Raw genomic sequence first — 111,445 nt, forward strand, 5'->3', positions numbered from 1 at the left:
GTCGGAATCGCTCAATGAACAGGAAAGCAAGTCTCTTCTATATGAAATGATCATTCAAGAGCTGCGCGATGAGTGGACGCATCCGCGCGTACGGCAGACACCCGAAGTGAAGTTTTACTATGCCATGAAGCGAGTGTCCTCCGCTGACTTGCCGAATGACATGAAAATCGCACTTATTCAAGCATATTTGACGGCAATGGAACAATTGCAAGCGAATCATACATAAATCAGGAGAATCCGACTCACACTACTGAACGGAAAAACATTTCATGTCAAGGAGGAAAGCAGCTATGGCGTTAATTCCGTATGATCCGTTCCGCCATTTAGAATCGATCCGTCGCGATATGAACCGCTTTTTTACAAGTGATTTTCCGTCGCTGTTTGCCCATACGGACGAACATCACTGGATGCCGCGCATGGACATGCATGAAACAGCCAACGAGTACGTCGTTTCATGCGATTTGCCAGGGCTTGAGCGAAAAGAAGATGTGCATATTGATGTAAACAACAATATGTTGACGATCAGCGGCACCATTCAGCGCCATCATGATGTCAAAGAAGAACAAATGCACCGGCGCGAACGCTTTTTCGGCCGCTTCCAACGCTCGATCACGCTGCCAGCTGATGCGGCGACGGAAAACATTCGCGCGACATACAAAAACGGTGTGCTCGATATTCACATCCCAAAAACAGCGGCAGGAACGAAAAAGCGCGTCGACATCGAATTTCATTAATGAAAAGGGAGCGGCTTATTGACCGCTCCCCTTTTTATCGATCTCGCTGCTAGCACGGACGACGAGTTCGGTCGGCACGATGACTTTCTTGCAAATCGTCCGTTTTGTCGTCAACCGTTCGATGAGTAGCTCAACAGCTGTTTCCCCCATAAACTCAGTATACACTTTCACTGTCGAAAGCGGGGGATGGAGAAATGCCGCAGTCGGAAGATCATTGAACCCGACGATGGCTACGTCCTGAGGAACAGCAATCCCCGCCTCATGCAACGCGCGTAAAGCGCCGATTGCCATCGAATCGCTGGCGATAAAAAACGCCGTCGGCAAATCACCTTTGGCAATCGCTTCTTTCATCAGCCGATAGCCATCTTCAGCAGTAAAGGCGCCAATCCATACATCACGCGAGTCGTACATCTCTTTGACGTATAAGTATTCGTAAAAGGCTGTTTCGCGCTCATCGCGGATCGGCGTCTCCCCATCGACATATTCGCGGCCGCCGATATACCCGATTTTCGTGTGCCCAAGCTGAAGCAAGTAATCCAACACCGTGATCGTCGCTTGGCGCAAGTCGATGACGACCGAGTCAAACTGACGTTCATCAGGTGAACAGTCGACGAACACGATTTGCTTCGCTCCTCGAGCAAAGTCGCTCACTTCTTTCGGTCCGAATTTCCCGACAGCGATGATACCATCAAGTTCCTTCATCCGTTCAATCGGATAAGCGCCGTTCTGTTTGAACAATTTGACAAGTTGGATGCCACGTTCAAAACATTCTTTTTCCACTCCAAGACGGATCGCCATATAATACGGGTCATCGATTTCCTGACGTTCGGAATACCAATGAATCAGCCCGAGGCGAAACGATTCGCGCGCCTGCTGGCTTCGTTCCCTTAGTGTTTTGTAGTTCAGCTCTTGAGCAACTTCAAAAATGCGCTTTCTCGTCTCATCCGAGACGGATAGTGTTGTATCATAATTGAGCACGCGCGACACTGTCGCGACTGAGACACCGACTTTTTCAGCAATTTCTTTTAGCGTAGCCATAGTCTGTTCGCGATCCCTTCCTTATGTTTCATATGAAACGAGTTTTTTCGCCGCATTTATACAAAGGACGACATGTTTGCAATTGCATAGCTGAGAAAGCGTCGGAACGCATCCTTCCCTCGCTTGTCCCGTTTAAACACCCCAGCATGCTCTAACACGGTGACAAACCGCTGCCCAACTTCATTGCGCAACAACTCGTAAACGTTGTCTTTCGTAGTATACGGATTAGCTGAGAGAATGGATTCATACCAGTCCCAATGTTTAAGCATGGTTTCATCCCAGTCTTCTTTTTTCGTCCGGTGCACAAGATAATCAGCCAACGTCTCGAGCTCCAAGGCAAGTCGACCCGGCAACACCGCCAATCCCATGACTTCAATCAAGCCGATATTTTCTTTTTTGATATGATGTAGTTCTTCATGCGGATGAAAAATGCCGTACGGATGTTCCGTGGACGTCCGATTGTTGCGCAACACGATGTCAAGTTCAAACAAATGACCACGACGCCGGGCGATCGGGGTGATCGTGTTGTGCGGAACATCACCACTGTAGGAGATGATGTCAACATCAGGATCGCTGTACGCCCGCCACGTGTCATACAGGCGTACCGCTGCTTCCAACACTTCCTCTTTCGCTCCTGTTAAGCGGATAACTGACATCGGCCAACGGACAATACCTGCCGTCAATGACGGAAACGAAGGAATGGAAATGTATTCCTCGATCTCCGCATTTTCCATCGCAAACGTATAGCGTCCGCCTTGAAAATGGTCATGTGTTAAAATCGAACCGCCGACAATTGGCAAGTCAGCATTCGAGCCGATAAAATAATGTGGAAACTGTTCTACGAAATCAAGCAACCGTTCAAGCGTTTTCCGATCCATTTTCATCGGCACATGCTCGGCATGAAAGACGATACAATGTTCATTGTAATACACGTAAGGGGAATATTGAAAATACCACTGCTCGCCTAATAAAGTGATAGGGATGACGCGATGGTTGGAGCGGGCAGGATGGCCCCACGTTCCTTCATACCCTTCATTTTCTTTGCACAACACACATTTCGGATACGACGATGATGGCATCTCTTTTCGTTTGGCGATTTCTTTCGGGTCTTTTTCCGGTTTCGCCAAGTTAATGGTGATATCCAATTCTCCATAGATGGTTGACACTTTCCAGTGCTGATTGTTGGCGATGCGCGCCGTTTGAATGTAATTGGACGCTTGGCTCAACGAATAAAACCAGTCCGTCGCCTCCTGCGGGTCGCGGCGGTATCGCTCGTAAAAGGCGCGGATCACTTCCGACGGCCGCGGCATGACGCAGTCCATCAGTTTCGCATCCCATATATCACGCTCGGTCATCGTATTCGTTTCCAACAATCCTTGTTCATACGCCCAATCGATGATGGCGTTCAACACCCGATCGGGAGAGGCCAAAGGAATGTCTTTGGCCTCGGCGGGCTGCCATTCCGTGAGCTTCAGTGTCGCAAGCAGGCGGTTGCGCGCGTACACCACATCTTCCGGCGCTAACAGACCACGATGTTGAGCATAATGAATCAGTTGTTCAATCGCCGCAAAGATCGTTTCCATTGTCATACACCCCGATAACCGTTTGGCCGTGCTTGATGCCATTCCCATGCCGAAGCGACGATATCTGTAATGAACGGGTAGTTTGGCTCCCAGCCGAGTTCGCGCTTCGCTTTGTCGGACGAGGCGACGAGTTTCGCCGGGTCGCCTGGCCGCCGTGCCATGACACGAGCCGGAATCGGATGCCCGGTCACTTGCCGCGCCGCTTCAATCACTTCTTTAACGCTAAACCCGTTGCCGTTGCCTAAATTGTATACATCACTATCCGCCCCGTTTCGCAGTTTGTTAAGCGCCAAAACGTGGGCATCAACAAGATCGAGCACATGAATGTAATCACGAATGCACGTACCGTCCGGCGTATCATAGTCATCGCCGAAAATGAAAATTTCCTCGCGCTGGCCGAGCGGCACTTTTAAAATCAACGGAATCAGATGCGTCTCCGGATTGTGATCTTCGCCGATCGTCGTGCCATACGCCCCAGCGACATTGAAATAGCGGAGCGAAATCGAGCGGATACCGTAGGCGCGATCTGCCCATTTCATCATTTTTTCCATCGCCAGCTTCGTTTCTCCATATGCGTTCGTTGGCTCTGTCGGATCAGTTTCGACGATCGGGATTTGTTTCGGTTCCCCATACACCGCTGCGGTTGAAGAAAAAACAATTTGTCTAACATCAAATTCCTTCATCACTTCAAGCAACACTTGTGTGCCGTACACATTGTTGTCGTAATATTTCAGCGGCTCTTCCATGCTTTCACCAACCAATGAGTTGGCCGCAAAATGGATCACCGCCTCAATATCATACTGCTGAAACACCGTGCGCAAAAAGTCGCGGTCGCGAATATCCCCTTGGCAAAACCGCGCATCCGGATGCACCGCTTCTCTGTGCCCGGTCTGCAAGTTATCAACAACAATGACCTCTTCCCCTTTTTCGAGCAGACGGTACACCGCATGACTGCCGATATACCCTGCCCCGCCACAAATCAAAATCATCGGCACATCTCCTCCATTTCTATCAGTTCACGCGCCCCATTGCCAACGTCAACGACATAAAAGCTCGCTTCATAGCCGATTTTTTCGGCATATGTCCTTCCAACTTGTTTAACGAAATCTTGAATAGATGCTTTTTTCACCACGTTCACCGTGCAGCCACCAAACCCGGCGCCGGTCATGCGCGCCCCAATCGTTCCTTCGTGCGCCCACGCCGCTTCAACGAGCGTATCGAGCTCAATGCCCGTCACTTCATAGTCGTCACGCAGTGACATATGCGACTGCTTCATCAGCTCGCCAAAACGAACGAGATCTCCTTGCTCAAGCGCTGTGGCCGCCTCGAGCGTACGCTCGTTTTCCGTCACCGCATGGCGGGCCCGCTTTTGCTCAAGCGGGGAAAGAAGATGAGCATATTGAGTCAGCTCTGCGCTCGTCAGTTCACCAAGCGAGGCGATGTTCCGCACCGTTTGCAGTTTCGCGAGTGCCGTTTCGCACGTCGTCCGCCGCTCATTGTACGCTGAATCCGCCAAGCCCCGTTTTTTGTTCGTGTTCGCAATAACAATGAAATAGTCGTCGAGCGCAAGCGGCAAATAGCGATACTCAAGCGTTTGGCAGTTCAATAAGATCGCCGAGTTTTGTTTCCCCATGCCGACGGCAAACTGGTCCATAATGCCACAATTGACGCCAACGTATTTGTTTTCTACGTTCTGGCTCATTTTCACAAGCTCCAACTGATCGAGCTGCCGCTCAAACAAGTTGTTTAAGGCGACGGCCGTCACAAGCTCAATCGACGCCGATGACGACAATCCCGCGCCGTTTGGAATCGTGCCGTAATACAAAATGTCTAATCCGGTCCCTAGCGGGCCGAGCGCTTGAAAGGCAGCGATGATCCCTTTCGGGTAGTTCGCCCAGCTATGCTCTCTCCGATATGACAAATCATCATACGGCACAGTAATGACGCCAGTTTCTGGGAAGTTTTTTGAATACAGCCGCACGAGCGGCACTTTCGTTTGTCGCACAAGCGCATATGTGCCAATCGTAAGCGCACACGGCAACACGTGCCCGCCGTTATAATCAGTATGCTCGCCAATCAAATTGACGCGGCCAGGGGCGAAAAACATGCGGATGTCTTCTTCTAGCCCGCCGAAAAGCTTGGTAAATTGCTGTTTTAACGTGGAGATCATGGAAGGGCCTCCTTAAAAATCAAATTGAGTTATTCTCTTTTTTGTAAATATTTTAGTAAATATTTTATTTAAAATCAATTGTGAAACACGATCTTTTTTTATACGTATAAACATTCGAGTATTGATTCACCTTATTTATTAAAGGAGGCGGAACGGAATGGAAGCTCGACAAACGCTGAAACAAGAACTTGACGCCATCACTGCTTGGGAACGTTCCCAAAAAGACCTTTGGTTTTGGGAAAAGCTCGGCCGCTTGCCGTTTCAAGTGCTCGACAAGCTGACGCCAAAAATTGTTCATCGAAAGCTCGGGCAATTGCTCGACGAATTAGGAAGCTATATTCAAAACGGCGGGAAATACTTAGTGAAGAAAGAGAACATATTGGAACGTCTTGGTGTCACGTCGCTCGAGGAAGTGCCGTATTTGCCGCTTGAGACCATGGATCGCGTGTGCGATGAGTTGATCGCGGCGCGCGTGACGTTCGCACAGCTGCAAGGAGCAGCGACTGGGGTTGGCGGGGCGTTGACGCTGGCGGTAGACATCCCTTCTTTGCTTGGGCTCGCGTTGAAAACACTGCAAGAGATCGCCATCGTATACGGATACGACCCAAACGAAAAACAAGAGCGCGTGTTTGTTGTCAAATGCTTGCAGTTTGCCGCGGCGGACATCGTCGGAAAAAAAGCGATTTTAGACGAAATTTCTTCATTTTCCAGTCAGCGTGAGCATGTCTTTTCCGAGCTGCAAGGCTGGCGGGAAGTGATGATGACGTTCCGCGACCAATACGGATGGAAAAAGCTGTTCCAAGCTGTGCCAATCATCGGCGTCATCTTCGGTTCGCTGTTTAACAAATCGTTTATGGAAGACATCGCTGAAACTGGGAAGATGCTTTATCGAAAGCGCCGCATCATCGAGAAGCTCAAACAATTTGAACCCGATGTCTAAACGACAACGGGTTCGATTCGTTTAGGTTGGTGCATAGGCTCCAGCGAGAACATCTCTTCATCGTTGAACAGCTTTCAATCGCCACATCATGTTAATGAAATCACCCAAACGGTACGGCAAGGCTACTCCGGCATACATCAGCTCGTCGCCCCCGTAAACACCCAGCCCCTCAACTTCATAGTCTTGATTCGGGTCAAGCCCCTTAAGGCGCAAGTATGACAGCGGGGCGTTCGCTTCGGCCAAAACACGGAAGTAGGCGACAAGCGCCTCCGAGCGGTCGGCAGAGACGAACATCCATGCGGCTTCGTTGCCCGCAAACGGGCTTAACAGCCGATAAAACGTGCCGAACTGGACAAGATGACGCACGTCTTTGTAAAATGCCACCTGTTCTTTAATGGTTTCCTTTTCTTTTTCCGTCAACTTCGTAATATCAAGCTCATAGCCGAAGTTGCCCGACATCGCGACATGGCCGCGCGTCTTGAGCGGCGTCATCCGCTTGACCTGGTGGTTCGGTACAGCCGAGACGTGCGCCCCCATGGCACTGATCGGGTAAACGAGGCTCGTGCCGTATTGAATTTTCAGACGTGAGATGGCATCCGTATTGTCGCTCGTCCACGTTTGTGGCATATAGTAAAGAATCCCCGGGTCAAACCGTCCTCCCCCTCCCGAACAGCTTTCAAACAAAATGTACGGAAAGCGCGAAGTAATCTCGTCCATAACGCGATATAGCCCCAGTATATAGCGATGCGCCGTTTCGCGTTGGCGCTCAGGCGGCAAGGCAGCCGAGCCGATTTCCGTCATATGCCGATTCATGTCCCACTTTACGTACGCAATCGGAGCGCTCGCAAGCACATTCGAGATGGTTTCAATGATATAATCACATACGTCTTGGCGGGAGTAATCGAGCACAAGTTGATTCCGCCCTTCAGAGCGCGGACGGTTCGGCACATGGAGGACCCAGTCCGGATGTTTGCGGTACAGCTCACTGTTGGGTGACACCATTTCCGGCTCAATCCATAAGCCGAACTGCAGCCCAAGCTCGTTGACTTGTTTCGCTAGTCCGTCTAAACCGTGCGGGAGTTTGCGCCGATTGACCACCCAATCACCGAGGGAACGACGGTCATCATCGCGCTCACCGAACCAACCATCATCGAGCACAAACAGCTCGATGCCCAGTTCCGCGGCCGTTTTCGCAATGTTGACAAGTTTCTCTTCGTTAAAATGAAAGTACGTCGCTTCCCAATTGTTGATTAAAATCGGGCGGACGCGGTCGCGGAACGTGCCGCGAGCTAGGCGGGTGCGATATAGTTCATGGTACGTCTGCGACATCCCATTTAACCCTTGATCAGAGTAGACCATAACGACTTCCGGTGTTTGGAACGATTCGCCCGGTTCCAATAGCCACGTAAAATCAAACGGGTTGATCCCCATAGAGACGCGGGCCGTTTGAAACTGATCGACTTCGATTTGAGCAAGGAAATGACCGCTGTACACAAGGCTAAACCCGTACACCTCACCTTGGTGCTCATCAGTGTTTTTTCGCACGAGGGCAATGAACGGGTTTTGCTGGTGGCTGCTCGCACCGCGGCGGCTTTCAGCCGCTTGCACCCCGGTGAGAAGCGGACACCGCTCCACCCAACGCTCGCGCGCCCATGCCCCCGGAAGATGAATCCAGTCGTAATCGGCATCCGGAAAATCAATGCTCATGCTCAACGCCCGCAACAGTTTTAATCGCTCATTGCCGTTGTTTTCAAAACGGACCGCCCGCGTGATGACATTCCACTTTTCGTAAACGGTATACTGCAACGTCACTCGGAGGCCAATGAGTCCATCTTCAAGGACAATTTCCAATGTTTCTGCCTCGTGTTCGTGTTCAACATATGTCGCCGGCAGTCCGTTAAGTCTAGGCTTCCCCTTGTAAATATGATGCGTCTTATAGCGCAAATCGGTCACCGTCGAACCATTCTCAAGCTGTACTTGATACGCCGGAGCGCGAAAATCGCTGTTACCGTAGGCCGGGTACTCTTGCGGCAGCGTATCGAGCGAAAACGTGCGATCGGATGGGACGGGGTTGGCGGAAAAGGCACGGTTTAGCCGTGGAAATCCCCGCGCAGCCTGGCAATCCCGCACCGCTTTCCCCCAATACACGTGCGCCAAATAGCCGGAGTGGAAAAGGCGCATGATATAGCTTGTTTTGTCCGCTCGCAAATGAAACTGCTTCGTTTGCGGATTGTAGGTAATCGCCATCCTCTTCCCCCGCTTTCATCTTTTCTTTATTTTACGTAAACTTTACGTGAAAATCTAGCAAAAAAGTACCCGTATTCGAGCCTGATAGGTGCTATGGATCCTCTTTATCGAGCATCTGTCCCCACTAAAATTCTTCTATTTGTTTACGATCCTCCGGTCATCCCCCCACTGCTAACACCGCTTGGCAGAGAGCTTGCTCCAGCTCCTTCGTATACACTGCTGTCTGCTCCTCTGTCCAATGTAAATAGCTGGCCATAAACGCAATGACTGCTTCTTTTTCCCGGCGGACAGAATCAATGTCAAACAACAGCGAACCGGTGCGGCGGATGAAATAGTCGACGGGTTTGACAGCCATTTCTTCTTCAATCGCGTAAACGAGGCGGACGAACGTTTCTCGCGTTAAGCCAGATGAGCGATCGTATTGCCTGCTTAAAGCAAACAACCGATCAACGTTCGTACCGTATTGTTTTGCCAGTCGTGCCCCTTCTTCTTTCGTCCATCCATAACGTACCGCCTCTTCCGCTTTTTTGGCGATGAATGCCGGCAACTCGCGTGAGCCGCCGACATCGCCGCCGGAGATCGGCAACTGTTTCGTTTGACATGGCCGGAACGTTTTTTGTTCCTTTTTCTCAAGCTGCTTGGCGACAAGATCGACGACCGTTTCCGCCATTTTTCGGTAGCCAGTCAGCTTGCCGCCCGCGATCGTAATGAGCCCCGACGGCGATGTCCAAATTTCATCTTTGCGGGAAATTTCCGACGGATCTTTCCCTTCTTCATAAATGAGCGGGCGGACGCCGGCCCAACTTGATTCGACATCATCAGCCGTGATGCCAACCGATGGGAACATATACCGGATTGCTTTCAATAAGTAATCGCGGTCTTCTTCCGTCATCGTCGGATGGGCAGGGTCGCTGTCATAAAACGTATCAGTCGTGCCGACATACGTTTTTCCATCACGAGGAATGGCAAATACCATGCGGCCGTCCGGCGTATCAAAATAAATTGCCTGTTTGAGCGGAAACCGCTTTTGATCAATGACAAGATGGACACCTTTTGTTAACTGGAGCCGCTTATTCGTTTTCGAGCCGTCTTTGTCACGCAATGTATCGACCCATGGCCCGGCGGCATTGACGACTGTTTTCGCACGGATGTCATACGTCTGCCCGCTTAGCATGTCACGGCAGCGGGCGCCGATGATGCGACCACGGTCGTCATATAAAAACTGTTCTGCTTTCGTATAGTTGACGGCGTCGGCGCCAAGCTCGACCGCCTTTTTGATCACTTCGATCGTCAAACGAGCGTCGTCAGTCCGGTATTCGACATAGTAACCACCGCCGAGGAGCCCGTCGCTCTTTAACAGCGGTTCTTTTTCTAACGTCTGCTTAGCATTAAGCATCGTCCGCCGCTCGCTCTTCTTCACGCCGGCTAGCCGGTCATACAGCCATAAGCCGACAGAGGTGCTCCACTTGCCAAACGTCCCATCGCGATAAATCGGCAGCAACATCCACTCCGGTGTCGTGACGTGCGGGCCGTTTTCGTAAACGACTGCTCGTTCACGCCCAACTTCAGCGACCATTTTCACTTCGAACTGTTTTAAATAGCGCAAACCTCCGTGAACGAGCTTCGTCGAGCGGCTCGACGTCCCAGCCGCAAAATCTTGCATTTCAACAAGCGCCGTTTGCATGCCGCGTGAAACCGCATCAAGGGCGATACCGCCACCAGTGATCCCCCCGCCGATGACAAGCACATCATACGTTTTTTCACTCATAGCTTTAAACAACTCACTCCGCTGTCTGCTTGAAAAAGCCATCGATTAGTCCCTCCTGTGCAAAAAAGACAAAAAGAGACCATGACAAACACGATAAGCGTTCTGCCTACCATGTATGCATGGTCTCTCCATGTCTCCTGACTGATGATTAACTTGTTGATTTTATTATAGCAGATTGCCGCCCGTTTGGCTAGCTCGATGCTTCAACGATCTCCGCCTACTCATCGCCATCCCGATCGTAGTGGCGCCATAGCGCTTCGTTTGACGTCGTCACCGCCGTTGCGCCAGCTTCTAGCGCCCGCTTGACATCGTCTGGAGTGCGGATGAGTCCGCCGGCGTAAATCGGTTTCCCGGTTCGCTCCTTTACCTCGCGGATAATGTGCGGCATCGCGCCCGGGATGACTTCAATATAGTCGGGATTGGTTTTCGCGATCAGCTGGTAGCTTTTCTCCAAAGCGTGCGAATCAAGTAAAAAGATGCGTTGCACGGCTAGGACGCGTTTTTGCCGCGCCTTCATAATGACGCTCGCCTTCGTCGAAATGAGGCCATGCGGGCGAAACTCTTGGCAAAGGTATTCCGCCGCATGTTCATCATGGCTCAGCCCTTGCACTAAATCGGCGTGAATGATAAGCCGCTTGCCATGCCGACGCGCATAATCGAAGATGCTTTTTAGTTGGGCAATATGTACTTCGAGCAGCACCCCGATTTCATAGCCGCTCGCCAAAAAGGCATCAAACTGCTTCATCGTTTTCATAGCCGGAACAATTTGTTGTTTCTTCCCCATTGCCCTCTCCCTAGTCTATCCTCTCATTTTATCGACCTCGTCTAAGCACGACAGTGACATCATTGTTCGCGGTTTGCATGTCGCGATTTTCACTCCGCGCTTGCGGAACTTCTCCACGACATGATGAATCGCTTTTTTGCCCACCGCCTCTTCTTCATGAAAATGCCCCATTGTCTCAACTCCTCTCCTATTCTGCTTTCGGAATGGCGAGCTCAACCGTTGTTCCTTGACCGGCTTCGCTTTCCATCGTAATTTGCCCGCCGTATTTATCGATCATTTCCTTGGCGATCGAAAGACCGAGCCCGGCGCCGCCTTGTTCGCGGCTGCGCGCCTTATCGACGCGATAAAAACGTAAAAAGACGTTTTCCAGCTCTTCGCGTGGAATGCCGATACCATAGTCGCGGATGGCCACCGTAACAAACGATCCTTCCTCGCGCAACGAAAGAGCGATTTTTTTGACCTGTTGAGAATATTTTACCGCATTGTCAAGCAAAATGAACAGCAATTGTTCAAAATGATGTTTTGCGATCGCTACGCGCGCCAACGGTTTTTCCGGTTGATCAACAATGAATTGAAAATCCGGGTGCAAAATACGGAAATTTTTCACAATTTGCCCGATGGCTGCGGCAGCATCAATAGGCGTGAGCTCTTTTGGCACTTCCATCTCCTCGGTACGCGATAGATCAAGCAGCTCAAGAACAAGGCGCTTCAGCCGTTCTGCCTCTTTCACCGCCGCCTCAAGCGATTCTTCCAAAATCTCTGGATTGTGCTTGCCCCACCGCTGCAACAAGGAAAGATGGCCTTGCAAAATGGCTAGCGGTGTCCGCAATTCATGGGACGCATCCTCGACGAACTGCTTCTGCAGGGCAAATGAACGTTCAATTTCGTCCATCATGCTGTTGAACATCATCATGAGCTCGGTGACCTCGTCACGCGCCGAAGGCACATCGATGCGCTGCTTTAACCCGTTGTTTTTAATGTCGGCCATCGTTTTTGCCAACGTTTTCAACGGCCGGATAAAGCTTTGTGCCACAAGCCGTCCGGCGAGCGCGCTCGCTGCCATGGCCGCAAAACCAAGCACTGTCATAATGACAAATAGCGTGTTCGTCACTTGTTCGAATTTCGTCAATCGGCGGGCGACTTCAATCGTCCCAGACAAGTCCCCGATATGAAGCGGTTGGCGAAGCAACAAAAACCGCTCATTGTTGATGAAGTGTTCATCCATTTTCAGCTTGTCAGGCACGCCGCCTGTTGACAGCGATACTGTCGCACCGTTGGAAACAGAGACGATAACGTTTCCGTCACGGTCGGTGACACGAATGAGCTGATAGCGCTCATTCAGTTTTTCGAGAAACGAACGGCTGCGGCGAATATCTTCCCATGATACATTACGTTTTTCAGCGTAATAAGTTTCAATTTCTATCACAGTTTGTTCCATCGTTTTTTCTTCTTCGTTGAGCAGCCATTGCCTCACAATATGGTATTGCAAAAATGTGAAAATAAAATACGTAATAAAAATCGCGCCGGCGGATAAAACGGTCAGCTTCCCTTTCAACGACAGACGGTGGAGGCGAAGTCGTTTCATGGCCGCATCACATATCCCGCGCCGCGCACCGTTTGGATGTACCGCTCTTTATTGTGTTCGTCAAGCTTTTGCCGTAAATAGCGGACATAGACGTCCACAACATTCGTCTCCACCTCAGTGTCAAATCCCCATACTTTCTCAAGTAGCAAATCACGCGTCAACACAACATTGATATTTTGCATAAAGGCGACGAGCAAATCATACTCACGTTTCGTCAATTCGATAAACGCATTCCCTTTTTTGACCGTACGCGCCTGCATATCGACGACTAAGTCTTTAAACGTCAACACTTGTCCGCCCGATTCAGGATGAACGCGGCGAAACAAAGCGCGGATGCGGGCGAGAAGTTCTTCAATCGCAAACGGCTTGACAATATAGTCATCTGCTCCGTTATCCAACCCCATGACGCGATCAAATACGCTGTCGCGCGCCGTGATCATGATGATTGGCGTCGATTTCGCCGCCCGAATGCGCCGGCAGACTTCCATGCCGTTTAAGCTTGGCAGCATAACATCAAGTAAAATGAGATCCCACGGTTCAGAGAGAGCGAGCTCAAGCCCTTCGCGCCCATCTCCGCATACATGCACATCGAATCCTTCATGCATCAAGTCAAGTTCCAAAAAGCGAGCCAACCCTGCTTCATCTTCGACCAATAAAATCCGTCCATTCATCGGCCATTCCTCATCTCCTGCGTCTATTTTCTTTTCCCGCTCCGGACTTAATTCAATTTTACTACAAAAGCGAACCGGCGGCGGCGACCGGCCTTCGAAATGAAACAGGCGGCTGTTTTGGCCGCCCCGCTTCGGGTGGATTCTAAAACAGCCGCCCGTCTTCACGTACCTTTCGCTGAGCTGGGCCGTGTACACGCTCTAACCGCTGCCTGCATGGATATTCCCGCTACGAGTGGCGGTCAACAAACCAATCGACAATAGCTTGAACGATTTCAAACGCTTGATAAGAAAGAAGCGATACGGCAGTTCCAGAGAAAAACAACGTTACAAGCCAATGAATCCAATGCATGGCACTGCCTCCTCCCTTATCGACAGTGATGCCATTATATCCGGTGTAAATGAAATCTACATGAAAAATCGCTAAAAAACACAGAGTGACTTTTTCGTTTTTCATACATACATTGAAAGTGAATCGCATTGCTGATCAATGGTTGACAACGGTTAGGGGAATATGGTCGAGCAGAGACATCCAAGCACGCTGGATCCGCTACTTCAAAAAACGAAAGAGAGGGGAGCGCGATGAATGAACCGTTTCAGCCGCCAGCCGGCAGGGGAGGAGATCACCCATTCCACCATTTACGGAAAATGGTAAATCAATGGTTTGATGAACGGCCGCTGCAAAAATTATTTGAAACACTTGACGACTACTTCGCGCAAACATTTGCTGAAGCATATATCCCGATCGAAGTGAAAGAAACGAAACACGATTACCAACTCATCGTCCGGCTGCCCGACATCAAACGGGAGCAAATCAGCCTACAATGGCACGAAGACGGGCTGCAGCTTATCATCGATCATCAGGAAATGATCGAATCAGCCGACGCCAACGGTCATGTATACGAGCGACAGCAAGCGCGGCGGCGCGTGACGAGGGTGATCCCGTTTCCGTATCCGGTTGCCGAACATGAAGTGAAAGCGTCGTTCCAAAACGGCACGCTCATCATCCGACTGCCGCAAAAGCGGAAATACATTGACATTGAGTGAATGAACATCGTTGAGACAACGCGTTTGGCTGAGAAAATAAGTGAGAGAACGGTCAAAAAACATCGTACAAACGGCCTTGCTGTCAAAATTCAAAAACGCGCCCTTTGTCGGCCCAGGCGCGCCGTAAAAAAGCCGTTCCCGATATCGGGAGCGGCTTTTTTGCATTCGTCTTCTATTGTTTATGCGACGGGCTTCCGTATCGGTTGTTGTTTTCCGGTGTCGGATCTTTTTGGATGTCCCATTCTTTCCCGATTTCTTCGCGATTGTTTGGGTATTTGTTTTTCCGTTTTCGATTGTCGTTCCGGTTCGTCACTGTCTGCTCACCCCCTTGCTGTTTGCCATTAGCTTGCGCGTTTTTCCACCGCATAAACGAGACATACATACTTTCGCTGTTGGTAAGCTACGCTACTTGGTAGGAGGTGCAAAACGAATGACGAAACTGCCTGACTTTAAACAGCTGAACGACCGGCTGATCAATGAGCCGTCTGATGAGCCGATGTTGGTGATTAAAACGAACCTCGATCCGGAGCGCATCACAGATGAAAATCCATATGCAAAAGGCAAAACGAACGTCAGCCGGACGTTTGCTTCTTTTTTTGAAGGGGGCAAACCGTAATGGAACAAACGCTCGCCTATTTGCGGGAAATTTTGTCTAACTACTTGGATGGTCACGATGATACGCCAAAGCGCATCTACAAAAAGCTAATCAGCAAACCGTATCAGGGGGAAGGAGAGTTTGTCCGTGACTTGACGCAAGAAGAGAGCGCCTTTTTGGACCGCATTTTGCCTCATGAGATCCGCTATGCGATGGATGAGCGCGATTATGAGCGCGTCTATCAGCTGAATGAAGTATACGAGCTGCTGATTTAACGGTGCGAAAGCCGCTTCCCCTACCGAACGGGGGAGCGGCTTTCTCATTTTTTAAACGTGCTGAGCAGCCCTTTTAACAAGCCGTTCACTTGATTGACTGTATTGATCATCTGCCCCATCGTATTCATCATTTTGTTAATATCGTACGTCCCGTCGTTGTTTTTAAACTGGGCGAGAAAAGACGGGCGCGGTGGCGGCAGCAACGGCTCCGGCTTCGGATATGGCATCGGGTACGAAGGCATCGCAGCATGGAATGGTGCAGCGTGAGGCCAATGGGCAGGCGGTGATGAAATGTGTGAAGACCAATGGTTGAGATAAGGCCCATGACCATTTAGACTATATGGCCCATGAATGGGTGGCGGCGGAACCGGGCGCGGATAACGGTACATGTTCGTTCTCCCCCATTTTTTGATCGTCGATTTTTCCTTCAGGCTGCCACTAGTATATGTGCCAATACTGAGCGGCGTGCGCGCGGACATGTCATCTCTTGTCGGAAGTTTTAATTTTCGGAAATCAATTTTTTCCCCTACTTTCATGGTACGATGTAAAAAAGGGGAAGGGGGAAAAGCATCAATGGGTATTGCTGAATTGAAACATAAGTTCATGGTGGTCAAACATTGCGAACCAGCTGAGGCGAACGAACTGCTCGATTTTGCCCGCCGCCTTTATTTGCGCGGGGAGATTTCGCTCGCCGAGTATCGCGACTTAGTGCGTGATTTAGAAAAAGCTGGAGCCTATCAACCGAATGAAACAGGAGAATTCGCAGGACTTTAGACCTTAGGGGAGCTTTTCCCTTCTTTTTTTTTTGCATATTTCTCACTCAAACGCCCCATCGTAATATAAAGGGGGTGTTGTGCAATGGGACGAGGCGTGCATTTCAATCATAAACGAAAAGGCCATGATCACGAAAAACCGAAACATGGTGAACCAGCACCGCCAAAGCATACCGAACGGGTCGAATATGAGATCAACACCGTCGCTACCGCAGAGAGCGGCCCTGTTTCGATCACAACAGGAAAAGACACATAAGAAAAAAGCTGTCTCCCTCGGCAAAGGGGGCAGCTTTTCCATTTCGAGATGAAAACATCGCTCTTTTTCAGCCTAGCTTGTTTCGCCAAGCCGATCCTTGACAAGGTCGAGCGTATAGGCAACCGCCTGGCTGTATTGCTTGATGCGGCGGTTGGGAACGGATGGATAAAATGCCTCAACGCTCAGTTTTGTCATATGATCAACCGTTGCTTCAATTTGTCGCTCGTGAACATATTTCGGCTGCGTCTGGCGAATCCAACGGGAAGCGGCCTCTTTCCATCGTTCGGCGGCTGCCTGCACTTCCTCCGCAAATGGTTTAACTTCGGCAAAAAAATCTGGCTCTTGATTCCGTTCGCGAGCACGCCGGGCAATCGCCAACAGCTGTTCATTGTACTCGTGAAGCTGTTCCGTCAGCGCTTTCAGCTCTTCCCCCATGGCGGCCCTCCTTGCGTATATTGATGAACTCAGTTTGAAGAATGTCCAGTGCAAATGCCGATCCGGAACGTCTGCGAACTGTTGGTATATGTTTCATCATATCATATCAACCAGCTACACCAAATACAATTTTGATGAAAGCCGCAGCTCGGTTCCCCCTTTTCCCCCGTCAAGCCGCCGTTCTACACCGGCGATTCTCCCTTCGAGATGCCCGAGCTGCTCCTTATTTTGCGCATACTGTTCTTCAATGACATCAGCAATGACTTGTTCCATTTTGGCATCCACCTGCTCAATGAGCGCGACAATTTCCTGGAGCTGTTTTTCAATTTCTTCTTTTTTGACGAGCCGTTTTTCCATTCCTTCTCCCCCATTTCTGGCATGATGATATTCCATTCGCGACGGGAAGAACAACTCCCTGCTACGGCGACAAAAGTAGAACGTATTCGGCAAAGAAAGTGAGAAGCGGCCGCCATTCGACAACAAGAGCAGGCGCAGCCGTGGGGAAGAAAAAAAGGCGCATCTTTTCCGAGCGTATGGTATAATAAAAACCATTCAAAGGAGATGAACGCGATGGCACTCAAATATCCAGGAGGAAAAGAATACCGCGGAAACGGACCGAGCGCGGTGCGACCGCCGGCGGCAGCCGGCTATGCCAACCGCGGCATGACGCTCGAAGACGACTTAAACGCGACGAATGAATATTATCGGGAGCACGGCATCGCCGTCATCCATAAAAAGCCGACTCCGGTGCAAATCGTCCGCGTCGATTATCCGAAACGGAGCGCCGCCGTCATCAAAGAGGCCTATTTCCGGCAGGCGTCGACGACCGACTACAACGGCGTCTACCGCGGCAAATACATCGACTTTGAAGCGAAGGAAACGAAAAACAAAACGGCGTTTCCGCTAAAAAATTTCCATGCCCACCAAATCCGCCATATGGAGCAAGTGATGGCCCATGGCGGCATTTGCTTTGCCATTTTGCGCTTTTCTGTGCTGAATGAAACGTACTTGCTTGATGCCTCCCATTTAATTGCCCGTTGGAATGAACAAGAAGCCGGCGGGCGAAAGTCGATTCCGAAGCGGGAGATCGAGCAATATGGGCATTATATCCCACTTGGCTATCAGCCGAGAATTGATTATATTAGTGTAGTAGAAAAAGTGTACTTCACCGTATGAGGTGAAAACTTGTAAGAAAGGCAGGATTTGCTTATGTCTGGTGAATATCGTTCTCGTGTGGAACGAAAGCAGGCAGAGAAACAGGCGAAACAAGCGAAACAAAAGAAGGCGAAAAAGAAAAAAGGACTATCGTGGTTGAAGACGATCGCCATTGCCATATTGCTTGTGATTTTCATCGGAGCGGCCAGCGGCGTGGCGGCGTTCGCCTATTTCGTCAAGGACGCTCCCCCGCTTGATGAGACGAAAATCAAAGACCCGCTCTCTTCAACCGTATACGATATGAACGGAAAAAAATTCGCCGAACTTGGCGGCCACAAACGAACGTACATTTCGTATAAAGACGTGCCGAAAGTGCTTGAAAATGCCGTGTTGGCAACCGAAGATGCTCGCTTTTATGACCATCACGGCATCGATGTTGTCCGCTTAGTCGGCGCCGTCGTCGCCAATTTTCAAGAAGGATTCGGGGCAGAAGGCGGCAGTACAATCACCCAACAAGTAGTGAAATTGTCGTTCCTGTCGCCGAAAAAAACGTTGGAGCGAAAGGCGCAAGAGGCGTGGCTCGCTCTGCAGCTTGAGCAAAAATATTCAAAGCAAGAAATTTTAGAAATGTACTTGAACAAAATTTATTATTCAGACGGCATTTACGGCGTTGCCCGGGCGGCAGAATATTACTTTGGCAAGACAAACTTAAAAGAGTTGACGCTTGTGGAAGCGGCGCTCTTAGCCGGTATGCCGCAAAGCCCGAACCGGTACAATCCATATGACCATCCGGAGGCGGCGAAAAAACGGCGCGATACTGTTTTGTCGCTCATGGCGAAACACGGCTTCATCAGCCAAGAAGAGGCGGAAAAGGCGAAACAAGTGCCGATCCAATCGATGCTTACCGAACGGAAAAAACCGCAAAGCTCCGTGCCGTATGATGCCTTCATTGACGAAGTGATCAAAGAAGTGACTGACAAAGCGAACGTTAACGTCTTTGAAGACGGACTGAAAATTTACACCACGCTTGATCAAGAAGCGCAGTCGCATGTCGAAAAACTATTAAACTCAGAGCAGTACTTCACCAATAAAAAAGACTTACAATCGGCTATCGCCCTCGTCGATACGAAAACAGGCGCCATTCGCGCTTTAGGCGGCGGGCGAAACCGCGATCATGTCCAGTTCGGCTTTAACTACGCCATTCAGCCGGTCGGCCAGCCCGGTTCGGCGATTAAACCGATTTTAGACTACGGACCGGCCATTGAATATTTAAAATGGTCAACTGCACACATTATCGTTGATGAACCGTACACGTATTCAGACGGCACACCGATCCGCAACGCCGATCGGACATACAAAGGACCGGTGACGATGCGCTATGCGCTTACTTGGTCGCGTAACATCCCGGCGTTAAAAGCGTTCCAAGCGGTCGGCAAAGAGCGGGCGCAAGAATTTGCCAATCGGCTTGGCATGGGCTTTGATAAGGTAGAGGAAGCGTACTCGATCGGCGGTGTCGCACGCTATGTGTCGCCGCTGCAAATGGCCGGTGCCTACAGTGCCTTCGGCAACAACGGTTTGTATACCAAACCGTACGCGGTGACAAAAATCGTCTTCCCGGACGGCACGGAAATGGATTTAAAACCGAAGCCGAAACGGGTTATGCAGGACTACACCGCTTACATGATCACAGATATGCTCAAATCGGTCGTCCGTTCTGGTACAGGGCAAAGCGCCAACGTTCCGGGGGTTGAGGTGGCCGGCAAAACGGGGACGACAAACTATGGCCCGTCCGGCGCCAAGTTTAATTTACCGGAGAGCGCTGTGCCGGACAGTTGGTTTGTCGGCTATACACCAAACTATACCGCCGCTGTTTGGACCGGTTTCAGCAAACGAAGCAGCACCGCAAATCTCAGCAAGGCGGAACAAAGAATTTCGCGTTCGCTCTTTAAAGCGCTCATCTCTCACATCGACGACGGCAGTGGGAAATTCGAACAGCCGGACAGCGTGGTGAAAGTGCCGATTAAAAAAGGCACGAATCCACCGAAACTAGCAAGTAAACATACGCCGGCAAGCGAGATTACGTATGAACTGTTCGTGCGAGGCTCCCAACCGACAGAAGTAGCGAAAGACGAACCAAAAGAACTGCCATCGGTGAAAGGCTTAACCGCTTCGTATGACCAAGCTACCAATGCGATTTCTGTCACTTGGTCGTACGATAAACAAACCGACAATACGCTCTTTGAAGTGCGCATCAAAGACGACCAAGGCCATACGGAAACTGTGACAACGAAAGACCTGAAGATGACGATCGCGAACCCAACGCCAGGCGCTTCGTATACGATTGCCGTCTATGCGAAAGATGGCGAGCGGATGAGCAAACCAGCCATCACGAACGTCCGCATCCCTGGCGGTGAGCAAGGTGAAGGCCCGACAACGCCGGATGATGAGGAAAATGGTGATGATGGCCGGAATGATGGACATAACGGGCAAGATGGCAACAGCGGAAATAACAACAATGGAAACAACGGCCAAGGGCAACAGCCTGGGCAACAACCTGGACAACAACCTGGACAACAACCTGGACAACAACCTGGACAACAACCTGGACAACAACCTGGACAACAACCTGGACAACAACCTGGACAACAACCTGGACAACAGCCTGGGCAACAACCTGGACAACAGCCTGGGCAACAACCTGGACAACGGCAAGGACAACAGCAAGGGCAGCAGCAAGGACAACAACTAGGGCAATAGCCAGGACAATAGTAGTGCCTCTGCACTGACGACACCAACAACGCTGCCGAATACGAACGTCTCTGGCGCGAACGGTGAAAACCGTCAATAACTCAACTAAGTTGCCAAATAAAAAACGGATGACCCATTTATGGGGTCATCCGTTTTTTCATGGCGATTTGTTTGCCAGCGAGCTTCTCTGTCTCAACAAACAGCTCGTGAAGCTGAACAAACGCTGGGTATAAATCCGGACGGTCGAAAATAAACTGCAGCCGCTCAACGGCGTTGGCAGGTTTATACGGCAGTGCCGCCACCATCTCCTCCCAACGGACTACATTGGTTGCTGGCTGGCCATTCAGCCAGCAGAGCGCCGACAGCAAATACGACAATCCACGCACGATCGGGCTGCGGGCGGCGCGTCGGTCGCGGCGGGCGAAACAGAGTTCGAGTTCCTCTTTTTCTTCTCGCCAAAGGGCAACGAGCGCCGGCAGTGAACGTTCGATTTCCTCCCACGGCAGTGGAGGAATGTGGACGATATCGTAATAAAACGGCACGTGTTTAAGCAGGCGCGGAAACGGTTCATTAGGAAGCGTATCACGCATTTGGCCGTCCGGGAAAAAGAGCGGATGGGCGAACTTAGTCGGCACGCGCACGTTCATTCTCCTTCTTTCGCATCCGTTTTTTTCCTTCACGGCATAAGTGCAGAAGCGGGCATACCGGGCATTGCGGCGCTTGTGCCTTGCAATGGTAACGGCCAAAAAAAATCATCCGATGGTGAGTGATCGACCATTCCTCTTTCGGAATTTTTCTCATCAACGTTTGTTCGACTTCGAGAACTGAGTCATTCCAGCGGCAAAAACCGAGCCGTTTGCTGACGCGCTCGACGTGCGTATCAACGGCAATGGCCGGTACGCCAAACGCGACGGATGCGACAACGTTCGCTGTCTTCCGCCCGACGCCGGGCAGTTTCATCAATTCGTCGCGGTCGCGCGGCACTTCACCGTTGTACTCCTCAATTAACATCGCGCACAGTTTTTGAATGTTTTTCGCTTTGTTCCGGTATAAGCCAATTGAACGGATGTCTTGTTCCAACTCTTCAAGCGGCACCGCAATGTAGTCATGCGGTGTCTTGTATTTTTCAAATAGCCGCTTCGTCACTTTATTGACGAGGGCATCGGTGCATTGCGCCGATAAGACGACCGCGATCAACAGTTCAAACGGATTGCGGTGCACAAGCTCGCAATGCGCATCAGGAAACATGTTGGCCATCTCATCCAAACAGTAGCGAATTTGCTGCTTTGTCAACACCGGTTTCCTTCTCCTTTCGCCATCTTCGGTCCATCTGTCCATGTTGGCCAAACAAAAACGAGAGACAATGCCTCTCGTTTATGAGTCAAGCCAGTTAAAAAACGGAATCGTCTGCTTAAATTCCCCTGTCGCTTGTTTCACCGGGCGGGCGGACGATTTCGGCTTGCGGAATTTTTTGCCGTAATCGTGCGCCTGTTCGATCGTCCGGATTCCATTCTTTTTCCACTCGAACAAAATGCGGTCAATGTAGCGGAAATTCAATTTCCCTGATAGCACCGCCTCGCGCAGTGCTGCCTTAATGATGGCCGGCTCATGACCGTCCTGGTCGATCCACATCGAGAGTGTTTCGCACTCAAATGGGGAAAGCGGGCGGCCAAACTCCTGCTCAAATATCGTATACAAGCTTTCTTCTTCTTTTTGCTGACCGATTTGCCCGTCTTTGACGGTCTGTGCGTACAAATGATGTACCAACTGTTCCCAGAGCGGTTCCAATGTATATTTTTCGCCGCGAACGCCACGTTCGTCCGTATGCTCCTCAATGCCGACCATTCCTTTTTGCAAAAGCCGACGCACCATCTCCATACATTCTGCCGCCGAAACAGTCATTTTTTCAGCCAGCTCAGCCGGTGTCGGGAAGACGATGCCTTCTTCCAAAAACGATTGCATATGCAAAAGCAAAACGAGCTCCCCTTCGCTCAAGCCAAGCTGCTTATAATGGTCCAGCAACAGTTTCGGAACGACGACGCTTCCTTGCGCCAGCCATTCGGCCACCTTTTTCTTTTCCATGCCGATGCACCTCAACTATAGTATAACATGACACTAGCGAAAAAACCCCCTTTTTGCAGGGGGTTTTTTTACGGGTATAGACGGTTGAGCAACCGCGGAAACGGGATCGTCTCGCGTACATGCTCAACGCCGCAAATCCAAGCAACCGTTCGCTCGAGGCCGAGCCCGAATCCGGAGTGCGGCACGGAACCGTATTTGCGCAAATCTAAATACCATTCATATGCTTCAAGCGGCAAATGATGCTCCTCGAGACGCTGCTTGAGCAGCTCATAATCATGAATGCGCTCGGAACCGCCGATAATCTCCCCGTATCCCTCCGGCGCGATTAAATCAGCACATAGCACGACGTCCGGACGGTTCGGATCTGGCTGCATATAAAACGGCTTTAACGACGTCGGGTAGTGAGTGATAAACACCGGCTTGTCGAAGCTTTCAGCGATGGCTGTCTCATGCGGCGCACCGAAGTCATCGCCCCATTCGATATCGGTAAACCCTTTGTCATGCAGCAGCTTGATCGCTTCGTCATACGTTAGACGCGGAAACGGCGGCTTGACAAGCTCAAGCTTGGTGACGTCGCGTCCAAGGCGCCCGAGCTCAAGTTGGCAACGGCTAAGCACCGACTGTACGAGATAAGAGACATACTCTTCTTGCAGCCGCAAATTGTCTTCAAATTCGTAAAACGCCATTTCAGGCTCGATCATCCAAAATTCGATCAAATGGCGGCGCGTTTTCGACTTTTCGGCACGGAATGTCGGACCGAACGAAAACACTTTACCGAGCGCCATGGCTGCTGCTTCCATATATAGCTGGCCGCTTTGCGATAAATAGGCATCCTCGTCAAAATACTTCGTATGGAACAGCTCGGTCGTTCCTTCCGGTGCGCTGCCAGTCAAAATCGGCGCATCGACTTTGACGAAGCCGCGTTCGTTAAAAAACTCATACGTCGCACGGATCAATTCGTTGCGGATTTTCATGATCGCATGTTGGCGCCGCGAACGAAGCCAAAGGTGACGATGATCCATTAAAAACTCGACACCGTGTTCTTTTGGCGTAATCGGATAATCGACCGCTTCATTGATGACCTGTATGTTCGTCACCGAAAGCTCATAACCGAACGGTGAACGCTCGTCGACGCGCACCGTGCCGGTCACATAGAGCGACGTTTCTTGCGTCAGCGTTTTCGCACGTTGAAATACCTCTTCTGAGACGTTCGCTTTTTCAACTACACCTTGAATAAAGCCAGTCCCATCACGCAGCTGTAAAAAGGCGATTTTTCCGCTCGAGCGCTTGTTCGCCAACCAAGCGCCGATCGTGACTTCTTGACCTACATATTGGTTCACTTCAGCAATCGTCGTTTTCACGTACACATTCCCTCCAATAATCGACACGTCCATCTCATTCGCTATTATATCGTTCTGGCGAAACGACGGCAACGGCCAAGGAAACCTTTCGCCTCTGGCCGGCTCGGCACAACCGTAGAAAACAGTGCGGGGCAACCGCTAAAAAATCATGCATCCGGCTGATTTTCGCGAAATCACCGCCGCTGCAGCGGGCGCGGAAAAAGCGGCTTTGCTTTGGGCAAAGCCGCCGCTTGTTAAGCGCGCGCTTCCATAAACCGGTGGATGCGTTCCACGGCGGTTTCCAGTGCATCGAGCGATGTCGCGTATGACAAGCGAACGTTATCCGGCGCTCCAAACCCAGAGCCGGGCACAAGCGCGACTTTCGCTTCCTCCAACAAGGCAGCGACGAACTCGTCGACCGTGCGGCAGCCGGCCATTGCAGCCGCTTCGCGGGCGTTCGGGAACAAATAAAACGCCCCTTGTGGCTTAACGCACGTGAATCCTGGAATTTGCACGAGCTTGTCGTAAATGATATTGAGCCGTTGTTCAAACGCTTGGCGCATTTGTTCGACCGGCTCCTGCGGCCCGCTGTAAGCAGCGATGGCCGCGTATTGGGCGATTGACGTCGGGTTGGACGTGCTGTGGCTCGCCAAATCTGTCATTGCCTTAATAATATCTTTCGGCCCCGCCGCATAACCAATGCGCCAGCCCGTCATCGAATGCGACTTTGACACGCCGTTAATGATGACTGTCTGCGCCTTCAGCTCCGGCGACAACTCAGCGATGGACACATGCTTCGCCCCGCCGTAAGTCAATTTTTCATAAATTTCATCTGACACGATCAATACACCATGCGCTAGGCACACCTCACCAAGCGCCTTCAACTCTTCGGCTGTATAAATCATGCCAGTCGGGTTGCTCGGCGAGTTGATGATAACCGCTTTCGTCCGCGGCGTGATTGCCTGTTTCAGCTGCTCCGGCGTAATTTTAAAATGATTTTGTTCAAGCCCTTCGACGTAAACCGGAACACCGCCCGCCAGTTTCACTTGTTCCGGATAGCTCACCCAGTATGGCGTCGGAATGATCACTTCGTCGCCTTCATCGAGCAATACTTGGAACAGCGTGTAAAGGGCGTGCTTCGCTCCGACGCATACAATCACTTCAGCCGGCTCATAATCCAAGCCTTGGTCGCGGGCGAATTTTTTTATAATTTCCTCCTTTAACGCCGGCAAACCGCCCGATGGTGTATATTTCGTATGTCCTTCGTTCATTGCCTTGATGGCGGCATCAAGAATGTGCTGTGGCGTGTTGAAATCCGGTTCGCCAGCTCCGAGACCAATCACGTCATGCCCGGCCGCTTTTAGTTCTTTTGCTTTCGCCGTAATGGCCAAAGTCGCCGATGGCGTCAGCGACGCCACCCGTTTTGCCAATTTCATCGTTTCTTCCCCCTCATATGCTCAACGTTGAAAACTGTACCTCTTTAAGAATGAACCATCGGCAAAATGGAGGTAATAAAACGAATACCTTCCTTCTGCATCGATATATGTCAACTCCCAAAGAGGTACGCCCTTTTCCATGCCAAGCGTCACGTCAATCACGCGTTGCGGATGTCGGTCGCGTTGTAAAATGGCGCGTGCTTCCGCTTCGCTAATGCCGCTATTTGCTTTCTTGACGACGATATCCCCCTTTTTTTCCGGCACCCAAACAACGACGTCTGTCTCCTCTTGTTTCGTCCGGCCGATGAATACGGTGCATGCTTCATCGCCATAATATGTATAGACTTTCTTCACGTCGACAAGCCCAACCGCTTCCTTCGCCCGCGCAAACGCTTTTTCCACCATTGACCGTTTTGGCACCATCGCCTCACCGTAAATCGACCATGCCTGCCAAATGAGGATACCCAAAAAAATTAGAGCAAGCCATCCCCACTTTTTCATGGCGATCACGTCCGATAAATCGTAAAGACCGCTTGGCGTTTATCGTTTTCATCCAAAGCAAGCCCAAACATCAAATTGTCGCGCTTCAGCGTCCGATTCAAGCAGTCAACAATTTTGTACAAATCATCGGAATGCTGGATTTTGACGGTGGCGAGCACTTCAATTTTGCTTTCCATTTTCGTTGTTTCCTCCTGTACGGCGCAAATTTTGTTACTTATACACGCCGGCGGCTCCGGCAACAATACAAATACAGTAAGGTTATGATCACAGTTGCGCTTCTTCACGCCTCTGCGGCCGAGCCGGCGAAGGTAAACGGCGAGGCTGCAAGCTGCCATCGCAGTTGTGCTTCTTCCCTATTATAGCAGGTTTGCCTGACCATTTCATAACAAATTTGCCCGCCTACACCTCCAACGCAAATTTGCTTCTTTTCTCCCCCCGCTGTACGCGGGGTATTTTTTTGCCAGCTGCCATCTTTAATCTTTAGATTGCACCGTTTCATTTCTCTTTATGAACGTCTTGTACAGCCGTCCCTCTCCCTGAAAACGAACCGACTGTTCATCCCGCTTGTCTCATGAAAGCCATGCATCCGCTTTGTCAAGCAGCTCGGAAAGCGTTCCATCATATACCGACAGCGGCGGCAGAGAAGCGAGAAAATCAGCGCCGTATGAAGCGGTGGTCAGCCGACGATCGAGAACAAACACGGCGCCTTTGTCCTGCTCGGTGCGGATGAGGCGGCCGAATCCTTGCTTAAAGCGGAGCACCGCCTCGGGAAGCGACAACTCGTAAAACGGATCACCGCCGGCGGCGCGAATCTGTTCACTTTTTGCCTCCATCACCGGATCATCCGGAGGCGCAAATGGCAATCGGGCGATAATGAGTGCATCGAGTGCCGAACCCGGTAAATCAATCCCTTCCCAAAAGCCACTCGTCCCAAACAGCACGGCATGATCAAATTGCAAAAATGTTCGCAAGAGCTTGGCCGGGCTGCCACTTTGCATTCCTTGAGCAATCAAAACGAACGGCTCGTCCGCTTCTTCCGTTTTCAGCGCTTCAGCCGTCATTTTCAACAGCTCATACGACGGAAACAACACAAGCACCCGCCGGCCAACGTGCCGGGCGATCGAGAGCACGGCCGCTGCTGCCGCTTCGGCGTATGTCTCAAGCGGCACGGCAGAAACAAGCGGCATATCCGTTGGCACAAAGAGCGCGACCTGCTCCTTATAGCGAAATGGCGCCGGAAACGAGTGACAGATCGGATAAAAATCATCCAAGCCAAGACGCGTCGTCATATAAGAGAATCGACCGCGGACGGCAAGTGTGGCTGACGTCAAAATCACGCTCCGTTTTTTCATAAACAACTGATCGGCAAAAAAGTCAGCAAGATCGACGGGTTGCGAATAAAGCCGGACAGCGTTTGCCGCCCCTTTTTCATCGGCTTCAATCCAGCGGACCGTTCCTGGCTCCGCTTCGGTCAGCAGCCGAACGAGGGCGTTCATTTGCTGATTTAGCGCCGCAAGGTCGGCGGCCAGCGAGGCCGGCAGTGTGATAGCGTCAGTCATAGCAACAGGTAAGATTGGCTTTGCCTCTGCAAGCAGCGCCGCCGTCAAATCACGCAAACGCCAACATAGCTCAACAGCCGCCTGCCACGTGCGCCCATGCTCGTCCGCCGGTGAAAAACGGCAGCGGCAACGCCCCGCCCGCGCCGGCTTTCTCTCTAACGCATAACGGCGCAGCAAGCGGAACAGCTCGTCCCCTTCAAATTGCAGCCCTTCAAGATGCCGTTGGCAACGAGCAAGGACGGCTTTCACTTCGCCTTGCTCTGCTTCCAGCCATTTCGTGAGCGTTTGCGCCATTTTGGCAGTTAACAAGCGAAATGACACATAGTCGATCCGCTCGCCAAAATAACGAGCAGCGATATCCTCAAGCCGATGCGCCTCATCGATGATGAGATGGCGAAACGGCGGCAAAAGCGGCGTAGAGGCAGTCAAGTCATGAAGCAAAAACGCATGATTGGTAATGACAATATCAGCCTGTTCGGCACGTCGTTTCGCCTGAGTGAAAAAATAATGCCGTCCGCCGTCCTCCTCTTCTCCGATGGCAAGCGCGGACAACAAGAGACGAGCGCCGGATGATACGTTCAATTCATCTAAATCACCGCTATCTGTCTCAAGCAGCCAGACCAGCATCTGACATTTCAAGAGCGCCGCATCGTATGTATCGCACGGCTCAGGCAAAAACGAAGCAAATTTGTCAAGGGAAAGGTAGTTTTGCTTCCCTTTCAAGACGGCGACGCGAAGCGGGGGCGGCACGACTTGCCGCAGCACCGACAAATCGCGGCGGATGAGCTGCTCTTGCAGTTGGAGCGTATGTGTGCTGATGACAACCCGTTCTTGTCGCTCGCAAGCAAAAAAGGCAGCCGGGATGAAATAAGCAAGCGATTTGCCAAGCCCTGTTCCCGCCTCAATAAGCGCATGCTGAGATGTAGACAGCGCCTCATAAACGAGTTGCATCATTTCCCACTGCCCTTCACGCCGCTTGTAGCCAGGAAGCGGAAGGGACGGCGCTTGTTCATAAAAGGCTGCAAATGAGACCGAAGCGAGGCGCTTCTCATCATCGCCTGATTCCGGCTTTGACGCCGGCTTTTTCAGCGCAATGCCGCGGTAAAGGGCGATGGTATTGTCCATCGGCGCTTCTTTCTGTTTTTCAGTGATGACAAGATCAAGAAGTGAGTAAATATCGCTTTTCAAATGGTGGGCAAGACGCCGCAACTGTTCGAGTGTCACAAGCGGCAGACGGCCAAGCCGCTCAAGCAAGGCGATGAACAGCTTCGCAGTCACTTCCGCATCGCTGTCCGCTTGATGCGGACGATCATGGCGGAGGCCGAGCTGTTTGGCCAAGTCACCAAGCTTATAACTTTCCGCTGTCGGCAGTACGATGCGAGCAAGCTCGACCGTATCGATCGTCGGACCGGTAAACGGCGGCCACCCGGCTCGTTCGAGTTCGGCTTGCAAAAACGGCAAATCAAAATCGACATTATGAGCAACAAAGTACGCGCCTTCCATCATAGCTGTAATCTCGTCCGCCTTGTCAGCAAACAGCGGCGCTCCCTCAACTGTCTGTTCGTCAATGTTCGTCAGCTGTTGAATGAACAACGGGATGGGTTGTTCCGGGTTAAAAAAGCTGGCAAACCGCTTGACGATCGAGCCGTCCTCAACGACCGCCATGCCGAGCTGGATGATTCGATCGCCTTTTTTCGGTACGTTTCCCGTTGTTTCTAAGTCAATAATAACAAAGCGCATTGCCATCAATGATCACCTCAAAACGAAAAGGGGCGGAAAGCCCCTTTTTTGCCCCATTATAAAATCGTATGTGCCGGCTCTTCAGCAATGAGCTGTGCGATGCGGTTGTTTTCGTCCATAATGGCAACTTTCGGCCGATGCATAGCGATTTTTTCTTCAGGAACGAGCGCATACGAAATGACGATGATGATATCCCCTTTTTGCACAAGGCGGGCGGCCGCACCGTTTAGGCAAAAGACGCCGCTGCCGCGCTCTCCGGGGATGATGTACGTTTCAAAGCGGGCCCCGTTATTATTGTTCACTATCTGCACTTTTTCATTAGCCACCATGCCAACCGCATCTAAAATATCTTCGTCGATTGTAATGCTGCCTACATAATCCAAGTTTGCTTCCGTTACACGGGCACGATGAATTTTGGCGTTCATGAGTGTACGAAACATGGGCGATCCCCCCTAATCCTCTTGTCTATGCGCCTTAGGCAGCTCAAGAATGATATTGTCGATCAAGCGGGCGCTCGCAAACCGAACGGCAACCGCGACGAGCACCGTTCCGTGAAGCGTTTCAAGCGGCGCCAAATCCGGATACGAACACACTTCGACATAATCAATTTCAGCGTGCGTATGTGCTTCAATATGCTCTTTCACAAGACGACGAATGGCATCAGCGCTCCGCTCTCCGCCATCGACGGCTGCCGCTGCCGCGCGCAGCGCCTGATAGAGCGCCGGCGCCTCCTCTCGTTCTTGCGGCGATAAATAGACGTTGCGCGAGCTTTTCGCCAGCCCGTCGGCCTCGCGAACCGTCGGTACCGGCACGAGCTCAATCGGGAAATTGAAATCGCGAATCAAGCCGTCGACAACAGCTACCTGCTGGGCATCTTTCAGACCGAAATAAGCGCGGTCAGGCATGACGATATGAAACAGCTTAGTAAGCACCGTTGCCACGCCGTCAAAATGGCCGGGGCGCGACCGTCCACAGAGCACATCCGTGCGTGCTTTCACGACGACTTGCACCGTGAGCGGCCCCGGATACATCTCGCCTGCCTCCGGATGAAACAGCACGTCAACTCCGTGCTGTTCGGCGATATGCCGATCGCGCTCAAAATCGCGCGGATAGCGGGCAAAATCTTCGTTCGGCCCAAATTGAAGCGGATTGACAAAAACGCTTAAGACGACAATGTCATTTTCCTGACGCGCCCGATCGATGAGGGCGGCATGTCCTTCATGCAAATAACCCATTGTCGGGACGAACCCGATCGTTTTTCCTTCGCGGTGGTATTGACGCATCAGCGCCTGCATTTCACTAATCCGATCAACGATGATCATGATTGTTTTCCTCCGTATAAGGCCACCCATTCTTCTTCCTTCATCGTAAACGTGTGCGCCGGCTCCGGAAACTGGCGCAGTTTGACATCAGCGATATAGTTGGCCAGTGCCTCGACGATCGTCTCTTGAATGGCAGCGTATTGTTTGACAAACTTCGGCACGCGGTTGACACCGTAGCCAAGCAAGTCATGGTAAACCAGTACCTGGCCGTCGACTTCCGCCCCGGCACCGATGCCGATGACAGGAATGGTAAGCTCTCGGGCTACAGCCGCCCCAAGCTGCTTCGGTACACACTCTAAGACGAGCGCGATCGCTCCTGCTTGTTCGCACTGTTTCGCATCATTGAGCAGCTTTTTTGCGCTTTCCGCATCTTTGCCTTGCACTTTATAGCCGCCAAGGACGCCGACAGATTGCGGCGTTAGCCCGAGATGGGCGACGACCGGCACGCCCGCTTTCGTCAGTGCGGCGATCGTCTCAACGACTTCATCCGCCCCTTCGACTTTGACAGCGTTCGCCCCCGACTGTTGCATGATGCGCCGGGCGTTTTGCAACGCCTCTTCCTTGGAGGCGTGGTACGACATAAACGGCATGTCCGTGACGATAAACGTGTTCGGCGCACCACGGCGGACCGCCTTCGTATGGTGGATCATGTCATCGACCGTCACCGGGATCGTCGAGTCGTAACCGAGCACGACCATGCCGAGCGAATCGCCGACTAAAATCATATCCACCCCGGCCTGTTCAGCAAGCTTCGCCGATGGAAAGTCGTAGGCGGTCACCATCACGATCGGCTCGTCCGCCTGCTTCATGCGGAAAAAATCGGCTTTCGTCTTCACCTTTGTTCCCTCCTCTTTGATTGCAGAGGAGATGACGCGACCGAAACAAAACGTCCTTCTTTCCCGCCTTGAGAAAGAAGGACGCCATAAACCACCGTCGGTTTCGTTCACCCCTCTGTCCCAGTCCTTCTGCAAGGATCAAGGCAGATTATCTTTATTCATTCATTTTGCCGGCGCGGTGCAGTTCTTTTCGACAAAGATACTGCCCTTTTCCTCGCCTTGTATTTTAACAAAATTGTCACAATTTTTCCAGTGGAAATTTACAGTTGAATATCGGCCGAATGAATATAATGAAGTTGGTTTTGTTCATCCTCGAGGATCAGCAGACCGTCATCGGTAATGCCGCGCGCGATGCCGCGTATCACCTTGCCCAATGTCCTTGCTGTCACCGGCTTGCCAATCGAAACCGCGTATCCTTCCCAAAGAAGCTTAATTGGACGGAAGCCATGCTCCAAATATTGCTTATATAACCGCTCAAGCTGAAGTAAAATTTCTTGGATGAGCGGCGCGCGCTTTATGCGCTCCCCTTTTTCGATGGCAAGCGATGTGGCGATGTCGCAGATATCCTCGGGAAATTGCGCACTCGTCTGGTTCACGTTAATGCCGATGCCGATGATGACCGAACGGACGCGGTCAGGGTCGGCCTGCAGCTCGGTTAAAATGCCGACACATTTTTTACCGTGAAGCAAAATATCGTTTGGCCATTTAATGTCCGGGACAAGCCCGGTTACTTCTTGAATCGCTTGACTGACCGCCACGGCAACAAGCAACGTCAACTGCGGCGCCTGCTGCGGGGGAATGGGCGGCCGCAAAATAAGGCTCATCCAAATACCGGTTCCTTGTGGGGAAAACCATTTCCGGTCTAAACGCCCGCGCCCGGCTTTCTGCTCCTCGGCGATGACAAGCGTCCCTTCCGGCGCTCCCTCATATGCCAGCTTCGCCGCGATACGCTGCGTCGAATCGACTTCCTCAAAAAAATGGATCTGATGGCCAAGCGTTTCGGTTTTCAATCCGAGTTGGATTTCGTTTGCCGTCACCTTATCCGGCGTGCTCACGATTCGGTAGCCGAGGCGGCGCACCGCTTCGAGTTCAAACCCTTCTTTGCGCAGCTCCTCGATATGTTTCCATACGGCCGCCCGCGAACAACCGAGCTGCTCACTGATCTTTTGTCCGGACAGAAATTCACCGTTTGCCTCGGCAAATAGTTCTAACAGTTTTTTTCTTGTGTCCGACTGCGCTCCATGAGCCATGCGTAAATCCGCTCCTTCTCGTTTTCAACTTCACCGTTGACGACCGCCCGCCATATGGCATCCAGCGTCTCTTTCACCCACGGACCGGCTGGTTTCCCGATCCAATCAATGACCACTTTGCCGTTAACCGCCAGCTCACCTTTCGTTTTGATCGGCAAGGCGGCAAAGCGGCGACGCAGCTCGTCATGTTGCGGTTCGTACGGCTTTCCGGTCAAAGCAGCGCGGACCACCTCAACCGAAAGTGCCCGCTTGAGGCCGGCCAAAAACAGCTGCTCATTCGTCCACGCGGCCGGTTCAGGGACAGCAGCGAGCGTCGCCAAAATGGCGCCAGCTTCATCGATCACTTTATTCGGTAGCTTCCATGCGCGCAAAAACGGACGGCTCTCCTTGACGCCAAGGGCGTGGCACAAAAGCGCCCACCGCTCCTCGCGCGCCGCGAGCCAAGGCCAGCGGTACGCGGCCGCTCGTCGCAGCCACTCGCCTTTTTCAGCCAACCCCGGCAAATAGGTGGATAGCCCTGTTTCGGCCAAAAGCGGCAACGCTTCGGCAGCAAACGGGCCGGCGAGCAGCTTTTCCATCTCCATCGTCATCCGCTCAACCGAAATATGGGCGAGAAGCGGTGCGTTGGCGATGATCGCCTTCTTCGTGTCGATAGCGAGTGAAAATCCAAGTTGACTGACAAAGCGGACGGCCCGCATCATGCGGAGCGCATCTTCACGAAACCGCGCGTCCGCTTCTCCGACAGTGCGAATAAGCCGCTTTTCGATCGCCTCTTGTCCCCCGAACGGGTCAATGATTGTCCCGTGCTCGTCCATGGCGATGGCATTCATCGTAAAATCGCGCCGTTTTAAGTCTTCCTCAAGAGAACGAACGAACGTCACCGACTCAGGACGGCGGTGGTCTTCATAGTCGCCGTCGGTGCGGAACGTCGTTACTTCGTAGGCCGTTCCTTCGTGCACGACGACGACTGTACCGTGTTTCGAGCCGACATCAATCGTTTTTGGGAAAATCGCCATCACTTCGTCCGGCAAGGCGCTCGTCGCAATATCGACATCGCCGATCGGACGCCCAAGCAACAGATCGCGCACCGCGCCGCCGACAAAATATGCCTCATAGCCATGCCGATTTAGCTGTCGGATGATACCAAGCGCCTGTTGGAATGGCGGTTTCATCCTCTCACCTTCCTTGCTGCCAGTGAAGCATACAGCTGCTCATACTGCCCGACGATATCGGACGAACGGAACTTTTGCTCGACCGTTCGCACCGCCTCTTTTGCCATTTCGCTATGCAAACGGCGGTCGGTTAGCAGTGCGAGCGCTTTTTGAGCCGCTTCTTCGACATCGCCGAGCGCACATAAAAAGCCGCTTTTTCCATCTTCAATCACTTCCGGAATGCCACCAATCGCCGTGCCAATGCACGGGATGCCACACGCCATCGCCTCTAGTAAAACGAGCCCGAAACTTTCTTTTTCCGACAAGAGCATCATCACATCACTGATCGAATACAGCTCTTCCAGTTTGTCCTGTTTCCCTAAAAATCGGACGTCGTCGTTGAGCCCGAGTTCTTTGACGAGACGGCAGACGACAGTCATTTCCGGGCCGTCGCCGACAAGCAAGAGCTTGGCCGGCACATGCTGACGCACGATGGCAAACGCGCGCACCACATCAGGCACGCGCTTTACTTTCCGGAAATTAGAAACGTGAATGATGACGTTCTCCGTTTCACCGATGCCGTACTCCTGTCGCAAATGGCTCGCTTCCCGACGGTGGTAGACGCGTTCGTCAACAAAATTGTAAACTGTATGGATCTCTTTTCGCACATCAAGCAGTTCGTACGTCTGCTGAACAAGGGCGCTAGACACCGCTGTGACGATGTCCGACTGCTCGATGCCGAACTTGATCATATCGGAAAGCGACGGGTCGTAGCCTAACACGGTGATATCGGTGCCGTGCAACGTTGTGACGATCGGCAGTTCGCCAACCATTTGCCGCGCCAGTACGGCGCAGACTGCGTGTGGAACGGCGTAATGGGCATGAAGCACATCGAGCTGTTCCCGCTTCGCTACCTCAGCGATTTTGCTCGCTAGCGCCAAGTCATACGGCGGATATTGAAAAACAGAATATTGGTTGACGCTCACCTCATGGTAGTAAATGTTTCCGTATACTTTGTTCAGCCGAAACGGCATGCTTGACGAAATAAAATGAATTTCATGTCCTCTTTCGGCAAGCAGTTTGCCGAGCTCAGTGGCAACGACCCCTGAGCCTCCGACCGTCGGATAACAGACAATTCCTATTTTCAGCTTCATCGCACTCCCTCAAATAAGTCGAAAAGATGAATAGGTGTTTTTGCCAAAAAGCCTTCGGCATACTCCGCACCGATTTGCTGGCCGAACCAGCGCTCGCGGCTTTCGATCATCTCAATGTAGTTGTTTGTCAGCGGGGTGTCAACCGAACCAGGTCGTTTTTCAAACTGGCTTTCATAGGCGCGCAGGCTCGCCAGCTTGTCCTGAGCTGTTTCGCTAATATCGACAAGGAAATGCGGACGGCAAAAGGCATTAATCATATAATAATACACCGAGCGGACGCGGTGCGCATCGCCAAGCTCGCCGTCTCCATATCGGCGGATGCCGGCGGAAAAGACCGCCTCCTCGACAAGGCGGGCGCATTGCCCGTGATCTGGATGGCGGTCTTCCCAATACGGGGCGAATACAAGCCGCGGCCGATAGCGGCGAACGACCGCAACAATACGGCGAATCGCCTCTTCTTCGACATAAAGACCGCGGTCAGGCAGCTCGAGATTCAACCGTTCCGATACACCGAGCCTGTGGGCCGCTTCAGCCGCTTCTTTCTGCCGTTCGTCAACGGTTCCGTTGGACGACAGCTCTGCCTTTGTTAAATCACAAATGACAGCGCGGTATCCGCGCCGCACATATTTGGCGATCGTCCCGCCCATGCCGATTTCGACATCATCCGGATGGGCGCCAAACGCTAACAAATCACATGTTTCCACCATCGCTGTCACCTTTCTGTTTCCTTTTCCTCCCCGCTTTTCGCCCGGCCGTGGACGATGTTGCGCCATGCCAAATCACCGCGCTCCAATCCTCGAATGAGCAGCTCCGCCGTCCCAATGTTCGTTGCTAACGGCACAGCATAGACGTCGCAAAGGCGCATCAATGCGCTAATGTCCGGTTCGTGCGGCTGGGCGGTAAGCGGGTCGCGGAAAAAAATAACGAGGTCCATCTCATTGCGGGCGATCATCGCTCCGATCTCCTGATCGCCCCCGTACGGCCCGGACTGAAAGCGATGGACGGCGAGTCCGGTCGCTTCCTGAATGCGCAAGCCGGTTGTGCCCGTGGCGTACAGTTCATGGTTTGCCAGCACAGGCGCGTAGGCGGTCGCAAACGCCACCATCTCCGCCTTTTTTTCGTCATGGGCAATTAACGCGATTTTCATCTTGTTCTCTCCCCCGTTTGCGCTGTTTGCGCTATTCCAAAATATGTTCAAGCCCGTAGACGAGCGTATGTAAATGCATAACCGTTTCCACCGCTAGTTTCACTCCAGACATGAATGAGCGGCGGTCGAGTGAATCATGGCGGATTGTCAGCGTCTGTCCCTCGCCGCCGAAAATGACTTCCTGATGGGCGACAAACCCTGGCAGGCGAACGCTATGAATCGGAATGCCGTCGTATGCAGCCCCACGTGCGCCGGCAAGCGTTTCTTTTTCATCCGGATGGCCTTGTTTTTTCGACGGACGCACTTCAGCGATAAGCTGTGCGGTTTTCAGGGCCGTCCCGGATGGCGCGTCAAGCTTTTGGTCATGATGTAGTTCGATAATTTCTACATCAGTGAAATATTTTGCCGCCATGCGGGCAAACTTCATCATCAGCACCGCGCCGACAGCAAAGTTCGGGGCAATGATCGCACCGATTTCGTTCGTCTCAGCGAGCTCCGTCAGCCGCTCGATATCTTCCGGCGTGAACCCGGTCGTGCCGATGACTGGACGGACGCCGTAGCGCAGCGCCAGTTCAGCATGTCGTTTTCCGACCTCGGGCGTCGTTAAATCGATGAGCACATCCGGTTTCACCTCGGTAAAGCAGCGGGCAGCATCAGTATAAATCGGAGCGTCGATGCCGGCAAACCCATCGATGTCGGCCAAATTTTGCCCGTCATAGCGGCGGTCAATGACCGCAGCCAATTCAAAATGGTCTGTTCTTTGCACAAGTGCCACCGCTTCACGGCCCATGCGGCCGCGTGGCCCGGCAATGACGATGCGAATCGTCATTGAGATTCCTCCTTTCGCGTCCAACGGTCACGGTCGCGGATCCGGAACTTGTCCATCACCCGGTCGTGCGCCTCCTGCAAATCAATGTTGAGCGAATTGGCAAAACAGATGAGTACAAACAACAAATCGCCCAGCTCTTCTTCCACTGTTTTTTCTTTTTCCGTTACCTTTTTCGGCTTTTCCCCATAATAATGGTTCACTTCACGCGCCAGTTCGCCGAGCTCTTCGGTCAGCCGCGCGAGCATGGCGAGCGGGCTGAAATAGCCTTCTTTAAACTGCCCGATATATTCATCCACTTCGCGTTGCATCTGTTTCATCGTTTTCTCCTGCATGACCATCACCTCGTCTGTTTCCATGTTAGCGAAAAGCGGCGCATTTGACAAATGTTTTCGCCAGTCGCCAATTTCCCCCTGCTTTCGACCATCGTTGCCTGCGCAGGCAAGTTCCTCTATAATTAAGGACGCCGACTATTTTTGTGGACGGAGGGACGATATGATTTTCGGCTTAAAAATGAAAAACAGTTTATTTATTTTGCTTGGCGCTGCTATTTTTGCCTTCGGCCTCGTCCATTTCAACATGCAAAACAATTTGGCGGAAGGCGGTTTTACCGGCATTACGCTTCTTCTTTATTTTTTGTTTGGGCTTGATCCGGCCATCACCAACTTGGCGCTCAACATCCCGCTCTTTTTTATCGGTTGGAAGCTGCTTGGTCGTCAAATGTTTCTTTATACCGTGCTCGGCACCGTCGCCGTTTCAATGTTTTTATCCATTTTTCAACGCTACATGATTCATATGCCGCTTCAGCATGATATGACGCTCGCGGCGTTGTTTGCCGGCGTTTTCATCGGCGTTGGCCTCGGCATCATCTTCCGCTACGGCGGCACAACCGGGGGTGTCGACATTATCGCCCGCCTCGTCTATAAATATAAAGGCATCAGCATGGGCAAAACGATGTTTGCCTTTGATGCCGCCGTCATTACACTGTCGCTTCTTTACCTTTCGTACCGCGAGGCGATGTATACGTTAGTCGCCGTCTTTCTCGCCGCCCGAGTCATTGATTTTATGCAAGAAGGCGGCTATGCGGCGAAAGGGGCGACGATCATCTCAGAAAAAAGTGAGGAAATCGCCAACCGGATTTTGACGGAAATGGAACGCGGCGTCACCGTGTTAAAAGGACGAGGTTCGTATACGAAACGCGACCGTGACGTCTTATATTGCGTCGTCGCTAAAAACGAGCTGCCACGCTTAAAAAACGTCATTATGTCCGTTGACCCGCACGCCTTTGTTGCCGTCACCGATGTGCACGATGTGCTTGGTGAAGGATTTACGCTTGATGAACAAAAACGACCGCTTGAACAATAATAACCGGAACGGCGCTCGCGAGAGCGGCATATGCTGAATTCGCTAGATGCCATCCCATTCAAACATAAAAAGGAGGGGGAACCCTCCCCCTCCGAAAGCGAGGCGGCGCCTATTCTTCCGGCTGTCGCGCCCGCTTTTCCTCTTTTTCCCCTTTGTATTTCCGCCAGCCGACGTATGTCAGCGTCAACACAATCACTCCGCCAGTCGAAATCATCACCCAAATGAGTGATGGATCAGCTTCATCTTTTTTCACCCCGTCAAATAGCGCTTCGACATCGCGGCGTGCAGCGGCGAGCTGCTCTCGTTGCTCGTTTTTGGCAAGCTGCCAAAATGAGGCGGGTTGCAGTGCTTCCAGATTGCCGTCAACCTTTTTGGCCGCTTTTGGCGGTACATCAATTTTCACACTCGGCTCAATTAATGTATAGCGATCAATAAATTGGCGAAAGGCAGCGTCATATGCCTCTCTCTCCCCACGTTCCGCCGCCTTTTCCATCGCAGCGAACGCCTCCATGACAGCCGGCTTCATCTCTGACCAAAGTGGCTGATGCGTCGATTGGACGGCATCAACTACGAGACGGAACTGCGTAAGAGCAGCGATTTTGTCTTCCGCTGGAATCGATGCTGTCATGGCCTTTACCGCGTGTTCGTGCGTCACAGTCACCGCCCTCAGCTCGTCAGCCGATTTTAACCGTTCTCTCGCTCCAAGAGCGAAAAACCGTTCAGAAAAATAAAGGAGCACTTCTTTGGCTTCAGCAAAACGCTCATTTTTCGCCAATTGCAGCGCCTCGTCGGAAATGTCGTCAAGCTGTTTCCAACTTTCCATTGATTCGGCCGCGCCAACGAGCGCTGGCCATAAAAAGGCGATCGATAACAACATGGCCAGCCCGATTCGTTTCATCCTCGTCCCTCCCTCATTCACTACTACAATGTATGAAGGAGTGGACAAGAGTAGACCAAGCAACTGCGATCAAGCGATAGGGCAAATTTTCCTCCCTTGTTACTCCTATTCCACTGCTATGCGGGAGGAAGCGAGAACGACTGTCGCCGTGTGCGGATGCCAAGCCAATACGCCACGGCAATGGAGGCAATGCTGAGCCAAAACGTAAAATAACCGATTTGATCAGCATAATGATCCAACATATGATAACGTGGCATCATGCCAAATACGTAGTCGATGACATCGTTATGCAGCGTCCAAACCGCTGCCAAAGCAAGATGAACCGGACGAAATCGGTAAAGCGGAGCGTACAGCATGCCTTCGACCGCCATGGCCCCATGGGAAACGATGAGCATCCATCCTGCCCAGTCAAGCGTTCCGGTGACGCGCCAAACGAGCACGTTCATGACGACCGCCCAAATCCCGTATTTGACAAGTGTCACAAGGGCAAGGGCTTCAAACAGCGGTGTCTGCCGACCGAGCAGCCAGGCGCCGAGAACGATGAGAAAAAAAAGACTCGCCGTCGGACTGTCGGGCACAAATGGCAAAAACAAGGGCGGTGTTTCCGCCAACTGATAACGATACCAATAATAGCCGTAAACGGTGCCGGCAGCATTCACAAGCAAAAGTAGCGAAACAACCGGCCGGGAAGCGAATATCGCATAAAGCCATGCCATCGTTTGCACCTCATCTCAATTCAATGTAGGTACGAAAAAAGCTGACTAACGCGAGTCAGCTTTTTCGTGTGAAACGATTATTCAGCTTTTAAGCCGGCGATGAATTCCGCCATTTTTTGCAACTCTTCATCCGTGCCTTTAAAAATGCCACCCGGCATGCTTCCTTGCCCTTCTTTAGCGATCTTCGCAATCTCTTCTGCTGTCAAGCCGGTGCCAACAAGCGACGGACCGGCACCACCGGACAAGTTTTCCCCGTGGCATGACGTACACGTATTGGCTTGAGCGATTTTATAGCCTTCAGCGTTCGTATCAATTTCCACTTCCGCACGAATTTTCCCTTGTTCAGCCGCTTTTTCCCAGTCGTGCGTGACGACCGATTCCCATGTCAAATAAACGATCGCAGCAAGAGTAAGAAGCATCATGCCTGTCGCCACCGGGCGCTTCCACGGACGGCGCTCCGGACCGCGATCCAAAAACGGAGCCAGCAACAAAGCGCCAAACGCCAACCCCGGCATGACGATCGCGCCGATGACTGTATACGGACCGGACGCATACGAATATTTGAGCAATTGGTATAAGAATAAGAAATACCAGTCAGGCAGCGGGATATACGTCGTGTCCGTCGGGTCGGCAATCCGCTCGAGCGGCGACGGGTGGGCGACGGTCAAACATAAAAAGCCAACGAGAAAGACCGAACCGACAAGCCATTCCTTTAACAGGAAGTTCGGCCAAAACACTTCCGTTTTCCCGGGATACTCTGAATAGTCCTTTGGAATATTCGGTTTTCGTACCGCGGGAATACGGGAATCGCCGACAAATTTCATTCCTTTTCCGCGATGCATTGCGTGATTCCCTCCTTTTTTCTATCGCCTCAAAACGTCCAACCGACCGATCATAGCGGACCGGAAATGCCTTGTCTGCGAATCATTAAAAAGTGCGCTGCCATTAAGCCAAGCAAAGCCGCCGGCAAGAAGAACACATGAATCGCAAAGAAGCGCGCCAACGTCTGGGCACCGACAATTTCCGGATCCCCGGCCAACAACGTTTTGATCGCCGGACCGATGAGCGGCACTGCTTCAGCGATTTGCAGACCAACTTTCGTCGCAAACAGCGCTTTCATATCCCAAGGTAACAAATAACCGGTAAAACCAAGCCCCATCATGACCATGAAGATCAGCACGCCGACGATCCAGTTCATTTCGCGCGGCTTTTTATACGCCCCTTGGAAAAAGACGCGCAGCGTATGTAAAAACATCATGACGATGACCAAGCTTGCTCCCCAATGGTGCATGCCACGCACGATTTTGCCGAACGCCACTTCGTTTTGCAAATAATAAACCGACTCCCACGCGTTTTTAATGTCCGGGACATAGTACATGGTTAAAAACATGCCTGACAAAATTTGAATGACCGTGACAAAAAACGTCAGTCCGCCAAAACAGTAGACAAAGGCGGAAAAATGATGAGCCGGGTTGACGTGCTCCGGAACTTCGTGATCGGCGATATCCCGCCATAAAGGCGTAATATCTAAGCGTTCATCGACCCAGTCATACAGCTTGTTTAACACGCATTACGCCTCCCCTCTTGGTTTCGCCTTGCCTAAATACAGCTTTCCGTCTTTCACTTCGAACTCGTAGCGGTCAAGCGGAGCTGTCAGCGGCGTCCCCGGAACGTTCGTGCCGTCTTTCGTATAGAGCCCATAGTGGCACGGACAGAAGAAATGATTCGGGTTGTTTTTGTCCGTATTCCAGTCGACCGTACAGCCAAGGTGTTTACAAACCGGTGACAGGGCGATAATGTCCCCTTTTTCATCCTTATACACCCAAGCTGATCTCGGTTCTTCCGACTCGTACCAAGCGTCTTTCACCTTCACTTTAAAGTCGAAGCGCTTCGGTTCGGTCGTGATCTCTTTGACGTCCGCTACCGCGACCATATCCGTGCCTGCCGTCTCTCTCAAGATCGGGTCAAAGGCGAAGCGGAGCATCGGCATAAGCATTCCTGCTGCCATAAAACCGCCGACGCCGGTCAGCGTGTAGTTTAAAAATTGACGTCTCGTTACGCGATGTTTGTTGTCGCTCATCGTCTTCCCCCCTCTATGCAAAGTCAAGTCCACACCGGACAATTTTACGTATAACACAATGGAAAACTAGGACATTCTAATGATAGCTCAATTGCTGGACAAGGTCAATATCACAAACGGCAAAACGTGGGACTTTGCTTTGCCTACCTTTTCGTCCAGCGGTTAACGAAAAAGCGGAGCAGCTCAGCGGCCTGCTCGCGGACGAGTTCATGCTTATACGACTCATCCATGCTCTCGAGCGGAACGGTCGGAACGAGCCAAAAGCGACTGGCCTCCGTCCCCTCTTGCCATGTGCGATCGCACGTCACATAAAACACATGTTCCATCCCTTCCTGCCTAAGCCGGTTTGTCCAATTCGCCAGCCTTTCCAACAGCTTATCCCGTTGTTCATCCACAAAATAAACAAACGGCGGCAACAAAAACACGCGCCCCCTCAGCTGCCGCTCGACCTCGGTGGCGACGAGCCCGACAAGCTCCCCGCCGGAAGCGAGCCGCCTCGCTCCTTGGCCGACAGCCACCGGCAAAAGCGGAACGAGCGCCGTATCAATGTAGTCGCGCTCTTTTTCGTAGGTGGCGACGTCTCCGCTTGTCCATTTCATCGCTATTCCCCTTTGCCATAAAGTTTGTTCCTTATCACCATACCATATTTTTCGGCAAAAGAAAAACCTTGCCTGCGGCAAGGTGTTACAATTTGTTTAATTCATCGGTCAACCGGCGAAACGCCTCTTCGTCGTGGCGATCAAGCGCCTCATCGATCAGTTTCATGAGCCGCTCACGCCGGAACTCATAAATGGACCGTTCTAAAAATTGCTCAGCAAGACGCTGATCGTTTTCGCTCACTTGCGCCTGCTTCGGTGCATACGGGTTTTCTTCAAGTACAGCAACATATTGCGGCGAGTGAAAAGAAGCGCGGAAATTGAGCTGAATGTAAATATCTTCGTCACGGTTCAACCGGATATCATGGAACGATTTCTCCGCATCGGTCGTCATCACATTGCCTTTGTAAAAGCGAAACGGCACATCATCCACGCAGTGGGTCGACATGACGATGCCGCGCGGGCAATATTGGGCGTTCTCAACAAAATGCACCTTTTGCATCAGCTGGTCATGGCTCATCAAATAGTTTAAAATCCAAACACATTCGCGCCGTTTCAACTGATAATGGCTTAAAAACCAACGGATGAACTCTTTTTTTTCATTGACGGATACGTGCGTCATTGTGCGCTTCCCCCTCGATCGGTTTCCAAGAAAGAGGTTCGATCACCGCTTCTCCCCTACTCTTCGAGCTCAAGCAGCATCTCGGCCGCCTCCGTGTGGCTCGGGTCCAAACCGACGATTTGTTGAAATATTTCTCTCGCTGCAGCCCGATTTCCTTCCTCGATGAGAAAATATCCGTACTCTTCAAGAAAATCGACGTTATTCTTAAAGAAATTATATGCCTCAGCGTAATGATTTAATGCATCGTCATACATCTCGAGTCGATGTTTGGCGCGCCCTAAATCCCATTCAAACTGCGGATCGTATTCACCGTCAGCCATCGCCCGCTCCAAAAGCGCCACTACATCCTCATAGCGCTGTTCGTGAAGCCAAAGCGCCGATAAAACAGTAAGTGCCTCAATATAGCCGCCATCGATCTCGAGCGCCTTTTTCAGCTGCTCTTCCGCTTCATCCGGTTTGTTCAGCTTTAAAGCCAGTTTGCCGATATAAAGACGGAGCTCTTTATTCCACTCATCGATTTTTATCCCTTCAAGCGCCGTCTCATAACTTTTTCGGAGCTGTCCTTCTTGTTCATAAGCTTTCGCCAAATATAAGTAAAGGGGAGCATAGTCTGGATCGAGCTCTTTTAAGGCGCTGAGCTTGTCGATGGCCGTTTGTGCATAACCGGCCTGTAGGGCTGTGAATCCGTAGGCGAACAATGTCCGGCTGTCCGTTTTTTCGTTGAGCGCTTCTTCATAATACGGGAGGGCCGCCTCAAACTCCCCGGATCGGGTGAGCGCCTCGGCAAGCCGTTCCACCAAGAGAACGCCAGCCATCTCGCGCGTGCTTTTTTGCACTTGTTCATAAAACGGCACGCTTTTCGCGTATTCGCCGAGCGAAAAATACAATTCCGCCAAGGCGAATTGGACGACCGGCTCATCCGGTGCCTTTTTATACGCTTGGCGCAATTTTCGCTCGCTCACTTCCGTCAGTCCTTGCATTTCGTATAAGTCAGCGGCTAGCAGGCACGCCCGAACGAACTGTGGATCGTCTTCACCGATCTCGTCCAAAATGGCGAGCGCTTCATCTTCAGCTTCCAGTTCCGTATACACTTCAGCCAAAAACAAGCGGATGTCGCCATCATCCGGATAGCGGGCGGCCAACTCCTCGAGCAGCCCTTTTGCCTCCTCCGGCATTCCCCATGCATACAAGCAGTCAGCAAGCTCATATTTCTCCTCATCGCTGCCATACTTTTTCACTTTCGGGACGAGCGCCAATGCTTTGTCAACATTTCCGTTTTCCACCAGACGAATGATTTGTTCAACGCGTGTCATTTCCGTGAACCTCTCTTATCGCGACAGATTGTTGTTTAGTGGGCGATGTTATCCGCCCTCTCCCTGTCTGAATATTTATGTACTACTGCAATGGGAACATGATTAATCATAATCGACAATGGTCGTTTCAGCAACCGAACCGCTCGCCACCCGCCAACGCGCTGTCTCGTAAAAAATGTATCCGCTTTCAAAAAGTAAGGAGAAGCCATCCCTCTTATTGACAACATATGAATGATCAAAGCAAAATATGCCCCTCGCCCACTTGGGGCGAGGGCGCTTGAGGCTACAGCAAAGAACGTAGATCGGCAAAAAAGGATGGATAGGAGACGGCGACCGCTTCCGGACGCTCAAGGCGAGCCGTTCCTTTCGCGCAGCACGCAGCGATGGCCAGCATCATCCCGATCCGATGATCACCGTGGCTGTCGACGACAATCCCGTCGGCATAAAGCGCCGTTTTGCCGCGAATGATCATGCCATCGTCGGTTGCTTCAATATCAGCACCAAACTTTTTCAGCTCGGCAACGACTGTATCGATTCGATTCGTTTCTTTTACTTTCAACTCACTGGCATCTTTAATGATAGTTGTCCCTTCCGCTTGCGTCGCCAACAAGGCAATGATTGGAATTTCATCAATCAGCCTTGGAATGATATCACCACCAATTTCAATGGCGTGAAGCGTCGATGTGCGGATTGTAATATCGCCGATCGGCTCCGTTTCCTCATTGCGGATATGGTCAATCGTAATGTCGGCTCCCATTCGCTCGAGCACATCGATGATGCCTGTTCTTGTCGGATTTAAGCCAACGTTTTTCAGCGTAATTTCACTGTTTGGCACAATTGCGCCAGCGACGAGGAAAAAAGCAGCCGATGAAATGTCGCCAGGAACGTAAATGTGCGTCCCGCGTAAGGACTGCGGACCGGCAATAGAGACGGTTAGACCGTTGACATTCACTTCGCCGCCAAACAACCGAATCATTCGTTCGGTATGGTCGCGCGAGCGGTGCGGCTCAGTGACGGACGTCACTCCGTCAGTAAACAAACCGGCAAGCAAAATCGCCGACTTCACTTGAGCGCTCGCCACCGGTGAGGTATAGCGGAGCGGGCGAAGCGCGCCGCCGCGGATCGCAAGCGGGGTATAGTTTCCGCCATCACGCCCGTCAATGTGTGCTCCCATCTCACGGAGCGGCTTCGTCACCCGCGCCATCGGCCGTTTGGCAATGGACTCGTCGCCAACAAGGCAAGCATGAAACGGCTGACCGGCCAAAATGCCAAGCAAAAGGCGCGCCGTCGTGCCGGAATTGCCGACATCAAGCACGGCGGCCGGCTCACGAAGCCCTCCGGACCCTGCCCCTTCGACGATGACGTTCGTCCCGTCTTGATGAATGTCGACACCAAGTTTGCGGAAACAGTCAATTGTACTTAAACAATCTGCACCAGGCAAAAAATGATCGATCACCGTCCGTCCGGAAGCGAGCGCCCCGAGCATGACAGCGCGATGGGAAATCGATTTGTCGCCGGGCACCTCAATCGTTCCCCGAAGCGAGAATACGTTCGTTGGCAGCTGCATGCAACATCCCTCCACTGTTTTTCTTGCTACCCTTCATATGTCGCAAAATTCGTATGTTTGGCGAGGCACGCTTTCGCCCGCGCCCGATCATCTTCGCTTTGGAAGCTAAGGCGGAGCACTCCGTAAATTTCCTCGCGCGTCTCAATAATGCGGATGTTCGTAATGCTGATGTTTTCCTGAGCTAAATAGCCGGTTACCTCGGAAATAACCCCCGGGTAATCCGGTACGTCAACATACAAATCGTAAAACGACGGAATCGCTCCCTTTGTCCGCACAGGCAGCCCATCGCGGAACTGTTTCGCTTCAAGAAAATAATGATAAATAGCAATGCTGTTTTCTTCCTCGACAAACGAACGAAGCCGTTTCATTTCGGCGATCCAGCGGTCAAAAATGGCGAGCAGTTCGCACTTATTATGGATAAAAATGTCCCGCCACATTTCCGGATTGCTTGACGCAATGCGGGTGATATCGCGGAAACCACCGGCCGCCAACCGGCTGACGAGGTCGTTTTCGTTTTCATACTCGCGCGCCTGATGAACAAGGCTCGCCGCAATCAAGTGCGGAAAATGGCTGATCACCCCAGTGATGCGGTCATGCTCTTCCGGAGTTAAGACGACAAACTGCGCTTTCGTTCCGGAAAGCCATTGTTTCAGCTTATCAACCTGCTGCGGTGGAACTCCGTCCGTCGGCGTCAAAATGTAAAAGGCGTTTTCAAACAAATGAGCCCGCGCCGCTGCTACACCGCTTTTATGCGACCCAGCCATCGGATGGCCGCCGATGAACGCCACGCCATGCTCCAAAAGGCGCTGCGCACCTTGAACGATGCGCTGCTTCGTGCTGCCGACGTCCGTGACGATGACGCCGTGCTTCAACCGCTCACACGGCATGGAGGAAAGCAACAATTCCGTCTGCATGACCGGAGTGGCAAGAACAATCAAATCGGCTTGCCTAAACCCGTCCTCTACACAATGGACGACTTCGTCGATCACTTTAAGCGAACGGGCCAAACCGAGTTGATGGTCACTGACGTCATAGCCGATGATCACTGCTTCTGGATGTGCTTTTTTAATGGCTAAAGCAATCGACCCACCGATCAAGCCGAGACCGACAATAAACACGTTTCCTTCCAACCCAACCCACCTTCTTTATGTAAAAATGTGCCCGCTGCTTGCTAAAAGCAACGGGCTGGCCTTCCTGACCAATTCACTGTCAACCTGGTCAGGTGAGCTGTTTTTCGCGAAGCATGTGCGAAATCGTTTCAAACACCCGGTCATTTTGCTCTTTCGTGCCGACGGTGATGCGCACGCCGGTCGGCAAACCGAGCGCCTTGCCGGAGCGGACGATAATGCCACGCTCGAGCAAATATTGAAACACTTCATTGCCGTCCATACCAAAATCAATGAACAAAAAGTTCGTTTGCGACGGATAGTACTTCAGGCCGTGTTCTTCACAGAAACGATAATACCGTTCAAGCTCGGCACGGTTTTGTTCGACACAGGCACGGATGAACGCTTGGTCATCAAGCGCGACCGCAGCAGCCGCTTGGGCGATGGTCGACGTGTTAAACGGCTCGCGCGCCGGTTCGACGGCACGAATGAGCGACTCACTGGCAATGCCGTAGCCGACGCGAAGCGCAGCAAGCCCATACGCTTTCGAGAACGTACGCATAATAACAAGCTGTTCGTATTCTTGTAACAGCGGCACCGTTTGCGGATAATCGTCCGCCGTTACGTATTCATAATACGCCTCATCCAAAACGACAAGCACGTGCGACGGCACACGATCTAAAAAGGCGCGCAATTCTGTCTCATTCACATACGTGCCGGTCGGGTTGTTCGGATTGCAAACCCAGACAATGCGCGTGTTTTCATCAATTTCCTTAAGCATCGCCTCCAAATCATGGCGCCCGTCAACAAGCGGCACTTCGCGCACTTCAGCCCGCTCGATGATCGCGTTATGGCGGTATTGCGGAAATGTTGGCGTCGCCATCACCGTGTTCGTGCCCGGCTCTAAAAAGGCGCGGCAAAAAATTTGTACGACTTCATCCGAACCGTTGCCAAACAACAGCTGTGTTTCCTTCACGCCGAGATGGTTGGCCACTTTTTCGCGCAATGCGCGGGCATAACCGTCCGGGTAGACGGCAAGGCGATCAAGTTCAGCAGCGATGGCAGATTTCACCGTCGGCGATGAGCCGTATGGATTTTCATTGGAAGCTAGTTTAATAATCTCAGAAAGACCGTATTCCTGCTTCACTTCCTCAATCGATTTTCCCGGTTGGTACGGGGGGAGTCCCCGAAGTTGCTCCTTTACTTGCATGGATATCGCCCACTCCTTTAAGTCGGAACTTTTTAGCGCGAAGAACACGGCTCCCGAAGCGGCGCGGCGAGCGAACGGGCATAGGAGGCAAATTCAGCGATAGCCGCATTCTTTTCTTCCGAGGTCTGCAGGCGCTCAAGCAACTGTTCGATTTTTTGCACGAGCGCACTGCCGACCACGACTCCATCACAGGCGTCTTTCAGCATCGCCACTTGTTCCGGTGTTGAAATGCCGAAACCGACAACGACCGGGACACGGCTATGCCGCTTTACTTCACCTAGGAAATGGCCAAGCGACTCCGGCAGTGTCTCACGCACGCCCGTGACGCCAAGCGAGGAGACACAGTACAAAAACCCCTGCGCCGCTGAAGCAATCTGCTCAATTCGCTGCTTTGATGTCGGAGCGACAAGCGAAATAAGCGGAAGGCCGAACCGCTCACTGAGCTCGAGGAGCGGGCCGCTCTCCTCAAACGGCAAGTCGGGAATGAGCACGCCGTCGGCGCCATTTTCTTGCGCTAAAGCAAAAAAGGATTCTTCTCCTAATTGTAACACAGGATTATAATACGTAAAGATAATAATCGGAATTTTTACTCCTTTTTTTCGCATGTCGGCAACAAGTTGAATGGCTTTCGGCAGCGTCATTTGTCCGGCGAGCGCCCGGGCGGCGGCGCGCTGGATCGTCGGCCCATCAGCGAGTGGGTCAGAGTACGGAACGCCAAGCTCCAACACGTCAGCACCGGCGTCTTGCAGCGCCAAAGCGAGGTCAACAGTCAAATCAGCAGACGGGTCGCCGGCAACAATAAACGGAATAAATAACGATCGGTTAACGGGCAGACGCAACGTCTTCACCTTCTTTCACCCCAAGATGGTGCATCATCATTTGCACATCTTTATCGCCGCGGCCGGACAGGCAAATAAGCACCGTCTCATCCGGCGTCATTTGGCGGGCAAGCTCGACAGCTTTGGCCACCGCATGCGCCGACTCAATGGCTGGAATGATGCCTTCAGTTTGCGCCAGAAGCTGAAACGCAGCCACTGCTTCTTCATCGGTCACACTCTCATAACGAACGCGGCCGATGCTGGCCAAATACGCATGTTCCGGACCGACGCCAGGGTAATCAAGGCCGGCGGAAATTGAATACGGTTCAATAATTTGCCCGTACTCATCTTGTAACAAGTACGTCATTGCCCCATGGATAACGCCTTTTGTCCCTTTTGCAATCGTCGCCGCATGGTGCGGAGTATCGATTCCTTTGCCGGCCGCTTCCACGCCGACGAGACGGACATCGTCTTGCAAAAACGGATAAAACATGCCGATGGCGTTGCTGCCTCCGCCGACGCAGGCAACAATCACATCCGGCAGCGTTCCTTCGCCGGCGAGAAACTGTTCTTTCGCCTCATCGCCGATCACGCGCTGAAACTCGCGCACCATTTTCGGGTACGGATGCGGGCCGACAACCGAACCGATCATGTAAAAATGGTCATCGCAATGGGCGACCCAATAACGAATCGCCTCATTTGTCGCATCTTTTAACGTCCGGTTGCCGCTTAACACCGGCACAACTTCGGCGCCTAACAGCTTCATCCGAAACACGTTCAACTCTTGCCGCTTCATGTCTTCCTCGCCCATAAAGACGATGCATTCCATACCGAAGTGAGCGGCCACCGTCGCTGCCGCAACCCCGTGCTGCCCAGCGCCGGTCTCAGCGATCAACTTTTTCTTGCCCATCCGTTTCGCCAAGAGCGCCTGGCCGATAGCGTTGTTGATTTTATGGGCGCCGGTGTGGTTTAAATCTTCGCGCTTTAAATAAATTTTCGCCCCACCAAGCTGTCGTGTCAAATTCGGTGCAAACGTAAGCGGAGTCGGCCGCCCCGAGTAGTGCTGCAAAATCCGGATATATTCTTGCCTGAACGACTCGTCGGCAAGCGCTTTGTCCAGCTCGGTTTCAATTTCCTCAAGGGGGAGCATGAGCGTCTCTGGAACAAACTTGCCGCCAAAATCACCAAATCGCCCGTGTTCATTCGGAACGTGTTCCATCATCAAAGCCACCTTCTTTTTTCTTAAGATTAAATGACGAATTTCGTGTGAAAGCGCACCTCTCGATTGCCGAAGCGGCGCTGTTTCATCGTCCGAGCATGGAGCGAAACGATCTTTTCACGTCTTTTCCTACTGCGAGATACTGTTTTGTTTTTTCTTCTATCTGCTTCATCTTAGCCGGGTCTTTGCGTCCGTCTGTTTCAATGCCGCTGCTAATGTCGATCCCGTCGGGACGATAGGCGAGCAGCCGCTCGATATTGTCCGGGGTGATGCCGCCGGCGATGAAGCACGGCACACCTTGGCGTGCTGCCTCTTCCAAATAGCGCGGCACCGCCTCCCAGTCAAAAGAGACGCCCGTTCCTCCCCATGCACCAGCGACGCGGCTGTCGACAACGTAGCCGTCAGCTACCCCTGCATATTGCTTCATCGTCTCGAGCGCCCCATCGTCGTGATGAATCGCTTTCCAAACCGAGAGCCGTGTCGCTTCCTTTACGACGGCCAGCTCAGCTGGTGTCTCATGACCATGGCATTGGACGACATGAAGCGGCAGCTGTTCGGTGACAGAAGCGATCTGATCAACAGAGGCATTGACAAAGACACCGACGAGCTGCTTATCGCCGAGTGATGCTAGTGCTAACCAGCGCTTCACCTCCTCAGGTGAAACGTTCCGTTTGCTTTCAGTAAAAATAAAGCCAAGATAATCCGCCCCGCTCGCGAGCGCGACTTGCACATCGTCCGCCGAACGGTTGCCGCAATATTTAAGCCGAACCATTGCCATCATCCTCTCCAAACAGCCGGTAAACCGCCCGTTCGACATCCGCTTGGCGCATGAGCGACTCACCGACAAGCATCGCCTGTACCCCGTATGAGCGGATCGTTCGTACATCACGGTATGAGCTGATCCCGCTTTCGCTGACGATGACGCTCGACGGCGGAATGAGGGAAGCGAGCGCTTTTGTCGCCTCAAGTGTTGTGACAAACGTATGCAAATCGCGGTTGTTAATGCCAACCACTTCAGGCGTAAACCGAGCCAAAATCCGCTCAAGCGTTTCTTTCGCATGCACTTCCACTAAACATTCCAGCCCGATGCTGTACGCTTCTTGATAGAGCGCCTCGAGCATTTCCGGCGGCAGCGCTTCGCCGATCAATAAAATTGCATCCGCCCCGAGCCGGGCGCTTTCTTCCACTTGCCGGCGGTCGATGATGAAATCTTTGCGCAACACCGGGATGTTGACCGCTTCTTTCACTTCCTGCAAATAGCGGCGGTGCCCTTGGAAATAGCGCTCGTCCGTCAGCACACTGATCGCATCAGCCCCCGCGCGCTCATACGCTTTGGCAATGGCGACCGGATCAAAGTCCGGGCGGATGATGCCTTTAGACGGAGACGCTTTTTTTACTTCGGCGATTAGCCCGAGCGCCCGCCGCGGCCGGCGGAGCGCCGCCGCGAAAGGACGGCGTTTCGGCTCCGGCAACGGTTCCGGCAATGTCAATGTGTCAAGTTCCTCTCGTTTTGTCGCTAAAATTTGCTCAAGCATCACGGACCACTTCCTTTGCCCGCAGCCGCTGCAACTGCCTATAAGCAGCGTTGGACAAAATAGCGTCTTTCGCCATCGTCACCCCATCAGCGATCGTTTTTGTCTTGCCGGCGGCGTACAAGGCGACACCGGCGTTTAAGGCGACGATATTCACGGCGCTCTCCGGCGCTGTCACGGTCATGACCGCTTCAAGCAATGCGGCGCTTTCTTCCGGATTATGCACCTGCACATCAGCAAGCTCTCCGCGAGGCAAACCGACTTCTTCCGGGGTGATGACAAAGCGGCGAATCGCTCCATCTTTCAGTTCAACAACATCAGTTTCCGTGGCGATGCTGCATTCATCGAGCCCATCGCGACCGGTGACGAACAGCACATGCTCCGAACCAAGGCGGCGCATCGTTTCCGCTAGTTTCTCGGCGTAGCGGGTCGAATAAACACCGACGACTTGCCGCTTGCAACGTGCCGGGTTGGCAAGCGGGCCGATCAAGTTAAAAACCGTGCGAAAACCGATTTCTTTCCGCGGCCCGGCGGCATGTTTCATGGCTGTGTGATACAAAGGGGCGTACAAAAATGTTAATCCGTTCGTTTCCAACGCCTCCTTGGCGGCGTCTGGCGACGATTGAATATTGATGCCAAGACGCTCGAGCACGTCGGCGCTGCCGCTTTTTGATGAAACAGCGCGATTGCCGTGTTTGGCAACTTTGACGCCGAGCGATGAAATGACGATTGCCGCAGCTGTTGAAATGTTGAACGTCGCTGCTCCGTCACCACCTGTGCCACACGTGTCGATCACATCATCACCGGCATCAATCGCCATCATCCGGTCACGCATGGCTCGCACAAACCCGGTCAGCTCGTCGACCGTCTCCCCTCGCAGGCACAACATCGACAACAAACTCGCGATTTGGCTGTCTGTCGCCGCCCCATCCATGACGGTGGCCATCGCTTCATATGCTTCTTCTTCCGTCAACGTTTTCCCTTCCGCACATTTGGAAAGCAGCCGCTTCAACATACGATCCTCTCCCCTTTGACAAATAGTCGTTCTGCTTGTTCAATGGCGTTCATTAAGGCGCTTGCTTTATTGCACGTCTCTTTCCACTCAAGTTCTGGGACGGAGTCAGCGACGATGCCCGCGCCGGCCTGCACGTACGCATAGCCATCTTTGATGACCGCCGTCCGGATGGCAATGCATGAGTCGATATTGCCGTCAAAGCCGATGTAAGCAATCGCCCCGGCGTACAATCCGCGAGCTGTTGGCTCAAGCTCTTGTAAAATTTGCATCGCCCGCACTTTCGGCGCTCCGCTCACCGTCCCAGCCGGAAAGGCGGCAAGCAACGCATCAATGGGGTGAACATCATCATTCAACTCACCGACGACTTTCGAAATTAAATGCATCACGTGGGAAAACTTGCCGATTTCCATCAAGATTGGCGTCTTGACCGTTCCGTATTTTGCCACCCGGCCGATATCGTTGCGTGCCAAATCAACGAGCATATAATGCTCAGCCCGCTCCTTCGGATCGTTGTACAGCTCATCAGCCAGCATCGCATCCTCTTCGGGCGAGCGCCCGCGCCGCCTCGTTCCGGCGATCGGATCGATTTCAATGCGCCGATTGCGCACTTGGATGAGTTTTTCCGGTGAACTTCCAACAATTTCTGTATCACTCAACCGGAAATAAAACATGTACGGCGACGGATTAATATGGCGGAGCAACCGATAAACGGCCAAACCGCCCGCGCGGACCGGCACGCAAAAACGCTGCGACAGAACAGCTTGAAACACATCACCAGCCGCGATATACTGTTTCACCGTTTCTACGTCTTGCAAAAATCGTTCTTTTTCGTAATTGGACATCGCCTGAGCAAACGAGACAGCCCGCCCGGCTTCCTCATCTGCCGGCAACAGCGGCCGTTCAGCTTGGATTCGCACCGCTTTTGCCGCCAACGCGGCGATGCGCTGTTGGGCGGAGCGATATTTCTCAATCTTTTCCTGTTCTGTTTCACCACCATGCAACCGAATATAGTGAATAAGCAGGAGCTCACGCTTTTGGTGGTCAAAAGCAAACAGCGATTCGCAAAATACGAAATAACTAGCTTTCATACCTAAATCACAATTTTCATGACGCGGCACCTTTTCGATGGCTGAAATGAAATCGTATCCTAAAAACCCGACCGCGCCGCCTGTAAACGGCACTACTTCTCTCAACGGTCGGACATCAAGCGCCTGCTCAGCCCATTGAAACGCCTCTTTCAACGTCGGCATTACAACTTGTTCGTTTCCATTTTCGTCTTTCACGGAAAACGTCTCCCCTGTTTCGCTTTCGAGTGTCAAAAACGGCGCGACCCCGATAAACGAATAGCGAGCCCATGGTGATTCATCGTCTTTGCTTTCGAGCAAAAACACCGCTTCATCACGCAAATTGCTAAATACTCCAAGCGGTTCAATGACATCGGCTAAAAATTTGCGCACAATCGGGATGGTGCGGAACTCGTTGGCATCCGCTAAAAAAGCGGCTAGCCCATTCGTGGACATCCCTTCTCCTCCCTTCATGATCAGCGGGCGGAGAATGAGGGTTTATGAGGCGAAAAGAGGAAAGAAAACGCCCAAAGACGACCGTCTTTGGGCAGATGTCAGCAAACAAATAACAAACGCTCACCTCAGCTAAACTCGCTCATTCTCATCTACCCTACACTCGTTCTCAGCTCTCGCTCCACTTCTTCCGAAGTCCGCCATGCGGCGGGCAAAGAAGTTATTTTAACTATATTACATTTCTGTCTTTTTTGTCAACGACAAATCCGGGCGCAGTATGGCCGCATCCTTTAAATATACATGGCAAATCTCATCCTGCTTTTTCTCCGTCGCCACCGTCATCATGACTCGGATGCAACGTGGCAGCGAGCCGGGCACCGGAATTTCCCTTGTGCACATGACCGGCACGTACGTCCAACCGTCAATCCGGCGCAACGCCTGTGCCGGAAATGCGGCGTTGATATCATCCGTGACGGAAATGAGCACAAACGAAACATCATCGGCGACGACCCCGTTCGCCTCAATCATTTCACGCAACAGTATTTCGGTAGCCGTCACGATTTCTTCGGCTTCATTTTGTTCAACCGTAATCGCTCCGCGAATGCCGCGAATCATCGTCCTCCCCCCTGTTTGGCGAACTCATCTAGCCAAGCGAGCAGCTTATCATCTTCTAATTCCACGACTTCGACGTCGCCGATCTCGCGCAAGAGCACCATCCGCACCGTCCCGGCGTATGCTTTTTTGTCACCTTTCATTTTCTCAAGCAACCGATCGGCCTCCACCGTCGTCGGCAGCGACACCGGAAAACCGTATCGGGCAAACCATTCGGCAAAGCGGTGCTCAGCAAACGAGTGGCCATAAAGCCGTTCACTGACAAACACGGCAAACAGCATGCCGATGGCGACTGCTTCCCCATGGGTGAGCGTACCGTAACCAAGTTCACTTTCAAGCGCATGGCCGAGCGTATGACCAAAATTTAAATGGGCACGCACGCTGGTTTCTTTTTCATCTTCACGTACGATAGACGCCTTAATATCGATGCCTTTTTCAATACAATAGGTGAGCGCTTCGCCGCGCAAATCGGCGAGCGTCTTCACTTCCGCACGCAGCCATTCATAAAAGCGGCGGTCACGGATGAGCGCATGCTTGATCACTTCGGCAAACCCCGACCGGAGTTCACGCTCAGGCAGCGTGCGCAAAAAAGTCGTATCATACACAACCGCTTCCGGCTGATGGAAGGCACCGATCATATTTTTACCAAGCGGATGGTTAATCGCCACTTTGCCGCCGACGGCGCTGTCATGAGCCAAGAGTGTTGTCGGCATTTGAATATAGCGGATGCCACGCATATAGGTGGCCGCGACAAATCCGGCTAAATCGCCAACAACGCCGCCGCCAAGCGCGATAATGACTGAACGGCGGTCTAAGCTGCACTGGAGCGCCGCTGTTTGGCAGGCGTAATAGTTGTCGAATGACTTGGCCGCCTCTCCGCTCGGGATGATATAGGCATATACGTCATACTCAGCAGCGGCAAGCATGGCGCGCACCTCATCCAAATAAAGCGGCGCCACCGCATCGTCGGTAATGATAAACAGCTTCGTCCCCGGTGGACAGGCGAGCGAGCGGAGCAGGCGCGGCAACGCGCGAGCCGCCCCATCACCCAGCAGAAGCGGATATTGTTTCGTCGCCGTTTCAATCGTCCGTTCCATCATCGTTAAAACTCCCTTGCATAGCGGCGAGCGCGCTCAATGTTTTCTTTGATCAAGTCAATCCGATCTTGCCCGAATTGCTCAACGATCGCCGCCGCCACTTCCCAAGCGACGACCGCCTCGGCAACGACGCTTGCCGCCGGTACGGCGCAGCTGTCTGACCGCTCGATGCTCGCTGTAAACGGTTCTTTCGTGTCGATATCGACGCTTCCAAGCGGCTTGTACAACGTCGGAATCGGCTTCATCACCCCACGCACAACGATCGGCATCCCGGTCGTCATTCCGCCTTCAAAGCCGCCAGCTCGATTCGTCCGGCGCGAAAACCCCTGTTCCGGGCTCCAAATGATTTCGTCGTGCACTTCGCTTCCCGGCCGGCGCGCCGCCTCAAATCCGATGCCGAACTCGACGCCTTTAAAGGCGTTAATGCTGACGATGGCAGCGGCAATTTTCGCATCGAGCTTCCGGTCATAATGAACATAGCTGCCAACTCCGGCCGGCACTCCTTCGACGATCACTTCGACGATGCCGCCGATCGAATCACCGTTTTTCTTCGCTAAGTCGATCGCTTCCATCATTTTTTGCCCTGCCTCCGGATCAAAACAGCGCACCGGGGATTCCTCTGTCACTTTTTGCAGCTCGTCAAGTGAGCGGTAATCGAGCTTCTCGGCACGCACGCCGCCAATTTCTAGCACATGTCCGGCGACGCGAATACCGACCTCTTCGAGCAGACGTTTCGCCACGGCCCCGGCGGCTACACGCACAGTCGTTTCCCTTGCCGACGAGCGCTCGAGCACGTTGCGCATATCGCGATGCCCGTATTTCAAGGCTCCATTTAAATCAGCATGCCCCGGGCGCGGGCGCGTTACTTTTCGCTTGACTTCGGTTTCATCATCAATCGGCTCAACAGCCATAATCGTTTGCCAATGTTGAAAATCACGGTTCTCAACAACAAGCGCAATCGGCGAGCCGAGCGTTTTGCCATGGCGGACGCCGCCGACGATTTTGACCTCATCTTTTTCAATTTGCATGCGCCGGCCGCGTCCATACCCTTTTTGCCGGCGAGCGAGCTCTTTATTAATATGCTCGGCGCGCAGCTCGAGCCCCGCCGGCACCCCTTCTAAAATGGCCGTCAATTGTGGTCCATGTGACTCCCCTGCCGTCAAATAACGCATATCTGTCTCTCCCTTCAGCTCTTTAACGCGTTTATGTAAAAATATATCATAAATTAAAAAAATGAAAATAGTTTTTCTGTAAAAAAAGTGGGCAAAGCCCGCTATGTTCTCCGATAAAAAAACGTCTCCTCGACTTCAAACCCGTACGAGCCGGGATTGAAAATTTGCTCCGTGCTGCCAACAAACAGCACACCGCCCGGCCGGAGCGCGTCACGGAATTTTGGATACAACGCCCGTTTCGCCTCTTCGGTGAAGTAAATGAGCACATTGCGGCAGACAATCAAATCAAATGGCCCCGGAAACGGATCGGCGAGCAAATTATGTTTTTGAAACGTGACCGCTTGTTTCACCTTTTCGTCTATTTTATAATACTGTCCGTCTTTCGTAAAAAACTTTTTTTTCATTTCTTCCGGCAGCTCAGCGAGCGACCGTTCGCCGTATACCCCAAGACGCGCGCGAGCGAGCGCATTTTCATCAATGTCAGTTGCCAACACCGACACGCGGTGAAGCGGCAGGTATTTCGCAAGCACCATCGCGAGCGTATACGGTTCCTCGCCGGCCGAGCAAGCAGCACTCCATACTCTTGGACGCGGATTTTCCGCCAACAACCGCGGCAAAATAATGCGCTCAAGCACGTCCCACCGCTTCGCGTTGCGGTAAAATTCTGACACGTTGATCGTCATCCGGTCTAAACATTCATGCCATAGCACCGGGTTTTTTTCCATCTCCGCAAACAGTTCGGCAAAGCTGTTTAATCCTTTTTTTACATATAAAGACGTTAAACGCCGCTTCATTTGTGCCTCTTTATACAATGAAAGATCAATACCGGTTTTTCGTTTCACTTTCGCAATAAATTGTGCATAATCATCCATCGGTACTGCCCCCTCTCCCGTTATCGTGTCGTCCTCATAAAATGGCAAAAACCGGCCAAGTTGTGGCCGGTCTTCACATTAATATAGCCATTCGTTCATCAGTTTTGTATATGTAATGAGCTCTTCTTCTTTGAAGAACAAGTTGATCTCGCGTTCCGCGCTTTGCGGCGAATCGGAACCGTGAATGACGTTTTTGCCGACCGTCAAGCCGAAATCTCCGCGAATCGTCCCCGGTGCGGCGTCTTGTGGATTCGTTTTCCCCATCATTTGCCGGGCGGCAGCGATCACGTTTTCACCTTCCCACACCATCGCGAATACCGGTCCGGACGTAATGAAATCAACAAGCTCGCCAAAAAACGGACGCTCTTTATGTTCGGCGTAATGCTGCTCAGCCAGCTCACGCGACACTTGCATCAGCTTGGCGCCGACAAGCTGGAATCCCTTTTTTTCAAAGCGGGAGACAATTTCACCGATTAAATTGCGCTGAACCCCGTCTGGCTTTACCATTAAAAATGTCCGTTCTTTCATTGACTCTCCACCCCTACTGTCGTATGTACTAGGAAACGGGTTCCCCTCATCATAGTACCATTGTTTCGCGTCATTGGCAATAATGTCCTTGAAAGCGTTAATAATCCCTTTTCCCGATGTAGAGGGCGAGATCATGCAACAAGGTGCGCGCCTTATTGGCGGGCAATTCACCGAGCAGACGGAGCGCTTTTTCGAGGTAGCGGTCGCTTAATGCGTACGACTGGTCAATGGCATCCGTTCGCTTAATGGCGGAAATGACAGCTGCCATCTCATCCGCATTGGTTTCCGGGCTGACAGCGGTGATCGCCGCTTTCAACCGTTCATCACGAAGCGCGTACAGCACCGGGAGGGTGATGTTTCCTTGCAGCAAGTCGCTTCCCGCCGGCTTGCCCAATTGCTCTTCCGTGCCTGTAAAATCGAGGATATCATCCGTAATTTGAAACGACATGCCGACATAATGGCCAAACCAATACAGACGTTTAGCCACCGATTCCGGGGCGCCAGCGGCCAGAGCGCCAAGCTGGCAGCTAGCAGCGATCAGCAGCGCCGTTTTCCGGCGGATGCGCCGCAAATACGTGCGGAGTGGTTGTTCAAACCAGTATTTGTCTTTAATTTGCTCAATTTCCCCGCGGCACACTTCGACAATCGTTTTCGCGAGTACTTGGTGAGCGCGTGGGTCGTCAAGTTCCGCCATCCGTTCGAGCGAACGGGCAAACAAATAATCGCCCGTGTACATGGCAAACCGATTGCTCCATTTCGCTTTGATCGTCGGTCGGCCGCGGCGCAAGTCGGCATCGTCGATCACATCGTCATGGACGAGCGATGCCATGTGAATGAGTTCGAGCGCTACAGCTACATGCTTGATCCGCTCGAGATCATAATGGCCAAAGCGGGCGGCAAGCAAGACAAAAACGGGACGGATCCGCTTTCCGCCCGCCTGCAATAAATGCAGCGCCGCTTCCCCAAGCGGCCCATATTCCGACTGAACCGTCCGCTCGAGCTCTTGTTCGACCGCCGCCAAATCCTTGCTTAAAAACGAATACATCGCCTTTAACTTCATGAATGTTCACCTTGACTCATCGTTTGTAACCTAAATGCATCGCCGCCACGCCGAACGTGTACGGTTTGACCTCGACATCGACAAAGCCAGCGGCGCGAAACATTTCCGCCAGCTCATCCCGCCCCGGGAACTCGCGCGCGGACTCTTGCAACCACGAATACTCCTCATAGCTTTTGGCCAATAGTTTGCCAAACAGCGGCATAATAAACCGGAAATAAAAATAGTAAAGCTGGCGGAAGCCAAATAGCGTCGGCTGCGACGTTTCCAAACAGACAGTCATGCCGCCCGGTTTCGTGACCCGGTGCATTTCTTTCAGCACCGTCATATAATCAGGGACGTTGCGCAAGCCGAAACCAATGGTCACGTAATCGAACGAATTGTCAGGAAACGGCAGCTGCATGGCGTTGCCATGAATGAGCTTCACATTGTGCAAGCTGCGCTCTTTCACCTTTTGCTCGCCGACTTTTAACATGTTTTCGCTGAAATCGAGGCCATACACTTCCCCCTCTGGCCCGACCGCCTCGGCTAAGGCGATCGCCCAGTCGGCCGTCCCGCAGCAAACATCGAGCGCTTTTTTCCCTTTTTGCACATTCATCCGTCGCATCACGTCTTCGCGCCATTTTAAATGGCGACGGAAGCTGATGACGGAGTTCATCCGATCATAATGAGTGGAGATTTTTTCAAACACACGATGAACTCGCTCTTCCTTTGATTGATGCATCATTCTACCCTTCTTCCACCGTCTTTTTGGCGATGGCTGAAAATCCACCGGAAAGCTCAGTCACGCGGAGCGCCAGCACGTCGTTTGGCAGCAATTTCGCCGTGAACAAAGCTTCTTTGCAATGGTCGATATAGCGGTTGCAAAGGCGAAGCAAATACCGTTGTTGCTCGTTCGTCAGCACCTTCGCCCGCGGGAATGCGATATGCGCCATTTGCTCAAAGAGCACCGACGTCCCAGTGCCGACGAACGATTCCCGTTCTTGAAGCAGACGCCGCAGCAATAAGTAATGGTACGCAAACTGCCCCCACTGCGGCACTGCCATGCGATCGGCAAGTTTTGCAAGCAACGCTGATTCGATCGTGCCGACCGCTGCAAATAGCGTCTCGATCCGCTCCGAGCTTTTTTCATAAAGACGTACTTTTTGTTCGTTAATGTCGCGGATCGCTTCGGCGAACAAACGGATGAGCGCGATATCGCCAGAACGCGCCAACAATTCGTAATACAGTCCGCTGTACAAATCGCCGGCGAGGACGATAAGCTGCCGCGTCTTCAAATCATCGCCGCTATCTGTTACCTCATCATGGGTATCAAGGGCGATCTGCACGAGCATCATGGCGATGATATACCGATCCGATTCATTCGGCGCCGCTGGAGCATCAGCAAACATCGACAGCGCCAACAGCAACCGGTCTTCATCGACAGCCGGCGCCGGCACATGCTCGCGCAAATATGAATGATTAAGCAGCCGTTCAATTTGTTCCTTCAATGACGCCAATTTCACCATGATGTCATTCACACGAATCACCCTTGTCCCCGAGAAATATCCGCACCGCAATGACGGACTCATTATAACACAATTTTGTCGAAAACGCTCTAGTTTGCTAGAAATTTGCGCGGTTACTTTTTCCCTTCCGATTCGATTGCGCCATGGCGCGTTTGAATATACGCCTTACCTCTCACTTTAATGGCTGACGTATGTTCTGTAAACTGGGCGATCAGCACTTCGCCTTTATCGAGTTTTTCCGAATGATGAAACCTCGTATCCGCGCCGCGCGTCAGCCCAATGACGTTCACTCCGTCTTCGAGCGCTTTAATGACGACAAAATCGCTGTTCGTATACATCATTTGCCCTCCTTACGCTTTAATTAACGAAAGCACTTCGGACCGGGCGTTGGCGTCTGTTTCAAACACACCACGCACCGCCGTTGTGACTGTTTTCGCCCCCGGTTTCTTTACGCCGCGCATCGTCATACACATATGCTCCGCCTCAACGACAACCATGACTCCGTGCGGCTCGAGCGCTTCGACGATTGAATCGGCCACTGTCGCCGTGATGCGCTCTTGCAACTGCGGACGGCGCGCCACCGCTTCGACAGCCCGGGCAAGTTTGCTCAACCCGGTCACTTTTCCTTCGCGCGGAATATAAGCGACATGAGCGACGCCGAAAAACGGCACTAAATGGTGTTCGCACATCGAATAAAACGGAATGTCTTTAACAAGCACGAGCTCCTCATGTTCCTCGCTGAATACGGTTTGAAAATGCTGCTTCGGGTCTTCCCGAAGCCCGGCGAACACCTCAGCATACATTTTTGCCACCCGTTTTGGTGTATCAATAAGCCCTTCACGGTTCGGATCTTCGCCGATCGCTTCCAAGATGAGGCGGACCGCATATTCAATTTGTTCATAATTGATCTCTGACATACAAACAACATCCTCCTGCGTCATAAAAGCTGCATGTAATCCGATTCTAGCATAGGGAGCGAAAAAAAACAAAAAAGAAGGGCAGTTGATCACCTGCCCTTCCCTCCTAAGCTCCTGCTTCGGCTATGTAGGCTTATTTTACAGCATCTTTTAATGCTTTGCCTGGTTTGAATGCAGGAACTTTGCTTGCCGGAATTTCCATTTCTTCACCCGTTTGCGGGTTGCGTCCTTTCCGGGCAGCGCGCTCGCGCACTTCAAAGTTCCCAAAGCCGATTAATTGCACTTTATCGCCTTTTCGCAACGCTTCTGTAATCGAGTCAAATACCGCATCAACGGCTTTTGTTGCATCTTTTTTGGAAAGACCGCTTGTTTCAGCTACTGCGTTGATCAATTCCGTCTTGTTCATGCCATTCACCTCCTCCCAAGGGAGCTCATCTTGTTTACTACCATTTGTGCACACTTTTCTGCTTTTCTATACATAGACATTAACAGCTTTGGCGGCGAAAAGGTTGGCGCACGCAAGAATAAGCGCTGCACCCACGTAGCCAATGATTCTGTTTTCATTCAGAACGACTGACAGAAAATGCGCCCGTACCCGCCGCCGATCGAGGCGTCCCCTTGACAGTTCAGGCGCCACCTGCCTCTTCAAGATGAGGCGGAAGGAGCGACGGAACTGCCTTCGTTCCGCCAAGATGCGGTGACATGCCTAATCTTAACCAATTTATCGCGATAATTCAACATCTTTTTCGCCAAAGCGGCCAATTTTAGGCATATTTCACCAAAACAATGATTTCAGATAAAAGATTACCATAACGCCATGCGCATAATCAAGTGCCAATCCTGATTTCTCAAGGGTTTCAGCGATTTTTTTCTCCTATGAAAGATTAATGGCGAAAAAAAAGAGCTCCCGGATTGGGAGCTGATCGCGCGGTCTTCGTTTTTCTATAAAATAATGGCGATGAGGCCGCCGGAGCCTTCGTTGATGATGCGTTCGAGCGTTTCTTTCAGCTTGTAGCGGGCGTTTTCTGGCATGAGCGCAAGTTTCGCTTGGATACCTTCGCGGACGATCGAGCTGAGCGATCGGCCGAAAATATCGGAGTTCCAAATCGACAGCGGATCGTCTTCAAAATCTTGCATTAAATAACGAACGAGCTCTTCGCTTTGTTTTTCCGTACCGATAATCGGCGCGAATTCCGATTCGACATCGACTTTAATCATATGGATGGACGGAGCAACCGCTTTTAAGCGAACGCCAAAGCGCGATCCTTGGCGGATGATTTCCGGTTCGTCAAGGCTCATGTCAGACAAAGCAGGCGAAGCGATGCCGTATCCTGTTTGTTTGACCATTTTCAATGCGTCAGCGATTTGATCGTACTCTGCTTTTGCATGGGCGAAGTCTTGCATAAGCTGGAGCAAGTGATCTTTGCCGCGAATTTCAACGCCGACGATTTCTTTTAAAATTTGGTCGTACAGCTCATCCGGCGCATACAAGTCAATTTCGGCGATCCCTTGCCCCATTTCGATGCCGGCAAGCCGTGCCTTTTCAATGAAATCGTACTCAGCAAACTGCTGAACAACCCGATCAACATCGCGCAGCCGCTTAATGTCTTTCACCGTGTCGCGTACCGCTTCCTGATAGCTTTCACGCAACCAATGGTCCTCACGAAGCACCATCACCCAACTCGGCAAGTTGACGTTCACTTCGAGCACCGGAAATTCATATAATGCCTCACGAAGCACGTTATATACATCGGTCTCGCGCATGCTTTCCACGCTCATAGCGAGCACCGGGATGTCGTACTTTTCAGCAAGCTCGCGGCGGAGCGCTTCGGTTTCCGGATGATGCGGCCGAACGGTGTTGACGACCATAATAAACGGCTTGCCGACTTCTTTCAGTTCGCCAATGACCCGCTCCTCAGCTTCTACGTAGTCTTGACGTGGAATTTCCCCGATCGAGCCATCCGTCGTAATGACAACCCCGATCGTCGAATGTTCTTGAATGACTTTCCTTGTCCCGATTTCTGCCGCCTCTTGAAACGGAATCGGCTCTTCATACCAAGGGGTGTGGATCATCCGCGGGCCGTTTTCATCTTCATACCCTTTCGCGCCAGGCACGGCATAGCCGACGCAGTCGACAAGGCGAATGTTGACTTCAAGCCCGTCATCGACTTTCACCGTCACCGCTTGGTTTGGCACGAATTTCGGTTCCGTCGTCATAATCGTTTTGCCGGCGGCGCTTTGCGGCAGTTCGTCTTGGGCGCGCGCTTTATCGGCTTCGTTTTTAATGTTTGGAATGACAACAAGCTCCATAAACCGTTTAATAAATGTCGATTTTCCGGTACGGACAGCGCCGACAACGCCTAAATAAATGTCGCCGCCAGTCCTCTCGGCGATATCTTTAAAAATATCGACCTTTTCCAAATGACTCCCCTCCAGTCCTTCGGTCGTTATTAGAAACAACGAAATCAACTAGTATGATAGGACACTATATGCATATGATGTTGTCCTATTCGGTTATGACTAAAAAGCGATGAAAAAATCCCTTCTCTAGAATGTATTTTCCTAGAGAAGGGATGATGACTCATTTCGTGAAAAAAATCGGCTCGTTCGTTTTGGCATCGATCGTATACGGAAGGGAGTACGCCGGTACAAAGAGAGAGTGATCCGTCAACAGAGCACGGATGTCATCTCCCGGCTTATAATGGTGCGGATATTTTTTCAAGGCGTTATACAGGTCAGAACGGTAATCAATGTAAATTTCCCCCCTGCCGTCAATGACAAACGACAAGTTGTTGCCGGAAAACGGACTGACCGCGTATGGCGGCTCTTTGTAGCCGAGTTTCTTGTAATCGAGTGTAAACACACCTGGCGCGACAACATCTTTAAACGGCGGATAACGGTGCTCATCCGTATACATCTTCAGCCGCAGCTTCAGATCGCGGATGCGCTCAGCTAAGCGTAAATCGAGGAGCTTGACCGTTGGGTTCGTTTCCGCATCAATAATGACATATTGAAAGACGCCTCCACTTTCATAGGCGTTTCCTGGCGGTTCCTGCATATAGCGCGGAACGAGTTTTTGGAAATCAATTGGGTACTTTAAGTAAACCGGCGTTTTCATATCGCGCGTTTTAATCGGCAACAGTCCGCCGGTCGCCTTCCGGTACTCATTAACCGCCGATTGGACGGCCGCCACTTGGTCTTTGTAAGGGATTTGGTTTTGTTTTAGCCGCTCTTGCGGATATAAACACCCAGAAAGCGGCACGATAAACAGGCAGACTAAAAGGAAGCGAGCAATCTGTTTCATGAGTTCCTCCATCCTTTGACTATTGCGGCGTCGGTCCGCTGAACACAACGAAAAAGATGATGATGCCAGCTAACACTAACAGAATATAGGCAATAAACGACAAAAGAAAGCTTAACCATTTGATCTTGATCTTATAGCGGCTCAAATAAATGAAGCCGACTGAAATAAACATAAATACCATCGAGGTGATGGCGATCCACATTTTTGCCAAAGCTGGTGACATGGGCGTTCCTCCTTTTTCGACAACTACTATTATAGCATCGCCATAAAAAAAGCTGAAGTAAAGCGGGGCTTTCTTTACTTCAGCATCGCCTTATACCCTTCCGGAAGCTCGAGCCGATGATGGTTCGTCATATTGTATGCAAAACAGAGACGACTTGTATCACCATCCGCCTATTTTCGGTGTTACTGTTCGGCAAAAATGTTCATTAAATCGTTCATTTCCTGCTTTTTTCCGCGCGCCATGAGTGAATCGACCGCTTCTTTCGGATTTTTTCCGTCAAACAGCACTTCATAGAGCACTTCGGTAATCGGCATTTTCACACCGAGCTCTTTTGCCAACTCATAGGCGGCTTTTGTCGTCCGCACTCCCTCAACAACCATCCCCATGCTTTCAAGCACATCATCAAGCTTTTTTCCTTGGCCAAGCATATGGCCGGCTCTCCAGTTGCGGGAATGAACACTTGTGCACGTGACGATCAAATCGCCGACCCCAGCCAGTCCGGCAAACGTCAACGGGTTAGCGCCGAGGGCGCAGCCAAGACGGGCTATCTCAGCCAATCCCCGCGTAATCAGAGCCGCCTTTGCGTTATCTCCATAGCCAAGCCCATCGCTGATGCCGGCGGCTAATGCAATAATGTTTTTCAGCGCCCCGCCGACTTCGACACCGACTAAGTCAGGGTTCGTATAAACGCGGAAATAGTGGTGATTCATAAATACATCTTGAATACACTGTGCCGCTTCCATGTTCGGCGATGACACTGCCACCGTCGTCGGATGGCGGAGCACCACTTCCTCAGCATGACTCGGCCCGGAAAGGACGACGACGTCCTCTAGCCATTCACTGATTTCTTCGGTGACAATTTCCGACACGCGCTTATGCGTCCCCGGCTCGATTCCTTTACTGACGGCAACGATCGTGATCGGCGCAGCCAAACACATGCGCGCTCTCTGGAGTACCTCGCGGATCGCTTTCGTCGGCACGGCTAGCACAACAATGGAAACGCCATCAAGCGCGGCGCCAAGGTCGTCATAACCGATAATAACCTCCGGCAGGCGGACGCCTGGCAAATATTTTTCGTTTGTCCGCTGTTCATTGATCTCCCTCACTTGTTCAGCCCGATGGCTCCAAAGCCGAACGCGGTGCCCATTGTCAGCTAAAACGAGCGCCAACGCCGTCCCCCAACTTCCTGCCCCCAATACGGTAATGTTCTCCATCGCTTCCCACTTCCTTTGCCCGATTGTCACTTTCCTGAAAAACGCTGCTCGAGGTCAAATCACCTTCGCCTTTGGATGGCCAGTCTCTTCCGGCGAAGAACATGTGCCCGCCGCGACAAATCGCTCACGCTTTTCTTTCTGTCTAGCTTTGGCGCCTAGCTCTCTTCCGACAAATAACTTCCCCCCTCGGGGTGCAAGCACCCCTGCGGGTGAAGAACATTTGGCTTCGAGAGCTAATCTCGGCGCCGCCGCTTTTCTTTCTGTCTAGCTTTGGCGCCTAGCTCTCTTCCACCAAATAACCTCCCCCTCGGGGTGCAAGCCCCCCTGTGGCCGGAGAATGTTTGACTTCGAGAGCTGGTCTCGGCGCCGCCGCTTTTCTTATTTCCGCGGGCGGGCAATGATTTTGATCGGTGTACCTTCGAAGCCGAACGCGTCGCGGATGCGATTTTCCAAAAATCGTTCGTATGAAAAGTGCATGAGTTCCGGATCATTGACAAAAGCGACGAACGTCGGCGGTTTGACGGCGACTTGCGTCATATAATAAATTTTTAGGCGCCGACCGTTATGCGTCGGCGTCGGGTTCATCGCCACCGCATCCATAATGACTTCATTGAGCACGTTCGTTTGAACGCGCATCGCGTGGTTGTCACTTACGAGTTGCACGAGCGGCAACAGCTTATGAAGCCGCTGTTTTGTCTTCGCCGACACAAATAAAATCGGTGCATAGTCCAAAAATGGAAAATGATCGCGAATTTTCCGCTCAAATTCCACCATTGTTTTATCGTCTTTTTCGACGGCATCCCATTTATTGACGACGAGAATGACGCCACGCCCTGCCTCATGCGCATACCCGGCGATTTTTTTATCCTGTTCAATAATCCCTTCCTCTGCGTTCAGGACAACGAGCACGACATCCGAGCGCTCAATGGCTCTTAGCGCGCGCAACACACTGTATTTCTCCGTGCTTTCATAAATTTTTCCTCGTTTGCGCATTCCTGCTGTATCAATAATAACATATTTCTGACCTTCGCGGACAAACGAGGTGTCCACAGCGTCCCTCGTCGTGCCGGCGATGTCGCTGACAATCACTCGTTCTTCCCCTAAAATGGCGTTAACCAGCGACGATTTACCGACGTTTGGCCGGCCGATGAGGCAAAACTTAATCACGTCTTCTTCATATTCTTGGCCGTGATCTTTCGGAAAATGGCGGGCAACAGCGTCAAGCAAATCGCCAAGTCCCGTTCCGTGCGCCCCGGAAATGGGGTACGGCTCGCCAAAACCAAGAGCGTAAAAATCGTAAATCAAATCACGCATCTCCGGGTTATCAATTTTATTCACGGCGAGCACGACCGGCTTATTCGACCGGCGCAGCAGTTTCGCCACTTCTTCATCAGCGGCTGTCACACCGTCACGGCCGTTCGTCATAAAGATGATGACGTCCGCCTCATCGATGGCGATTTCTGCCTGCTGACGAATTTGCACAAGCAGCGGCTCATCACCGATGTCAATGCCTCCCGTGTCAATTAAATAAAATGAATGGTTCAACCATTCGGCGCTGCTGTAAATGCGGTCGCGCGTCACCCCCGGTACATCCTCAACGATGGAAATGCGTTCTCCGACGATGCGGTTGAAAATGGTTGATTTCCCCACATTCGGACGGCCGACAATGGCCACGACTGGATTTGCCATGCTACCACCCTTTATCCTCATTTTTACATCGTTTTGCTCTTGAAAAAAACGCCCTGCTCCTAGGGCATCGGTTCACCACCGTTAAGCGTACTGACGCTCCATTTCTTTTACTGCCAAAGTTATGGGGAGCTGCCTCCTCTTTTTTTACATGTTTTGTCCATTTAGGTTACATGAACATGTGCAGTTTTACCCATCAAGGATATCTTTTGGTGATGAACCAAGACATGCTACAACTGCTTTATTTTATCAAAAAGCGAAACGTCCAACAACCGCTTTAATGCTTGACAATCACAAACAATCCGTCACTTAGTTCATGGGCGATGCCGTCTAAAATCGCCTCTAAATTGGTAGCGATCTGTTCCATTTCCTCTTTTGTGCGGCAAACGAAAATCGGGGCACCACCGGCCACGTTTTCAGCATTGGTCGTAATAATGGCCAAAATCATTTTTTCATGCGTCATCACTGCCGCCTCCTCTCCGTTTCCACCGCCGTTTCGCCGGCATGCGGATGGCGCTCTCAAGCACCGGAACATTTTCAATGACCGCTTTCGCCTTTTCGACATCCTTCACTTGCGGCAAAATGAAAACGCCGACGCGACCGTCGTTTAAATCGCGTTTGGCAAGCGGCACGAGCGCCGGTGTTCCCGAGTCACGGTAAATGCCAAGCGCCGTCGATACATCGTGCAAAATCGCTTGCCGCTGCCCAAGGTTGGCGATCGTTGTTCGGGCGTTGAAGTTTTTCGGCGTCAAAATAAAGCCCATCCCGTAACGCAAAATCTCTTCCCTTCGCGCCGGCAACCCGATATTCATAATGTAAATATTGTCGACATAAAGCCCTGCTCCTTCAAAATGAGGCTTGACATATTTCACATCGGCGATATCTTTCAACCGGCTTCCGCTCATAAACCGCCGCGCCACCATTATGCCGATGACGCTGACCACGAGCGCAGCCCAAACATTCCACATTAAATAAAAGAGCGTGGAGAAAAAAGAGACGAAAATAACTAAATAGTTCCGCCCTTCAAAAACAATCGCAATACCTTCAATGTATGTTTTTCCGCGCGGCACTAGTTCATACTGATCCAGCTCGTTTAACGTATTGCGCTCCATATTGCGTACGTCGCGAAACTGCGAAGCCGCCAACGCCAAAAACGTGATGGCCGCAAATTCTTTTTCCATAATCGCCGGCACAGCAATCGTACCCAAGCCGGCTGCGATGGCTCCTAACGCGATATGGATCGTCCGGCCGTGCAAGTATGTCGGGTATTGGCGGTAATCAGTGCGCAATAAATAAAGACGCGTTAATACCCCAACAGCCACACCGTATAAAATTGGAAATGTATATTCGTTCACGGCTGTCTCGTCCTCCCTACAGACCGTTTTTCCTCAAGCTGAAGTGAAAGGAAGCGAATCATTTCCCAAGCGAGCAAACATGACGCGCTAATCGCTGTCACATCTAAAAAAGAAAACGAACCGAGCACGTAGTCAGGCCCCATCCGGTGAATGGCCGCAGCGTACACCGCTTCCCCTTGGCAACCACCGAGCGCCAAACAAAGAAGGCGGTCGACAAGACCACGGTGGAACAGGCAGCTGACGAGGGCGAGCCACCAAGCGAGCATCCACTGGCCATCGAACCAAATCCAAACTGGGTCAAACAAGGCAAGCAAACGGAAGGCGGTGTAAGCAAACGCCAATCCGGACGCCGATAACGCCATCAACAGCGGGTGGCACGGCCGCCGCTCGACCGCTGTGTAACAGGAAAAGAAAAAAAGCACAAAAAAGGACAACGCCACATGAATAGAGCCAACTTCCACCGTCAACGAGGCCGAACTGATCATGAAAAGCGCAAACACCGCCAGTTTCGTGCGGACGGCGGTCTTTTTCATAAAAAACGTTGCCACAAGCCATACCGACCAAAAAAAGAGATAAAAATACATCCCTTCCATTTTTTCCACCCCTTATTATGTTCATTATGCCATTTTTTATCCTCTTCTAACCGGCAAGACCGGCATATAGAGATGAATGACTGTTTTCCATTGTTAAACATGCATAGAAAAACCATCGCCCGGTCATAGTAACAAATGATCATCACATAGAAAGGAGCGGGATTTGGTGGGAAAAGATCGGCAGGAGAAAAAGTTGAAACAGTCGCGGCAAGTTGAGTCAGACCGTGATCAGTCGCTTTCCTATAAAGGGGCAAGCCGGCTCGATACGCCGGAAGAGGCACGCGAACGGAACAGATCCTAAAAAGGTTGGCCGCTTTTCGAGGCGGCCGGCTTTGGATGAATCGCCAAAACTGTGGTTGGTGCTAATGTTCTTATTCTTGCGAAGCAACTGATGAGGAAGAAGTCCGCGGTTTCCGCCATTTGGCGACTAGCAGCAGAAACAACGGAATAACCGTTTGCACGATCGTTAACTAAAAAGAGCCGGCTGTTTCTACAAAATGTGCGATGTCCATTAAATCATTCGCCGACCAAATGGAACAGAGCCACAATGTAAGCCTGAGCAAAAAAACAAGCGGCTGATGCTGAGAGATAGTTAGCCACTGAGCTGTTGCTAATGCAAGGACATAATAAAAGATGGAAATTTTCATCCCCACCCCAAACCTCATGACAATCACCTCGACGTGCTCTAAAAAGATCCGCGATACTAATGTAGTGGACAGCATTCATCACCGGATACACAAAATCACCCGTAATATTTCCGAGCACAAAAAGAGTCATTACGTTGGCGACAAATAAGGTAAGCATAATTAAAATAACCGTGATGTTTCCCCACTTTTGCCCGCGATCCTCGTCAATGACATGCGGAAGCAAAAACGCCATTAAAAGCTTTTGCGGGGCTGCTGTGCCCATGATCGACGGCAAAAGCCTGTTTTCAAACATCGACAACATATTTTTCGGATCGATATCCGGGAGCAGCAAAATCGCGATGAGCATCAGTAAAATCATGACGACAGGTACAAGAATTTGCGCCAGCCGCCCGAGCACGTGAATTCCGCTGCGGGCGACGACAGCACATCCCCCATCGTTCCCATCACGAAACTCATTGGCGCACGAACCAAAAAATGACCGACAATAAACTCCCCATATTCACGGATAGTAATTCCGGTAATATGAAAATAAAACAAAAAAGCAATCCGACTAGTTTTCCGAACACTTTCCTAAAATGTCTGCACTATATTCAATCGGCATTTTTTTCGGATAAAGACAGTGCAACTGAACAGACAGATGCACTGTCAAAAATCCGATGAGCGAAGTCCAAAACGGCGACATCCACATATCTTGCCTGGTGTGTTGAACCGTCCCCCCCTAGGACAAGCAGGATGGCTGTAGCAATAATGCTGGATACAGCAGCAACATCATGTACGGACGGAATTTTCCCCTTTTGCAATTGCCTTCCACTTCCTTGTCGTTCCATGTTTGTTCCGTACAAATTAAGCGTTTTTACTTTTCTAACATTTTCCCGAAGGGACGGAACAAACGATCCACTGCTTGCGTCGGTCCGGGAAGATCTGGATTCACCATTAATATGACTCCCAACAGCATAGCCAGGCAAAGCAAAATAGCGACAGCTGCCTTCTCCTTTTTGTACTCCCGCTCAAGCCGAGACCATTCGTACCACCAAATCAGCCCGACAATGATAAGCATCCCGACGACTAACCATGCTTTCATTCTTTCACCTCTTGTTCTGGCACACCTTGCGGAGGGAAATTCATTCCCGGCCGGCGCACTTTCACCGTTATGTTCAATTCTACAGGCAAATCAGGAAATACATCGTTCCAACGTTTTTTCAGATGGCGCCAACGCGATGGATATTTTTTATGAATCGCGTCAGCAAAACCGAACACATCAACTTTCATGTCTTTCTGCAGCTGATCCAGGGCGCTTCTCATTCGTCGTTTTATATCTTTTTCCAGCTCTGTTTCGATGCGCTGAATATTTCTTTCACTTAATAAATCGAGTTTTGTTCCATTTAATATAATGTCATGTTCCGATGTGACATTGACGATAATCTTCCATCTCCCTTTCTCATGCTTCGGTGTGATATCAGTATGCGCGCGGATCATTCGCGATGTAATATTTCCTCTTTCTCCTGGAACCCTCGCCGTCACATGCGCCAGTTTGATTTCGTCGCGAATCCATAACACGCCGCGCGTTATATAATCGTCAATCTGTCCGATCATTCGATCTTTCTTAAAAACCGCCGTACTGTAAATAAAGGGGATCGTCTCTATTTCTTTCTTTCCTTTTGGAGGTGGCAACACTTTCACCATCGGCAGCAACACCGTTTCTGCTTCGCTGTTTAGCGTTTGCAACGTTTCTTTCGCCGTTTTCCGCATCAATGTTCTTGATTCCGCCATTTCCCTTAGCACTTCCGATGCACTTTGTTCAATCGGGGGAATGAGTTCGAGCATACTTTTCGCCGATCCTTTGCCGACAAACACATTACAGCGAGTACGGGTTTGTGGATGGCGAATCAAAAAGTCGAGATGCTCACGAATGCCCACTTTCGCTGCCTGTTCACCGAATATGACGATCTTCATATGCCCCCAAAACAAGCGGCGGGGCAACCGCTCCTGCAATTGGGCAATGGCGTCAGCGATTGTCACGCCTGTCCCTGACCGAATGATTGTTTCTTCTTTGTCACCGCCTGTCCCCCCCATTTGTCCACTCCCGATCACCCGCGGCACGGCTATCTCTACTGTCAGTCTAATGTTTCCGTTTTTCACCTGATCAATGCCGATTCCGAGCACGATCGCAATGTCGTTAATTTCCTCCCGGTCCCAACAGCCACCGAGTATGACGACATTGATGCTGACTAGAAGAAAAACAAGTGCTCGTCTCACTTTTTTCCCGATCGCCAAGGCAGTTCACCCTTTTTTTGCTTAATAGCAGTGGACGTTATTTTCTTTCTTGGTGTGAAACAGCCGGCTGCGGGGACGCAGCCCGATTTCGCCATTTCGCCACTAACAGGAGAAACAACGGAATGACGGTTTGCACAAATGACAAGTAAAACGAGCCGGTTGTCCCTAGAAAATGGGTCAGCTCCACTAAATCATTTGCCGACCAGTTAGAAAGCAAACATAAAAGCAACCCGACAGAAAAGACGAGCGGCTCGTATTGGGATAAGTTCAACCACCGGGCTAAGCCAGTCACAAGAGCATAATAAAAGACCGAAATTTTCAAAAATACACCGACGACCCAAAGCGCCATGACGACCACCTCGACATGCTCCAAAAAATCAGCGATGCTAATATACCGGACGACACTGATCACCGGATATACAAAGCTGGCAGTAATGTTTCCAAACACGAAGAGGGTCGCCAAATTCGTGAAAAATAATGTCAACATAATCGATACAACCGCGATGTTTCCCCATCTCCGTCCATGATTTTCATCGATGACATGCGGAAGCAAAAATGCCATTAAAAAGCATTCGCTAAACCAGCTTTGCGGGGTTGCTGCGCCCATGATCGACGGCAAAAGCCCGTTTTCAAACATCGGAAACATATTTTCCAGCTCGATATCCGGAAACACCAAAATAACAATGATAGTTAACAACAAGATGACAACGGGCACGAGAATTTGTGCCAGTCTCCCAAGCACAGCAATCCCACTGCGAACGGCAACAGCACAAACAAACACCATCGCTCCCATCACAAAGTCAATTGGCGTGCGAAACAAAAAGTTACCGACGACAAACTCTCCGTATTCGCGGATAATAATCGCGGTGACATGAAAATAAAAAAATAACAAAAGCAAGCCGATGAACTTGCCGAAAAACGGACCAGCGATATCCACGCTATATTCAATCGGTGTTTTTTTTGGATAAAGCCGGTACAACTGAACGGTGATGTGCACCGTCAAAAAGCCGATAAGCGAAGCCCAAATCGGCGATAGCCACATATCTTGCTGGGCATGTTGAGCCGTCACCCCTGGGACAAGGAGAATGGCAGTAGCGGTAATAGCCGGATACAGCAACATCATCATCTGCACGGACGTGATTTTTTCATTTTCCATCCTCTTTCACTCCTTAGCTTTGACGGTTATTCCTCCTCCGCTCATTTATGCGTGGACGAGCGTTCAGCTTCCACCACGGAGTGCGGGTAAGGACATCTTTTGCTTGATGCTCCATGTTAGGGACGTGAGCATTCAAATACGGAACGCCAAGAGAGCGAAGGGAAGCCATATGTATCAGAATCAACAGCAGTCCGAGCATAATCCCAAGCAGCCCAAGCGACCCGGCTAAAAACATCATCGGGAAGCGCAACATTCTCAATGCAATCCCGGCCGTAAACCGCGGGATCGTAAACGAAGCGATACCCGTCAGCGCTACAATCATAATCATCGGCGCGGAGACAAGACCGGCCTGAACCGCTGCCTGGCCGATGACGAGCGCCCCGACGATACTCACCGCCGCCCCTGTCTGTTTTGGGAGTCGCACGCCGGCTTCACGCAACGCTTCAAATACGACTTCCATTATTAGCGCCTCAACGAGCGCCGGGAAAGGTATGCGTTCCCGCGAAGCAGCCACCGTTAATAAAAGGGTCGTCGGGATCATTTCTTGGTGAAACGTCAAAATGGCGATATACGCGGACGGCAACAAGAGCGAAATCAAGAGAAACAAATACCGCAACCAACGAATGAGCGCGCTGATCAGCGCGCGCTGATAATAATCTTCGCTAGATTGGATCAAAGAATAAAACGAAACCGGCATCACCAACACAAACGGGCTGCCATCCTGCATGATGACAATGCGCCCTTCAAGCAAATTGGCAATCGCCACATCCGGCCGCTCCGTGTTTAATACTTGCGGAAACGGCGAGTACGGATGATCTTCAATCAGCTCTTCGATATACCCGCTTTCAAGCACGCCGTCCAATTCAATGCGCTGAAGCCGTTTTTCCGCTTCCGTGACAAATGCCTCAGGAGTGATGCCTTCCATATAACAAATCACGACTTGTGTTTTTATATACTTGCCTAAGGTGACTGATTTCGTTTTTAATAGCGGGCTGCGGATTCGGCGTCGCAATAAGGAAAGGTTCGTTTCCAATGATTCAATAAATCCTTCACGCGGGCCTCTGATCACCGATTCGGCTATCGGCTCTTCAATCGGCCGTTTTTCCCATTCGGACAATCCTAAAGCGAATCCTTCGCTTTGTCCATCAATCAACAGCACCGGACTTCCAGCGGCGATATACTGAACGCACTCGCCAATCGTTTGTACCTTGTTGACTTTCGCAACGGTCAATTGTTGCTCGAGAAGGCTCGTCGCATTCAGCTGTTCGGTAGGCGACGCGCCTTGCCTACTGTCTGAATTCTTCTCCATCAACGGACGAAGCACATTTTCATTCATTTCTTCCATATTGGCGAGCCCGTTGATATAAATTAAAACGGCGCTTGTATGCCCACCGATTTTAAAAGAACGGAAGATGACATCGATGCAGTCTCTATAAATATTCTGTATTTTTTGTAAATTATCATTCATGTTGACCGCTAGGGCGTCTTGCGTTCCGCTTGGCTTTGTCACCGCTGGCTGCGACGGACGGCCCTTTTTCCCTCTTTGAAAAAAACGCATGCTGTTCCCCCTCTTCCTCGCTGTGCACATGTTTTATTTATAAGACTGTTGATTTCGTAATCCATCCCCTTTTCAAAGCAGGAAATCTTGTGAACTCTGTTTTATGTCGTGTTGCGAAGCTGTTGATTGGTCCGAAACAGCTATTTTTCGTCAGTCTTTTATAGAATTGCCGTTTTTAAATGAAAATATAATGGTCACTTCAAAGCTAAGATTCACTTTCCCCTCCACTTTCCTTTTGCTTGGAAGCAGAGATCTCTCGATTGAGAGGGCAAAAAGCGTGCTCTCTTTATTCGTGTTCGACAGATAAAACAAAAACCTCATCTTGATGGCAAATGCCATCAAGATGAGGTTGCTTGACGGTTCATTATTTTAATTTTTTCAGCTGTTCGCCGATGACTTCGCCGAGCTGGAAGCCGCGCGTTTCCGCCACTTTCGTATATTGGCTGTAATCCTCCGCCGGCGCAGCTGTTTCTTCTTCAAGCAGCGCGCGGATGCTTAAGGAAATGCGGTGCTCAGCCTCGTTGACATCGAGCACTTTCGCTTTCACTTCATCGCCTTCCTTCAGGACTTCATGCGGTGAGCCGATGCGGCGGTTGGCGATTTGCGACACGTGAACCAATCCTTCGACACCCGGGAAAATTTCCACAAACGCACCGAATGAGGCGAGCCGCTTCACAGTCCCAGTGACGACATCACCCGGTTTTACTTTTTCGCTGATACCTTCCCATGGACCCGGCAACGCTTCTTTGATCGACAGCGACAGACGACCTTGTTCCGGGTCGACAGCCAACACCTTCACTTTTACCGCATCGCCTTCTTTCACCACCTCAGACGGATGGGCGACACGCGTATGAGAAAGCTGGGAAATATGTACGAGTCCGTCAAACCCGCCGACATCGACAAAGACGCCGAAATCGGCAATGCGGCGGACGACGCCATCCAGCACTTGCCCCGCCTCAAGACGGGAAAGCAGTTCTTTTTGCTGCCGCTCTTGCTCTTCCTCAACGACCGCTCGATGCGATAAAATGACGCGGTTTTTCTCGCGGTCGAGTTCAACGACTTTGACCGTGAGCGTTTTTCCTTTGTAATCAGAAAAATCTTCGACATAGTGTGGTTCAACAAGCGAGGCCGGGATAAAGCCACGCACACCGACGTCGGCGACAAGCCCACCTTTAACGATGTCTTTCACAACCGTTTCGAACGTTTCGCCGCTCGCGAACTTGCGCTCAAGCTCCTCCCACGCCCGTTCGGCATCGACAGCTTTCTTTGATAAAATGAGCAGCCCTTCTTCCCCATCTTTGCCTTCTTCCACTTTTTTCACTTTAGCCGTCACTTCATCGCCGACCGCGACAGCATCGCTCGGTTTCTCGATATGCAAGTTTGACAGCTCGCTGATCGGAATGATGCCGCTTTGTTTGCTGTTTTCCACCTCAACAAGCACTTGTTTGTCTTCGAGCTTTACCACTTTGCCGCGGACAATATCGTCCACCCCATACACATTCACTTGTACATTCATCTCTTCTGTCATCGTAAAACCCCTCCTTCATCGACTGACCATCCTGCAAAAGCGCGCCTCGCGCCGAGGCCGCGGCCGGCTGTCGGCAAAAATAAGGACGCTTTTCTAGTTAGTATACCATATTTTCTCAATCAACATGTACTATAATGCTTATCGATGTTGTTCAAGCAGCTGGCGGATATGATCCATGATATAATCGGCCGCTTCTTCCGGACTGGCCTTCCGCTCACGAAGCGGCGCCATATCAATTGGCGCCCCGTATACGACTTTGAGCGGCACAAACGGCCGATACGGACCGATGATCGCGCATGGGACGACAGCTGCATCGGTGCGCAAGGCGAAAAAACCGACGCCAGGCAGCGCCCGTTTCAGACGCCCGTCTTTGCTGCGCGTTCCTTCAGGAAAAATGCCGAGCACCTCTCCTTGTTTCAGCACCTCAATCCCTGTGCGCAGCGCCTGACGGTCGCTCATGCCACGTTTAACCGGAAAAGCGTGCAAGCTTTTGACGAGCGTTTTCACCACTGGGGTGCGAAACAATTCTTCTTTCGCCATAAACCGGATCGGCCGCGGTGCTGTAATGCCGACGATCGGCGGATCTAAGTTGCTGATATGGTTGGCGCACAGAAGCACCGCTCCTTCTTTTGGAAATTGCTCAACCCCGGTAACTTGAATGCGGTACAAAGGGGTTAATATGCTTTTTACCACTCCTTTGGCCAACGAATAAAAATCCACCCTCATCCAATCCTTTCGTTGACAATTTCCATAATGCGCGCCGCCACTTCCTCGACCGTCAGCGACGTCGTATCAATTTCTACCGCATCCGGCGCCTTGCGAAGCGGCGCTGTTTCTCGCTCTGAGTCGATCCGGTCGCGGTGAGCGATCTCTTCTTTTAGCTTTTCGAGATCAGACGGAAAGCCGCGGGCGATATTTTCTTCATGCCGGCGCCGCGCACGCTCCTCGACCGAGGCTTTCAAGAAAATTTTCACCTCAGCATTCGGCAGTACGTTCGTCCCGATATCGCGCCCGTCCATAACAACACCGCCCCCTTCGGCCAAGGCGCGTTGGCGAGCAACCATCTCCTCGCGCACAAGCGGGTGCTTCGCAACAAACGACACCGCATTCGTCACCGCCTCGCCGCGAATAATATCGGTGACGTCTTCACCGTTCACGAATACGAGTTGCCCTTGCGGTGATGGCTTCAGTTCAATCGATGTATCACCAAGCAATGACAGCAGCGCCTGTTCATCATGGATGTCAACACCGCATTGAAGCGCCCGGTACGTTAACGCACGGTACATCGCACCGGTATCGATATATACATAGGAAAGGCGGTTGGCAATGAGTTTAGCGACCGTACTTTTTCCTGCTGCCGCAGGTCCATCGATCGCGATGCAAATTCGTCGTTCCATAACTCCTCCTGCTTCATCGAATCATGTAATGACTGCACAAAGAAAAATGCAGGAAAACCCTGCATGTTCTCATATTCATTGTATCATATTTGCCGTCAACGGTCGACGGCCGTTTCAATTGTTTCCGTTTTTTTCGGCTTAGCTACCCCTTCATATTCGTATATTTTGCCAATATAAAGCGCCGCCGGCGTGTACAATACGAGCCATTGAGCAACCAACAAACAAATTGCTTGGATCACAACAAGCTTCCATAACAGCTGCTCGATCCGCTTCATGGCACAAACATCCTGCCTTCCGTTTTTTCTAGCAGTATTCCACCCAGCCCGTTCATTTATTCTCTTCTTTTTCCCTTTTCTTTTCGTCAAGCTGCTGCTCAAAGCTGTAACGAATGAGTCGAACACGGTCTTGGGGAAGAAGATCCGTGAACTCAACCGACATTTTTGCGATGCCGTGCTCATCAGTAACTATGCGGACGAGCTTAGCTTTCGTTTTCACATAATAGTATTCACCCGAGCGCATCGGCAGCACAAGCCAAAGCTCAACCGCCTTGCCTGGTTGAAGAAGAGGAGCATGCGTTGGCGGAATGAGGAGCGCGGCTCCGCCGGCGCTAATATCGATCGTCATCGTTACAAACGGGGCGAATTCACCATTAAGCGGATGGACGGCAGCATCGACCTTTGCCTTCACCCGCACATACCGGCGACGCTGAATGCGCGTGACATATTTGTCACCCGGATAAGTCAAAATAACCATCGGTGACGGGTCGCGCATTTCCCCTTTCACTTCCGTATCAAACATGTACAAAGCCCCATCTCGGCCGATAAAACTCGCCTTAAATTGCATGCCGTTTAACAAATACACCGTTTTTCCGCTCTGTTCATCGACAGGATAACTAATATGGATCACCCCGTCGGCGACGGAGAGCATCTTACTCTGGTATTGCCGCGTTGAACCGTCGAGCGGCTCAAGCCAGATCCGATCCCCAATCTTGATCATCATCTTGCCTTTTGTCCCCTTTCGGCCAACCGTCGAATCACCGAATACTTGCCGCTGACCCGCGTCGTTACATATGACTATTATACCATACAACTTTCACTTCGGGTCGACGGGAACAAAAAGGAGGAAAAGCCCTGTTTTTGGCCTTTCCTCCTTTCCTCTTATCCATAGTTCGGTTCTACGCTTTCGAGTTTTTCCACTTTTTCTTCAAGACCGGTCGACGCGTTAATAAACAGCTGGTACGTCTCGTCGCCAAGCGTTCCTAAGAACTCGTAGCAAAGCACGGGTTTTTGCAAGTCGTTCATAATGACTGCTTGGCGCTGTTCCATCACTTTTAACTGCGGGTTGACCTTTTTCTTCACCGCTTCGACGGTGAGTTTCGGTTTTGGCAGCGGACGCGGGATCGACGATGACAAATAATCGCGCGCTGTAAAGCCGACAATTCGGCCGTTATCGAGCGCCACTTTCATTTGGACTGCTTCCGGGTAAATGCGGATACCGTTTTCACTTTTGACAAACGTAAGCACGACGACATTATCGTATTGCGTGCTGTCGTACAGTTCAAACCCGGTAAATTGATGCCGTTTTAAAAATGCCATTCCTCGATTCGTCGCCTCATGCAAGCTGATCTTTGGCTTGCCGATCGGCCGGCTGTTGAGCGCCCAAATCGGGTAACCGCCATTTTTCGTAATGTCCATATAAATGTCGCCTTTTGTTTTCGGATCGCGAATCGTTAAGCTATAAAAGCGGTCGTCCGCTCCTTTGCCGCTCTCTGTCACCTTGATCTCCTCAGTCCCTTTTAAGCCGAGAAAATCGCGGGCAATTCGTTTCGCTTCGTTTTTGGTGATCGGACGTCCTTGCGCCCGAACAAACCCTTTTTCTTCATTAGCAAGGCCGATGAATGATGGTCCAAACTCGGACGAGCTTGAGAACGTATCAACATTTTTTTCGACCGCTTTGAAACCGTCAATAATAATGTTGTCACCTTTCTCGTCATTCGTGGCCAGCGCCAACTCGACATCCATCCAACGCAAATTGTTTTCAAGCACTAAATGTTGCACATTGCGCAGCTCTTGACGGATGGTTCCCGCGTTTTTGTACAGCGCCTGCAACGTCTTGTACTCTTCTTTGGTCAACGGCTCTTCTTCCAAATCGCGCACCGCCGTTCGGTAGCTGAACTCACCGATTTGTGATAAAAACTCTTGCGTCTTGTTAAACGGCAAGAGCGACAGCGGCAGCTGACCGACGTCTGAGTGCGCTTCTGCTGCGATTTTCCACACTTCGGCAAGCGCCGGCGACAATGATGCGTGCGAGTTCATCGCCAGTGTTGCGCCGAGCTTGTCATGAAGCAAGTCGATTTGGTAGGCCAAATCGTGGAACGCACGCTGGTAATTGTTTTCTGCGTGGATTAAAATCGCGTTTTTCTCCGAGTGCTCGCGGTAGCCCCAATAACCGGTGCCGACGACGGCAACGACGAGCACCGCAAGCAATAGGTTTCGCACCATTCCGTCTCCCTCCTTTTATTTGCAGAAAATATGCTGCCCGATCCGTTTAATTTGCGGCCGACTCCAAATCCAAGCGCTCGTCGCGGTTGCCGGGTTGAAATAGTAAATGGCGCCACCGCTCGGGTCCCAACCGTTAATGGCATCAAGCACTGCCTTTCTTGCTGTTTCGTTTGGCGTCAGCCAAATTTGTCCGTCAGCGACCGCAGTAAACGCGCCCGGTTGAAAAATGACTCCAGCAACCGTATCCGGGAACGACGGGTGTTGGAGCCGGTTTAAAATGACGGCGGCGACGGCTACCTGGCCGATGTACGGCTCGCCGCGCGCTTCACCATAAACCGCGTTCGCCATCAACTGAATATCGTTTTGCGAAAACCCTTTCGGCACGTTCGACGCCGTCGTTTTTGCCGTTCTTCCCCCGCTGCCGCGCTTTTTCACTTGCTGGCTGAGCGGGATGCCCCCGTAATGGGTAAATTCGTTTCCTTGGCGAATTTGCTCTTTGACAAACTGCTCATAATATTTGGAGGCCTTCACCAACTTCCGTTTCGTCTCGGCACCGGCCAACCCGTCGACTGGCAGGCCGTATTTTTGTTGGAAGTTGCGCAGCGCCCAATACGTGCCCCAACCGAACACGCCGTCAATTTTTCCCTTGTAAAAACCGAGATATTGCAGTCGCGCCTGCAATTCAATGACATCATCGCCGACCGCTCCACGCTGGATGACTTGCGGGGAAAAGGCGGCAGCATCGCCTGCTGGATGCAGGCATACTAAGACGCCTATTAAGGTGAACACAATGAGTTTCCTTACCATATGCAAACCTCCCGTCGACCATCGCCGTTTTTATCCTTATTTTCCTCCGGTCTTTCCTCTTTATACAGAAAAAAGAAGAAGGGGCCGTCCGGAAAGCCGTGTTTTCGACTTTCGGATGCCCCTTTTCACGTTCCAACATCTTGCTATAGCAACCATCTTCATTTTTTAAGGCAGTTCTACTTTGCGAACGACTCCTTGCGCCGACGACGTCACTTGACAGCGGATGTACCCTTTTGCCTTCTTCACTTTGCGCAGCGCCACCCACCATAAGGCAAGCATAAACGGCCCCATGTAATAACCCCATTGTTTCTCGGCCAACAAAATCCAATCATAGATGCCATGAAGAAAAAACGGCAGCAAAAACGATGCCCATAAATAATAACGGCGCTTTCGGCCAGCAAATTTCGCCTTGCCGAAATAAAACCCCATAATGACGGCAAACAGCGCATGGCTTGACACCGGCAGCAGTGCCCGGGTGACGGCTGTCTCCAATCCGTTGGCTAGCAAGTATAAAATGTTCTCTAACGTCGCAAAACCTAATGAGACGCTGGCACTATACACAATGCCGTCGTACGGCTCATCAAATTCGTCGTGGTCATACACAAAAAAATAGATAATAAACCATTTGACAAACTCTTCGAGCAACGCCGCAGATAAAAACGCTTCAGCCGCCGGCGACGAAATGATTTTTTCTTCCACCAACACGTATTGAATAAACATGATGGGAAAAACAAGGAGAACACCGAAGAAAAACATGCGCAACACAAAAGACAACGGTTCAGCTTCATACTCGTCCTTTAAATAAAAATAACTGAGCAGCGCCACCCCAGGGGCGACGCCGGCAGAAATGAGCGAAAACATATCGATCCCCGTTTCTCTGTCTTTTTACCTCTATCGTAACACGAAACTAGGGAGTGAAAAAGAGAATTTACTAGGCAACTTCACCTAATAGGCAAACAAGTTGTCGATATCCGCGTTGGAGGCGAGGGCGACGGCGAGCTTGATGCGCGCTTTTTTTGCGTCATAATCGCTGCCGAGAATCACGCCTTTTTTATGCAAGTCATAAGCGCTCCCTAAATAATCGTACGTCGTATACACCGCCCCTTCCTCAGCGCTCGTCGTCACAACGACTTTGATGCCGGCTTCGAGAGCCTTGACGATTTCACCGACCATGTTCGGCGCCACTTGCCCGCGACCGACCCCTTCAAGCACGATGCCGGCCACACCGCTTTCGCGGGCTGCTTTAATAAATTTTCCGTCTGCTTCCAAATAACATTTCACAATATCGACGGGCGGAAGCGGGCGCACGAGCTCGTAATATTCACGGCGGATCGGTTTTTGGTACACGTGCACTTCGTCGTTGTCAATAATGCCTAAATACCCGAAGCCAAACGAGTTAAACCCTTGAATGTTCGAAGCATGTTCTTTTTTCACGTATTTGGCGGCAAAAATGCGTTCATTGAACACGACGACTGTTCCCGCTCCTCGCAGCGACTCAGCGCACGCAGCGTAAATGGCATGGCGGATGTTGATATACACATCGCTGCCCAAATCGGCCGGAGCCCGCTGCGAGCCGGTGACGACGATCGTTCGCGGGTCATTCACAGTCAAATCAAGAAAGTACGCCGTCTCCTCAAGCGCATCAGTCCCGTGGGTGACGACGATACCATCGACGGACGGATCGGCGAAATGCGCCTCAATCCGTTTTTTTAGCTCAAGCCAATGCGCAAATGTCAAATGCATGCTCGGCAACTGGAACACGCTTTCGACTTTGACCTCGATCTCTTTCGGCAAATGGCACATCGCGGCAAGCTCTTCGCCACTTAACGCCCCGGCATTCAAGCGGCCGGAGCGTTCATTCCGTTTGCTGGCGATCGTGCCGCCAGTCGTCAGCAGCACTACTTTCCGTTTCGTCACATCCGTCACCTTCGCTTTCCGATTTTAAACATGATGCCCGCCTAATTTCTACCGCACTCAAATGGTGTTGTTACAGCGGCTTCCGAGCCGATGCTTCCTGCTCTCGTTGGGCGATGCAGGCAGCGATGTGATCGCCATGAAAACGGCCGTTTTCGATAAAAATTTCATTGGCATTATTACCAGCGGCGATCACCCCTGCGATAAACACCCCCGGCACGTTTGTCTCCATCGTTTCTGGGTCATAGTGCGGCCGTCCGCTTTCCGGATCGACGCGAACGCCGATATTCGTTAAAAAGCTATGGTCGGGATGATAGCCAGTCATGGCGAACACAAAATCGTTTTTGATCGTTTTCGTTTCCCCGTTTACTTCGTAAGTCACAGCATCTTCCGTAATTTCTTTCACGTGAGCGTGAAATTCCATGCGAATGACGCCTTTGCGCACCAATGCATCAAACTCCGGCAAAATCCACGGTTTGATGCTTTTGGAATACTCGCTGCCGCGATACAGCACCGTGACGCGCGCCCCAGCTTTCACAAGTTCCATCGCCGCATCGACGCTCGAGTTTTTCCCACCAATAACGACGCAGTCGGTGTTGAAGTACGGATGCGCTTCTTTAAAATAATGCATTACTTTCGGCAACTCTTCCCCCGGTACATTCATATAGTTTGGATGGTCGTAATACCCGGTGGCAACGACAATGTATTGAGCGCGATACTTGCCTTTTGTCGTTTCGACCAAAAAAGTCCCGTCTTCTTGCTGCTTGACGGTTTTCACTTCTTCAAACGTGTTGACGCGCACTTGTTTACGGACGACGACTTCGCGGTAATACGCGAGCGCCTGGCTTCTCGTCGGCTTTCGATTTTCCGTAATAAACGGCACGCCGCCGATCTCCAACCGGTCACTCGTGCTGAAAAACGTTTGATGCGTCGGAAAACGGTAAATCGCATGGACGATATTCCCTTTTTCGATCACAAGCGGTGAAAACCCAGCGTCCTGCAAAGCGATCGCCGCCGCCAGTCCGCATGGTCCGCCGCCAACGATGATAATTTTTTCTTCTCTCATGTTTTTTGTCACCTCACACGAAGCAAAAAATCCCCTATCTTATGATAGGGGATTTCACTCCAGCATGCAAACGTCTGTGCTCGCCGCGTTTACACCCAGCCGCGGAATCGGCACGCTTCCGCCATTTTACGGACGCCGACCATGTATGCGGCAAGGCGCATATCAACGCGGCGCGTTTGCGCCATGTCATAAACATTATTAAACGCCTTGACCATCACTTTCTCAAGCCGCTGTTCGACTTCTTCTTCCGTCCAATAATAGCCTTGGTTGTTTTGCACCCATTCAAAGTACGACACTGTCACGCCACCAGCGCTTGCGAGCACATCCGGGACGAGCAAAATGCCGCGTTGCGTTAAAATTTCGGTTGCCTCGAGCGTCGTCGGGCCGTTCGCCGCCTCAACGACGATGCTCGCCTTAATGCGTGGGGCATTTTCGGCCGTAATTTGGTTTTCGATAGCCGCCGGCACTAAAATGTCGCAATCGAGTTCAAGCAGTTCTTTATTGGAAATCGTATTTTTAAACAGCTTCGTCACCGTGCCAAAGCTGTCACGCCGCTCGAGCAAATAGTCGATATCAAGCCCGTTCGGATCGTACAACGCACCGTATACGTCGGAAATACCAACGACTTTCGCACCGGCGTCATGCATAAACTTCGCCAAATAGCTGCCGGCGTTGCCAAACCCTTGAACGACGACACGCGCTCCTTCGAGCGACAAGCCGCGTTTTTTCGCCGCCTCGCGGATACAAATCGTCACCCCTTTGGCCGTCGCTGTTTCCCGACCATGCGAACCGCCGAGCACGAGTGGCTTTCCGGTAATAAAGCCCGGCGAATCGAATTCACGGATGCGGCTATACTCATCCATCATCCACGCCATAATTTGCGAGTTCGTAAACACATCAGGTGCTGGAATGTCTTTGGATGGTCCAACGATTTGGCTGATGGCGCGCACATAGCCGCGGCTCAACCGTTCAAGCTCGCGGAACGACATCGTGCGCGGATCACAGACGATACCGCCTTTGCCGCCGCCATACGGCAGATCGACGATACCGCATTTTAAGGTCATCCAAATAGACAGCGCTTTCACCTCACGTTCAGTGACATTAGGATGGAAGCGCACGCCACCTTTTGTCGGACCGACCGCATCGTTATGCTGTGCCCGATAGCCAGTAAAAATTTTCACCGATCCGTCGTCCATGCGCACCGGAATGCGGACGGTCAGCACGCGGATCGGCTCTTTCAGGAGCTCGTATACTTCTTCCGGGTAGCCGAGCTTTTCCAATGCTCTATGTATAACAATTTGCGTCGACGCCAACACGTCGTACTGTTGTTCTTTGTCTTCCGTATGCTTATCGGCTGCCATCACGTAAACCTCCTATAAGCTCGCTATAATAGTTTGTCGCCCTCCATGTCATAGTATACACCTTCTGATGGCGGATGCAAAGGAAAAAAGGCTGAAACGGACCAAACATTCCAAACATTGTTTCCTGCGAAAAAATAGACTCCTTGTCCATATACAGGAGTCTAGTCGTGCTTAGTTAGCCCGGAAATAATGAACGAGTTGCTCAATGGCGCGGCGTTCCATTAATCGTTTCCCATATTCTTGCACACGGTGTATCGTTATCGTAGCCGGGTTGCCGAACTCGGCCAGCAAGGCGACAAAATTGTCGAGCGGAATCGGTGGTTCTTCGGCAACATGCAAGTAAAAGCGGCCCTGGTACGAATAGAGCGTGCCGTCGAGGCAGCCGACCGCACACAAACGATGGGCGAGCTGAATGACATCTTCGAACGTTTGAAATTCGTAAAATATGTCATCGCTCTCATCGAGCGTTACTTGCATTTCAATGTAATCGTCCGCAAATTCTTCTTCGATGTCGTTGTAGTCGCCCTCATTCGTAACGATAACGACCATGCCCTGTGCCGGTAAAGAGTAAACTTCGACCGCGATCGATCCGTTCACTTCGAAGCCGAGCTCTTCGCTTGCTTCCTCAATCATATCTCGGAACAGCTGATGCACTTTAAACGTGTCTCTCCACAAATCGTCTTTTGTCAATCCGCGGTCCAGCAAATCGTCAAACGTCAAAAAGATTTTTATTTTATTGTGGGTCAAGCGCTCAAGACGCATCGGCAACCCCTCCTTACCTACAGAGCCATCTCTTACCGTTATTGTATGTTGCAACTCGCAATTGGTTCGTTTGTTATTATTAATGAGTTTACATCGTTTTCCCGGTTTTAGACAAGCATTTTTTCTCGGTTGCCAGTTTCCCAGGCACAATTTTGATGAGATGGGTTTCTGCCGGCGCCCCAAGGCGAAGCGGCACCCCGGTCGTCCCGTAGCCGTTACTCGTGAACAACGCCGTGTTGCCGTGCCATTTGAGCCCTCCTTTTTCATACAACCCAAACGAAAACAGCCGAATTTGTCCACCATGTGTATGGCCGCTCAACACGAGCGAAATATGTTGCTCATCTTCGAGACGAGCAATGATTGCCGGATTATGACAGGCTAAAATGCGAAATGATTCAGGCGGGACGTGTTCGAGCGCCCGAGCGATATCCGCCTCCTTACGGCTGACATCACCGACGCCGATGAGCGCGATCGGCACACCGCCGTGCTCCCATACTTCCGCTTTGTTTTTGAGCACATAGACGCGTTCTTCCTCGAGCAATGATTGAAGATCGTAGTCGACTTCGTCATCATTGTTTCCCCAAACAAAATAAACAGGAGCGACCGTTTGCAGCCGACGTACGTTTTCACGGACGCGCGCAGCCGGCACCCCTTTCTCAGCCAAATCGCCGCCAATCACGACGAGGTCCGCTTTACCTTTCACCGTCTCAAGCATGCGGCACGAAACGCTCCGCCGATGAATATCAGAAATAAAAAAAATCGTAAGCGGAGGCCCATTGTCGGGAAAATGAGGAAACGACAGCGTCACATGACGAATCCGATTGCTGTGCGCTTCTTTCCACATATATCCAAACAAAAACAGAAAACTAATGATCGCTCCCCCGATGAACATACTTCCTCCTGCTAAAGCCGGTCACCTTCGCTCAACCGGCGTTCTCTCAACGTCATCATACCATAAAAGAAGGAAAAAACGAAAAAAAGCGCCGCCGTTTGCCAATGAAACTGAAACGCCCAATAAAAATGGCTAAGCGCCGCCATACTCACTACCCATTCACCAACACGAAACCGCCGGCCGGACAGTAGGCGCACGCTCCCGATGATCACCATGCGGATGAGGGCTCCATTAGCGGCAACACCAAGGAAAAAACAAGCAAGTGCAAGCCATGTCCGCAGCGGGACAAACAGAAATCCTGTCAAAAACTGAGCCAAGGAAAACGGCTGAAGCGGCGGCAGCCAGCGAAAAAACAAATAGGCGCCTAAAACAGCGGCCATGGCTGTCATCCATAGACGACCCATTTTTTCCTCCTTCGTTTTATTCCTATGATTCAGCATGCCAAACAGACATGAACGATGTCGCTCTATCATACATATAGACTGAACTTTACCAAAAAAGGAGGGGTTTTGTGTTTACGACGCGCAAACAATATGAGCCGTATATTAGTCCGTTTGATCCGTGCCCGCCGATCCGCGTCAAAACGTACGTCACCGCGCCGAACTTATACATCGGATTCCAGCCTCCAAACCTGCCGCAATTCCCTCTGCGTGAAGCATTAATGAAAGGAACGCTTTGGAAAGTGTTTTACGACCCTTATTACAGCCCTTACGAAACAAAAACAAAAGGTGATGGCTCATGAAACAAATGCCAAAGGAGTATTACGAGCGTTTGGAGGAGCTGCAAGCGGTCGACTTTGCCCTCGTTGAGCTCACGCTTTATTTAGACACCCATCCAACCGACTACCAAGCGATTCAACAATTTAACCAACTCGCTCAAAAGCGGAGACAGTTGAAAAAACAGTTTGAAGCCGCCTACGGGCCGCTTGAGCAGTTTGGCCATAGCTATTCCAACTACCCGTGGAACTGGGACGACACGCCGTGGCCTTGGCAAGTATAGCCGATACATCACGAGCGCAAGGAGGAATGGATGATGTGGATTTATGAAAAAAAATTGCAATACCCGGTCCGCGTCAGCACGTGCAACCCGAGACTGGCAAAATATTTGATCGAACAGTACGGCGGGGCGGACGGAGAGCTCGCTGCCGCACTCCGTTACTTAAACCAGCGTTATACATTGCCATCGAAAGTGATCGGATTGCTAAACGACATCGGCACAGAAGAGCTCGCCCATCTCGAAATGATCGCAACCATGGTGTACAAACTAACGAAAGACGCGACGCCGGAACAACTGAAAGAAGCCGGGCTTGAGCCTCATTACGTCGACCATGAGCGCGCCCTCTTTTACCATAACGCTGCCGGCGTTCCGTTCACGGCAACGTACATTCAAGCGAAAGGCGACCCAATCACGGACTTGTACGAAGACATCGCTGCTGAAGAGAAGGCTCGCGCTACGTATCAATGGATTATTAATATGAGTGACGACCCAGACTTAAACGATGGGCTCCGCTTTTTACGCGAGCGGGAAATTATTCATTCACAACGATTCCGCGAAGCGGTGGAAATTTTAAAAGAAGAACGGAACCAAAAAAAATTTTTCTAAACTGAACACAGCTGGATGGAATCGCCCATTCAGCTGTGTTCATAATACAGGTTAATGTCGTACTCCCGCTTCAGCCACTCAAACAACCGGTGGCGCCCGTTCCACTGCTCTTCGTCTTTCCATAAATCGATACTTTTTTGAATAATTTCGCAACGGAGAGCGTGAAAATCATCTTCCGCCTTTTCGCTTTTTCCTTTGTAATAGACAGCTAACCAATACACCGTGCATAAAAGAAGCAAGATGAAAATGTGGACAGGTGCGGCAAAAAACCAAGCAAGCCGCTCGCTCCACGTCGCAACGGCCGAAACATTGGCAATAACATAAAGAAGGAAAGCAGCTAAGCCAACAAATGAAGCAACTTGCAAGATGGTCGTTCGCTTTTCGAGCCGCTCCCATTTTTTCTTCTTTTCAATGACAGCAAGCAACATTTCTTTTGTTACTTCATCGAGGGAAAATTCACTCGGAAAATGGGCCATCGTGCTCTCCCCCTTGTCCTCTTCTATTGTCCATCATATGCCGCTTCAAGCGACATTAGAACAAAGGAGAAAACACCGATCATCGATTGTTTGCATGCCGGGGTCGGCCGCACTCAGTTTTGTTCATGAAGCGGAATGCGCAGCGTTTGCCCTGGCTCAAGCCGGTTAGTTGACAAGCCGTTTTCTTTTTTGATGAGTTCCATCGCGCTTGGCGTGCCGTAATATTTCATGGCAATGCTGTATAGCGTTTCGTTCGCCGCGACAACATGGGTGACCGTCTTGCTGTTCGTTTGATCCACATCTTTTTCGTCCGCTGACCGCTCCCGTTTCGGCGTTTGTTCGGCAGCCTTCACGTCGTCGGCTTGAATGATGCGCACCTTTTCCCGGTTGCTGCTTTCCTCATGGCGGACGACTGTAACCGTCCCGGAATCCGATCGGGCGTGGTAGATGGCCATCACCGTGGCTGGCAGCGCCAAAAACAAAAGCGCCAGCAAGCGAACTGGGATGTATTTTCGCTTTTGTTCTTCTTTTTGCCGCCGCCTTTTTAGGCGTGATAACGGCGTATTCGTATCCGCCGCCGACCGTTTTCTCCGCTCTAGACGCTTCGATGTCCCTTCCATCTCTTTACTCCTCTTCCTCCTCCGTCTCCCGACTCAATCGAATATGTAAAGCAAGCACAAAATCAATTAAAAAATGAGCGATGACTGTCACCCATAAACTATCCGTCCGTTCATACAGCACGCCAAGAAACAGGCTAAGAAGGATAACCATGAAGAATAAAAACCATTTTTCCAAATAACGGACATGCAGCACGGCAAAGATCGCACTCGCCACCCAAAGCCCCCAATGTGTCTGCACGATGCCGCGAAACAGCCACTCTTCGGTAACGGCAATCAGCACACATAAAAAAAAGAGATGGGGAATGGAGCGGTTGCGAAAAATTTTTTCATTCACTCCGCCGTCATCATGCCAGTCTTCCGGCAAATAACGCATCGCCAAAAAGTCAGCCGTCAACACGAGCGCCGCCGCACCTACTCCGTATAACAGCACATCGCTCAGATCAAACCGCCAAAGCTGGCGCCACTCGGTCCAATCGAACAAAAAGAATGAGACGACGCCGGCAACGATAAGCAACAACGCTTGCGTCAAATAAAGATGAAAAAGCACTTCTCGGTCTGTCATATGTCGGATTTGTTCACTTTGCCGTCTCATCTTGCCGCCCCCTGCTGAAAAACATTTGCCATAGCTCTTCACGCCAATGGCGAATCGGCGCCGCAGCCAAGCGACGGGTGTCACGCATATAGGCATCGAGCCGCAGCCCACAACAGTCGCAGCAGTCACCCGGCTTGTCCGTCAGCTCTTCCCCGAACGCGCGAACGATCATCGCGCGCCGGCAGGAAGATGTGTGCACCCAGTCGTCCATTTCATGCAGCTTTTTTCGCTTCCAGCGCCGCCGCGTTTCAATCGCCGCGGCCATTCTTTCGTACAGTTGCTCCTTCACCTCTGCCGTGAGCCGACCAGGCGGCGCTGTTTGTCCCCATTCTAACAAGTACGTCAAGAGCCGTTTTTGTATCTCCGTAAACCCGCTTGCTTCGATGGCAGCATTCCATTGCTCCACAGCAACGTTGTCCGGGAGCCGCCAACACCATTCACGCAGCTCGTGCGGGTCGGGAAGCTCGGCTTCAGCCACCGCTTGGGCGATGGCCCGATCGCCATCAGCGTAAAACAGCACAGCCAAGCTCGGCGCCCCGTCGCGCCCGGCGCGCCCAATTTCCTGGACGTACGCCTCGAGCTGGGCCGGCATATGAAAATGGAGCACAAACCGAACGTTTTCTTTGTTCACGCCCATGCCAAACGCACTCGTGCAACAAACGATATCGAGCTGACCGTATAAAAATTGCTGCTGCACGAGCAGCCGCTGCTCTCCGTCCATGCCGGCGTGGTAGTACGCCACCCGCCCCGCTCCGCTCTGCTCAAGGCGGCGCGCCATTTCTTCCGCCCATTGACGGCTCGAAAAGTAAACGATCCCTGGCCCTTCAAGCTGCCTCGCATATTCAACTAAACGCGCTGCTTTTTCCTCAGCCGACAAGCAATACTCAACCTTTAAGGCGATGTTGGGGCGGTCGACAGAATAAATATGGAGGCAGGCGCGCTCCATCCCGAGCGTACGGACGATATCATCCCGCACTTCCGGCGGCGCCGTCGCCGTCAGCGCCAAGCACGGCGGCGAACCGAGCGCGCGCCGGACCGTCCCTAGTTTTAAAAAGTCGGGGCGGAAATCATAGCCCCATTGAGAAATGCAATGCGCTTCATCGACAACAAATAAGGAAATGCGCGTACGCCCAAGCGCCGTCAAAAATTTTGCCGATTGCAGCATTTCCGGCGAAGCGTAAATGAAGCGAAAATCGGGCAGCGAGGCGAGCGCCTGCCATTTTTCTTCGGCATCGAGCAAGCTATGGAAAGCAATCACCCGCTTTTCCCCCCGCCGGCGCAGCTGTTCGACTTGGTCTTCCATGAGCGAGACAAGCGGCGAAACAACAAGCACGCTTCCGGGGAGCAAATACGCCGGCAGCTGATAGCAAAGCGACTTGCCGCTTCCAGTCGGCAACATCGCCAACACATCGCGTCCGGCGAGCACGTCTTCAACCACTTCCCGCTGCCCCGGACGGAACGAGGCATGTCCGAATTGCGCATGCAAGATTTTTATTAATTCATCCAACGTCCCACTTCCTTTGCTAAAACGAGACGAATTTCAAAATAACTGACTGCGCCGCCGAGCGCCTCGCGGATGTGCTTTAACTTGCGCGTCCCGAGCGCCCGCGCCGCCGCTTGAATCGAAGCCGCCTTCTCATCTGTCACAAACGGTGCGATCGAAAAACTAGGTACATTGGCAGCAATTTCGACAATATGATCCTCAATCGTACTGCGCTTTAGGCGGCGAAGGAGTGCGATTTCTTCCATCGTTTTTCCTTTCTGCAGCCATTCGTACGTTTTTTGCGCCGATTGCGTCAGCTGCACCGGCACGAGTCCGTCCATCAGCTCCGCCATCGTCGGAGCGCGACCGGCCTCGGCCTCCGCCATCATATAATGGAGAACGTTGCGAAATTGAAACTGCACATAGAGCACATCTGTTTCCAAATAGGCAGCGATTTGCTCCGCCGTCCAGCCGATGCGCACAGCGCTCGTCAGCCGCAGCGTGAACACTGTCGCCTCCTCTTCAGAGACGGCCTCAAGCAGCCGGATGAGCTCCTCGTAGAGCGAGGCAGCGAGCGTTTGGCGCGAGCCGTTGGCGAGCAAATATTGCTTCACCCATAGAAGCGTTCGCTCATCGCGACAAATCGGTGTAAAGCGCTGCCTGTAAACGAGGTTGGATAACGTTTGGCCAACGAGAGAGAGCCGCTGCCAAAACAGCTGTTCTATATCATGATAGCGCCACCCGTTCAAATGGCAGGGAAGCATGCTTTCTTGCGTATCAAGCCATCGCTTTCCGGCTTCTGTCAACCTATACGTCCGGTTCGCCCCCGGCGCGGCCAACTGCTGTTCGATCAGCTCCTGTACGGCCGCTTCAAGCTTGGCCACCGTCACATCTTTCCACGTGCCGAAAAACGGCTCAAGCTGAAACCATTTGCTGTCTTGCAACGTTTGAGCCGACTTTTTTCCGGAAAATAAATGGTACACCGCCGCCAGCGTCCGTTCGCCGTTGAAGCGGCGCAAGCAGTGCGCAAGCAGAAACGAGGCATAACCATGCCGCATCACTTGTTCCTCCCTCGCCTCTATTGTAACAAAAATCGTCCGTCTGGTCGGCACGAAAAATATTCAGTTTGACACCCCTTCCATATGGTAACGAAAATAAACGACATGCATATGTGTAAAAATACAGGAGAGCAATTTTTTAGTTGAAAAGCATGGCAAACGGTCTTATTATAAAAGTGAAAGTTCATTTCCGAGCAGGCAACACGGAGATGGCACGTCCGTTTCCAATAAACTTGGGGAGGTTAGATCTTTATGCCAAAGTACACGATCGTCGATAAAGAAACCTGTATTGCCTGTGGAGCGTGTGGCGCAGCAGCTCCAGATATTTACGATTACGACGAAGACGGCATTGCCTACGTCACCCTTGATGACAACCAAGGAATCGTCGAAGTGCCGGATATTTTAATTGACGATATGATGGATGCGTTTGAAGGCTGCCCGACCGAATCAATCAAAGTCGCTGACGAACCGTTTGACGGCGATCCGAATAAATTTGATTGAGATTCCCCCTCTTGCCGATCGGCAAGAGGTTTTTTAGTGAAGACGTGAAAAAATCCCCTTCCATAAGTAGCGCATACTGGGCGAACATGCTAAAATAAGATTGTCTTGTCCGCCGTCCATTGGCGGACAAGTTTTCATGCATACATAACGAGCAAAACAAGGAGGAACGGGTTATGGCATTCGAAAATAAAGTTGTCGAAGCGTTTATTGAAATTCCGACTGGCAGCCAAAACAAATATGAGTTCGACAAAGAACGGGGCATTTTCAAACTTGACCGCGTTTTGTACTCACCGATGTTTTATCCAGCCGAATATGGCTACTTACAAAATACGTTGGCGCTTGATGGCGACCCGCTCGATATTTTAGTCATTACGACGAATCCGACATTCCCAGGCTGCGTCATCGATACGCGCGTCATCGGCTTTTTAAACATGATCGACAGCGGCGAGGAAGATGCGAAACTAATCGGCGTACCGGTTGAGGATCCTCGGTTTGATGAAGTTCGCTCAATCGAAGACTTGCCGCAGCATAAACTGAAAGAAATCGCCCACTTCTTTGAACGCTATAAAGACTTGCAAGGCAAACGAACAGAAATCGGCACATGGGAAGGTCCAGAAGCCGCTGCCAAATTGATCGAGGAATGCATCGCCCGCTACAATGAGAAAAAAAATCAATAATCGACACTAGACACTAACCAGAACGGACATTGTATCTATTTCCGAACTATCTCGCCCATATTCTTTAATATGGGCGTTTTTCTTTTTCTAAAACCGAACATTATCAAACAAGAAACCGTTTTCATTTGTATAACTTCTTCAAACCCCATTGACAGACACCGCTTTAGTATGTTAAATTATCAGAAATTTAACATCTTCGAAAAAGAAAGGAGCACTAGCCGTGTTTCGCGTACTCGTTTCCGACGCCATTAGTGAAGAAGGTTTGGCGCCATTGCGCACATCAGCACATATTGACATTGTGCAAAAAAAAGTTGGCGAAGTTGAAGACGAATTACATACGTTCGACGCCTTGCTTGTGCGCAGCGCGACGAAAGTGACGGAAGACCTATTGGAAAAAATGACGAACTTGAAAATTGTCGGTCGCGCCGGTGTCGGTGTTGACAACATTGATATCGACGCGGCGACAAAACGCGGCATCGTCGTTATTAACGCACCAAACGGCAATACAATTTCCGCTGCTGAACACACATTTGCGATGATGGCGGCGCTTGTTCGCCATATCCCGCAGGCGCACATTTCCGTCAAATCGCGGGAATGGAATCGCTCAGCGTTTGTCGGCAAAGAACTGTTTGGCAAGAAGCTTGGCGTAATTGGCTTTGGCCGCATCGGATCAGAAGTCGCCAAACGGGCGCGCGCGTTTGGCATGACCGTGCACGTATATGACCCGTTTTTAACGAAAGAGCGGGCGGAAAAACTCGGTGTCTCCATCCATTCGCTCGATGAAGTGCTTGCTTCCGCCGACATCATCACCGTCCATACACCGCTGACAAAAGAAACGCGGGGGCTGCTTGGCACGGAAAACTTGGCAAAAACGAAAAAAGGAGTTTATCTGATCAACTGCGCCCGCGGCGGCATCATCGATGAACAGGCGCTCATTCCGTTTTTAGAAAGCGGCCACGTCGCTGGCGTCGCCCTTGACGTCTTTGAACAAGAGCCGCCAGGCGACCATCCGCTTTTGGCGTTCTCCAATGTCATCGCTACGCCGCACCTAGGGGCATCGACCGTTGAGGCGCAATTGAACGTTGCCACGCAGGTCGCTGAAGAGTTGCTTCACTTTGTCGAAGGACAGCCGGTCACGTCGTCGATTAACTTGCCGGCCTTGTCAAAAGACGTCTATGAAAAAATCCAATCATTCTATCATTTAGGACGGAAGCTCGGCTTAATCGCGTCGCAATTTATGAACATCCCGGTGCAAGAGCTGTCCGTCACCTATGCCGGCACAGTCGCTGATTTGGAAACGACGTATATCACCCGCAGCTTGCTCGCGGGCTTCTTGCAACCGCGCGTCGCCTCCACCGTCAATGAGGTAAATGCCGCCATGGTCGCCAAAGAGCGCGGCATTACGTACGGCGAAAAATTTTCTGATGAAACGCATGGGTATGCGAACTGCATTTCGCTTACCGTCCATGGCGAGAACAAAACGTTCACGATTAAAGGGACGCACGTGCCGAACTACGGCGATCGCATCGTCCACTTCGACGGCGTCGCCATTGATTTCGCTCCGGAAGGCCATCTTCTTTACATCCAGCATCAAGACCGTCCGGGGATGATCGGGAAAGTCGGGAACATTCTCGGAGCCCACGACGTCAACATCGCAACGATGCAAGTCGGTCGTCAAGAGGCAGGGGGAAAAGCGATGATGATCCTCTCGCTGGACAAACCTGTTGACGATGCCGTGTTAAAAACATTGGCGCAAATTGATGATATTGAGACCGTCAAACGCCTTGAGGCGTAGTCATAAAAAACGCAGGCTTCTTGTTTCGAAGCCTGCGTTTTTTCGGCCGTTACGTCAAACAGTGAAACGGCGTCCGTCCCCCACCGGAATTTCTCTTGCATCACGCCACAATCCATCCCGTCCGGCCATAAAACATGCAGGCTCCCAGGATTGGAAACCTGCATGTTTTTTCATCGTATCATTCCGTTCAACCGAGCGGCACTGCCTTCCGTTCTCCTTTCGAGAACGTCATCAACTCAGTATAACCAACGCTGCGGGCAAGTTCAATTGCCTTATCAAAGTCGGCACCGACATGTTCCGGCACGTGCGCGTCAGAGGAGAAGACGATTGGAATGCCTTTTTCATAGCACATTTTTAGCAAGCGTGGATCCGGGTACAGCTCACCGACCGGCTTACGCAGCCCGGCCGTGCTGATCTCAACGCATGTTTTTGAATTAGCGAGCGCCGTTGTCGCCCGGTCATATTGCTCGAGCAAAAATTCTTCATCTTCCGGAACATATTTAAAAATTTTCACCAAATCGAGGTGACCGATAATATCAAATAAGTTCGATTCAGCAAGCGTCACGACTTGATCAAAATATTTGCGGTATGTATCGTACAAATCACGACGTTCCCACTCGCGGCGATATTCGACTAAGTCAATGCCAAAGTCGTCGACCCAATGGATGGAGCCGATGACATAGTCAAAATCGTACGAGCGGATGAACGCCGCCATCTCTTCATGCTTGCCTGGCGTATAGTCCATTTCGATGGACATTTTCACATCGATGCCGGCATCCCACGCTTCATGGAACAGCTGGACATAATCAGCCATATCGTAGCAGCGGCGCGCTTCCACCCACGGATTGGACAAAATGTTTTTTGTTTGATAAAAATGATACGCGTGTTCGGAAATGCCGAAATGCTCAATCCCTTTTTTCGCCGCCTCATCCGTAAATTGACGCAAATAATCAAGCGTCAATGTCCCCCGTTCAAGATGGTTATGGTAGTCGGTCAACATCTGTCTTTCTCCTCTCCTGATGTTTTTCTCATTATAACGCATCACCGCGAAAGAGGACAACCGTTTTTCGAATATTCATCCAATCATCCGTTGGCACCGACGAGAAACAACAGACCGACGCATACTGCCACACCCGCAACCGCTAGGATCCGTCTCATGACATCATCCATTCTCCATTCCTCCTTCCTTCTTCGCACCATATATGTCTTATGTCAAAACGATGATCGATAGAACAACACGACGCCGACATTAACAAAACTGTAACAAAACGCCCCCGTAAAATGACCAAAAGGAGGCATCGGCCGCTATCGGCCGCCTGCCGTCAATAGTTCCTCGTTCGGACCGGCCGGCACCTTAATCCGCTCCCCGAGCGGATACGGACCGATGGACGAGCGGCCATTAGCCGCCAACGTCACCTCAAGCAAGCCAAACTCTTTCGCCGTCAATAAAATCGCTTCTGCCATGCGCGCCGCATCCGCTGCGTCCAGCGAAGCGGAAAAGCGAAGTGAAACAGTGGCATGACGCCCACTGGCATGAACGTGATCCACCTTCACTTCCGGTGGAATCGCCGGCTCAAGCCCACGGCCGCCCGGTTTTTTCATCCGCTGCACCGCCTCGGAAAACGAGCGGGCGGAGCTCGGTACTGAAATGAGCACGGCATGGCCGAACGAAGAAAGGCGGTTTATATAATAAATTCGTTTTTGCTGATCCACTTTTGTCGTTTTCAACGGTCCAGATGCTGATAGGTCAAGACCTTCCTCCGCTCCGGTGAAAAAGCGGATATTCTGTCCGCCCATTTGCCGCACGGTTTCCACCACCGCCATGAAAAACAGCTGCTGCTCCTCGCGATCAGCGGTAAATATGCGATGGTCGGCCGGAACGCGCACCGCCCAAGTGCCCCTGTCGCCTGCTTCTGGTGCCATCGTTATGCCATCAAGCCATTTGGCTGCGCTTCGTAACGAGGAGCGGTTGAGCTCATCCAACGCTGCCGTCAGCCGTTCTTCCAGGGCAAAACGGCCGAAAAGCGGGACAACTACCGGTACAACCATGCCAATTTTCCGGTCAGGTAAGGCGATTACCGCTTTACTTACCGCTTCATTCGACACCTCGGTCGCCATCATCGCTTCTGGATGGGAAGAAACATCGTTCGCTCGCCATGTCTGAACGGCAGATGAAGAGGCTACCTGTTTGTCCGCCGGTTCCGGAATGATTAGACGAGGAGCGGCAAACGCAGCCGCAACAAGCACCGCCGCCGACGCAACTGCCGGAAGCCAGCGCCGTTTCCAGCGTGCCGCTCGTCGGGCGCGCTCTAGCCGCTCGTAAATATCCTCTTTCGCGCGGCGGTCTTTGACAACGGGCAACTGTTCAAGTCCGTGTTGAATACATCGCTCATTCCAGTTGAGCTTTTTCATGTTGCCACCCCTCCCGTTCTGCCTCTTCCTCCATATATTGCTTCAGCGCCTTTAACGCGCGGTGTTGCGTCGTTTTTACTTTGCTCTCCGTCCAGCCAAGCGCTGCTGCCGTTTCCGCGATCGACAGCGACTGGATGAATCGGAGGACGAGCACAAGCTGCTGATCGACCGTACAGCGCGCCAAACAGCGATACATGAGTTGAATTTCCTCCTTTTGAATGGCAACCTCCTCCGGCATCGGTTCATCGGCGCCGATCGACTCTTCGCTCCATTCCGACGGACCAGCCCATTTGCGCCGATGTTTTTGCCGGCGGAAAAAATCGATCGCCACATGGCGCGCAATGGACAGCAGCCACGTTTTTTCACTGCATTGCCCTTTAAACCGCTTATACGAACGCAGCACTTTCACGTACACTTCTTGGACCAAATCTTCGGCATGCTCTCGATTCCGCACCATGTAAAACAAAAAATTAAACAAATCGTCATGATACTTTTCATACAACTGTTCAAAGACGGGGTCCATCGTCTCTCTCCCCCTATCCTTTTCCATGGACCGAAACCAAAAAAATCCCATTATCTTCATGATAACGGGTGGAAAACGAAAAGGAAACTGTTTTTTATCTAAAAACATCAGGCGATTACAGCTCGGCAAACAGCGAAAAAAAGAGACGTCCAGCCTGCTTCCTTAACACCTGCTCTCCAGCCGGGTCATAACTGATCAGCAAAGAGGTTGCCGGACCGCCGGAAGCAAAGAGCGGCAGCGGGCACGCACAGGCGCACCACTGACGGCCGTTGGCGACCAACAGCTGTGTCCATTCATAATAAATACCTTTTGAACCGATAGGGATCAATTCATAAACATACGGAGAAGCGAGAAGTTCGGCAACGAGTGAAAGAGGCGCGATCCAGTCCGAGTGCACCAACACGGCTGAGCCGACGAGCGGACGACCGATAACGGCAAACTTGGCTGTCTCCGGTGTGATGCCGATTCTCTTTTGTCCATGAGCCACTGTTCCGATCGCTGTCACCCCAAGCGCCGACTGTACGGTGGCAAAATTTGATTCACTGCTGCCTGTAATTGGGAGATCAAGTCCCAGCTCACTGCCCGCTTGCCTAATGCCACGGCAAAGAGCTTCCCATCGCTCATCAGCAATAAAGTTTTGCAGCACAACCGCCTTTGCCTCTGCCCCGACGCTTACTAATTCCATTAAGGCGACGCGGGCAGCAAAATAGGCAGTTGTCTCGGCCGGAACAAACACCGCATCGCCTTGTTTTTCCCCAACCGCTGCTGAACCGTCGGCGGCAATCGCTAGTTCAACACCATCGGTGAGCGGGAGAAAAAGCACATCACGCATGCGGCGCCTTCCCCCCTACTTTCGCTGCCAAGCGGACGACAGACGGCATAACCGCCATGGCGATCAATATATTCATAGCAGTGGCCACCGACAGCGGCGGAATGACCGCGATAACCAACGGCCAACCGAACGCAACGACAAGCGGCAACGGCGCCAAGAACACGTTACCGACAAAAAAGGCGATCGCTCCACCAAAGCGCCAGCCCCGCCCGTACATCGCGGCAAACAACGCACCAAGCACCGCCATTTCACAAGCGACAAGCCAATGGAACGGGCCGAGCGGCCAGCCGCCGATATAGGCGGAAATGAAGTGGCCAAGCCCGGCGACCGTTGCTCCGGCTTGCGGGCCGAGAACAGCGGCGGCAACGAGTGCCGGCGCACTGTCTAAAGCGATGCTACCGACAAACGTCGGTAGCTTGATGAACGAACCGATGACAGAAAGCGCCATACAAACGGCCAGCCAGGCAAAACGGCGGTTCATTGTTTTTCCTCCTTGTCTCGGAACACAATGGCACTCCGTTCGTATTCGATGTCGGCCACCCCTAAGCGCGCGTTCACCACCCGGGCAGCAGCGAACAAATAATCCGATAGACGATTCATATATTTGAGTACGGCATCATTGATCGGTTCCGCTTTTTGCAAGGAAACGATGCACCGTTCCGCCCGCCTTGTCACCGTGCGCGCCATATGAAGCGCAGCCGCCGCCTTCGAACCGCCTGGCAAAATGAACTTCTGCAGCGGCGGAGCCTCTTGCACGTACTCATCAATGCGCTGTTCTAAAAACGTGACCATCTCCTCGGTCACTTTATACGGCATCTTCCCGTTAACGATGGCCAAGTCACCGCCGCAGTCAAACAGCTCGTGCTGGATTTTTTGCAACTCGGCGCAAAGGTCACGAAACCGCTCATCGCCTGCCAATAAAGCGAGCGACCAGCCGATGAACGAATTCGCCTCATCAACCGTTCCGTACGCCTCGACGCGCAAATGATCTTTATCGACGCGCCCGCCGACTAAACTCGTTTTTCCTTGATCCCCTGTTCGTGTATACAGTTTCATTCGTCCTCTCCCCTTTATTTTAATCGTTCTGCTAACCCGCACCAAAGCCGGTCGACACGGCAGCACATGGCAGCAAGCCGCTGGTAGCATACCCCAACGGCATCGCGCCAGCGACGATCCGCTGGATCGGTAGGAACGATGCCTTGCGTTACGTCTGTCCCAACCCAGACGACGGTGCGGCCAGCCACTTCGTCTTCCCACTGCTTCCAAGCGTGGAAAAATCGCTCCCATTCCGCGGTATCCGGAAGGCGGCGAATGGCGGCTTCGAGTCCCTCAAAGACGACCGTTTTCGCCACCTTGACGCCGTTCGGCGGCCCGTATGGCTCTTGATAGCCGTCATGCCATACAATCTGAACGCCGTCTCCTATTCCATATCGTTCCCGCACCCATTTTCGTTTTCCTTGAAACGCACCGCCGACAACGAAATGCATCGCTCTCCCCCCTTCCAGCGCCCGATCGTTGAATCAAGCGTATACCCGCCTGCAAACGGCACGTCCCATTCCCAAAAGGAACGCGAAGTCGGTGCATATTGCTCGAGCATGAAGCGGATCGGGCCGCCGTGGGTGATGACGGCGATATGGCGGGCACCGCTTCGCTCAGCCAAAGCGAGCGTCTTTGTGAACGCCTGTTTGATGCGCTTCTGAAAACCAGCATAGCTTTCTCCGCCAGGTGGCGCCACAGAAAACGGCGCTTCAAGCCATTGGCGGTATGCCGGATCCTCGTTTAACTCGGCGAAGGTCTTTCCTTCCCAATCGCCAAACGACAGCTCGCGCCACCAGCTTGTCCACCAGTCCGCTGGACGGCCGCCGAACAATAAGGCAGCCGTTTCCCGGCAGCGGCGAAGATCGCTCGAAACAATCCGGTCAACCGCCATAGGCAGCTTGGGCTTTAGGCTGCTGAGCCGAACGCGCTCAGCAGCAGCCAACGGCGCATCCGTCCAACCAATATACGCCCGCTGGCGGTTCAACGCTGTCATCCCATGGCGGATGAATGTAATAGCCAAACGACGCCCCATAAAAGCGTCTCCCCTCCTTCAATCAGCGCTCCGAGCACATCGCCGGTAACGCCGCCAAACTGTTTTTCCACCCATGGCTTGGCTCCTAACGCCAAAAGCGCCATCGCCACAGCGAGCGCTGCACTTGTCCATACAGGGACGCCCCCGAGCACCGAGAGAAGTGAAAGGACGAGGAAAGCGAGCACCAACGCCCAGACAGCATCGTGCCATGAAATATATTCGCGCACTGATGCCGCCATTCCTGTCGGTTTCGCCAGCTTGCCGACAGAAAGCAGCCAAGCGGCCCCCGAACGCGATAAAAGCGGAATCGCAACAAACAAAGCTGGCGGAATCTCGGCCTTAATCGTCTCATACAAAAACAACCAACGAAATGACAATAAACAGGCAAGCGACAAAACAGCGAATGCGCCGACACGCGAATCGGACATAATCTCTTGTCGCCGTTTGGCGTCGCGATATGAAAAAAAGGCGTCGCTCACATCCATCCAGCCGTCGGCGTGCAAACCGCCAGCCAGCCAAATACCGAGCCAAAGAAGAAAAAGTGCCAAAAAGAGCGGCGTGCCGAACGAAAACATAGAACATAAAGCATATGTCCCAGCAGCCAGCGCCCCGATCGCCGCCCCCGCAAGCGGCATACTGCGCACGAGCCAACGGACATGGATGTCATTCCATTCAATTGATCGCCGAATTGGAATGACGGTAAACAACTGCAACGCCAACAGCCAGCCGTTCCACATCTGCCTCATTGCGGCCACCGCCCTTTTTTCACTCGAACGAGACCGCATTCAACCACCGCGGCAACCGCCGCTTCTGCAACCAACTGTTGATGAAGCCAACCGAGCGTTTTCATATAGCAAAACGTGCCAGGATCAGTCGGTACACCGCCAGAAAACAGTTCGTTTGAAACGATGACAACAGCGCGGCAAGCATCCGCTAAACTCCGCACGTCATCTAACAGATGGCCGGCGATGGCGAATGACGCCTCCTCCGTTCGCCAACTGTCGCCGACAAACAAGTCATTCGCCAGCCACATGGTTAAACAATCAATGAGCACAACGTCGGAAGGACGAAGCGACTCGGCAAGCTGCTCAAGACGTGCCGGCCCTTCCCACACCATCCAGTACGCCCCACTGGCTGTGCGCCGCTCTTGATGGCGACGGATGCGCGTCGCCATTTCCTCATCCGTCGCCTGCGCAGTGGCAAGATAATGGAGACGGCCGCCATGAGCGAGACTCCTAGCACATGCTTCCGCCACTTCGCTTTTGCCGCTGCGCACCGCGCCGCTCACAAACACGATCATCCATCCCACCCCGCAAGCGCTTCGAGAAGCCGGTCGTTTTCCATCGGTGTTTTGACGGCCAGCCGAACATAGCGGCCGTCAAGTCCGGGGAAATTCATCGTATGCCGCGGTACAATCCCTTTCTTTAATAAATGGAAGAGCAGCGCCTCCGTCCGCCCTGTCCGTGGACGCAACAAGTAAAAGTTGACGACTGACGGCGAGACGTCGTACCGTTCGGCTGGAAGCGCTTGGAACACCCGCTCCCGCTCAGCCGCTAGTTGCTCTTTTGTCCACGTCACAAACGAATCCATTTGCAAAAAGCGAATGGCTAGCTGTTGAGCAACTTGACTCACACTCCATGGCGGCTGCCTCGTTTTTAACGTGGCAACGATCTCCTCATTGGCAACGACATAGCCGAGTCGTGCTCCTGCTAAATGATGGATTTTCGTCAATGACCGGAGCACGATGAGGCGTGAGTAGCGGTCCAACCAGCGCACAGCAGTAAACCCGCCGCGCCAAAACGGATAAAATGCTTCATCCACAACGATATATGTACCGGCTTGATCGGCCGCATCAATGAACAATCGAAGTTCATGTTCCGGCATCACCGTCCCGGTCGGATTGTTCGGATGGCATAAAAAAACGATGTCCTGCCCCGCCGCCCATGCTGCCGCCTCATCAATATCATATGAAAAGCCGCATTGTTCCTCGGCCATCAACGCCGCTACCTCACAACCGTAGGCGAGGCAGGCACGCCGATATTCCGAAAATGTCGGTTCTAACACACCGACCCGCCGTCCGGCAAACAGCGCCGCCAACAAATAAATTGCCTCTGCCGCCCCGTTCGTCATGAGCACTTGTCTACGCTCAATCCCTTCCTGCTTGGCGATCAATGCGACGAGCGCTTCCGCTTCCAAATCGGGATATTCACCAACCCAGCGAATCCACTCCTCACTGTCCGGCCAGGCGGAAGGCGGCAGCTGGTACGGGTTCGTATTGACGCTGAAATCAACATACTTATGTGGAGGGGTAAGTCCGCACTGCTTATAGAGCACGTGCGGATTCGCCCCATGCGCCGGCCAATACAACGATCATCCCTCCGATCCATAGCCATAACGTAAAAACAAGCACCGTTCCGATCATGATGCCGACCGCCCGACGAATATGGACGGAGCGAAGCGGGACGTCCGGGCGGCCGATCGTCGGCCGCTCGGAAACAACGCCACCATATGTATTCGTTCCACCCAGCTGCACCCCGAGCAGCCCAGCCATCGCCGCCTCGAGCCAACCACTGTTGGGGCTCGGATGGCGGCGGGCATCGCGAAACAAAACTGCCAAAGAGCGACGAAGCCGGCGGCCACCATAAATGAACACCATGACAAGTGCCGTCAACCGAGCCGGAATATAGTTCAGCACATCATCCAGCCGGGCGGCTGCCCAGCCAAATTCGCCATACTTCTCATTTTTATAACCGATCATCGAATCGCACGTGTTCACCGCCCGATACAATAAGGCAAGCGGCGCCCCACCAATGGCTGCGTAAAAGAGAGGGGCGGTAACGCCGTCGCTCGTATTTTCCGCCACCGTTTCCACACAGGCACGGGTAATGCCGGCTTCATCGAGCCGCTCGGTATCGCGGCCGACGATCATCGACAGCGCGCGCCGCGCCTCCGGGAGATCGCCCGCTTCGAGCGGCCGCCGCACATCCTCAGCTGCTTCAGCAAGACTTTTTGTCGCAATAGTCGTAAAAATGAGCACCCCTTCGACCGCCACGCCAATGTATACTGACAAGGCATAGCTCATATGAACGATGAGCGCGGACACCCCATACACGATGGCCAGCACGGCGGCCACGGCCGCCACTCCCTTAGCCCGGCGGCCGCTTCCTTGATTCCAGTGCTGGTCGAAATAAGCAATCAGTCCTCCCATCCCGCGCACCGGATGCGGCAGCCAGCGCGGGTCACCAAACAGTGCGTCAAGAAACAATGCCAACGTCAGCGCCAACAGATGCGTCATCGTCTTCCCCTCCGTCGCTCATAGCGGTCGAGCGCCTCGATCGTCGCCTCATACACGAGCCGACCGAGCTCGCGGCCAAGCTCAGTCGCCGTCCCAGCATAAGCGAACGTCCGTCCAGTTTGTGTCGCGGCCACCGCGAGCGAATCGGTCGATGTCCCAGTGGCAACCGTTCCAGTTTCTGGATCGTAAACTCGATGATCCGCCAGCGCTTTCGCCTTCGCTTCCGTCGCTGTCATGACCGCCTGAACGAATGCCGCCTCGGTCAGCGTCCCGTCAATGATGATGACCATATTGATTGTCCCAGGCTTCGCTGCGAGCGGTTGGTGCTGCCACGCCCGAGCGGCGTCGACTGCATTCCCGACGCCGGCCGTCACCATGACCGCAACCGAAAATGCCTCCTTATCTTCCCAACGCCAGACCACATCGTGCACATCGACGGCGGTCATCATGCCGATCGTCTGGGCAACTGAAAATCCGTGCTGTTCCAAATAACGCCGCATGTCTTCGTCCGCATAGGGATTATCGTAATCCAGGCCGACATGTCGATTGACGAAGTGGGTCACCCACTGAAACCCGCTGCCAACAAGAGCGGAAGACAACACACGAAGTGGTTTGTGAGCAACGAGAACGACGGCGTCGTCGAGAAAAGACGGGTGCAGCCCACCGATAAGCGGTGCCTTCTTGCGTTGTTGTTGCGGCACAAACGAAAACATCGGCTTCGCCGCTACCGGATGTGCTTGGCGCACAACCGGGGCGGCAAACACGTCATTCAGCAGCCTCGGCGTCATGACGTCCGCCGGCGCGCCGAGCGCAGCTGTTTTCCCCTCTTTTAAAACAAGCACCCGATCGCAATAAAGACTGGCAATGCTCATATCGTGAAAAACAGCGACAACCGTCAAGCCGCGCGCACGTGCGGATTGGGCGAGCTGATCAAGAAGCCGAACTTGCCCGCTTATATCCATATGATTGGTCGGCTCATCCAATAAGAGCAACTGTGGCTCTTGGGCAAGCGCCCGGGCCAAATAGGCACGCTGCCGCTCGCCGCCGCTTAACCGCTCAAGCGGCTCATCGATTTTATCGGCTAAACCGACGGCGGCAATCACCTCTTGAACCACGGTTTCATCTTCTGCCGTCCATGTTGGAAACAACCCGTGCTGATGGGCGTAGCGGCCGAGCGCTACTGTTTCTTTCACCGTATAGCCATACGCCGTTTCCACCGCTTGCGGCAGGACGGCGGCCAACTGCGCCCATTGTTTTGCCGACAACTCGGAAAGCAGCCGACCGCTCATGACAATCTCACCGCTCGCAAGCGGAAGCTCCTTGCTGATCAGTTTCAGCAACGTCGTCTTCCCGCTGCCGTTTGGCCCTAAAATGCCAAACAACTCTCCTTTTTTGACGGAAAACGTCACGCCGTCAAGCACTTGTTTCTGTCCATACCGATGCGATACGGCACGCACATCGAGCATCATCATCCCATCTTTCGTTTCGTTTTTCGGAAAAATAGGGCGGCAAACAACGGGGCGCCGATGAGCGATGTAATGACGCCGATCGGCAGCTCGCGCGGCTCAATGACCGTCCGTGCCGCCACATCGGCAAGCACAAGAAACGCCCCGCCGTACAAGAGCGACAGCGGCAAAAGCACCCGATAGTTCGGCCCGCACACAAGCCGAACCATATGTGGAACGACAAGCCCGACAAAGCCGATCGTTCCCGACACCGACACCGCCGCGCCGGTGAGCAGCGCGGCCGCCGTCAAAATGATGATTTTGCGGCGTGTGACATCGACGCCGACGTGAAGCGCCGCCGCCTCGCCGAACGCGAACGCGTTCAGTTCGCGGCCGTTGGCGATGAGTGTTGCCGCACCAACGAGAAAAAACGGCAACAATAGCCCGCTATACTTCCATCCGCGCATCGCCACGCTCCCCATCAGCCAGGAAATGATTTGCCGCAATTCTTCTCCAGTCAAGGCGATCATGAGCGAAATAAAGGCGCTGAAAAAGGCGCCGAAAATAATGCCGGCTAAAATGATCGTCTCGACCGACATTCGCCGTTCAACCATGCGGGTGAACGTCAAGACAGCGGCAAGCGTCACCATGCCGCATAAAATGCTCACGATCGGCAGCGTAAACGTGCCGAGCAGCGGCCATTGCCAGCCGAGAAAAATAACGAGCACCGCCCCGACGGACGCACCGGACGAGACGCCGAGCGTATACGGATCGGCGAGCGCGTTTTTCAACAATCCTTGAAACGCCGCTCCGGCAAGCGCCAAGGAAGCCCCGACCAAAAAGGCAAGCACCACGCGCGGCAGACGGATCGCCATCACAATCGGCACCCAATCCGCCGGAATGTCGGCTGGAAGCGGCATCCCGAACCATTCGGCGGCGAGAATGCCGATAATAGAAGAAAAGGGAATCGACAGCGACCCGGTCGATATCCCTACGAGCAGTGAAAAGACAGCCGCAGCAGCGGCCACAATATATATCCACGTTTTACTTAAACACATCCGGGTAAATGGCTTTGGCAAGTTCCTCGACTCCTTCAACAAGACGCGGACCCGGCCGGCTCACTAGGTCGGTGTTGACATCATACACCCGCTTGTTTTTCACGGCCGGCACGTCCTTCCAAGCGGCGCGCTCAAGCACTTGTTTCGCTCCCCCGTATGTCGTGATGATGACGTCCGGTTTGTATGCGACCGCTTGTTCCTCGGTCACCATCGGCCAGCCTTCTAAGCTGCCGGCAACATTTTTGGCAGAAATCACCTGAAGCATCTCGTCCATAAACGTTCCTTTGCCGGTCGTATACAGTTGCGGCGGCGGCGACACTTCAATCCAGACATTCGCCTGCTTGTCGTCTGGAATTTGTTTTGCTTTTTCTTTGATTTGCGTCAATTTCTCCTTCATGCCGTGAATGATTTGTTCCGCTTTGTCCGCTGTCCCCGTCGCTTTGCCGATGAGTTCAATCGACGCATACACCTCGTTAAACGACGCGGCGTTATGGACAACGAGCACGGTGATGCCGGCGTCTTTCAATTGCTGCAGGCCGTCCTTTGAGTTATGGGCGCTTGACGCATGGGCGAGAACAAGATCCGGTTTCAAGGAAATAATTTTCTCGACGTTAAATTCCATGCTGCCGACTTTCGTTTTCGTTTTGACGTCGTCTGGATAATTGTCAAAATCGCTGACACCGACAATTTTCTCACCAAGCCCCAACGCGTAGGCAATTTCCGTATTGCTTGGAATAAGTGAAACGATTTTTTGCGGTTCTGCTTTGATCGTTACCTCTTCCCCCAGCCCGTCTTTCACCGTCACCGGAAACGCCGCTTGTTCCGTTTTCGGCTCTTCTTTTTTCGCTGGCTGGGCGTTGCTATTGGTCCCACCACTGCAGCCGACCAGCACGGCGGCCAGAAGGAATAGAGCAACCAACGCCGCCGTCCATTTCCAACGCTTCATCAGTTCGTTCCCCCTTTCGCTATGTAAAAATAAAAACGCCCATTCCGTCTAAATCTGGGAATGAGCGCGAAACAGACCGCCAATGGGCACAACCATGCCCTGTACGACTGTTTCCGCGTCTCACCCCCCGAAGATTCGGAAACTGCGGCAAGCAAGGCAGGTCTACTGGCTCATGCTTCATCCTACTCTGAAGCCTTCCCGTACGGAAAACAGCGCAAGCCATCTATCCGTACAGTGGCGATTTCATTTCGTCCGCATTGACAGTTGCGGGGACAGCTCCGGATTCCCACCGGATTCCCTATTAAGCCTTTTCGGCACCTTGCTGCGAGTTGATGAATTTGTCGGATATGGACATTTTTTATATTAAAGCAAGGTTTAACATTTGACAACTATGAATTTATGGTGGCTGACGGCAGGCTATCAGCGGCCCTCTCCCCCAGACGGCTCAGCTTCCTTCACCATGTTTCACGCGGAATACAGCACCCGTTCATCGTATTCAATGCCCGCAATTTATCTAGGCACATCACGCACCACCAACAGAGGGTGCGTTAATCGAAATGAACTTCGTCATATTTTGAAAAAAAATAAGGAAAGGTGCCCCTTCTCCGGAGCGCGCCCTTTCCTTGTACAAAATTTATCTCATCACTGTTGAATATATTTGTCAAACACAAACCCGAAATCTTTCACTGTATAGTTCTTTTTCGCTTCAGTAAGCCATTGAAACGCATACTCATTGATCGCCTTAAAATCGGCCGCAACGTTGGTGCCGTCGCCACGCATGTTGGCAAACAGGTTGGCCGCAAGCTCCATACTGCGCTGGGCATAGTCGAATTTCGTTTCGTTTTCCTCACAAATCGTGGCAATGGCCAATAGCGATTTATACAAATCTTTCAATTCCTCGATATGTTTTTTATGAACATCGATCGAGTAGGAGTGCGATCCGATTTTAAATTTGATTTCCGCATCCAAATCGACCGTCCCAGCCGTCTCGAGCGACACATCGGAAATCGGATATTTATAGTAATCATAGCGGCGCAGCGTCCGCTTTTTGCTTGTGGCGCTCGTGCCGTCTAGATGAATGAGTGCAAGGTTGGTGAAACAATACTCATCTGATTTGGATTTAATAAGAAAGTAAATTTTTTCTCCGTCTTCATGCATCACATAATCATCAGCATCGACTTTGTCGTAATCTTTCGGTTGAATGACCGAGCCGATGTCGCTCAGCCCAAGCACATCAGCGGCGACTTTTCCAAACATCCCGATTCTCCTCTCCGGTTTTCCTAGTTTTCAATTGACACCTCTGTTTCCGCATGCTGCACATTGTCTTGCCAAATGAGAG

The 111,445-nt window shown here is 51.8% G+C and carries 127 protein-coding genes and 1 riboswitch (1 of these 128 cut by a window edge); of the genes, 18 read left to right on the forward strand and 109 right to left on the reverse strand.

Annotated features, from left to right (window positions below):
• Positions 1-226, forward strand: partial view of a hypothetical protein gene (locus NSQ22_RS11350; protein ID WP_008879552.1) — the 3' portion only. The gene continues 65 nt to the left of window position 1, outside the view; the window shows 226 of its 291 coding nt (coding positions 66-291); its start codon lies off the left edge, out of view; the stop codon is at positions 224-226.
• Between the two features lie 64 nt (positions 227-290).
• Complete coding sequence (locus NSQ22_RS11355) at positions 291-734, forward strand: Hsp20/alpha crystallin family protein (protein ID WP_008879553.1); 444 nt, start codon at positions 291-293, stop codon at positions 732-734.
• 15 nt (positions 735-749) lie between these two features.
• Here NSQ22_RS11355 and NSQ22_RS11360 read toward each other — a convergent pair whose 3' ends face one another.
• From NSQ22_RS11360 to NSQ22_RS11375, 4 genes are read right to left on the reverse strand one after another with little or no spacing between them, the layout of a single operon-like run.
• Entirely contained in the window at positions 750-1,772 is a 1,023-nt protein-coding gene (locus tag NSQ22_RS11360) for a LacI family DNA-binding transcriptional regulator (RefSeq protein WP_081157159.1), read from the reverse strand.
• Positions 1,773-1,828: 56 nt separating this feature from the next.
• The gene (gene galT, locus NSQ22_RS11365; protein WP_081157160.1) at positions 1,829-3,355 is read right to left on the reverse strand and encodes a UDP-glucose--hexose-1-phosphate uridylyltransferase; all 1,527 of its coding nucleotides are present in this window, start codon (positions 3,353-3,355) and stop codon (positions 1,829-1,831) included.
• A 2-nt stretch (positions 3,356-3,357) separates the two neighbouring features.
• Positions 3,358-4,344: a UDP-glucose 4-epimerase GalE gene (gene galE, locus NSQ22_RS11370; RefSeq protein ID WP_008879556.1), complete on the reverse strand. Its 987-nt coding sequence runs from the start codon at positions 4,342-4,344 to the stop codon at positions 3,358-3,360.
• The gene (locus NSQ22_RS11375; RefSeq protein WP_008879557.1) at positions 4,341-5,525 is read right to left on the reverse strand and encodes a galactokinase; all 1,185 of its coding nucleotides are present in this window, start codon (positions 5,523-5,525) and stop codon (positions 4,341-4,343) included. Before NSQ22_RS11375 ends, galE begins: the two co-directional genes overlap by 4 nt.
• Positions 5,526-5,682: 157 nt before the next feature.
• On the opposite strand from NSQ22_RS11375, the gene NSQ22_RS11380 reads away from it, so the two are divergent.
• Positions 5,683-6,465, forward strand: coding sequence for an EcsC family protein (locus NSQ22_RS11380; RefSeq protein WP_029760954.1), 783 nt, complete (start codon positions 5,683-5,685; stop codon positions 6,463-6,465).
• Positions 6,466-6,522: 57 nt separating this feature from the next.
• Here NSQ22_RS11380 and NSQ22_RS11385 read toward each other — a convergent pair whose 3' ends face one another.
• The 7 genes from NSQ22_RS11385 to NSQ22_RS11415 all read right to left on the reverse strand — a co-directional run bounded on the left by NSQ22_RS11385 (position 6,523) and on the right by NSQ22_RS11415 (position 13,869).
• Positions 6,523-8,712, reverse strand: a complete 2,190-nt coding sequence (locus NSQ22_RS11385) for an alpha-galactosidase (RefSeq protein ID WP_081157161.1) — start codon at positions 8,710-8,712, stop codon at positions 6,523-6,525.
• 157 nt (positions 8,713-8,869) lie between these two features.
• Complete coding sequence (locus tag NSQ22_RS11390) at positions 8,870-10,522, reverse strand: FAD-dependent oxidoreductase (protein ID WP_008879560.1); 1,653 nt, start codon at positions 10,520-10,522, stop codon at positions 8,870-8,872.
• Between the two features lie 175 nt (positions 10,523-10,697).
• Positions 10,698-11,264, reverse strand: a complete 567-nt coding sequence (locus NSQ22_RS11395; RefSeq protein WP_008879561.1) for a glycerol-3-phosphate responsive antiterminator — start codon at positions 11,262-11,264, stop codon at positions 10,698-10,700.
• 15 nt (positions 11,265-11,279) lie between these two features.
• The gene (locus NSQ22_RS11400; RefSeq protein ID WP_008879562.1) at positions 11,280-11,435 is read right to left on the reverse strand and encodes a hypothetical protein; all 156 of its coding nucleotides are present in this window, start codon (positions 11,433-11,435) and stop codon (positions 11,280-11,282) included.
• A 16-nt stretch (positions 11,436-11,451) separates the two neighbouring features.
• The gene (locus tag NSQ22_RS11405) at positions 11,452-12,849 is read right to left on the reverse strand and encodes a HAMP domain-containing histidine kinase (protein WP_029760956.1); all 1,398 of its coding nucleotides are present in this window, start codon (positions 12,847-12,849) and stop codon (positions 11,452-11,454) included.
• On the reverse strand, positions 12,846-13,520 hold the full coding sequence (locus NSQ22_RS11410) for a response regulator transcription factor (protein ID WP_008879564.1): 675 nt from the start codon (positions 13,518-13,520) through the stop codon (positions 12,846-12,848). Before NSQ22_RS11410 ends, NSQ22_RS11405 begins: the two co-directional genes overlap by 4 nt.
• Positions 13,521-13,746: 226 nt before the next feature.
• The gene (locus NSQ22_RS11415; RefSeq protein WP_008879565.1) at positions 13,747-13,869 is read right to left on the reverse strand and encodes a hypothetical protein; all 123 of its coding nucleotides are present in this window, start codon (positions 13,867-13,869) and stop codon (positions 13,747-13,749) included.
• Positions 13,870-14,099: 230 nt separating this feature from the next.
• Here NSQ22_RS11415 and NSQ22_RS11420 point away from each other — a divergent pair, with 230 nt between their 5' ends.
• Entirely contained in the window at positions 14,100-14,564 is a 465-nt protein-coding gene (locus NSQ22_RS11420; RefSeq protein ID WP_008879566.1) for an Hsp20/alpha crystallin family protein, read from the forward strand.
• 172 nt (positions 14,565-14,736) lie between these two features.
• Here the strand turns inward: NSQ22_RS11420 and NSQ22_RS11425 are convergent, their stop codons facing one another.
• Entirely contained in the window at positions 14,737-14,931 is a 195-nt protein-coding gene (locus NSQ22_RS11425) for a hypothetical protein (RefSeq protein WP_190300704.1), read from the reverse strand.
• 63 nt (positions 14,932-14,994) lie between these two features.
• Between NSQ22_RS11425 and NSQ22_RS11430 the strand changes: the two genes are divergently transcribed.
• The gene (locus tag NSQ22_RS11430) at positions 14,995-15,180 is read left to right on the forward strand and encodes a hypothetical protein (RefSeq protein WP_008879568.1); all 186 of its coding nucleotides are present in this window, start codon (positions 14,995-14,997) and stop codon (positions 15,178-15,180) included.
• Entirely contained in the window at positions 15,180-15,434 is a 255-nt protein-coding gene (locus NSQ22_RS11435; RefSeq protein ID WP_008879569.1) for a sigma-G-dependent sporulation-specific acid-soluble spore protein CsgA, read from the forward strand. Before NSQ22_RS11430 ends, NSQ22_RS11435 begins: the two co-directional genes overlap by 1 nt.
• Before the next feature lie 44 nt (positions 15,435-15,478).
• Here the strand turns inward: NSQ22_RS11435 and NSQ22_RS11440 are convergent, their stop codons facing one another.
• A complete protein-coding gene (locus NSQ22_RS11440; protein WP_008879570.1) occupies positions 15,479-15,823 on the reverse strand; it encodes a YppG family protein in 345 nt (114 codons plus the stop codon).
• Positions 15,824-16,007: 184 nt separating this feature from the next.
• Here NSQ22_RS11440 and NSQ22_RS11445 point away from each other — a divergent pair, with 184 nt between their 5' ends.
• Positions 16,008-16,208 carry a YppF family protein gene (locus tag NSQ22_RS11445; protein ID WP_008879571.1) on the forward strand — a complete coding sequence of 67 codons (201 nt, stop codon included), beginning with the start codon at positions 16,008-16,010 and terminating at the stop codon, positions 16,206-16,208.
• 84 nt (positions 16,209-16,292) lie between these two features.
• On the forward strand, positions 16,293-16,463 hold the full coding sequence (locus tag NSQ22_RS11450; protein WP_008879572.1) for a hypothetical protein: 171 nt from the start codon (positions 16,293-16,295) through the stop codon (positions 16,461-16,463).
• A gap of 72 nt (positions 16,464-16,535) precedes the next feature.
• Here NSQ22_RS11450 and NSQ22_RS11455 read toward each other — a convergent pair whose 3' ends face one another.
• Together NSQ22_RS11455 and NSQ22_RS11460 are read right to left on the reverse strand one after the other, a co-directional pair.
• On the reverse strand, positions 16,536-16,898 hold the full coding sequence (locus NSQ22_RS11455) for a YppE family protein (protein ID WP_008879573.1): 363 nt from the start codon (positions 16,896-16,898) through the stop codon (positions 16,536-16,538).
• A 114-nt stretch (positions 16,899-17,012) separates the two neighbouring features.
• The gene (locus NSQ22_RS11460; protein ID WP_339263492.1) at positions 17,013-17,291 is read right to left on the reverse strand and encodes a hypothetical protein; all 279 of its coding nucleotides are present in this window, start codon (positions 17,289-17,291) and stop codon (positions 17,013-17,015) included.
• Positions 17,292-17,468: 177 nt separating this feature from the next.
• Here NSQ22_RS11460 and recU point away from each other — a divergent pair, with 177 nt between their 5' ends.
• Positions 17,469-18,074: a Holliday junction resolvase RecU gene (gene recU / locus NSQ22_RS11465; RefSeq protein WP_087960121.1), complete on the forward strand. Its 606-nt coding sequence runs from the start codon at positions 17,469-17,471 to the stop codon at positions 18,072-18,074.
• 33 nt (positions 18,075-18,107) lie between these two features.
• The gene (locus NSQ22_RS11470) at positions 18,108-20,810 is read left to right on the forward strand and encodes a penicillin-binding protein 1A (protein ID WP_099233407.1); all 2,703 of its coding nucleotides are present in this window, start codon (positions 18,108-18,110) and stop codon (positions 20,808-20,810) included.
• Between the two features lie 128 nt (positions 20,811-20,938).
• On the opposite strand, the gene NSQ22_RS11475 is transcribed toward NSQ22_RS11470, so the two are convergent.
• From NSQ22_RS11475 to NSQ22_RS11560, 18 genes are all read right to left on the reverse strand, one after another.
• The gene (locus NSQ22_RS11475) at positions 20,939-21,442 is read right to left on the reverse strand and encodes a YpoC family protein (RefSeq protein ID WP_008879577.1); all 504 of its coding nucleotides are present in this window, start codon (positions 21,440-21,442) and stop codon (positions 20,939-20,941) included.
• Entirely contained in the window at positions 21,426-22,097 is a 672-nt protein-coding gene (gene nth, locus NSQ22_RS11480) for an endonuclease III (RefSeq protein ID WP_008879578.1), read from the reverse strand. Before nth ends, NSQ22_RS11475 begins: the two co-directional genes overlap by 17 nt.
• 78 nt (positions 22,098-22,175) lie before the next feature.
• Entirely contained in the window at positions 22,176-22,883 is a 708-nt protein-coding gene (locus tag NSQ22_RS11485) for a DnaD domain-containing protein (protein WP_008879579.1), read from the reverse strand.
• Between the two features lie 68 nt (positions 22,884-22,951).
• Entirely contained in the window at positions 22,952-24,244 is a 1,293-nt protein-coding gene (asnS, locus tag NSQ22_RS11490; protein WP_008879580.1) for an asparagine--tRNA ligase, read from the reverse strand.
• A gap of 233 nt (positions 24,245-24,477) precedes the next feature.
• Positions 24,478-25,659, reverse strand: coding sequence for a pyridoxal phosphate-dependent aminotransferase (locus NSQ22_RS11495; protein ID WP_008879581.1), 1,182 nt, complete (start codon positions 25,657-25,659; stop codon positions 24,478-24,480).
• A 21-nt stretch (positions 25,660-25,680) separates the two neighbouring features.
• The gene (locus tag NSQ22_RS11500; RefSeq protein ID WP_008879582.1) at positions 25,681-26,160 is read right to left on the reverse strand and encodes a DUF5590 domain-containing protein; all 480 of its coding nucleotides are present in this window, start codon (positions 26,158-26,160) and stop codon (positions 25,681-25,683) included.
• Between the two features lie 5 nt (positions 26,161-26,165).
• Entirely contained in the window at positions 26,166-26,336 is a 171-nt protein-coding gene (locus NSQ22_RS11505; RefSeq protein WP_008879583.1) for a YpmA family protein, read from the reverse strand.
• A 393-nt stretch (positions 26,337-26,729) separates the two neighbouring features.
• Positions 26,730-29,465: an ATP-dependent DNA helicase DinG gene (dinG, locus tag NSQ22_RS11510; protein WP_081157164.1), complete on the reverse strand. Its 2,736-nt coding sequence runs from the start codon at positions 29,463-29,465 to the stop codon at positions 26,730-26,732.
• Positions 29,466-29,515: 50 nt separating this feature from the next.
• The gene (gene panD, locus NSQ22_RS11515) at positions 29,516-29,899 is read right to left on the reverse strand and encodes an aspartate 1-decarboxylase (RefSeq protein ID WP_008879585.1); all 384 of its coding nucleotides are present in this window, start codon (positions 29,897-29,899) and stop codon (positions 29,516-29,518) included.
• A 12-nt stretch (positions 29,900-29,911) separates the two neighbouring features.
• Positions 29,912-30,781 carry a pantoate--beta-alanine ligase gene (panC, locus tag NSQ22_RS11520; protein ID WP_008879586.1) on the reverse strand — a complete coding sequence of 290 codons (870 nt, stop codon included), beginning with the start codon at positions 30,779-30,781 and terminating at the stop codon, positions 29,912-29,914.
• Positions 30,778-31,617, reverse strand: coding sequence for a 3-methyl-2-oxobutanoate hydroxymethyltransferase (gene panB / locus NSQ22_RS11525; protein WP_029760965.1), 840 nt, complete (start codon positions 31,615-31,617; stop codon positions 30,778-30,780). The genes panC and panB overlap by 4 nt, the downstream gene beginning before the upstream one ends.
• A gap of 260 nt (positions 31,618-31,877) precedes the next feature.
• Positions 31,878-32,867, reverse strand: coding sequence for a bifunctional biotin--[acetyl-CoA-carboxylase] synthetase/biotin operon repressor (locus tag NSQ22_RS11530; RefSeq protein ID WP_008879588.1), 990 nt, complete (start codon positions 32,865-32,867; stop codon positions 31,878-31,880).
• Positions 32,825-34,039 (reverse strand): CCA tRNA nucleotidyltransferase, encoded by a 1,215-nt coding sequence (locus tag NSQ22_RS11535; protein ID WP_008879589.1) that lies wholly within the window; start codon positions 34,037-34,039, stop codon positions 32,825-32,827. Before NSQ22_RS11535 ends, NSQ22_RS11530 begins: the two co-directional genes overlap by 43 nt.
• The gene (gene bshA / locus NSQ22_RS11540) at positions 34,036-35,172 is read right to left on the reverse strand and encodes an N-acetyl-alpha-D-glucosaminyl L-malate synthase BshA (RefSeq protein ID WP_008879590.1); all 1,137 of its coding nucleotides are present in this window, start codon (positions 35,170-35,172) and stop codon (positions 34,036-34,038) included. Before bshA ends, NSQ22_RS11535 begins: the two co-directional genes overlap by 4 nt.
• Positions 35,169-35,879, reverse strand: coding sequence for a bacillithiol biosynthesis deacetylase BshB1 (gene bshB1 / locus NSQ22_RS11545; protein ID WP_029760967.1), 711 nt, complete (start codon positions 35,877-35,879; stop codon positions 35,169-35,171). The genes bshA and bshB1 overlap by 4 nt, the downstream gene beginning before the upstream one ends.
• A gap of 5 nt (positions 35,880-35,884) precedes the next feature.
• Positions 35,885-36,319 (reverse strand): methylglyoxal synthase, encoded by a 435-nt coding sequence (gene mgsA, locus NSQ22_RS11550; protein WP_008879592.1) that lies wholly within the window; start codon positions 36,317-36,319, stop codon positions 35,885-35,887.
• Positions 36,320-36,350: 31 nt separating this feature from the next.
• Positions 36,351-37,148: a 4-hydroxy-tetrahydrodipicolinate reductase gene (gene dapB, locus NSQ22_RS11555; protein WP_339263500.1), complete on the reverse strand. Its 798-nt coding sequence runs from the start codon at positions 37,146-37,148 to the stop codon at positions 36,351-36,353.
• Positions 37,145-37,480, reverse strand: coding sequence for a nucleotide pyrophosphohydrolase (locus NSQ22_RS11560; RefSeq protein WP_029760968.1), 336 nt, complete (start codon positions 37,478-37,480; stop codon positions 37,145-37,147). The genes dapB and NSQ22_RS11560 overlap by 4 nt, the downstream gene beginning before the upstream one ends.
• Positions 37,481-37,640: 160 nt before the next feature.
• Here NSQ22_RS11560 and NSQ22_RS11565 point away from each other — a divergent pair, with 160 nt between their 5' ends.
• A complete protein-coding gene (locus tag NSQ22_RS11565) occupies positions 37,641-38,510 on the forward strand; it encodes a YitT family protein (protein ID WP_008879595.1) in 870 nt (289 codons plus the stop codon).
• A gap of 109 nt (positions 38,511-38,619) precedes the next feature.
• Here NSQ22_RS11565 and ypjB read toward each other — a convergent pair whose 3' ends face one another.
• The 36 genes from ypjB to NSQ22_RS11745 form a co-directional block, all read right to left on the reverse strand.
• Positions 38,620-39,408, reverse strand: a complete 789-nt coding sequence (ypjB, locus tag NSQ22_RS11570) for a sporulation protein YpjB (RefSeq protein WP_008879596.1) — start codon at positions 39,406-39,408, stop codon at positions 38,620-38,622.
• 116 nt (positions 39,409-39,524) lie between these two features.
• Positions 39,525-40,124 carry a DUF1405 domain-containing protein gene (locus NSQ22_RS11575; protein ID WP_008879597.1) on the reverse strand — a complete coding sequence of 200 codons (600 nt, stop codon included), beginning with the start codon at positions 40,122-40,124 and terminating at the stop codon, positions 39,525-39,527.
• Positions 40,125-40,201: 77 nt separating this feature from the next.
• Positions 40,202-40,966 (reverse strand): menaquinol-cytochrome c reductase cytochrome b/c subunit, encoded by a 765-nt coding sequence (locus NSQ22_RS11580; protein WP_008879598.1) that lies wholly within the window; start codon positions 40,964-40,966, stop codon positions 40,202-40,204.
• Positions 40,967-41,016: 50 nt separating this feature from the next.
• Positions 41,017-41,691, reverse strand: a complete 675-nt coding sequence (gene qcrB / locus NSQ22_RS11585; protein WP_081157165.1) for a menaquinol-cytochrome c reductase cytochrome b subunit — start codon at positions 41,689-41,691, stop codon at positions 41,017-41,019.
• 3 nt (positions 41,692-41,694) lie between these two features.
• A complete protein-coding gene (gene qcrA / locus NSQ22_RS11590; protein WP_339263502.1) occupies positions 41,695-42,204 on the reverse strand; it encodes a menaquinol-cytochrome c reductase iron-sulfur subunit in 510 nt (169 codons plus the stop codon).
• 143 nt (positions 42,205-42,347) lie between these two features.
• A complete protein-coding gene (locus NSQ22_RS11595) occupies positions 42,348-42,803 on the reverse strand; it encodes a YpiF family protein (RefSeq protein ID WP_060476032.1) in 456 nt (151 codons plus the stop codon).
• Between the two features lie 85 nt (positions 42,804-42,888).
• Positions 42,889-43,422, reverse strand: a complete 534-nt coding sequence (locus NSQ22_RS11600; protein ID WP_008879602.1) for a ReoY family proteolytic degradation factor — start codon at positions 43,420-43,422, stop codon at positions 42,889-42,891.
• Positions 43,423-43,478: 56 nt separating this feature from the next.
• The gene (locus NSQ22_RS11605; RefSeq protein ID WP_060476033.1) at positions 43,479-44,735 is read right to left on the reverse strand and encodes a tetratricopeptide repeat protein; all 1,257 of its coding nucleotides are present in this window, start codon (positions 44,733-44,735) and stop codon (positions 43,479-43,481) included.
• A 283-nt stretch (positions 44,736-45,018) separates the two neighbouring features.
• Positions 45,019-46,302, reverse strand: a complete 1,284-nt coding sequence (gene aroA, locus NSQ22_RS11610; protein ID WP_081157166.1) for a 3-phosphoshikimate 1-carboxyvinyltransferase — start codon at positions 46,300-46,302, stop codon at positions 45,019-45,021.
• A 26-nt stretch (positions 46,303-46,328) separates the two neighbouring features.
• The gene (locus NSQ22_RS11615) at positions 46,329-47,432 is read right to left on the reverse strand and encodes a prephenate dehydrogenase (protein WP_008879605.1); all 1,104 of its coding nucleotides are present in this window, start codon (positions 47,430-47,432) and stop codon (positions 46,329-46,331) included.
• Positions 47,433-47,520: 88 nt separating this feature from the next.
• Entirely contained in the window at positions 47,521-48,618 is a 1,098-nt protein-coding gene (hisC, locus tag NSQ22_RS11620) for a histidinol-phosphate transaminase (protein ID WP_008879606.1), read from the reverse strand.
• Between the two features lie 32 nt (positions 48,619-48,650).
• A complete protein-coding gene (gene trpA, locus NSQ22_RS11625; protein WP_008879607.1) occupies positions 48,651-49,457 on the reverse strand; it encodes a tryptophan synthase subunit alpha in 807 nt (268 codons plus the stop codon).
• Positions 49,441-50,655 (reverse strand): tryptophan synthase subunit beta, encoded by a 1,215-nt coding sequence (trpB, locus tag NSQ22_RS11630; RefSeq protein WP_011887692.1) that lies wholly within the window; start codon positions 50,653-50,655, stop codon positions 49,441-49,443. The genes trpA and trpB overlap by 17 nt, the downstream gene beginning before the upstream one ends.
• Before the next feature lie 85 nt (positions 50,656-50,740).
• Positions 50,741-51,427: a phosphoribosylanthranilate isomerase gene (locus tag NSQ22_RS11635; RefSeq protein WP_100660214.1), complete on the reverse strand. Its 687-nt coding sequence runs from the start codon at positions 51,425-51,427 to the stop codon at positions 50,741-50,743.
• Positions 51,414-52,190: an indole-3-glycerol phosphate synthase TrpC gene (gene trpC / locus NSQ22_RS11640; protein ID WP_029760972.1), complete on the reverse strand. Its 777-nt coding sequence runs from the start codon at positions 52,188-52,190 to the stop codon at positions 51,414-51,416. Before trpC ends, NSQ22_RS11635 begins: the two co-directional genes overlap by 14 nt.
• Entirely contained in the window at positions 52,183-53,202 is a 1,020-nt protein-coding gene (trpD, locus tag NSQ22_RS11645) for an anthranilate phosphoribosyltransferase (protein WP_008879611.1), read from the reverse strand. Before trpD ends, trpC begins: the two co-directional genes overlap by 8 nt.
• Positions 53,196-54,722 (reverse strand): anthranilate synthase component I, encoded by a 1,527-nt coding sequence (gene trpE / locus NSQ22_RS11650; protein ID WP_008879612.1) that lies wholly within the window; start codon positions 54,720-54,722, stop codon positions 53,196-53,198. The genes trpD and trpE overlap by 7 nt, the downstream gene beginning before the upstream one ends.
• Before the next feature lie 231 nt (positions 54,723-54,953).
• Positions 54,954-55,334 (reverse strand): chorismate mutase, encoded by a 381-nt coding sequence (aroH, locus tag NSQ22_RS11655; protein ID WP_008879613.1) that lies wholly within the window; start codon positions 55,332-55,334, stop codon positions 54,954-54,956.
• Positions 55,331-56,431, reverse strand: a complete 1,101-nt coding sequence (aroB, locus tag NSQ22_RS11660; RefSeq protein ID WP_011887695.1) for a 3-dehydroquinate synthase — start codon at positions 56,429-56,431, stop codon at positions 55,331-55,333. Before aroB ends, aroH begins: the two co-directional genes overlap by 4 nt.
• Before the next feature lie 2 nt (positions 56,432-56,433).
• Entirely contained in the window at positions 56,434-57,600 is a 1,167-nt protein-coding gene (gene aroC, locus NSQ22_RS11665) for a chorismate synthase (protein ID WP_008879615.1), read from the reverse strand.
• A gap of 101 nt (positions 57,601-57,701) precedes the next feature.
• Positions 57,702-58,472: a protein-glutamate O-methyltransferase CheR gene (locus tag NSQ22_RS11670; RefSeq protein WP_008879616.1), complete on the reverse strand. Its 771-nt coding sequence runs from the start codon at positions 58,470-58,472 to the stop codon at positions 57,702-57,704.
• 78 nt (positions 58,473-58,550) lie between these two features.
• The gene (gene ndk, locus NSQ22_RS11675) at positions 58,551-59,000 is read right to left on the reverse strand and encodes a nucleoside-diphosphate kinase (protein WP_008879617.1); all 450 of its coding nucleotides are present in this window, start codon (positions 58,998-59,000) and stop codon (positions 58,551-58,553) included.
• 97 nt (positions 59,001-59,097) lie between these two features.
• A complete protein-coding gene (gene hepT, locus NSQ22_RS11680; RefSeq protein ID WP_008879618.1) occupies positions 59,098-60,060 on the reverse strand; it encodes a heptaprenyl diphosphate synthase component II in 963 nt (320 codons plus the stop codon).
• 16 nt (positions 60,061-60,076) lie between these two features.
• Entirely contained in the window at positions 60,077-60,781 is a 705-nt protein-coding gene (menG, locus tag NSQ22_RS11685; RefSeq protein ID WP_029760974.1) for a demethylmenaquinone methyltransferase, read from the reverse strand.
• Positions 60,782-60,785: 4 nt separating this feature from the next.
• Positions 60,786-61,565, reverse strand: coding sequence for a heptaprenyl diphosphate synthase component 1 (locus NSQ22_RS11690; protein WP_029760975.1), 780 nt, complete (start codon positions 61,563-61,565; stop codon positions 60,786-60,788).
• A gap of 113 nt (positions 61,566-61,678) precedes the next feature.
• Positions 61,679-61,903, reverse strand: coding sequence for a trp RNA-binding attenuation protein MtrB (gene mtrB, locus NSQ22_RS11695; protein WP_008879621.1), 225 nt, complete (start codon positions 61,901-61,903; stop codon positions 61,679-61,681).
• A 12-nt stretch (positions 61,904-61,915) separates the two neighbouring features.
• Entirely contained in the window at positions 61,916-62,482 is a 567-nt protein-coding gene (folE, locus tag NSQ22_RS11700) for a GTP cyclohydrolase I FolE (RefSeq protein ID WP_029760976.1), read from the reverse strand.
• 133 nt (positions 62,483-62,615) lie between these two features.
• Positions 62,616-62,888, reverse strand: a complete 273-nt coding sequence (locus NSQ22_RS11705; protein WP_008879623.1) for an HU family DNA-binding protein — start codon at positions 62,886-62,888, stop codon at positions 62,616-62,618.
• Positions 62,889-63,424: 536 nt separating this feature from the next.
• On the reverse strand, positions 63,425-64,903 hold the full coding sequence (gene spoIVA / locus NSQ22_RS11710) for a stage IV sporulation protein A (RefSeq protein ID WP_008879624.1): 1,479 nt from the start codon (positions 64,901-64,903) through the stop codon (positions 63,425-63,427).
• A gap of 160 nt (positions 64,904-65,063) precedes the next feature.
• A complete protein-coding gene (locus NSQ22_RS11715; RefSeq protein ID WP_008879625.1) occupies positions 65,064-65,786 on the reverse strand; it encodes a hypothetical protein in 723 nt (240 codons plus the stop codon).
• Between the two features lie 19 nt (positions 65,787-65,805).
• Positions 65,806-66,009: a DUF2768 domain-containing protein gene (locus tag NSQ22_RS11720; protein ID WP_008879626.1), complete on the reverse strand. Its 204-nt coding sequence runs from the start codon at positions 66,007-66,009 to the stop codon at positions 65,806-65,808.
• A 182-nt stretch (positions 66,010-66,191) separates the two neighbouring features.
• The gene (locus NSQ22_RS11725; protein ID WP_008879627.1) at positions 66,192-67,223 is read right to left on the reverse strand and encodes an NAD(P)H-dependent glycerol-3-phosphate dehydrogenase; all 1,032 of its coding nucleotides are present in this window, start codon (positions 67,221-67,223) and stop codon (positions 66,192-66,194) included.
• 378 nt (positions 67,224-67,601) lie between these two features.
• Positions 67,602-68,912 (reverse strand): ribosome biogenesis GTPase Der, encoded by a 1,311-nt coding sequence (gene der, locus NSQ22_RS11730; protein ID WP_008879628.1) that lies wholly within the window; start codon positions 68,910-68,912, stop codon positions 67,602-67,604.
• Positions 68,913-69,186: 274 nt separating this feature from the next.
• The gene (locus NSQ22_RS11735; protein ID WP_008879629.1) at positions 69,187-69,372 is read right to left on the reverse strand and encodes a hypothetical protein; all 186 of its coding nucleotides are present in this window, start codon (positions 69,370-69,372) and stop codon (positions 69,187-69,189) included.
• The gene (locus tag NSQ22_RS11740; protein ID WP_008879630.1) at positions 69,362-70,264 is read right to left on the reverse strand and encodes a YIEGIA family protein; all 903 of its coding nucleotides are present in this window, start codon (positions 70,262-70,264) and stop codon (positions 69,362-69,364) included. Before NSQ22_RS11740 ends, NSQ22_RS11735 begins: the two co-directional genes overlap by 11 nt.
• Positions 70,261-70,857 (reverse strand): hypothetical protein, encoded by a 597-nt coding sequence (locus tag NSQ22_RS11745; RefSeq protein WP_339263511.1) that lies wholly within the window; start codon positions 70,855-70,857, stop codon positions 70,261-70,263. Before NSQ22_RS11745 ends, NSQ22_RS11740 begins: the two co-directional genes overlap by 4 nt.
• 166 nt (positions 70,858-71,023) lie before the next feature.
• Between NSQ22_RS11745 and NSQ22_RS11750 the strand changes: the two genes are divergently transcribed.
• Complete coding sequence (locus NSQ22_RS11750) at positions 71,024-71,158, forward strand: YpzI family protein (protein ID WP_008879632.1); 135 nt, start codon at positions 71,024-71,026, stop codon at positions 71,156-71,158.
• 215 nt (positions 71,159-71,373) lie between these two features.
• Here the strand turns inward: NSQ22_RS11750 and NSQ22_RS11755 are convergent, their stop codons facing one another.
• The 19 genes from NSQ22_RS11755 to NSQ22_RS11845 all read right to left on the reverse strand — a co-directional run bounded on the left by NSQ22_RS11755 (position 71,374) and on the right by NSQ22_RS11845 (position 89,124).
• Positions 71,374-72,003, reverse strand: coding sequence for a GerAB/ArcD/ProY family transporter (locus tag NSQ22_RS11755; RefSeq protein ID WP_144038731.1), 630 nt, complete (start codon positions 72,001-72,003; stop codon positions 71,374-71,376).
• A gap of 354 nt (positions 72,004-72,357) precedes the next feature.
• A complete protein-coding gene (locus tag NSQ22_RS11760; RefSeq protein ID WP_029760979.1) occupies positions 72,358-72,585 on the reverse strand; it encodes a hypothetical protein in 228 nt (75 codons plus the stop codon).
• Positions 72,582-73,778, reverse strand: a complete 1,197-nt coding sequence (locus NSQ22_RS11765) for a Ger(x)C family spore germination protein (RefSeq protein ID WP_339263513.1) — start codon at positions 73,776-73,778, stop codon at positions 72,582-72,584. Before NSQ22_RS11765 ends, NSQ22_RS11760 begins: the two co-directional genes overlap by 4 nt.
• A gap of 37 nt (positions 73,779-73,815) precedes the next feature.
• Complete coding sequence (locus NSQ22_RS11770) at positions 73,816-74,934, reverse strand: endospore germination permease (RefSeq protein ID WP_029760981.1); 1,119 nt, start codon at positions 74,932-74,934, stop codon at positions 73,816-73,818.
• A gap of 13 nt (positions 74,935-74,947) precedes the next feature.
• The gene (locus NSQ22_RS11775; protein WP_051358517.1) at positions 74,948-76,492 is read right to left on the reverse strand and encodes a spore germination protein; all 1,545 of its coding nucleotides are present in this window, start codon (positions 76,490-76,492) and stop codon (positions 74,948-74,950) included.
• A 364-nt stretch (positions 76,493-76,856) separates the two neighbouring features.
• On the reverse strand, positions 76,857-78,020 hold the full coding sequence (gene rpsA / locus NSQ22_RS11780; RefSeq protein ID WP_060476036.1) for a 30S ribosomal protein S1: 1,164 nt from the start codon (positions 78,018-78,020) through the stop codon (positions 76,857-76,859).
• Positions 78,021-78,158: 138 nt separating this feature from the next.
• On the reverse strand, positions 78,159-78,746 hold the full coding sequence (locus NSQ22_RS11785) for a lysophospholipid acyltransferase family protein (RefSeq protein ID WP_008879639.1): 588 nt from the start codon (positions 78,744-78,746) through the stop codon (positions 78,159-78,161).
• Positions 78,743-79,417, reverse strand: a complete 675-nt coding sequence (gene cmk / locus NSQ22_RS11790) for a (d)CMP kinase (protein WP_008879640.1) — start codon at positions 79,415-79,417, stop codon at positions 78,743-78,745. The genes NSQ22_RS11785 and cmk overlap by 4 nt, the downstream gene beginning before the upstream one ends.
• A gap of 95 nt (positions 79,418-79,512) precedes the next feature.
• Positions 79,513-79,692: a YpfB family protein gene (locus NSQ22_RS11795; RefSeq protein ID WP_008879641.1), complete on the reverse strand. Its 180-nt coding sequence runs from the start codon at positions 79,690-79,692 to the stop codon at positions 79,513-79,515.
• A 52-nt stretch (positions 79,693-79,744) separates the two neighbouring features.
• Positions 79,745-80,413 (reverse strand): flagellar brake domain-containing protein, encoded by a 669-nt coding sequence (locus NSQ22_RS11800; RefSeq protein WP_008879642.1) that lies wholly within the window; start codon positions 80,411-80,413, stop codon positions 79,745-79,747.
• 161 nt (positions 80,414-80,574) lie between these two features.
• The gene (gene ypeB, locus NSQ22_RS11805; protein ID WP_008879643.1) at positions 80,575-81,918 is read right to left on the reverse strand and encodes a germination protein YpeB; all 1,344 of its coding nucleotides are present in this window, start codon (positions 81,916-81,918) and stop codon (positions 80,575-80,577) included.
• A 15-nt stretch (positions 81,919-81,933) separates the two neighbouring features.
• A complete protein-coding gene (gene sleB, locus NSQ22_RS11810) occupies positions 81,934-82,725 on the reverse strand; it encodes a spore cortex-lytic enzyme (RefSeq protein ID WP_011887704.1) in 792 nt (263 codons plus the stop codon).
• A gap of 165 nt (positions 82,726-82,890) precedes the next feature.
• Positions 82,891-83,586 (reverse strand): glutamic-type intramembrane protease PrsW, encoded by a 696-nt coding sequence (prsW, locus tag NSQ22_RS11815; RefSeq protein WP_008879645.1) that lies wholly within the window; start codon positions 83,584-83,586, stop codon positions 82,891-82,893.
• Positions 83,587-83,670: 84 nt separating this feature from the next.
• Positions 83,671-84,642: an asparaginase gene (locus tag NSQ22_RS11820; RefSeq protein ID WP_029760987.1), complete on the reverse strand. Its 972-nt coding sequence runs from the start codon at positions 84,640-84,642 to the stop codon at positions 83,671-83,673.
• A gap of 70 nt (positions 84,643-84,712) precedes the next feature.
• The gene (locus NSQ22_RS11825) at positions 84,713-85,705 is read right to left on the reverse strand and encodes a YpdA family putative bacillithiol disulfide reductase (protein WP_008879647.1); all 993 of its coding nucleotides are present in this window, start codon (positions 85,703-85,705) and stop codon (positions 84,713-84,715) included.
• An 89-nt stretch (positions 85,706-85,794) separates the two neighbouring features.
• Positions 85,795-87,066, reverse strand: coding sequence for a Glu/Leu/Phe/Val dehydrogenase (locus NSQ22_RS11830; RefSeq protein WP_008879648.1), 1,272 nt, complete (start codon positions 87,064-87,066; stop codon positions 85,795-85,797).
• Positions 87,067-87,237: 171 nt separating this feature from the next.
• A complete protein-coding gene (locus NSQ22_RS11835; protein WP_008879649.1) occupies positions 87,238-87,828 on the reverse strand; it encodes a genetic competence negative regulator in 591 nt (196 codons plus the stop codon).
• 88 nt (positions 87,829-87,916) lie between these two features.
• Positions 87,917-88,720, reverse strand: a complete 804-nt coding sequence (locus NSQ22_RS11840; protein WP_008879650.1) for a metallophosphoesterase — start codon at positions 88,718-88,720, stop codon at positions 87,917-87,919.
• Between the two features lie 11 nt (positions 88,721-88,731).
• Complete coding sequence (locus NSQ22_RS11845) at positions 88,732-89,124, reverse strand: hypothetical protein (protein WP_008879651.1); 393 nt, start codon at positions 89,122-89,124, stop codon at positions 88,732-88,734.
• Positions 89,125-89,231: 107 nt separating this feature from the next.
• Here NSQ22_RS11845 and NSQ22_RS11850 point away from each other — a divergent pair, with 107 nt between their 5' ends.
• The 3 genes from NSQ22_RS11850 to NSQ22_RS11860 are packed head-to-tail and all read left to right on the forward strand — an operon-like array spanning position 89,232 to position 90,322.
• A complete protein-coding gene (locus NSQ22_RS11850) occupies positions 89,232-89,462 on the forward strand; it encodes a spore coat associated protein CotJA (RefSeq protein ID WP_008879652.1) in 231 nt (76 codons plus the stop codon).
• Complete coding sequence (locus NSQ22_RS11855) at positions 89,459-89,719, forward strand: spore coat protein CotJB (RefSeq protein ID WP_008879653.1); 261 nt, start codon at positions 89,459-89,461, stop codon at positions 89,717-89,719. Before NSQ22_RS11850 ends, NSQ22_RS11855 begins: the two co-directional genes overlap by 4 nt.
• A gap of 33 nt (positions 89,720-89,752) precedes the next feature.
• On the forward strand, positions 89,753-90,322 hold the full coding sequence (locus tag NSQ22_RS11860; RefSeq protein ID WP_029760988.1) for a manganese catalase family protein: 570 nt from the start codon (positions 89,753-89,755) through the stop codon (positions 90,320-90,322).
• Between the two features lie 29 nt (positions 90,323-90,351).
• On the opposite strand, the gene NSQ22_RS11865 is transcribed toward NSQ22_RS11860, so the two are convergent.
• The 5 genes from NSQ22_RS11865 to NSQ22_RS11885 all read right to left on the reverse strand — a co-directional run bounded on the left by NSQ22_RS11865 (position 90,352) and on the right by NSQ22_RS11885 (position 94,551).
• Complete coding sequence (locus tag NSQ22_RS11865) at positions 90,352-90,798, reverse strand: YpbF family protein (protein ID WP_008879656.1); 447 nt, start codon at positions 90,796-90,798, stop codon at positions 90,352-90,354.
• A gap of 113 nt (positions 90,799-90,911) precedes the next feature.
• On the reverse strand, positions 90,912-91,418 hold the full coding sequence (locus tag NSQ22_RS11870) for a LysM peptidoglycan-binding domain-containing protein (RefSeq protein ID WP_011887709.1): 507 nt from the start codon (positions 91,416-91,418) through the stop codon (positions 90,912-90,914).
• Between the two features lie 4 nt (positions 91,419-91,422).
• Complete coding sequence (locus NSQ22_RS11875; RefSeq protein ID WP_008879658.1) at positions 91,423-92,010, reverse strand: CPBP family intramembrane glutamic endopeptidase; 588 nt, start codon at positions 92,008-92,010, stop codon at positions 91,423-91,425.
• Positions 91,994-93,517: an ATP-dependent DNA helicase RecQ gene (locus NSQ22_RS11880; protein WP_008879659.1), complete on the reverse strand. Its 1,524-nt coding sequence runs from the start codon at positions 93,515-93,517 to the stop codon at positions 91,994-91,996. Before NSQ22_RS11880 ends, NSQ22_RS11875 begins: the two co-directional genes overlap by 17 nt.
• Positions 93,505-94,551: a helix-turn-helix domain-containing protein gene (locus tag NSQ22_RS11885; protein ID WP_008879660.1), complete on the reverse strand. Its 1,047-nt coding sequence runs from the start codon at positions 94,549-94,551 to the stop codon at positions 93,505-93,507. Before NSQ22_RS11885 ends, NSQ22_RS11880 begins: the two co-directional genes overlap by 13 nt.
• Before the next feature lie 252 nt (positions 94,552-94,803).
• Here NSQ22_RS11885 and NSQ22_RS11890 point away from each other — a divergent pair, with 252 nt between their 5' ends.
• The 3 genes from NSQ22_RS11890 to serA all read left to right on the forward strand — a co-directional run bounded on the left by NSQ22_RS11890 (position 94,804) and on the right by serA (position 97,524).
• Complete coding sequence (locus NSQ22_RS11890; protein WP_008879661.1) at positions 94,804-95,052, forward strand: ferredoxin; 249 nt, start codon at positions 94,804-94,806, stop codon at positions 95,050-95,052.
• Between the two features lie 173 nt (positions 95,053-95,225).
• Positions 95,226-95,729 (forward strand): inorganic diphosphatase, encoded by a 504-nt coding sequence (locus tag NSQ22_RS11895; RefSeq protein WP_029760990.1) that lies wholly within the window; start codon positions 95,226-95,228, stop codon positions 95,727-95,729.
• A 220-nt stretch (positions 95,730-95,949) separates the two neighbouring features.
• The gene (serA, locus tag NSQ22_RS11900; protein ID WP_029760991.1) at positions 95,950-97,524 is read left to right on the forward strand and encodes a phosphoglycerate dehydrogenase; all 1,575 of its coding nucleotides are present in this window, start codon (positions 95,950-95,952) and stop codon (positions 97,522-97,524) included.
• A 187-nt stretch (positions 97,525-97,711) separates the two neighbouring features.
• Here the strand turns inward: serA and NSQ22_RS11905 are convergent, their stop codons facing one another.
• The 16 genes from NSQ22_RS11905 to NSQ22_RS11980 all read right to left on the reverse strand — a co-directional run bounded on the left by NSQ22_RS11905 (position 97,712) and on the right by NSQ22_RS11980 (position 111,363).
• The gene (locus tag NSQ22_RS11905; protein WP_008879665.1) at positions 97,712-98,524 is read right to left on the reverse strand and encodes a histidinol-phosphatase; all 813 of its coding nucleotides are present in this window, start codon (positions 98,522-98,524) and stop codon (positions 97,712-97,714) included.
• A gap of 305 nt (positions 98,525-98,829) precedes the next feature.
• Entirely contained in the window at positions 98,830-99,936 is a 1,107-nt protein-coding gene (locus tag NSQ22_RS11910) for a GerMN domain-containing protein (RefSeq protein ID WP_008879666.1), read from the reverse strand.
• Positions 99,914-100,459, reverse strand: a complete 546-nt coding sequence (gene sigX / locus NSQ22_RS11915) for an RNA polymerase sigma factor SigX (protein WP_029760992.1) — start codon at positions 100,457-100,459, stop codon at positions 99,914-99,916. The genes NSQ22_RS11910 and sigX overlap by 23 nt, the downstream gene beginning before the upstream one ends.
• Positions 100,460-100,574: 115 nt before the next feature.
• A complete protein-coding gene (locus tag NSQ22_RS11920; protein WP_029760993.1) occupies positions 100,575-101,291 on the reverse strand; it encodes an AIR synthase related protein in 717 nt (238 codons plus the stop codon).
• Positions 101,284-101,772, reverse strand: coding sequence for an ECF transporter S component (locus tag NSQ22_RS11925; protein WP_029760995.1), 489 nt, complete (start codon positions 101,770-101,772; stop codon positions 101,284-101,286). Before NSQ22_RS11925 ends, NSQ22_RS11920 begins: the two co-directional genes overlap by 8 nt.
• Positions 101,769-102,347 carry a cob(I)yrinic acid a,c-diamide adenosyltransferase gene (locus NSQ22_RS11930; RefSeq protein ID WP_029760996.1) on the reverse strand — a complete coding sequence of 193 codons (579 nt, stop codon included), beginning with the start codon at positions 102,345-102,347 and terminating at the stop codon, positions 101,769-101,771. Before NSQ22_RS11930 ends, NSQ22_RS11925 begins: the two co-directional genes overlap by 4 nt.
• Positions 102,348-102,361: 14 nt before the next feature.
• The gene (locus NSQ22_RS11935) at positions 102,362-102,778 is read right to left on the reverse strand and encodes a bifunctional adenosylcobinamide kinase/adenosylcobinamide-phosphate guanylyltransferase (RefSeq protein ID WP_029760997.1); all 417 of its coding nucleotides are present in this window, start codon (positions 102,776-102,778) and stop codon (positions 102,362-102,364) included.
• Positions 102,712-103,362 carry a histidine phosphatase family protein gene (locus tag NSQ22_RS11940; protein ID WP_029760998.1) on the reverse strand — a complete coding sequence of 217 codons (651 nt, stop codon included), beginning with the start codon at positions 103,360-103,362 and terminating at the stop codon, positions 102,712-102,714. The genes NSQ22_RS11935 and NSQ22_RS11940 overlap by 67 nt, the downstream gene beginning before the upstream one ends.
• The gene (locus tag NSQ22_RS11945; RefSeq protein WP_029760999.1) at positions 103,320-104,108 is read right to left on the reverse strand and encodes an adenosylcobinamide-GDP ribazoletransferase; all 789 of its coding nucleotides are present in this window, start codon (positions 104,106-104,108) and stop codon (positions 103,320-103,322) included. The genes NSQ22_RS11940 and NSQ22_RS11945 overlap by 43 nt, the downstream gene beginning before the upstream one ends.
• On the reverse strand, positions 104,105-104,662 hold the full coding sequence (locus tag NSQ22_RS11950; protein ID WP_339263523.1) for a bifunctional adenosylcobinamide kinase/adenosylcobinamide-phosphate guanylyltransferase: 558 nt from the start codon (positions 104,660-104,662) through the stop codon (positions 104,105-104,107). The genes NSQ22_RS11945 and NSQ22_RS11950 overlap by 4 nt, the downstream gene beginning before the upstream one ends.
• Positions 104,659-105,729: a threonine-phosphate decarboxylase CobD gene (gene cobD / locus NSQ22_RS11955; RefSeq protein WP_081157171.1), complete on the reverse strand. Its 1,071-nt coding sequence runs from the start codon at positions 105,727-105,729 to the stop codon at positions 104,659-104,661. The genes NSQ22_RS11950 and cobD overlap by 4 nt, the downstream gene beginning before the upstream one ends.
• Positions 105,686-106,657: an adenosylcobinamide-phosphate synthase CbiB gene (gene cbiB, locus NSQ22_RS11960; RefSeq protein WP_029761002.1), complete on the reverse strand. Its 972-nt coding sequence runs from the start codon at positions 106,655-106,657 to the stop codon at positions 105,686-105,688. The genes cobD and cbiB overlap by 44 nt, the downstream gene beginning before the upstream one ends.
• Positions 106,654-108,129, reverse strand: a complete 1,476-nt coding sequence (locus NSQ22_RS11965) for an adenosylcobinamide amidohydrolase (RefSeq protein ID WP_011887714.1) — start codon at positions 108,127-108,129, stop codon at positions 106,654-106,656. Before NSQ22_RS11965 ends, cbiB begins: the two co-directional genes overlap by 4 nt.
• Entirely contained in the window at positions 108,126-109,160 is a 1,035-nt protein-coding gene (locus tag NSQ22_RS11970) for an iron ABC transporter permease (protein ID WP_171355411.1), read from the reverse strand. The genes NSQ22_RS11965 and NSQ22_RS11970 overlap by 4 nt, the downstream gene beginning before the upstream one ends.
• Entirely contained in the window at positions 109,147-110,106 is a 960-nt protein-coding gene (locus tag NSQ22_RS11975; protein WP_339263526.1) for an ABC transporter substrate-binding protein, read from the reverse strand. Before NSQ22_RS11975 ends, NSQ22_RS11970 begins: the two co-directional genes overlap by 14 nt.
• Before the next feature lie 137 nt (positions 110,107-110,243).
• A riboswitch (cobalamin riboswitch) is annotated at positions 110,244-110,443 on the reverse strand.
• A gap of 305 nt (positions 110,444-110,748) precedes the next feature.
• Positions 110,749-111,363: a PH domain-containing protein gene (locus NSQ22_RS11980; RefSeq protein WP_008879680.1), complete on the reverse strand. Its 615-nt coding sequence runs from the start codon at positions 111,361-111,363 to the stop codon at positions 110,749-110,751.
• Between the last annotated feature and the right edge of the window lie 82 nt (positions 111,364-111,445).

Source organism: Geobacillus sp. FSL K6-3411, from assembly GCF_037965715.1.
Taxonomy (GTDB): domain Bacteria; phylum Bacillota; class Bacilli; order Bacillales; family Anoxybacillaceae; genus Geobacillus; species Geobacillus thermodenitrificans.

What these genes read in the sequence shown, in the direction of transcription:
- NSQ22_RS11935 (WP_029760997.1), bottom strand. Translation starts at nt 102,778, where the DNA reads ATGCATTTCGTTGTCGGCGGTGCGTTTCAAGGAAAACGAAAATGGGTG.
- NSQ22_RS11595 (WP_060476032.1), bottom strand. Translation starts at nt 42,803, where the DNA reads ATGAAATGGACAAGCGGAGACGTCGCCACCTACGAAAAAGAGCGCGAC.
- NSQ22_RS11440 (WP_008879570.1), bottom strand. Translation starts at nt 15,823, where the DNA reads ATGTACCGTTATCCGCGCCCGGTTCCGCCGCCACCCATTCATGGGCCA.
- NSQ22_RS11715 (WP_008879625.1), bottom strand. Translation starts at nt 65,786, where the DNA reads ATGAAACAGATTGCTCGCTTCCTTTTAGTCTGCCTGTTTATCGTGCCG.
- galE (WP_008879556.1), bottom strand. Translation starts at nt 4,344, where the DNA reads ATGATTTTGATTTGTGGCGGGGCAGGGTATATCGGCAGTCATGCGGTG.
- bshA (WP_008879590.1), bottom strand. Translation starts at nt 35,172, where the DNA reads ATGAAGCTGAAAATAGGAATTGTCTGTTATCCGACGGTCGGAGGCTCA.
- dapB (WP_339263500.1), bottom strand. Translation starts at nt 37,148, where the DNA reads ATGACGATTCGCATCGTCATTGCCGGGCCACGCGGCCGCATGGGCCGT.
- recU (WP_087960121.1), top strand. Translation starts at nt 17,469, where the DNA reads ATGGCACTCAAATATCCAGGAGGAAAAGAATACCGCGGAAACGGACCG.
- NSQ22_RS11840 (WP_008879650.1), bottom strand. Translation starts at nt 88,720, where the DNA reads ATGTTCATCGGGGGAGCGATCATTAGTTTTCTGTTTTTGTTTGGATAT.
- hisC (WP_008879606.1), bottom strand. Translation starts at nt 48,618, where the DNA reads ATGCAAGTAAAGGAGCAACTTCGGGGACTCCCCCCGTACCAACCGGGA.
- NSQ22_RS11775 (WP_051358517.1), bottom strand. Translation starts at nt 76,492, where the DNA reads ATGCGTTTTTTTCAAAGAGGGAAAAAGGGCCGTCCGTCGCAGCCAGCG.
- NSQ22_RS11760 (WP_029760979.1), bottom strand. Translation starts at nt 72,585, where the DNA reads ATGAAAGCATGGTTAGTCGTCGGGATGCTTATCATTGTCGGGCTGATT.
- NSQ22_RS11690 (WP_029760975.1), bottom strand. Translation starts at nt 61,565, where the DNA reads ATGGTGAAATTGGCGTCATTGAAGGAACAAATTGAACGGCTGCTTAAT.
- panD (WP_008879585.1), bottom strand. Translation starts at nt 29,899, where the DNA reads ATGTTTCGTACACTCATGAACGCCAAAATTCATCGTGCCCGTGTAACG.
- NSQ22_RS11965 (WP_011887714.1), bottom strand. Translation starts at nt 108,129, where the DNA reads ATGATGATGCTCGATGTGCGTGCCGTATCGCATCGGTATGGACAGAAA.
- NSQ22_RS11415 (WP_008879565.1), bottom strand. Translation starts at nt 13,869, where the DNA reads ATGCATTGGATTCATTGGCTTGTAACGTTGTTTTTCTCTGGAACTGCC.
- trpE (WP_008879612.1), bottom strand. Translation starts at nt 54,722, where the DNA reads ATGTCCACGAATGGGCTAGCCGCTTTTTTAGCGGATGCCAACGAGTTC.
- NSQ22_RS11855 (WP_008879653.1), top strand. Translation starts at nt 89,459, where the DNA reads ATGAAACAAATGCCAAAGGAGTATTACGAGCGTTTGGAGGAGCTGCAA.
- NSQ22_RS11800 (WP_008879642.1), bottom strand. Translation starts at nt 80,413, where the DNA reads ATGATCAAGATTGGGGATCGGATCTGGCTTGAGCCGCTCGACGGTTCA.
- NSQ22_RS11875 (WP_008879658.1), bottom strand. Translation starts at nt 92,010, where the DNA reads ATGAGACGGCAAAGTGAACAAATCCGACATATGACAGACCGAGAAGTG.
- NSQ22_RS11435 (WP_008879569.1), top strand. Translation starts at nt 15,180, where the DNA reads ATGGAACAAACGCTCGCCTATTTGCGGGAAATTTTGTCTAACTACTTG.
- aroH (WP_008879613.1), bottom strand. Translation starts at nt 55,334, where the DNA reads ATGATTCGCGGCATTCGCGGAGCGATTACGGTTGAACAAAATGAAGCC.
- NSQ22_RS11405 (WP_029760956.1), bottom strand. Translation starts at nt 12,849, where the DNA reads ATGAAACGACTTCGCCTCCACCGTCTGTCGTTGAAAGGGAAGCTGACC.
- ndk (WP_008879617.1), bottom strand. Translation starts at nt 59,000, where the DNA reads ATGAAAGAACGGACATTTTTAATGGTAAAGCCAGACGGGGTTCAGCGC.
- NSQ22_RS11600 (WP_008879602.1), bottom strand. Translation starts at nt 43,422, where the DNA reads ATGACGCACGTATCCGTCAATGAAAAAAAAGAGTTCATCCGTTGGTTT.
- NSQ22_RS11560 (WP_029760968.1), bottom strand. Translation starts at nt 37,480, where the DNA reads ATGCAGGAGAAAACGATGAAACAGATGCAACGCGAAGTGGATGAATAT.
- NSQ22_RS11885 (WP_008879660.1), bottom strand. Translation starts at nt 94,551, where the DNA reads ATGCGGCATGGTTATGCCTCGTTTCTGCTTGCGCACTGCTTGCGCCGC.
- NSQ22_RS11400 (WP_008879562.1), bottom strand. Translation starts at nt 11,435, where the DNA reads ATGGGGCATTTTCATGAAGAAGAGGCGGTGGGCAAAAAAGCGATTCAT.
- panC (WP_008879586.1), bottom strand. Translation starts at nt 30,781, where the DNA reads ATGATCATCGTTGATCGGATTAGTGAAATGCAGGCGCTGATGCGTCAA.
- NSQ22_RS11360 (WP_081157159.1), bottom strand. Translation starts at nt 1,772, where the DNA reads ATGGCTACGCTAAAAGAAATTGCTGAAAAAGTCGGTGTCTCAGTCGCG.
- NSQ22_RS11455 (WP_008879573.1), bottom strand. Translation starts at nt 16,898, where the DNA reads ATGGGGGAAGAGCTGAAAGCGCTGACGGAACAGCTTCACGAGTACAAT.
- folE (WP_029760976.1), bottom strand. Translation starts at nt 62,482, where the DNA reads ATGTCAGAGATCAATTATGAACAAATTGAATATGCGGTCCGCCTCATC.
- NSQ22_RS11395 (WP_008879561.1), bottom strand. Translation starts at nt 11,264, where the DNA reads ATGGGGAAGAAACAACAAATTGTTCCGGCTATGAAAACGATGAAGCAG.
- menG (WP_029760974.1), bottom strand. Translation starts at nt 60,781, where the DNA reads ATGCATCAATCAAAGGAAGAGCGAGTTCATCGTGTGTTTGAAAAAATC.
- NSQ22_RS11720 (WP_008879626.1), bottom strand. Translation starts at nt 66,009, where the DNA reads ATGTCACCAGCTTTGGCAAAAATGTGGATCGCCATCACCTCGATGGTA.
- NSQ22_RS11890 (WP_008879661.1), top strand. Translation starts at nt 94,804, where the DNA reads ATGCCAAAGTACACGATCGTCGATAAAGAAACCTGTATTGCCTGTGGA.
- NSQ22_RS11910 (WP_008879666.1), bottom strand. Translation starts at nt 99,936, where the DNA reads ATGAAAAAGCTCAACTGGAATGAGCGATGTATTCAACACGGACTTGAA.
- NSQ22_RS11940 (WP_029760998.1), bottom strand. Translation starts at nt 103,362, where the DNA reads ATGGGGCGTCGTTTGGCTATTACATTCATCCGCCATGGGATGACAGCG.
- NSQ22_RS11745 (WP_339263511.1), bottom strand. Translation starts at nt 70,857, where the DNA reads ATGGAAGGGATGTATTTTTATCTCTTTTTTTGGTCGGTATGGCTTGTG.
- NSQ22_RS11375 (WP_008879557.1), bottom strand. Translation starts at nt 5,525, where the DNA reads ATGATCTCCACGTTAAAACAGCAATTTACCAAGCTTTTCGGCGGGCTA.
- hepT (WP_008879618.1), bottom strand. Translation starts at nt 60,060, where the DNA reads ATGAAGTTAAAGGCGATGTATTCGTTTTTAAGCAAGGATTTGGCGGCG.
- sigX (WP_029760992.1), bottom strand. Translation starts at nt 100,459, where the DNA reads ATGGACCCCGTCTTTGAACAGTTGTATGAAAAGTATCATGACGATTTG.
- NSQ22_RS11500 (WP_008879582.1), bottom strand. Translation starts at nt 26,160, where the DNA reads ATGAAAAAGTGGGGATGGCTTGCTCTAATTTTTTTGGGTATCCTCATT.
- galT (WP_081157160.1), bottom strand. Translation starts at nt 3,355, where the DNA reads ATGGAAACGATCTTTGCGGCGATTGAACAACTGATTCATTATGCTCAA.
- NSQ22_RS11470 (WP_099233407.1), top strand. Translation starts at nt 18,108, where the DNA reads ATGTCTGGTGAATATCGTTCTCGTGTGGAACGAAAGCAGGCAGAGAAA.
- NSQ22_RS11920 (WP_029760993.1), bottom strand. Translation starts at nt 101,291, where the DNA reads ATGCGTGATGTGCTTTTTCTCCCGCTCACCGATGGTGTTGAACTAGCG.
- sleB (WP_011887704.1), bottom strand. Translation starts at nt 82,725, where the DNA reads ATGGTAAGGAAACTCATTGTGTTCACCTTAATAGGCGTCTTAGTATGC.
- NSQ22_RS11735 (WP_008879629.1), bottom strand. Translation starts at nt 69,372, where the DNA reads ATGACGCATGAAAAAATGATTTTGGCCATTATTACGACCAATGCTGAA.
- trpD (WP_008879611.1), bottom strand. Translation starts at nt 53,202, where the DNA reads ATGTTGAAGCGGCTGCTTTCCAAATGTGCGGAAGGGAAAACGTTGACG.
- NSQ22_RS11895 (WP_029760990.1), top strand. Translation starts at nt 95,226, where the DNA reads ATGGCATTCGAAAATAAAGTTGTCGAAGCGTTTATTGAAATTCCGACT.
- NSQ22_RS11925 (WP_029760995.1), bottom strand. Translation starts at nt 101,772, where the DNA reads ATGAACCGCCGTTTTGCCTGGCTGGCCGTTTGTATGGCGCTTTCTGTC.
- NSQ22_RS11795 (WP_008879641.1), bottom strand. Translation starts at nt 79,692, where the DNA reads ATGAAGCGGATCGAGCAGCTGTTATGGAAGCTTGTTGTGATCCAAGCA.
- NSQ22_RS11705 (WP_008879623.1), bottom strand. Translation starts at nt 62,888, where the DNA reads ATGAACAAGACGGAATTGATCAACGCAGTAGCTGAAACAAGCGGTCTT.
- NSQ22_RS11930 (WP_029760996.1), bottom strand. Translation starts at nt 102,347, where the DNA reads ATGAAACTGTATACACGAACAGGGGATCAAGGAAAAACGAGTTTAGTC.
- aroB (WP_011887695.1), bottom strand. Translation starts at nt 56,431, where the DNA reads ATGATGGAACGGACGATTGAAACGGCGACGAAACAATATCCGCTTCTG.
- aroC (WP_008879615.1), bottom strand. Translation starts at nt 57,600, where the DNA reads ATGCGTTATTTGACGGCAGGGGAGTCACATGGACCACAATTGACGGCC.
- cmk (WP_008879640.1), bottom strand. Translation starts at nt 79,417, where the DNA reads ATGGAACGACGAATTTGCATCGCGATCGATGGACCTGCGGCAGCAGGA.
- NSQ22_RS11950 (WP_339263523.1), bottom strand. Translation starts at nt 104,662, where the DNA reads ATGATCGTGTTTGTGAGCGGCGCGGTGCGCAGCGGCAAAAGCGAAGTG.
- NSQ22_RS11980 (WP_008879680.1), bottom strand. Translation starts at nt 111,363, where the DNA reads ATGTTTGGAAAAGTCGCCGCTGATGTGCTTGGGCTGAGCGACATCGGC.
- NSQ22_RS11445 (WP_008879571.1), top strand. Translation starts at nt 16,008, where the DNA reads ATGGGTATTGCTGAATTGAAACATAAGTTCATGGTGGTCAAACATTGC.
- NSQ22_RS11835 (WP_008879649.1), bottom strand. Translation starts at nt 87,828, where the DNA reads ATGCGTCTTGAGCGCTTGACCCACAATAAAATAAAAATCTTTTTGACG.
- trpC (WP_029760972.1), bottom strand. Translation starts at nt 52,190, where the DNA reads ATGCTTGAGCAAATTTTAGCGACAAAACGAGAGGAACTTGACACATTG.
- NSQ22_RS11460 (WP_339263492.1), bottom strand. Translation starts at nt 17,291, where the DNA reads ATGGAATATCATCATGCCAGAAATGGGGGAGAAGGAATGGAAAAACGG.
- NSQ22_RS11535 (WP_008879589.1), bottom strand. Translation starts at nt 34,039, where the DNA reads ATGAAACCGCCATTCCAACAGGCGCTTGGTATCATCCGACAGCTAAAT.
- rpsA (WP_060476036.1), bottom strand. Translation starts at nt 78,020, where the DNA reads ATGACAGAAGAGATGAATGTACAAGTGAATGTGTATGGGGTGGACGAT.
- NSQ22_RS11865 (WP_008879656.1), bottom strand. Translation starts at nt 90,798, where the DNA reads ATGGCCCATTTTCCGAGTGAATTTTCCCTCGATGAAGTAACAAAAGAA.
- NSQ22_RS11785 (WP_008879639.1), bottom strand. Translation starts at nt 78,746, where the DNA reads ATGAGGGTGGATTTTTATTCGTTGGCCAAAGGAGTGGTAAAAAGCATA.
- NSQ22_RS11410 (WP_008879564.1), bottom strand. Translation starts at nt 13,520, where the DNA reads ATGAATGGACGGATTTTATTGGTCGAAGATGAAGCAGGGTTGGCTCGC.
- NSQ22_RS11945 (WP_029760999.1), bottom strand. Translation starts at nt 104,108, where the DNA reads ATGAGGCAGATGTGGAACGGCTGGCTGTTGGCGTTGCAGTTGTTTACC.
- cbiB (WP_029761002.1), bottom strand. Translation starts at nt 106,657, where the DNA reads ATGACGCATCTGTTGGCGCTGACGTTGGCATTGTTTCTTGACGCACTG.
- qcrA (WP_339263502.1), bottom strand. Translation starts at nt 42,204, where the DNA reads ATGAGCGACAACAAACATCGCGTAACGAGACGTCAATTTTTAAACTAC.
- NSQ22_RS11870 (WP_011887709.1), bottom strand. Translation starts at nt 91,418, where the DNA reads ATGGAAGGGACATCGAAGCGTCTAGAGCGGAGAAAACGGTCGGCGGCG.
- NSQ22_RS11385 (WP_081157161.1), bottom strand. Translation starts at nt 8,712, where the DNA reads ATGGCGATTACCTACAATCCGCAAACGAAGCAGTTTCATTTGCGAGCG.
- NSQ22_RS11845 (WP_008879651.1), bottom strand. Translation starts at nt 89,124, where the DNA reads ATGGGTCGTCTATGGATGACAGCCATGGCCGCTGTTTTAGGCGCCTAT.
- NSQ22_RS11670 (WP_008879616.1), bottom strand. Translation starts at nt 58,472, where the DNA reads ATGGATGATTATGCACAATTTATTGCGAAAGTGAAACGAAAAACCGGT.
- NSQ22_RS11975 (WP_339263526.1), bottom strand. Translation starts at nt 110,106, where the DNA reads ATGAAGCGTTGGAAATGGACGGCGGCGTTGGTTGCTCTATTCCTTCTG.
- NSQ22_RS11485 (WP_008879579.1), bottom strand. Translation starts at nt 22,883, where the DNA reads ATGGAAAAGAAAAAGGTGGCCGAATGGCTGGCGCAAGGAAGCGTCGTC.
- NSQ22_RS11565 (WP_008879595.1), top strand. Translation starts at nt 37,641, where the DNA reads ATGATTTTCGGCTTAAAAATGAAAAACAGTTTATTTATTTTGCTTGGC.
- NSQ22_RS11635 (WP_100660214.1), bottom strand. Translation starts at nt 51,427, where the DNA reads ATGGTTCGGCTTAAATATTGCGGCAACCGTTCGGCGGACGATGTGCAA.
- ypeB (WP_008879643.1), bottom strand. Translation starts at nt 81,918, where the DNA reads ATGGTGCGAAACCTATTGCTTGCGGTGCTCGTCGTTGCCGTCGTCGGC.
- NSQ22_RS11575 (WP_008879597.1), bottom strand. Translation starts at nt 40,124, where the DNA reads ATGGCATGGCTTTATGCGATATTCGCTTCCCGGCCGGTTGTTTCGCTA.
- NSQ22_RS11505 (WP_008879583.1), bottom strand. Translation starts at nt 26,336, where the DNA reads ATGGAAAGCAAAATTGAAGTGCTCGCCACCGTCAAAATCCAGCATTCC.
- der (WP_008879628.1), bottom strand. Translation starts at nt 68,912, where the DNA reads ATGGCAAATCCAGTCGTGGCCATTGTCGGCCGTCCGAATGTGGGGAAA.
- NSQ22_RS11770 (WP_029760981.1), bottom strand. Translation starts at nt 74,934, where the DNA reads ATGGAAAATGAAAAAATCACGTCCGTGCAGATGATGATGTTGCTGTAT.
- dinG (WP_081157164.1), bottom strand. Translation starts at nt 29,465, where the DNA reads ATGGCAATGCGCTTTGTTATTATTGACTTAGAAACAACGGGAAACGTA.
- NSQ22_RS11430 (WP_008879568.1), top strand. Translation starts at nt 14,995, where the DNA reads ATGACGAAACTGCCTGACTTTAAACAGCTGAACGACCGGCTGATCAAT.
- mgsA (WP_008879592.1), bottom strand. Translation starts at nt 36,319, where the DNA reads ATGAAAATCGCGTTAATTGCCCATGACGAAAAAAAGGCGGAGATGGTG.
- NSQ22_RS11380 (WP_029760954.1), top strand. Translation starts at nt 5,683, where the DNA reads ATGGAAGCTCGACAAACGCTGAAACAAGAACTTGACGCCATCACTGCT.
- NSQ22_RS11450 (WP_008879572.1), top strand. Translation starts at nt 16,293, where the DNA reads ATGGGACGAGGCGTGCATTTCAATCATAAACGAAAAGGCCATGATCAC.
- NSQ22_RS11580 (WP_008879598.1), bottom strand. Translation starts at nt 40,966, where the DNA reads ATGCATCGCGGAAAAGGAATGAAATTTGTCGGCGATTCCCGTATTCCC.
- NSQ22_RS11420 (WP_008879566.1), top strand. Translation starts at nt 14,100, where the DNA reads ATGAATGAACCGTTTCAGCCGCCAGCCGGCAGGGGAGGAGATCACCCA.
- prsW (WP_008879645.1), bottom strand. Translation starts at nt 83,586, where the DNA reads ATGTTTTCGCTCATTTCTGCCGGCGTCGCCCCTGGGGTGGCGCTGCTC.
- NSQ22_RS11605 (WP_060476033.1), bottom strand. Translation starts at nt 44,735, where the DNA reads ATGACACGCGTTGAACAAATCATTCGTCTGGTGGAAAACGGAAATGTT.
- ypjB (WP_008879596.1), bottom strand. Translation starts at nt 39,408, where the DNA reads ATGAAACGAATCGGGCTGGCCATGTTGTTATCGATCGCCTTTTTATGG.
- NSQ22_RS11495 (WP_008879581.1), bottom strand. Translation starts at nt 25,659, where the DNA reads ATGAAATTGGCAAAACGGGTGGCGTCGCTGACGCCATCGGCGACTTTG.
- NSQ22_RS11530 (WP_008879588.1), bottom strand. Translation starts at nt 32,867, where the DNA reads ATGGCTCATGGAGCGCAGTCGGACACAAGAAAAAAACTGTTAGAACTA.
- NSQ22_RS11355 (WP_008879553.1), top strand. Translation starts at nt 291, where the DNA reads ATGGCGTTAATTCCGTATGATCCGTTCCGCCATTTAGAATCGATCCGT.
- NSQ22_RS11725 (WP_008879627.1), bottom strand. Translation starts at nt 67,223, where the DNA reads ATGGAGAACATTACCGTATTGGGGGCAGGAAGTTGGGGGACGGCGTTG.
- NSQ22_RS11830 (WP_008879648.1), bottom strand. Translation starts at nt 87,066, where the DNA reads ATGGCAGCCGATAAGCATACGGAAGACAAAGAACAACAGTACGACGTG.
- aroA (WP_081157166.1), bottom strand. Translation starts at nt 46,302, where the DNA reads ATGCAGCTGCCAACGAACGTATTCTCGCTTCGGGGAACGATTGAGGTG.
- NSQ22_RS11905 (WP_008879665.1), bottom strand. Translation starts at nt 98,524, where the DNA reads ATGTTGACCGACTACCATAACCATCTTGAACGGGGGACATTGACGCTT.
- mtrB (WP_008879621.1), bottom strand. Translation starts at nt 61,903, where the DNA reads ATGTATACGAACAGCGATTTTGTCGTCATTAAAGCGCTCGAAGACGGA.
- NSQ22_RS11860 (WP_029760988.1), top strand. Translation starts at nt 89,753, where the DNA reads ATGTGGATTTATGAAAAAAAATTGCAATACCCGGTCCGCGTCAGCACG.
- bshB1 (WP_029760967.1), bottom strand. Translation starts at nt 35,879, where the DNA reads ATGGTGGAAACATGTGATTTGTTAGCGTTTGGCGCCCATCCGGATGAT.
- NSQ22_RS11425 (WP_190300704.1), bottom strand. Translation starts at nt 14,931, where the DNA reads ATGCGGTGGAAAAACGCGCAAGCTAATGGCAAACAGCAAGGGGGTGAG.
- NSQ22_RS11390 (WP_008879560.1), bottom strand. Translation starts at nt 10,522, where the DNA reads ATGGCTTTTTCAAGCAGACAGCGGAGTGAGTTGTTTAAAGCTATGAGT.
- NSQ22_RS11970 (WP_171355411.1), bottom strand. Translation starts at nt 109,160, where the DNA reads ATGTGTTTAAGTAAAACGTGGATATATATTGTGGCCGCTGCTGCGGCT.
- NSQ22_RS11825 (WP_008879647.1), bottom strand. Translation starts at nt 85,705, where the DNA reads ATGAGAGAAGAAAAAATTATCATCGTTGGCGGCGGACCATGCGGACTG.
- trpB (WP_011887692.1), bottom strand. Translation starts at nt 50,655, where the DNA reads ATGGAACACGTTCCGAATGAACACGGGCGATTTGGTGATTTTGGCGGC.